At 42.4% G+C, this 115343-nt stretch carries 117 protein-coding genes, 2 tRNA genes and 1 pseudogene (1 of these 120 only partly in view); 82 read left to right on the forward strand and 38 right to left on the reverse strand.

Annotated features, from left to right (window positions below):
- On the reverse strand, nt 1-247 hold the 5' portion of the coding sequence (locus ACI2JM_RS10495; RefSeq protein ID WP_193007849.1) for a contact-dependent growth inhibition system immunity protein. It extends 47 nt beyond the left edge of the window; 247 of the gene's 294 nt are visible here — the first part of the coding sequence; the start codon lies at nt 245-247; the stop codon falls past the left edge of the window.
- A 564-nt stretch (nt 248-811) separates the two neighbouring features.
- On the opposite strand from ACI2JM_RS10495, the gene ACI2JM_RS10500 reads away from it, so the two are divergent.
- From ACI2JM_RS10500 to ACI2JM_RS10545, 10 genes are all read left to right on the forward strand, one after another.
- The gene (locus tag ACI2JM_RS10500) at nt 812-3202 is read left to right on the forward strand and encodes an N-6 DNA methylase (RefSeq protein WP_404644064.1); all 2391 of its coding nucleotides are present in this window, start codon (nt 812-814) and stop codon (nt 3200-3202) included.
- Nucleotides 3202-4572 (forward strand): restriction endonuclease subunit S, encoded by a 1371-nt coding sequence (locus ACI2JM_RS10505; RefSeq protein ID WP_404644066.1) that lies wholly within the window; start codon nt 3202-3204, stop codon nt 4570-4572. The genes ACI2JM_RS10500 and ACI2JM_RS10505 overlap by 1 nt, the downstream gene beginning before the upstream one ends.
- A 66-nt stretch (nt 4573-4638) precedes the next feature.
- Entirely contained in the window at nt 4639-5262 is a 624-nt protein-coding gene (locus ACI2JM_RS10510) for a tetratricopeptide repeat protein (protein WP_404644068.1), read from the forward strand.
- Nucleotides 5263-5523: 261 nt separating this feature from the next.
- A complete protein-coding gene (locus ACI2JM_RS10515; RefSeq protein ID WP_404644070.1) occupies nt 5524-6249 on the forward strand; it encodes a hypothetical protein in 726 nt (241 codons plus the stop codon).
- Between the two features lie 415 nt (nt 6250-6664).
- Nucleotides 6665-7435: a hypothetical protein gene (locus ACI2JM_RS10520; RefSeq protein WP_193007844.1), complete on the forward strand. Its 771-nt coding sequence runs from the start codon at nt 6665-6667 to the stop codon at nt 7433-7435.
- A gap of 193 nt (nt 7436-7628) precedes the next feature.
- The gene (locus ACI2JM_RS10525; protein ID WP_193007843.1) at nt 7629-8390 is read left to right on the forward strand and encodes a hypothetical protein; all 762 of its coding nucleotides are present in this window, start codon (nt 7629-7631) and stop codon (nt 8388-8390) included.
- A 36-nt stretch (nt 8391-8426) separates the two neighbouring features.
- Nucleotides 8427-9047 (forward strand): hypothetical protein, encoded by a 621-nt coding sequence (locus tag ACI2JM_RS10530; protein WP_193007842.1) that lies wholly within the window; start codon nt 8427-8429, stop codon nt 9045-9047.
- A 34-nt stretch (nt 9048-9081) separates the two neighbouring features.
- Nucleotides 9082-9204, forward strand: coding sequence for a hypothetical protein (locus ACI2JM_RS10535; RefSeq protein ID WP_264298298.1), 123 nt, complete (start codon nt 9082-9084; stop codon nt 9202-9204).
- A gap of 141 nt (nt 9205-9345) precedes the next feature.
- The gene (locus tag ACI2JM_RS10540) at nt 9346-10548 is read left to right on the forward strand and encodes a tetratricopeptide repeat protein (protein WP_404644073.1); all 1203 of its coding nucleotides are present in this window, start codon (nt 9346-9348) and stop codon (nt 10546-10548) included.
- Between the two features lie 452 nt (nt 10549-11000).
- Nucleotides 11001-14276 carry a type I restriction endonuclease subunit R gene (locus ACI2JM_RS10545; protein WP_404644075.1) on the forward strand — a complete coding sequence of 1092 codons (3276 nt, stop codon included), beginning with the start codon at nt 11001-11003 and terminating at the stop codon, nt 14274-14276.
- Nucleotides 14277-14402: 126 nt separating this feature from the next.
- Here the strand turns inward: ACI2JM_RS10545 and ACI2JM_RS10550 are convergent, their stop codons facing one another.
- From ACI2JM_RS10550 to ACI2JM_RS10590, 9 genes are all read right to left on the reverse strand, one after another.
- Complete coding sequence (locus ACI2JM_RS10550; RefSeq protein ID WP_193007839.1) at nt 14403-14942, reverse strand: hypothetical protein; 540 nt, start codon at nt 14940-14942, stop codon at nt 14403-14405.
- Nucleotides 14943-15180: 238 nt separating this feature from the next.
- The gene (locus ACI2JM_RS10555; protein WP_404644078.1) at nt 15181-16344 is read right to left on the reverse strand and encodes a DUF3987 domain-containing protein; all 1164 of its coding nucleotides are present in this window, start codon (nt 16342-16344) and stop codon (nt 15181-15183) included.
- A complete protein-coding gene (locus ACI2JM_RS10560; protein ID WP_404644080.1) occupies nt 16344-17285 on the reverse strand; it encodes a hypothetical protein in 942 nt (313 codons plus the stop codon). Before ACI2JM_RS10560 ends, ACI2JM_RS10555 begins: the two co-directional genes overlap by 1 nt.
- The gene (locus tag ACI2JM_RS10565; RefSeq protein WP_193007837.1) at nt 17282-17578 is read right to left on the reverse strand and encodes a hypothetical protein; all 297 of its coding nucleotides are present in this window, start codon (nt 17576-17578) and stop codon (nt 17282-17284) included. Before ACI2JM_RS10565 ends, ACI2JM_RS10560 begins: the two co-directional genes overlap by 4 nt.
- Nucleotides 17571-17846, reverse strand: coding sequence for a hypothetical protein (locus ACI2JM_RS10570; protein WP_193007836.1), 276 nt, complete (start codon nt 17844-17846; stop codon nt 17571-17573). Before ACI2JM_RS10570 ends, ACI2JM_RS10565 begins: the two co-directional genes overlap by 8 nt.
- Complete coding sequence (locus ACI2JM_RS10575) at nt 17843-18133, reverse strand: helix-turn-helix domain-containing protein (RefSeq protein WP_193007835.1); 291 nt, start codon at nt 18131-18133, stop codon at nt 17843-17845. Before ACI2JM_RS10575 ends, ACI2JM_RS10570 begins: the two co-directional genes overlap by 4 nt.
- A 1-nt stretch (nt 18134) precedes the next feature.
- A complete protein-coding gene (locus ACI2JM_RS10580) occupies nt 18135-18410 on the reverse strand; it encodes an AlpA family transcriptional regulator (protein WP_193007834.1) in 276 nt (91 codons plus the stop codon).
- Between the two features lie 770 nt (nt 18411-19180).
- Nucleotides 19181-20653 (reverse strand): tyrosine-type recombinase/integrase, encoded by a 1473-nt coding sequence (locus ACI2JM_RS10585; protein ID WP_404644083.1) that lies wholly within the window; start codon nt 20651-20653, stop codon nt 19181-19183.
- A gap of 170 nt (nt 20654-20823) precedes the next feature.
- A tRNA-Arg gene (locus ACI2JM_RS10590) sits at nt 20824-20900 on the reverse strand.
- A gap of 358 nt (nt 20901-21258) precedes the next feature.
- On the opposite strand from ACI2JM_RS10590, the gene ACI2JM_RS10595 reads away from it, so the two are divergent.
- The 8 genes from ACI2JM_RS10595 (at nt 21259) to ACI2JM_RS10630 (ending at nt 27967) form a co-directional block, all read left to right on the forward strand.
- Nucleotides 21259-21891, forward strand: a complete 633-nt coding sequence (locus tag ACI2JM_RS10595) for a c-type cytochrome (RefSeq protein ID WP_404644085.1) — start codon at nt 21259-21261, stop codon at nt 21889-21891.
- 232 nt (nt 21892-22123) lie between these two features.
- Nucleotides 22124-23086 carry an ABC transporter ATP-binding protein gene (locus ACI2JM_RS10600; protein ID WP_404644087.1) on the forward strand — a complete coding sequence of 321 codons (963 nt, stop codon included), beginning with the start codon at nt 22124-22126 and terminating at the stop codon, nt 23084-23086.
- A gap of 29 nt (nt 23087-23115) precedes the next feature.
- The gene (locus ACI2JM_RS10605) at nt 23116-23889 is read left to right on the forward strand and encodes an ABC transporter permease (protein ID WP_045446727.1); all 774 of its coding nucleotides are present in this window, start codon (nt 23116-23118) and stop codon (nt 23887-23889) included.
- A gap of 63 nt (nt 23890-23952) precedes the next feature.
- Nucleotides 23953-24801: a hypothetical protein gene (locus ACI2JM_RS10610; RefSeq protein ID WP_404644089.1), complete on the forward strand. Its 849-nt coding sequence runs from the start codon at nt 23953-23955 to the stop codon at nt 24799-24801.
- On the forward strand, nt 24802-25671 hold the full coding sequence (locus ACI2JM_RS10615; RefSeq protein ID WP_404644091.1) for a hypothetical protein: 870 nt from the start codon (nt 24802-24804) through the stop codon (nt 25669-25671).
- Nucleotides 25672-25698: 27 nt separating this feature from the next.
- Nucleotides 25699-26532, forward strand: a complete 834-nt coding sequence (locus ACI2JM_RS10620; protein WP_404644093.1) for a hypothetical protein — start codon at nt 25699-25701, stop codon at nt 26530-26532.
- 63 nt (nt 26533-26595) lie between these two features.
- Nucleotides 26596-27459: an NADPH-dependent 7-cyano-7-deazaguanine reductase QueF gene (gene queF / locus ACI2JM_RS10625; RefSeq protein WP_404644095.1), complete on the forward strand. Its 864-nt coding sequence runs from the start codon at nt 26596-26598 to the stop codon at nt 27457-27459.
- Nucleotides 27460-27565: 106 nt separating this feature from the next.
- On the forward strand, nt 27566-27967 hold the full coding sequence (locus ACI2JM_RS10630) for a lysozyme inhibitor LprI family protein (protein ID WP_404644097.1): 402 nt from the start codon (nt 27566-27568) through the stop codon (nt 27965-27967).
- Between the two features lie 86 nt (nt 27968-28053).
- Here the strand turns inward: ACI2JM_RS10630 and ACI2JM_RS10635 are convergent, their stop codons facing one another.
- Entirely contained in the window at nt 28054-29772 is a 1719-nt protein-coding gene (locus ACI2JM_RS10635; RefSeq protein ID WP_404644099.1) for a proline--tRNA ligase, read from the reverse strand.
- Nucleotides 29773-30352: 580 nt separating this feature from the next.
- On the opposite strand from ACI2JM_RS10635, the gene ACI2JM_RS10640 reads away from it, so the two are divergent.
- Both ACI2JM_RS10640 and ACI2JM_RS10645 read left to right on the forward strand, forming a co-directional pair.
- A complete protein-coding gene (locus ACI2JM_RS10640; protein WP_404644101.1) occupies nt 30353-31090 on the forward strand; it encodes a DUF4230 domain-containing protein in 738 nt (245 codons plus the stop codon).
- Nucleotides 31091-31258: 168 nt separating this feature from the next.
- A complete protein-coding gene (locus ACI2JM_RS10645; protein ID WP_404644103.1) occupies nt 31259-31420 on the forward strand; it encodes a hypothetical protein in 162 nt (53 codons plus the stop codon).
- A 96-nt stretch (nt 31421-31516) separates the two neighbouring features.
- Here the strand turns inward: ACI2JM_RS10645 and ACI2JM_RS10650 are convergent, their stop codons facing one another.
- Entirely contained in the window at nt 31517-33208 is a 1692-nt protein-coding gene (locus ACI2JM_RS10650) for a cryptochrome/photolyase family protein (RefSeq protein WP_404644105.1), read from the reverse strand.
- 210 nt (nt 33209-33418) lie between these two features.
- Between ACI2JM_RS10650 and ACI2JM_RS10655 the strand changes: the two genes are divergently transcribed.
- The 9 genes from ACI2JM_RS10655 to ACI2JM_RS10695 all read left to right on the forward strand — a co-directional run bounded on the left by ACI2JM_RS10655 (nt 33419) and on the right by ACI2JM_RS10695 (nt 44704).
- Nucleotides 33419-34102: a phosphoribosylanthranilate isomerase gene (locus ACI2JM_RS10655; RefSeq protein WP_045454504.1), complete on the forward strand. Its 684-nt coding sequence runs from the start codon at nt 33419-33421 to the stop codon at nt 34100-34102.
- A gap of 87 nt (nt 34103-34189) precedes the next feature.
- Entirely contained in the window at nt 34190-35464 is a 1275-nt protein-coding gene (gene trpB / locus ACI2JM_RS10660) for a tryptophan synthase subunit beta (RefSeq protein WP_404644107.1), read from the forward strand.
- A 129-nt stretch (nt 35465-35593) separates the two neighbouring features.
- The gene (gene trpA / locus ACI2JM_RS10665; RefSeq protein WP_087814684.1) at nt 35594-36418 is read left to right on the forward strand and encodes a tryptophan synthase subunit alpha; all 825 of its coding nucleotides are present in this window, start codon (nt 35594-35596) and stop codon (nt 36416-36418) included.
- Nucleotides 36419-36687: 269 nt separating this feature from the next.
- The gene (accD, locus tag ACI2JM_RS10670; RefSeq protein WP_176393059.1) at nt 36688-37650 is read left to right on the forward strand and encodes an acetyl-CoA carboxylase, carboxyltransferase subunit beta; all 963 of its coding nucleotides are present in this window, start codon (nt 36688-36690) and stop codon (nt 37648-37650) included.
- Between the two features lie 234 nt (nt 37651-37884).
- Nucleotides 37885-39288 carry a bifunctional folylpolyglutamate synthase/dihydrofolate synthase gene (locus tag ACI2JM_RS10675; protein WP_404644110.1) on the forward strand — a complete coding sequence of 468 codons (1404 nt, stop codon included), beginning with the start codon at nt 37885-37887 and terminating at the stop codon, nt 39286-39288.
- Nucleotides 39289-39546: 258 nt separating this feature from the next.
- Nucleotides 39547-40743 (forward strand): LysM peptidoglycan-binding domain-containing protein, encoded by a 1197-nt coding sequence (locus tag ACI2JM_RS10680; RefSeq protein ID WP_404644112.1) that lies wholly within the window; start codon nt 39547-39549, stop codon nt 40741-40743.
- 298 nt (nt 40744-41041) lie between these two features.
- Nucleotides 41042-41572: a DUF2726 domain-containing protein gene (locus ACI2JM_RS10685; RefSeq protein ID WP_314885116.1), complete on the forward strand. Its 531-nt coding sequence runs from the start codon at nt 41042-41044 to the stop codon at nt 41570-41572.
- Nucleotides 41573-41820: 248 nt separating this feature from the next.
- A complete protein-coding gene (locus ACI2JM_RS10690; protein WP_404644114.1) occupies nt 41821-43323 on the forward strand; it encodes a hypothetical protein in 1503 nt (500 codons plus the stop codon).
- A 118-nt stretch (nt 43324-43441) separates the two neighbouring features.
- Nucleotides 43442-44704, forward strand: coding sequence for a hypothetical protein (locus tag ACI2JM_RS10695; protein ID WP_404644116.1), 1263 nt, complete (start codon nt 43442-43444; stop codon nt 44702-44704).
- Between the two features lie 68 nt (nt 44705-44772).
- Here ACI2JM_RS10695 and ACI2JM_RS10700 read toward each other — a convergent pair whose 3' ends face one another.
- Nucleotides 44773-45729, reverse strand: coding sequence for a DUF1853 family protein (locus ACI2JM_RS10700; protein WP_404644118.1), 957 nt, complete (start codon nt 45727-45729; stop codon nt 44773-44775).
- A gap of 140 nt (nt 45730-45869) precedes the next feature.
- Between ACI2JM_RS10700 and ACI2JM_RS10705 the strand changes: the two genes are divergently transcribed.
- Nucleotides 45870-46172 carry a monooxygenase gene (locus ACI2JM_RS10705; RefSeq protein ID WP_404644120.1) on the forward strand — a complete coding sequence of 101 codons (303 nt, stop codon included), beginning with the start codon at nt 45870-45872 and terminating at the stop codon, nt 46170-46172.
- A 390-nt stretch (nt 46173-46562) separates the two neighbouring features.
- On the opposite strand, the gene ACI2JM_RS10710 is transcribed toward ACI2JM_RS10705, so the two are convergent.
- The 15 genes from ACI2JM_RS10710 to gatC form a co-directional block, all read right to left on the reverse strand.
- Complete coding sequence (locus ACI2JM_RS10710; protein WP_404644122.1) at nt 46563-47396, reverse strand: hypothetical protein; 834 nt, start codon at nt 47394-47396, stop codon at nt 46563-46565.
- A gap of 274 nt (nt 47397-47670) precedes the next feature.
- Nucleotides 47671-47898 carry a hypothetical protein gene (locus tag ACI2JM_RS10715; protein ID WP_404644124.1) on the reverse strand — a complete coding sequence of 76 codons (228 nt, stop codon included), beginning with the start codon at nt 47896-47898 and terminating at the stop codon, nt 47671-47673.
- 1246 nt (nt 47899-49144) lie between these two features.
- Nucleotides 49145-51685, reverse strand: coding sequence for a DUF927 domain-containing protein (locus ACI2JM_RS10720; protein WP_404644126.1), 2541 nt, complete (start codon nt 51683-51685; stop codon nt 49145-49147).
- Nucleotides 51686-51794: 109 nt separating this feature from the next.
- Nucleotides 51795-52376 (reverse strand): hypothetical protein, encoded by a 582-nt coding sequence (locus ACI2JM_RS10725; protein WP_404644128.1) that lies wholly within the window; start codon nt 52374-52376, stop codon nt 51795-51797.
- Nucleotides 52369-52905, reverse strand: coding sequence for a hypothetical protein (locus ACI2JM_RS10730; RefSeq protein WP_404644130.1), 537 nt, complete (start codon nt 52903-52905; stop codon nt 52369-52371). The genes ACI2JM_RS10725 and ACI2JM_RS10730 overlap by 8 nt, the downstream gene beginning before the upstream one ends.
- Complete coding sequence (locus tag ACI2JM_RS10735) at nt 52892-53167, reverse strand: hypothetical protein (protein ID WP_404644132.1); 276 nt, start codon at nt 53165-53167, stop codon at nt 52892-52894. Before ACI2JM_RS10735 ends, ACI2JM_RS10730 begins: the two co-directional genes overlap by 14 nt.
- Nucleotides 53160-53447: a hypothetical protein gene (locus ACI2JM_RS10740; protein ID WP_404644134.1), complete on the reverse strand. Its 288-nt coding sequence runs from the start codon at nt 53445-53447 to the stop codon at nt 53160-53162. Before ACI2JM_RS10740 ends, ACI2JM_RS10735 begins: the two co-directional genes overlap by 8 nt.
- A complete protein-coding gene (locus tag ACI2JM_RS10745) occupies nt 53448-53735 on the reverse strand; it encodes a helix-turn-helix domain-containing protein (RefSeq protein WP_201537012.1) in 288 nt (95 codons plus the stop codon). It abuts the gene before it with no gap.
- 4 nt (nt 53736-53739) lie between these two features.
- Nucleotides 53740-54030 (reverse strand): helix-turn-helix transcriptional regulator, encoded by a 291-nt coding sequence (locus ACI2JM_RS10750; RefSeq protein WP_404644136.1) that lies wholly within the window; start codon nt 54028-54030, stop codon nt 53740-53742.
- 152 nt (nt 54031-54182) lie between these two features.
- On the reverse strand, nt 54183-55208 hold the full coding sequence (locus ACI2JM_RS10755) for a hypothetical protein (protein ID WP_404644138.1): 1026 nt from the start codon (nt 55206-55208) through the stop codon (nt 54183-54185).
- Nucleotides 55209-55327: 119 nt separating this feature from the next.
- Nucleotides 55328-56569 (reverse strand): tyrosine-type recombinase/integrase, encoded by a 1242-nt coding sequence (locus ACI2JM_RS10760; RefSeq protein ID WP_404644140.1) that lies wholly within the window; start codon nt 56567-56569, stop codon nt 55328-55330.
- Nucleotides 56570-56732: 163 nt separating this feature from the next.
- A tRNA-Pro gene (locus ACI2JM_RS10765) sits at nt 56733-56809 on the reverse strand.
- A 118-nt stretch (nt 56810-56927) separates the two neighbouring features.
- On the reverse strand, nt 56928-58454 hold the full coding sequence (gene gatB, locus ACI2JM_RS10770; protein ID WP_404644141.1) for an Asp-tRNA(Asn)/Glu-tRNA(Gln) amidotransferase subunit GatB: 1527 nt from the start codon (nt 58452-58454) through the stop codon (nt 56928-56930).
- Entirely contained in the window at nt 58451-59950 is a 1500-nt protein-coding gene (gene gatA / locus ACI2JM_RS10775) for an Asp-tRNA(Asn)/Glu-tRNA(Gln) amidotransferase subunit GatA (RefSeq protein WP_404644143.1), read from the reverse strand. Before gatA ends, gatB begins: the two co-directional genes overlap by 4 nt.
- Before the next feature lie 68 nt (nt 59951-60018).
- A complete protein-coding gene (gene gatC / locus ACI2JM_RS10780) occupies nt 60019-60333 on the reverse strand; it encodes an Asp-tRNA(Asn)/Glu-tRNA(Gln) amidotransferase subunit GatC (protein ID WP_045446594.1) in 315 nt (104 codons plus the stop codon).
- Between the two features lie 642 nt (nt 60334-60975).
- Between gatC and ACI2JM_RS10785 the strand changes: the two genes are divergently transcribed.
- The 33 genes from ACI2JM_RS10785 to rplQ all read left to right on the forward strand — a co-directional run bounded on the left by ACI2JM_RS10785 (nt 60976) and on the right by rplQ (nt 80855).
- A complete protein-coding gene (locus tag ACI2JM_RS10785; RefSeq protein WP_083475748.1) occupies nt 60976-62004 on the forward strand; it encodes a rod shape-determining protein in 1029 nt (342 codons plus the stop codon).
- Nucleotides 62005-62193: 189 nt separating this feature from the next.
- Nucleotides 62194-63054 (forward strand): rod shape-determining protein MreC, encoded by an 861-nt coding sequence (gene mreC / locus ACI2JM_RS10790; RefSeq protein ID WP_060490528.1) that lies wholly within the window; start codon nt 62194-62196, stop codon nt 63052-63054.
- A 161-nt stretch (nt 63055-63215) separates the two neighbouring features.
- Entirely contained in the window at nt 63216-63701 is a 486-nt protein-coding gene (gene mreD, locus ACI2JM_RS10795) for a rod shape-determining protein MreD (protein WP_045446600.1), read from the forward strand.
- Between the two features lie 131 nt (nt 63702-63832).
- On the forward strand, nt 63833-64498 hold the full coding sequence (locus ACI2JM_RS10800) for a Maf family protein (RefSeq protein WP_404644149.1): 666 nt from the start codon (nt 63833-63835) through the stop codon (nt 64496-64498).
- A 178-nt stretch (nt 64499-64676) separates the two neighbouring features.
- On the forward strand, nt 64677-66287 hold the full coding sequence (locus ACI2JM_RS10805; RefSeq protein WP_060490531.1) for an Rne/Rng family ribonuclease: 1611 nt from the start codon (nt 64677-64679) through the stop codon (nt 66285-66287).
- A 455-nt stretch (nt 66288-66742) separates the two neighbouring features.
- The gene (gene rpsJ / locus ACI2JM_RS10810; protein ID WP_010196670.1) at nt 66743-67054 is read left to right on the forward strand and encodes a 30S ribosomal protein S10; all 312 of its coding nucleotides are present in this window, start codon (nt 66743-66745) and stop codon (nt 67052-67054) included.
- Nucleotides 67055-67102: 48 nt separating this feature from the next.
- Nucleotides 67103-67741 carry a 50S ribosomal protein L3 gene (gene rplC / locus ACI2JM_RS10815; protein WP_055125271.1) on the forward strand — a complete coding sequence of 213 codons (639 nt, stop codon included), beginning with the start codon at nt 67103-67105 and terminating at the stop codon, nt 67739-67741.
- A 14-nt stretch (nt 67742-67755) separates the two neighbouring features.
- The gene (gene rplD, locus ACI2JM_RS10820) at nt 67756-68358 is read left to right on the forward strand and encodes a 50S ribosomal protein L4 (RefSeq protein ID WP_045446611.1); all 603 of its coding nucleotides are present in this window, start codon (nt 67756-67758) and stop codon (nt 68356-68358) included.
- A complete protein-coding gene (rplW, locus tag ACI2JM_RS10825; RefSeq protein ID WP_010196677.1) occupies nt 68355-68705 on the forward strand; it encodes a 50S ribosomal protein L23 in 351 nt (116 codons plus the stop codon). Before rplD ends, rplW begins: the two co-directional genes overlap by 4 nt.
- A gap of 11 nt (nt 68706-68716) precedes the next feature.
- Nucleotides 68717-69544 (forward strand): 50S ribosomal protein L2, encoded by an 828-nt coding sequence (gene rplB / locus ACI2JM_RS10830; protein WP_055125272.1) that lies wholly within the window; start codon nt 68717-68719, stop codon nt 69542-69544.
- Between the two features lie 12 nt (nt 69545-69556).
- Entirely contained in the window at nt 69557-69832 is a 276-nt protein-coding gene (rpsS, locus tag ACI2JM_RS10835; RefSeq protein ID WP_010196682.1) for a 30S ribosomal protein S19, read from the forward strand.
- 10 nt (nt 69833-69842) lie between these two features.
- Entirely contained in the window at nt 69843-70172 is a 330-nt protein-coding gene (gene rplV, locus ACI2JM_RS10840) for a 50S ribosomal protein L22 (RefSeq protein ID WP_045446615.1), read from the forward strand.
- A gap of 3 nt (nt 70173-70175) precedes the next feature.
- Entirely contained in the window at nt 70176-70904 is a 729-nt protein-coding gene (rpsC, locus tag ACI2JM_RS10845) for a 30S ribosomal protein S3 (protein ID WP_045446618.1), read from the forward strand.
- A 3-nt stretch (nt 70905-70907) separates the two neighbouring features.
- Nucleotides 70908-71321: a 50S ribosomal protein L16 gene (gene rplP / locus ACI2JM_RS10850; protein ID WP_055125273.1), complete on the forward strand. Its 414-nt coding sequence runs from the start codon at nt 70908-70910 to the stop codon at nt 71319-71321.
- Nucleotides 71321-71518 (forward strand): 50S ribosomal protein L29, encoded by a 198-nt coding sequence (gene rpmC / locus ACI2JM_RS10855; protein ID WP_011279794.1) that lies wholly within the window; start codon nt 71321-71323, stop codon nt 71516-71518. Before rplP ends, rpmC begins: the two co-directional genes overlap by 1 nt.
- Nucleotides 71515-71787 carry a 30S ribosomal protein S17 gene (rpsQ, locus tag ACI2JM_RS10860; protein ID WP_045446623.1) on the forward strand — a complete coding sequence of 91 codons (273 nt, stop codon included), beginning with the start codon at nt 71515-71517 and terminating at the stop codon, nt 71785-71787. Before rpmC ends, rpsQ begins: the two co-directional genes overlap by 4 nt.
- Before the next feature lie 181 nt (nt 71788-71968).
- Entirely contained in the window at nt 71969-72337 is a 369-nt protein-coding gene (gene rplN, locus ACI2JM_RS10865; RefSeq protein ID WP_010196702.1) for a 50S ribosomal protein L14, read from the forward strand.
- Nucleotides 72338-72345: 8 nt separating this feature from the next.
- Nucleotides 72346-72663 carry a 50S ribosomal protein L24 gene (gene rplX / locus ACI2JM_RS10870; protein ID WP_045446626.1) on the forward strand — a complete coding sequence of 106 codons (318 nt, stop codon included), beginning with the start codon at nt 72346-72348 and terminating at the stop codon, nt 72661-72663.
- A gap of 21 nt (nt 72664-72684) precedes the next feature.
- Nucleotides 72685-73221 (forward strand): 50S ribosomal protein L5, encoded by a 537-nt coding sequence (gene rplE, locus ACI2JM_RS10875; RefSeq protein ID WP_011512858.1) that lies wholly within the window; start codon nt 72685-72687, stop codon nt 73219-73221.
- Between the two features lie 12 nt (nt 73222-73233).
- Nucleotides 73234-73539 carry a 30S ribosomal protein S14 gene (gene rpsN / locus ACI2JM_RS10880; protein WP_021813378.1) on the forward strand — a complete coding sequence of 102 codons (306 nt, stop codon included), beginning with the start codon at nt 73234-73236 and terminating at the stop codon, nt 73537-73539.
- Nucleotides 73540-73550: 11 nt separating this feature from the next.
- The gene (gene rpsH, locus ACI2JM_RS10885; protein WP_045446631.1) at nt 73551-73949 is read left to right on the forward strand and encodes a 30S ribosomal protein S8; all 399 of its coding nucleotides are present in this window, start codon (nt 73551-73553) and stop codon (nt 73947-73949) included.
- A 175-nt stretch (nt 73950-74124) separates the two neighbouring features.
- A complete protein-coding gene (gene rplF, locus ACI2JM_RS10890; protein WP_045446634.1) occupies nt 74125-74658 on the forward strand; it encodes a 50S ribosomal protein L6 in 534 nt (177 codons plus the stop codon).
- A gap of 11 nt (nt 74659-74669) precedes the next feature.
- A complete protein-coding gene (rplR, locus tag ACI2JM_RS10895) occupies nt 74670-75020 on the forward strand; it encodes a 50S ribosomal protein L18 (protein WP_021813381.1) in 351 nt (116 codons plus the stop codon).
- A 2-nt stretch (nt 75021-75022) separates the two neighbouring features.
- The gene (gene rpsE, locus ACI2JM_RS10900) at nt 75023-75538 is read left to right on the forward strand and encodes a 30S ribosomal protein S5 (RefSeq protein WP_010196711.1); all 516 of its coding nucleotides are present in this window, start codon (nt 75023-75025) and stop codon (nt 75536-75538) included.
- Between the two features lie 20 nt (nt 75539-75558).
- Nucleotides 75559-75738 carry a 50S ribosomal protein L30 gene (rpmD, locus tag ACI2JM_RS10905; RefSeq protein WP_201540379.1) on the forward strand — a complete coding sequence of 60 codons (180 nt, stop codon included), beginning with the start codon at nt 75559-75561 and terminating at the stop codon, nt 75736-75738.
- Entirely contained in the window at nt 75738-76178 is a 441-nt protein-coding gene (gene rplO, locus ACI2JM_RS10910) for a 50S ribosomal protein L15 (protein WP_404644158.1), read from the forward strand. Before rpmD ends, rplO begins: the two co-directional genes overlap by 1 nt.
- A 19-nt stretch (nt 76179-76197) precedes the next feature.
- Nucleotides 76198-77529 (forward strand): preprotein translocase subunit SecY, encoded by a 1332-nt coding sequence (secY, locus tag ACI2JM_RS10915; protein ID WP_173936727.1) that lies wholly within the window; start codon nt 76198-76200, stop codon nt 77527-77529.
- Between the two features lie 32 nt (nt 77530-77561).
- The gene (gene rpmJ, locus ACI2JM_RS10920; RefSeq protein WP_010196721.1) at nt 77562-77678 is read left to right on the forward strand and encodes a 50S ribosomal protein L36; all 117 of its coding nucleotides are present in this window, start codon (nt 77562-77564) and stop codon (nt 77676-77678) included.
- 253 nt (nt 77679-77931) lie between these two features.
- On the forward strand, nt 77932-78288 hold the full coding sequence (gene rpsM / locus ACI2JM_RS10925; RefSeq protein ID WP_021813384.1) for a 30S ribosomal protein S13: 357 nt from the start codon (nt 77932-77934) through the stop codon (nt 78286-78288).
- Between the two features lie 20 nt (nt 78289-78308).
- Nucleotides 78309-78698 (forward strand): 30S ribosomal protein S11, encoded by a 390-nt coding sequence (gene rpsK / locus ACI2JM_RS10930; protein WP_045454458.1) that lies wholly within the window; start codon nt 78309-78311, stop codon nt 78696-78698.
- A gap of 48 nt (nt 78699-78746) precedes the next feature.
- A complete protein-coding gene (gene rpsD, locus ACI2JM_RS10935; RefSeq protein ID WP_010196731.1) occupies nt 78747-79388 on the forward strand; it encodes a 30S ribosomal protein S4 in 642 nt (213 codons plus the stop codon).
- Between the two features lie 80 nt (nt 79389-79468).
- Nucleotides 79469-80476 carry a DNA-directed RNA polymerase subunit alpha gene (locus ACI2JM_RS10940; protein WP_045446643.1) on the forward strand — a complete coding sequence of 336 codons (1008 nt, stop codon included), beginning with the start codon at nt 79469-79471 and terminating at the stop codon, nt 80474-80476.
- 19 nt (nt 80477-80495) lie between these two features.
- Complete coding sequence (gene rplQ, locus ACI2JM_RS10945) at nt 80496-80855, forward strand: 50S ribosomal protein L17 (protein WP_021813387.1); 360 nt, start codon at nt 80496-80498, stop codon at nt 80853-80855.
- Between the two features lie 78 nt (nt 80856-80933).
- Here rplQ and ACI2JM_RS10950 read toward each other — a convergent pair whose 3' ends face one another.
- Both ACI2JM_RS10950 and ACI2JM_RS10955 read right to left on the reverse strand, forming a co-directional pair.
- Nucleotides 80934-81554, reverse strand: a complete 621-nt coding sequence (locus tag ACI2JM_RS10950; RefSeq protein ID WP_060490532.1) for an L-threonylcarbamoyladenylate synthase — start codon at nt 81552-81554, stop codon at nt 80934-80936.
- Nucleotides 81555-81772: 218 nt separating this feature from the next.
- Nucleotides 81773-82513 (reverse strand): elongation factor P hydroxylase, encoded by a 741-nt coding sequence (locus tag ACI2JM_RS10955; protein WP_404644163.1) that lies wholly within the window; start codon nt 82511-82513, stop codon nt 81773-81775.
- A 185-nt stretch (nt 82514-82698) separates the two neighbouring features.
- Here ACI2JM_RS10955 and ACI2JM_RS10960 point away from each other — a divergent pair, with 185 nt between their 5' ends.
- From ACI2JM_RS10960 to lysM, 6 genes are all read left to right on the forward strand, one after another.
- Complete coding sequence (locus tag ACI2JM_RS10960) at nt 82699-83292, forward strand: DUF177 domain-containing protein (protein ID WP_045446650.1); 594 nt, start codon at nt 82699-82701, stop codon at nt 83290-83292.
- 337 nt (nt 83293-83629) lie between these two features.
- Nucleotides 83630-83812 carry a 50S ribosomal protein L32 gene (gene rpmF / locus ACI2JM_RS10965; RefSeq protein ID WP_011512869.1) on the forward strand — a complete coding sequence of 61 codons (183 nt, stop codon included), beginning with the start codon at nt 83630-83632 and terminating at the stop codon, nt 83810-83812.
- A gap of 437 nt (nt 83813-84249) precedes the next feature.
- Nucleotides 84250-85218 (forward strand): ACP S-malonyltransferase, encoded by a 969-nt coding sequence (fabD, locus tag ACI2JM_RS10970; RefSeq protein ID WP_270895562.1) that lies wholly within the window; start codon nt 84250-84252, stop codon nt 85216-85218.
- The gene (gene fabG / locus ACI2JM_RS10975) at nt 85215-85943 is read left to right on the forward strand and encodes a 3-oxoacyl-ACP reductase FabG (RefSeq protein WP_045454442.1); all 729 of its coding nucleotides are present in this window, start codon (nt 85215-85217) and stop codon (nt 85941-85943) included. Before fabD ends, fabG begins: the two co-directional genes overlap by 4 nt.
- Before the next feature lie 282 nt (nt 85944-86225).
- The gene (gene acpP / locus ACI2JM_RS10980) at nt 86226-86462 is read left to right on the forward strand and encodes an acyl carrier protein (protein WP_025652201.1); all 237 of its coding nucleotides are present in this window, start codon (nt 86226-86228) and stop codon (nt 86460-86462) included.
- Between the two features lie 302 nt (nt 86463-86764).
- The gene (lysM, locus tag ACI2JM_RS10985) at nt 86765-87274 is read left to right on the forward strand and encodes a peptidoglycan-binding protein LysM (protein WP_404644166.1); all 510 of its coding nucleotides are present in this window, start codon (nt 86765-86767) and stop codon (nt 87272-87274) included.
- 101 nt (nt 87275-87375) lie between these two features.
- Here lysM and queG read toward each other — a convergent pair whose 3' ends face one another.
- Nucleotides 87376-88608 carry a tRNA epoxyqueuosine(34) reductase QueG gene (gene queG, locus ACI2JM_RS10990; protein WP_404644168.1) on the reverse strand — a complete coding sequence of 411 codons (1233 nt, stop codon included), beginning with the start codon at nt 88606-88608 and terminating at the stop codon, nt 87376-87378.
- A 189-nt stretch (nt 88609-88797) separates the two neighbouring features.
- Here queG and ACI2JM_RS10995 point away from each other — a divergent pair, with 189 nt between their 5' ends.
- The gene (locus tag ACI2JM_RS10995) at nt 88798-90537 is read left to right on the forward strand and encodes an NAD(P)H-hydrate dehydratase (RefSeq protein WP_404644170.1); all 1740 of its coding nucleotides are present in this window, start codon (nt 88798-88800) and stop codon (nt 90535-90537) included.
- 8 nt (nt 90538-90545) lie between these two features.
- Here the strand turns inward: ACI2JM_RS10995 and ACI2JM_RS11000 are convergent, their stop codons facing one another.
- Entirely contained in the window at nt 90546-91043 is a 498-nt protein-coding gene (locus ACI2JM_RS11000) for a DUF4124 domain-containing protein (protein ID WP_404644172.1), read from the reverse strand.
- An 862-nt stretch (nt 91044-91905) separates the two neighbouring features.
- Between ACI2JM_RS11000 and ACI2JM_RS11005 the strand changes: the two genes are divergently transcribed.
- The 9 genes from ACI2JM_RS11005 (at nt 91906) to ACI2JM_RS11045 (ending at nt 101344) form a co-directional block, all read left to right on the forward strand.
- Nucleotides 91906-93738, forward strand: coding sequence for an acetolactate synthase 3 large subunit (locus ACI2JM_RS11005; RefSeq protein ID WP_404644174.1), 1833 nt, complete (start codon nt 91906-91908; stop codon nt 93736-93738).
- Entirely contained in the window at nt 93738-94235 is a 498-nt protein-coding gene (ilvN, locus tag ACI2JM_RS11010; RefSeq protein ID WP_045454430.1) for an acetolactate synthase small subunit, read from the forward strand. The genes ACI2JM_RS11005 and ilvN overlap by 1 nt, the downstream gene beginning before the upstream one ends.
- Before the next feature lie 147 nt (nt 94236-94382).
- Entirely contained in the window at nt 94383-95399 is a 1017-nt protein-coding gene (ilvC, locus tag ACI2JM_RS11015) for a ketol-acid reductoisomerase (RefSeq protein ID WP_045446660.1), read from the forward strand.
- 270 nt (nt 95400-95669) lie between these two features.
- A complete protein-coding gene (locus tag ACI2JM_RS11020; RefSeq protein WP_045454429.1) occupies nt 95670-96095 on the forward strand; it encodes a hypothetical protein in 426 nt (141 codons plus the stop codon).
- 380 nt (nt 96096-96475) lie between these two features.
- Nucleotides 96476-96688 carry a cold-shock protein gene (locus ACI2JM_RS11025; RefSeq protein ID WP_010196799.1) on the forward strand — a complete coding sequence of 71 codons (213 nt, stop codon included), beginning with the start codon at nt 96476-96478 and terminating at the stop codon, nt 96686-96688.
- Nucleotides 96689-96941: 253 nt separating this feature from the next.
- The gene (locus ACI2JM_RS11030; protein WP_404644177.1) at nt 96942-97505 is read left to right on the forward strand and encodes a DUF421 domain-containing protein; all 564 of its coding nucleotides are present in this window, start codon (nt 96942-96944) and stop codon (nt 97503-97505) included.
- A gap of 452 nt (nt 97506-97957) precedes the next feature.
- The gene (locus tag ACI2JM_RS11035) at nt 97958-98707 is read left to right on the forward strand and encodes an electron transfer flavoprotein subunit beta/FixA family protein (protein WP_045446670.1); all 750 of its coding nucleotides are present in this window, start codon (nt 97958-97960) and stop codon (nt 98705-98707) included.
- Between the two features lie 151 nt (nt 98708-98858).
- Nucleotides 98859-99791, forward strand: a complete 933-nt coding sequence (locus ACI2JM_RS11040) for an electron transfer flavoprotein subunit alpha/FixB family protein (protein WP_045446673.1) — start codon at nt 98859-98861, stop codon at nt 99789-99791.
- 344 nt (nt 99792-100135) lie between these two features.
- Complete coding sequence (locus tag ACI2JM_RS11045; RefSeq protein ID WP_404644180.1) at nt 100136-101344, forward strand: cupin-like domain-containing protein; 1209 nt, start codon at nt 100136-100138, stop codon at nt 101342-101344.
- A 104-nt stretch (nt 101345-101448) separates the two neighbouring features.
- On the opposite strand, the gene ACI2JM_RS11050 is transcribed toward ACI2JM_RS11045, so the two are convergent.
- Both ACI2JM_RS11050 and ACI2JM_RS11055 read right to left on the reverse strand, forming a co-directional pair.
- A complete protein-coding gene (locus tag ACI2JM_RS11050) occupies nt 101449-102243 on the reverse strand; it encodes an RNA methyltransferase (protein WP_404644182.1) in 795 nt (264 codons plus the stop codon).
- Nucleotides 102244-102347: 104 nt separating this feature from the next.
- Complete coding sequence (locus tag ACI2JM_RS11055; RefSeq protein ID WP_404644184.1) at nt 102348-103331, reverse strand: class 1 fructose-bisphosphatase; 984 nt, start codon at nt 103329-103331, stop codon at nt 102348-102350.
- A gap of 416 nt (nt 103332-103747) precedes the next feature.
- Between ACI2JM_RS11055 and ACI2JM_RS11060 the strand changes: the two genes are divergently transcribed.
- From ACI2JM_RS11060 to ACI2JM_RS11070, 3 genes are read left to right on the forward strand one after another with little or no spacing between them, the layout of a single operon-like run.
- Nucleotides 103748-104821 carry an aspartate carbamoyltransferase catalytic subunit gene (locus tag ACI2JM_RS11060; protein WP_404644186.1) on the forward strand — a complete coding sequence of 358 codons (1074 nt, stop codon included), beginning with the start codon at nt 103748-103750 and terminating at the stop codon, nt 104819-104821.
- Nucleotides 104822-104881: 60 nt separating this feature from the next.
- Nucleotides 104882-106093, forward strand: coding sequence for a dihydroorotase (locus ACI2JM_RS11065; protein ID WP_404644188.1), 1212 nt, complete (start codon nt 104882-104884; stop codon nt 106091-106093).
- The gene (locus tag ACI2JM_RS11070; protein ID WP_404644190.1) at nt 106086-106634 is read left to right on the forward strand and encodes a DUF2127 domain-containing protein; all 549 of its coding nucleotides are present in this window, start codon (nt 106086-106088) and stop codon (nt 106632-106634) included. Before ACI2JM_RS11065 ends, ACI2JM_RS11070 begins: the two co-directional genes overlap by 8 nt.
- Nucleotides 106635-106751: 117 nt before the next feature.
- On the opposite strand, the gene ACI2JM_RS11075 is transcribed toward ACI2JM_RS11070, so the two are convergent.
- From ACI2JM_RS11075 to ACI2JM_RS11090, 4 genes and pseudogenes are all read right to left on the reverse strand, one after another.
- Nucleotides 106752-108026, reverse strand: a complete 1275-nt coding sequence (locus ACI2JM_RS11075; RefSeq protein WP_198330461.1) for a sodium:proton antiporter — start codon at nt 108024-108026, stop codon at nt 106752-106754.
- A gap of 131 nt (nt 108027-108157) precedes the next feature.
- Nucleotides 108158-109666, reverse strand: a pseudogene (locus ACI2JM_RS11080) (DUF2254 domain-containing protein).
- 289 nt (nt 109667-109955) lie between these two features.
- Nucleotides 109956-113357: a M66 family metalloprotease gene (locus ACI2JM_RS11085; protein ID WP_404644192.1), complete on the reverse strand. Its 3402-nt coding sequence runs from the start codon at nt 113355-113357 to the stop codon at nt 109956-109958.
- A 153-nt stretch (nt 113358-113510) separates the two neighbouring features.
- Nucleotides 113511-115052 carry a YihY family inner membrane protein gene (locus ACI2JM_RS11090; protein ID WP_404644194.1) on the reverse strand — a complete coding sequence of 514 codons (1542 nt, stop codon included), beginning with the start codon at nt 115050-115052 and terminating at the stop codon, nt 113511-113513.
- Nucleotides 115053-115343 lie beyond the last annotated feature (291 nt).

Here is a 115343-nt window from a genome sequence, read left to right on the forward strand (position 1 = left end):
CTTGCTCACTAGCATAACCATTTAATAATGGATCGAAATCAAAAGTATTGTTTTCAAAAACTTTTTTTGCTAAATCATTGGCCAATATATACTCGAGGTCTTGAACTAAGCTATTTAAGATATCTAGATTTTCCTTACTCGCAAAATGAATGAGAACATCTGCGTCATTCACTTTAGGATCAGAATACTCTGCCCACCAATTTTGATACAAGTAGGCATTCATCAGATATATAAATGTATTAATCACAATATTTCCCAGTACATAACATTCATGAGTGTAAGCAGTCGCATTTTTACTTTGAAAGGCGTTGGGTTTCAATCTCCAATAGCTATCTAGTTGTATTTATAGGTCGGTCACTGTGAGTAAATCTGGATTCCTTTCTAGTGTACTATCCTACATTTAAAGCCGCTACTGTAGAATGTTAATTATTCCACTTTCTGCTTCCTGAGAATTTTTCCGCTTCCAACGTCAGCTATTTATTTTATTAGCTTAGAGGTGGTTTTCCACTTTGAAATAAAGGTATAAAAAAGCGCATTTTTATTCCTCATTTCCCTGCTTCCTCAATTTCTTGCTTCCAAAAGCAGTATCCAGACATTAAAAGAATTCTTTTATTTAAATAAGAATACTTTTATCCAATAAAAGCCTTAATTGCGTTTGCAAACTAGCGTTCATATCCTCTACTATCATACAATAATTTTTATAGACCGTCATAAGTCGATATATTCCATCGCAGTACGTGTTAGCCAATTTTTAAGCCTGTCATATCATCCAAAGTATTTATCCTTGCCCAACAAACAATAAGACACTCTAATGACCAAAAACTTCTCTCAAACAGCGGCTTTCATCTGGTCTGTCGCTGATCTATTACGTGGTGACTTTAAGCAATCTCAATACGGACGCATCATCTTGCCATTCACACTACTGCGCCGCCTAGAGTGCGTATTAGCAGACACCAAAGCTGCTGTGGTGGCTGAGAGTGAGCGTATCGCTGAAAAAGGTCTGCCAGAGGAAGCACAAGAGAAGTTCATCATTCGTGCCAGCAAGCATGCGTTTTATAATACCTCGCCCATGGATTTGAGCAAGATGGGTCAGAGCGATATTAAAGACAACTTAAACACCTACGTGCAATCTTTCTCTAAAGACGCGCGTGAGATATTTGAGCACTTCAAATTTGAAGAGTTTGTCGGGCAACTGGCCGATGCCAACTTACTATATAAAGTGGTGCGGATGTTTGCCACTACGGATCTTAGCCCTGAGGCGATCTCTAACCATGAAATGGGCTTTGTGTTTGAAGAGCTGATCCGCCGCTTTGCTGAAAGCTCGAACGAGACTGCAGGGGAACACTTTACCCCGCGCGATATCGTGCGACTGACGACTTCACTGGTGTTTATGGAAGATGATAACGCGCTGACCAAAGACGGCATTATTCGCACCATTTACGACCCTACAGCAGGTACAGGCGGTTTCCTATCCTCTGGTATGGAGTACGTGCTAGAGCTAAACCCTGATGCGGTCATGCGTACCTATGGGCAAGAGCTCAACCCTGAGTCTTACGCCATCTGTAAAGCCGACATGCTGATCAAAGGGCAAGAAGTGAATAATATTAAGCTGGGCAATACTTTGTCTAGTGATCAGCTGGTCGCTGAGAAATTCGACTACATGCTGTCTAACCCGCCGTTTGGGGTCGATTGGAAAAAGATATCCGGTGAGATAAACGATGAGCATACACAAAAGGGCTTTGACGGTCGTTTTGGGGCTGGCTTGCCACGCGTGTCTGATGGTTCGCTATTGTTCCTGATGCATTTGATTAGCAAGATGCGTCCGATCACTACTAATGAGCAAGAAGCTAATAATGGTCAAAATAGTAACCAAGGCAGCCGTATTGGTATTATCTTAAATGGTTCACCGCTGTTCACGGGCGGCGCAGGCAGCGGCGAGAGCGAGATTCGCCGTTATATCCTTGAGGCCGATCTACTAGAGGCTATCATCGCCTTACCAACCGATATGTTTTACAACACGGGTATCGCTACCTATGTATGGGTATTGAGCAATAAGAAAGCACCTGAGCGTAAAGGTCACGTGCAATTGATTGATGGCAGTAACCTATACGGCAAGATGCGTAAATCACTTGGCTCAAAGCGTAACGAGATGAGCGATGACGATATCAAGACCATTATCCGTAGCTTTGGTGACTTTGAGGTGGTTGATGCGCGCGTATTAGATAAGCCAGAAGAGGTGAAGTCTAACCGTGGTCGTCAGTCTGCCAATCCTAAGAGTGAGGCAGCTAAAACCTTTGCCAGTAAAATCTTTAAAACCCATGAATTTGGCTATCGCCGTTTAACCATTGAGCGTCCGCTACGTCTGTCGGCTCAGCTGACGGATAGCGCCATTGATAGCTTGCGTTATGCGCCCAAGCCATTCGATATGGTCATGCCAGCGCTATATGAGGCCTTTGGCAATGACTGGACGACTGATAGCGACACCGATTCTGATACAAGCAACTATGGTGACTTATCAGCGGTCACCTTAGAAGCGCGGGCGATGATAAAGGCGGACTTCTCCGAGCTAAAAGAAAGCCAAGTCAAAGACGTGCTGGCGGCTAAGGTATGGCAGTCGCAACTTGCCCTGATGAATAAAGCCAAAGCCCTACAAGCTGCTATCGGTGACAGCCAATTTGATGATTTTAATGAGTTTGATAAAGTGTTTAAACAAGCGTTAAAAGACGCTGATGCCAGTCTTGATATGAGCTTGGACACTAAAGAAAAGAAACAGCTGCTAGATGCGATCACGTGGAAAAATCCTGAAGCAGAACCCGTCATCAAAAAAGTGGTGAAGGTTGCTAACCCGCTCTATGGTGCGTTTAGTTATACCGATCCTGCCAGCAAGACCAAAATTGTAGAGTTCCAAACAGACAGCGATTTACGCGATTATGAAAACGTACCGCTGAATCCTGAAGTGACGACCACTGAGCTGATTGAAAGTTACTTCGCCCGTGAAGTACAGCTGCATGTGCCTGATGCGTGGATCAATAGCGACAAGACAGATGCCATTGATGAAGAGGTCGGCATTGTGGGCTTTGAGATACCGTTTAACCGTCATTTCTATGTGTATGAGCCGCCGCGCGCGCTTGCTGAGATCGATGCAGACTTAGATGCTGTCAGTAGCGAGATTATGCAGTTATTGGGTGAGGTGCATTCATAATGGTACAAGATAAATATAGTGAGTACCTAGATTCTGAATTAATGTGGGTCAGGGAATATCCAGCACACTGGAGTCTTACTAAAGTTAAGTATGAGGCTTATGTAAAAGCTAGAGTTGGTTGGCATGGCCTAAAAACAGATGACTTTACAGATGTGGGGCCTTATCTAGTAACTGGTAGTGATTTTAAAAGCTCTGTAATTTCTTGGAAAGATTGTTATCACTGTGATTTAGCTCGTTATGAGCAAGACCCATACATCCAACTGCAAAATGGCGATCTTCTTCTTACTAAGGATGGAACTATTGGCAAAATAGCATTGGTTCAAGGGCTGGGAGTAGATGAAAAAGCCACTCTTAATAGCGGTGTGTTTGTTGTCCGTCCTTTAAGCAATGGTTTTACAACGGAATTTTATTTTTGGTTGTTAGAATCAACTGTTTTTAAAAAGTTTTTCGACTATTTTAAAACTGGCAGTACGATAGTACATTTGTATCAAGATACATTCGTAAATTTTTCTTACGCTTCACCACCGCTAATTGAGCAAACCCAAATCGCCAAATTTCTCGACCATGAAACCGCCCAAATCGATACCCTAATCGAAAAACAGCAAACCCTTATCCAACTGTTAAAAGAAAAGCGCCAAGCCGTCATTAGTCATGCGGTGACTAAAGGCTTAAACCCTGACGCACCGATGAAAGACTCGGGCGTTGAATGGTTGGGGGAAGTGCCTGAGCATTGGGAGGTTAAAAGAATTAAACATTATGGAAAAATTATGGGAGGTTTTGCTTTCAAAAGCGATGATTTTATTGACTCAGGTTATCCTGTTTTAAAAATATCAAATGTGTCACATCTTCAACTGAATTTTGATGATGAGTCTTTTCTGCCGTTATCCTTTGTAGAAAAGCATTTAGAGTATAAAGTTGAAGAGAACGATTTGGTTTTTGCTATGACTCGTCCTATTATTTCAGGAGGCATAAAAGTTGCAAAAATACCGAAGCTAGAAGCTATGCCTTTAGTTAATCAGAGAGTGGGTTTTTTAAAGCTCAAATCAGAGCTGTTAGCCGATTTTATCTTGTATTCTTCATTAAGTAGCAGCTTTAAAGCACAGTTCAAAAATAATATGACTATTACCAATCAGCCTAATATTTCTGGTGAAGGGATTGAGTCAGTGGCATTGCCTATGCCACCTAAAAATGAATTGGTTGAAATAGTTGATTTTCTGAATAATAGTGAAACAGTTTTTCAAAATTTATCCATCAAATCAGAACAGCAAGTCGAGTTGCTTAAAGAACGCCGCACCGCTTTAATATCTGCTGCGGTTACGGGTAAGATTGATGTGAGGGGTTGGAGGGCAGCTGACAATAAAGCTTCGTAATGTACGACTAAAATTACGAGCTATAAGAGTACTTTATTAAAGTTGACTGGCATAGGTATGAAAGTTATGAAAAGATTACTATTGATACTATTAGGAATAGGTACAGCCCAAGCGAGTGGCGCTGTCGAAACTACTTTCCAACAAAATAACACTTTGACCCACACGACTAGCAATGATTCTACGTCTGCAAGTTATGGTTCTAGTCGCAATATATATGCTACCAATAGTGGTGCTACTGTATATAGTGGTGCTACTGTATATAGTAATGATGAGATATCCAAAGCTATTGATAACCTAAGTGCTCATGCCAAGCAAAAAAAATATAAGATAGGCTCGCTAAGTAGCCGTTTATCCTATGAGAATAAATATTCTGACGCTAAGGATAGTTTGGCCGATATGAAAAAATGGGCAAACCAAGGCAATGCAGAGTATCAAGTTAAGGTTGGTTTAATATATTACAACGGTGAAGGCGTCCGTCAAGATCTTGTATTAGCAAGAAAGATGTTTCAAAAGGCAGCAAAACAGGGAAACATACAAGGTCAAGGGATGCTTGGATACTTTTATGAAGAAGGTTTTGGTGGTCTTAAGCGAAACCGATCTACAGCAAAGGAATGGTACGGGAAAACGTGTGACAAGGGTCATCAATATGGCTGTGATCAATATAGACGATTAAATGAACGTGGTTATTAATGGACGCCCACACACAATAGCAGAAGTGAATAAAGTGTGGTTGATTAAAGTAAAGCAATGAGACACAACATATTCTATGGTAAGCACATAGCGTTAGATAATCGACCCAAAAGGTAGGATGATTTTTTATTCTTAATGTACAATTGTTTTGTTTTTATGCTAGCATCGTCCAGCATGCTTTTATACCAAAGATGCTAGATGATATAGCAACTAACATAGTATTGGTTATTGAAAAAATAGACTGTATAAAAAGGCTAGATGATGTTTTGGTTTTTAAAATCTAAATCTGCCAAAATGGCAGGAAATGTTCAAAAACTTTTTCTTAAAGATAGTTATCATGAGGCTATTGAGCTGGCTGATAACTTATATTGTCAATACATTGATAGCGAAGATTCACAAGAGCGCGCCCATGCCAAAGCTGCTTTAACATGGAAAACAACAAGCCTTATTATGCTTGAAGAATATCAAAATGCTATATCAGTTTGTGAAAAAATTATTGATATTTATACTCATGGAAATCTTCCTGAAGATATTCATGATGGCTATAATGAAAAAATTATAAGAGCGGCATATACTGATAAAGCCAGAGCACTATATGGATTGAAAGAATACAATAAATCTTTAAAAATTATAGACTCAGTAGTGGATGAAGGGATTGATTGTACCGATGAATTGACAGAGGTTGCAGTACTTGAAGCATTATTATTAAAGTATGAGATTCTTCAAATGGATCCAAATCTTTCTAATAGATTGATAGTACTAAATAAAATATCTTTTCGTTTTCAGCTGAGTGATAACCCTAAAATTTTGGAGCAAGTTATTCCTGTCGTTAGAGACATGATGCTTATATTTATAACACTTAAGGATATTAAAAACCTACATATTGTCCGTCGTATTCTTGAAAATATTAGTATCAGATCAAAATCTGAAGAGGTTCCAGCTTTTCTATCATACATAGATAAATTTGAAGAATCGTTTAAAGAATAGAAATAGCGGTTATCGGCTATATGTAATATATGGAACATACAAAGGGTTTTGCCAGCGCTAGCTGATATTTTGTCTGCTATATTTATATACCGTTTAACAAAAGTAAAAATAAGAAAATGCCATGAGCCGCGACGTCACCTAAGAATCTGTACTCCAAACTGATGTTGTCACTCAAATACAAGCGCAAGGCTTGCAGTTGGGTCGCACCAGCGGCTATCAGATAGCAGCGTTAGTATTTGGTGTCTATCCATAATTAATTTCAATTGATGTAAGACTCCGCACCGTTTTAATCTCTGCTGCCGTTACGAGTAAGATTGATGTGAGAGGTTGGCGGGCGGATGAGTCGTCAGTAATGTAAAGATGAAGCGCTTGTTTATATGTCATAACCAGCAAAATAACCAAAGGAGTTTCATTTATGAAAGCAATGACGACAGCCGCCATTTTTGTCTCAATGGCAGTCACCACCATTGCCCAAGCGCAAACTTATGAGTGGCGTTCGGAAATGAAGTCTTGTCAATATCAAGGAGATTTTGATAATAATAAATATACTGCCAAGCAAATAGAGAATTCTCATTTCGTATTAAACAGTTTGACGAGAGCAAATCTTGAAAGCTTTTCTGAGCCTATGAGTAATCTTTTTTTAGACAATATATCGTCGAAAGACCCAGAGGTACTGACTAAAGAATATAAGCAAGCTAAAAGTAATGTAGAGCAACTTGAGTTAGTGCCCGAAGCACAGACGTATAAACAAGAGTTACTTAAGACTATTGATGGCGAATATAAAACGGCACAATTGGCTATTTTGGCTTATCAAAATCCTAGTAAAGCGCTTAAGCAAAGCCCGCCGCTGTGTCAGCATTATGTAGAGGCTTTATTGCAAGATGAGACGGCAGTGCAGAATAAATGGCAGCAAGTGGTGGAAGAAAATATTCAGGATAAAGTACGTACGGGTAGTTTGAGTGATGAGTTTTATCGTAAGATTGAGATGAGAGATTATCAAAAACAAAAGTCACTGAGTGCTTATTTTTATGCACGAAACGCTATTGTGTCTTCTGGGTTTTACAACTGTGTTAAGAGTACCGCTTATCGCCCTGAGCTAAAGACAGTGTCTACTAATTATGCAAAGCTTAATCATAAAATATTTGACGGTAAATACACCGCGCAATGCGCAATGCGCCAAGAGTAGACCTCTTGCAAAAGTGAAGAACAGAGATCATCAAAGGTAGAAAGTATCAGATCGTTGGTATCAATAAAGTATGGTTGATTGTTTAATTCAATTTGACTGGCTTTAAAAAGCATCCTAAAAAGAATAGTGAGTTAAATGTTTGCTCGATTAATAAATATCAAAATAAGCAAGGCGAATGAAAAAAAGGACTCCAATGATGAAAAGGTATTCGTTGATAGCGGTAAGCGTATTACTGACTGTGCCTAGTATTGCAACAGCCGAAGTCTACAAATGGCAAGACGATCTATGCGATATGAAAGGGAGTTTTGATAATAAAAAGTACAGCGCCAAGCAAATCAAAAATTCCCATCTCGTATTGGATCGTTTAACCAGATTAAATCTGGAAAGCTTCTCTTCACCCATGAGTGTTGATGCGCTAGATAAACTATCTATGAAAGACTTAGATGTCTCGACCGAAGAGTATAAGCAAGTAAAGCGTGATACTGAGCGTCTTGATGTTGTACCTGAAGCGAAAGGCTATAAACAAAACTTACTCAAAACGATTGATGCAGAGTATGAAAAAGATCGATTAGTCATTTTAGGCTATCTAAACCCTAGTGAAGCCCTCAAACAAAGCCCTCAGATGTGTAAAAACTATATTGAACCTTTCATGCAGAACGAAGCGGCGGTGCAAAATAGATGGAAACAGTTTGTTGAAGAGCAAATTCTGGAAACAAGCGAGTATGGGGCTGATGAATTAGAACGATATCGTAAAATTGCGACCCAGCGCTATCAGGAAGAAAAGGTAAGTAACTCTGCTAAGTATGCCAGAATAAACTTGATAACTTTTGGCTTTGGTAATTGCGTGAATGATCAGGTTTATCATGCTGACTCTGAAAAAGTCTTTAACAACTACAATCAGCTCAATAAAACCATATTTGGTAAGAGCTTGAAGATGGTATGTGAGGAGCCCTAAGGCTTGATTTAAGCGTATCAAAAAATAGAGTGAGCTATGAAAAACAATGTATTAAGATATCGAAAAATAAGAGGCCTGAACCGCCGTAAGCGCACTATTGAAAAATGGGGCGAAGCTAATAAAGTTCTTGATGTTGATCTGTTAAATCAAGAAAAGCGAGATTACGTTAAGTTTTTGGTAGCTCCATGGTCACGCTTGTCTTTGATTAATAGTATCTATCCTGAGCCAATGGGCGACTGTGAATATCTATTGATTAAAAATGTGCAAAATATCTATCAGTCATGGAAAGATTCGCTAGAAAAGTTGCAAACCCCGTATTATTTACAAATCTGGCTATTTGAAACGTACATCAGTCGCTCACAAGTAGTTTGTGCGATAGAGGATTACAAAGACTTTTATCAAAATACGTTTGAGCCAATAGATGAGCAGCCCGAAAATGGTATTCAAAGCTCTATTCACTATAATTCAAAAACCGCTGAATACTTAGATCATTTTGAATGGAAACTTTATCGAAGGCTTGACTATTATGATATGGCTGATGAAGAAGATGTAGAGATGTTGCAAGACATTGACCCTATTAGATTTTTAAGAAAAGAAAGCATTAAAGGGCAGGAGCAACAGATCGTTGAAATCGATAAAGTGTGGTTGATCTCATAAGCCCAATTCATAACTTAATAATAAGAATCTCACCATGACTCAGACAAGTACTGCTACTAACGCCCATAACCTCACCTACGAATCTGCCTTCCAAGCTGACATCGTCATCCAAATGCAAGCGCACGGCTGGCAAGTGGGTCATGCCAGCGGTTTATGACTATAGTATTAAGCAACGGGAATGCCCTTATACAATAACTTGATATAAATAAAATACCCTATATCCATTCCGCCCTAATATGTAGAGGACAAAATGAAAGTGTCAATCGTACCGCTAAGAATCAGACACAAAGTAATAGCTTTGAGCGCTGCTTTAGCGCTATCGTTATCCGCGCATGCAACCAGTTTTAGCAGTACCAAAGCGCTGGCGGAACAAGGTCATGCCGCCGCTCAATATAGCATGGGCGCGATGTATGAGATGGGCGATGGTGTGCCCCAAGACCCTAACAAAGCGGTGGCGTGGTATAAAAAAGCCGCTGATCAGGGCGTGGCGGCAGCGCAATACGATATGGGTGCGATATATATGACAGGCGAGTATGTGCCGCAGGATTATGCCAAGTCGCTCGCATGGTTCGAGAAATCTGCCAATCAAGAGGAGCCATTCGCGCAATATAGCATGGGCGCGGTGTACCAAGAAGGACTGGGCGTGACGCCTGACTATGCCAAAGCGGTCGAGTGGTATCAACGCGCCGCCGCACAAGATAATGTGATGGCGCAGTACAGTTTGGGCTTGTTGTATCAAAGCGGCATTGGGGTCGATCAGGATTTTACCAAAGCCTATGACTGGTATCAAAAAGCCATTGAGCAAGGAGATCTTGACGCTCACAATAACATCGGCGTGATGTATGAAGCAGGCTTAGGCGTGACGCAAGACTATAGCGAAGCAGCCAAATGGTATCAAAAGGCTGCCGATCAAGGACATGCAATTGCCCAAAACAATATTGGACAGTTTTATATAAAAGGCTTAGGTGTGACGCAGGATTATACCAAAGCACTGTATTGGCTACGAAAAGCCGCCGCGCAAGGTGAGGATTTGGCGCAAAATAATTTAGGCTATATGTATGAGAACGGTAATGGGGTTGCGCGTGATTATGCCGAGGCTTTTAAATGGTATGAAAAGTCTGCCAACCATGGCAATGCATTGGGTATGGGCGGTTTGGGCTGGGCATACTATAGTGGTCAAGGCGTTGAGCAAAACTATGTTAAAGCCTTTGAGTGGTCACAACAATCTGCCAATCAAGGTGAAGCTGCTGGTCTAAACAACCTTGCTGTGATGTACTTAGAGGGCAATGGCGTACCGCAAAATTATGCCCGCGCCATGACGTTATTTAAACAAGCTGCCGCCCAAAATCATCCGTTCGCCCCGCGTAATCTGGGGCTGATGTATATGAAGGCGCAAGGGGTAAAGCAAGACAACGTGCAGGCTAAGGAATGGTTTGATAAAGGCTGTGGCAATGGCGACTTGCAATCATGTCTTGGCTCTAAACTGTTAAATATGCCTTAAAATGACTTCCGCATATTAATAGATATAATTATGAATCATCCCGATCCAATTACTAAGTGCTACAAGCAGCTATTCTGGGCGCTCATTTATAGCCCTATTATTGCTTATCTAATAAATGCTTACTTAACTTACAGCGGGTACAAAAAGCACGACTCGAATTATACTGTTTCTTTAGAGTTTTTTAGTAGTACCGCTAAGTATATGCTGGACGATATTACCATTACTTTAATGTTCCTTTGGATTCCCTATGTTTGGATTGTAATTATTCTTTATCTGTTTATTTTTTATAAGGCACTTACTTCCAAAAGAGCAGTCGCTGAGAAATATAGAACGCTACTATTAACGTTTCTGCTAGTGCTGCTTTTTATATTTGCTAGAGAGTATTCAGACCTTATAGCGCTTTCGACCTAATTATTTTAAGCAAAATAATAATAAAACTAAACGGACTTAACATGACCAACGCCCACGATATCACTTACGAATCTGTCTTCCAAGCCGATATCATCGACCAGATGCAGGCACATGGCTGGCAGTTGGGTCAATCAGTACAGTATCAGCAAGAGACTGCGCTGTATGAGCAAGATGTGCTGGACTTTGTGCAGACGACCCAGCCACAAGAGTGGGAGAAGTTCTGCCGCACTTTTCCTATCGACTCTGAACGCCACTTTATCACCGCATTGGTTAAGCAGCTTAATAAGGCTGATGAACACTCAACCGATAAAGCCTCGCGCACCTATGGCACCTTAGGCGTATTGCGTCATGATCTCAAGATCCGTAACGCGCGCTTCTCTCTCTGCCAGTTTAAGCCTGAGCATAGCCTCAATCCTGAAATTATGGCACGCTATGAGGCCAATATCTGCCGTGTTGTCCCTGAAGTAGTCTATAGCCCTCATGTTAGTCTTAGGGATGGCGAAGATAGTAATGGTAAGGTTGCTAAGCGTAACCGTATTGATATTGTGCTATTTGTGAATGGCTTGCCCATAACGACGATGGAGTTAAAGTCTGAGTTTAAGCAATCGGTACAAAATGCCATTAGCCAGTACAAGAAGACCCGCCTGCCTAAAGACCCTGACACTAAAAAGTCTGAACCATTACTGACCTTTAAGCGCGGCGCATTGGTTCACTTTGCCGTCAGTCAGTATGAAGTCTATATGACAACCAAGCTGGCAGGTAACAGCACCTACTTTTTACCCTTTAATAAAGGCACTAAAGATGGCGGCGCGGGCAATGATACGCCTAGCGATAGCAGCCGTTATGCCACCGATTACCTCTGGAACGAGGTGCTCACGCCAGAGAACTTGCTATCGATCCTTGGGCATTTTATGCACTTGCAGATAGAGGAAGAAGAAGACGCAATTGGTCGCAAGTCTAAAAAGGAAACTATGATGTTTCCGCGCTATCATCAGTGGGATGTGGTGACCAAATTGGTCAATGCGGCCATTACTGAGGGCGCTGGGCAAAAGTATTTGATTCAGCATAGTGCAGGGTCAGGCAAGTCCAACTCTATCGCATGGACAGCGCATCAGCTCTCTACGTTATACAATAGTGACGGCGATAAGCAGTTTCACTCCGTTATCGTTATCACAGACCGTACGGTACTTGATGACCAGCTACAAGAAACGATCTATCAGTTTGAACATGCTGATGGCGTAGTGGGCAAGATTAATAGAAAAGAGGGTGACGGCTCAAAGTCTGAACAGCTTGCTAGCGCACTAGTGAACTCACAGCCAATTATCATTGTGACTATTCAAACCTTTCCCTTCGTGCTCAAAGCGATTGAAGATTCAAGTGTGTTCAAGTCACGCCGTTATGCCATCATTGCCGATGAAGCACACTCATCACAGACAGGCTCTACGGCTCGCCAGCTGAAAGAAGTATTGGTCTCAGGTGATATAGAGATTGATACCGAGAAGCATGCAGATGATGACGCGCCGCTATCTAGCGAGGATATGCTCGATGCCACGCTTGCCGCACGCCGTAGCAGTCCTAATCTCAGCTACTATGCCTTTACTGCCACGCCTAAGCCGAAAACCATCGAGCTATTTGGCCGTCTGCCCAATCCTGAACTCCCAGCCTCTAAAGATAACTTGCCAGCGGCCTATCATGTCTATTCAATGCGCCAAGCCATTGAAGAAAGCTTTATCCTAGATGTGCTAAAAAACTACACCAACTATAAAGTGGTCTATCAGCTCAAGCAAAAGCTTGCCGCTGCTGATGACGAAGTCGATGCTCGCCGCGCCAAGATTAAGCTCAATAATTGGGTACGCTTGCATGAGCATAATATCGCCCAGAAAGTGAAGATCATCATTGAGCACTTTAATAATAACATCAAAGGCTTACTTGGTGGCCAAGCCAAAGCGATGGTGGTGACCGGTTCACGTAAAGAGGCGGTACGCTACAAGCTCGCCTTTGATAACTATATCGCTGAGTACGGCTATAGAAACATCAATGCCATGGTCGCGTTCTCAGGGGAAGTGACCTTCAATGACAATGACCCTGACAGCGGCGCATTACTTGGTGAGAAGTTTACTGAGCACAATATGAATATTGGCCTAAAAGGCCGCGACCTACGTAAAGCTTTTGACAGTGATGACTATCAGGTGATGTTAGTGGCTAATAAGTTCCAGACAGGCTTTGATCAGCCCAAGCTATGCGCCATGTACGTTGATAAGAAGCTAACGGGTGTGGACTGCGTACAGACCTTATCGCGCTTAAACCGTACTTATAAAGGTAAAGCTGAGAGTGGCACGTTTGTGCTCGACTTCTTTAATGACCCACAAGATATTTTAGAGGCCTTCCAGCCATATTATGAGACCGCACACTTAGCGGACGTGTCCGATCCCGATCAGGTATTTGACCTCTACGAGAAGCTGCGCGTTAGCGGTATTTTCCTATGGAATGAAGTGGAACAATTTGTTGAAGCGTTCTACAGCAAGAATAAGTCTAACGCCGCCATTAGTAATATCTGTAAGCCTGCGGTCGAGCGTTGGCAGAAGCGCTATAAGCTGGCACGTGAACAAGCCCAGCATGCCAAGATAATGCTTGAGCGTACCAAAGCGACTGGCGATGTGGTGCTGATGACCAATGCCGAAAATGATTACAAAGGTTTTAAGGCCGATCAAGATGCGCTGGAAATCTTTAAAAAGGACTTAGGGACATTTACCCGCCAGTATGAGTTTATGTCGCAAATCGTGGACTATGACGATAAAGAGCTAGAGAAACTTAGCCTATACGCGCGTAACCTACAGCCGCTACTGCATGAAAGTGTGGACAATGAAGATGAGGTTGATCTAAGTAACATCGTTATGAGTCATTATCGTGTCTCAAAGCTATACCAGCAAGACCTTAAGCTACAAGAGGGTAGTGGTGAACTAGAAGCTGGCGGCGGCGCTGGTACGGCAACTCCTAAGGATATAAAAGAAGCATTCTTGTCGCAAATCATTGAGCGCTTAAATGAGGTGTTTGCTGGCGAGGACTTTACCGAGAATGATATGGTTAATTTTCAAAACACCATTTGGGATAAAGTCACAGAAAATGAGATCGTGGTAAAGCAGTTTAGTAATAACAGTACCGATCAGATAATGTTGGGCGGCTATCCTGATGCAGCAATGGATGCGCTGTTTGAGAGCCAAGAGGCGTATGAGGGTATGACCATGCACTTATTGTCTAATCCTAACCAGTTTAAAAAGTTCATTAGATTGATGCTTGATACGAAGCTGGGTGCTTAGAGGTATTCGCGATAATAAAAATAACAAGTGTGTTCATAGACAAAGACAGATGATTAGAACTTGCCTTTGTCTATGAGAAATTTTTAATATGATAGATAGAAACCACTACATCTTATCTTTGTTTTATTAATCTTCATAACCTGAGGTACAAGTATTATCTTCTTTTTCTAGTTTTTTTATTGCTATTTGGTCGCCCTCTAACGCCCGTTTAGCAGTTTTTCCACATTCTGAATTAGGTTTGTTGGCATAAAAAGATGCAGCATGACTAGATTCAGCAGACGATAATCCTATGTCGTTAATAAACTTAATGTACGCATACTCATAGTTTTTTCCAGCGGGTGAACGTTTATCAAGTCCAAGTACTTCTTTAATGCTTTCCACCTCAGAGCGCCTGACATAACCTGCATCAGTCATCTTTTTTACAAACTCATCTGCATTACTATCCTCTTCGCCATAACCGCATAACTCCCATATGACAGCTTCATGATTACGTGACACATAACCGTCAATTAGTCTCGCTTCTATGGCTAATTTTTGCATATTTTCATGTGCATCATAATTGCTGCGTTCAATGTCTTTACATTCAAGGGCTGCATGTGAGAACGTCACCGCCATAAAGCAGCTAATGCCAACACCTATCTTAGTTAATACTGATTTTAATTTCATTCTGTAACTCTTTATATTACATAAAAAAATAGACTATATCATTACTTACTTGCCATTATGAATCTATACCTAAGAAAACGTGCCTTTTTTGCCTAAATAGCTTCTAAGCCTTATCACATGTACCATTAAATTAGTAATGCCCCTGTCCTAAGCGTGCCTAAGTTGCCTTTATTATGCCTAAATAGGTATGGTTTTAGGACGGTTTAGGCAAAAAAGGCACATTTCTGGGTAAGTATCTTTATTTATAAAGCTTTGGATTGACCTCAATAATTTTTTTTCGTCCCTCTTCCGTTTGCCTGATATGTGACTTACTTTCTAAGTTATCTAGCTCACCTTGAAGTAAGCGGTTATTCTTACGCATAGGCTGAGGTGCACCATTATAAATATCAGCGCGGTTTAACTTATGAGGGTTTTTATTTCTTGCTTTATTTACTAACCAGCAACTTAGCTTTTCACTGTCATTCTGCTCACCTGTAGAGGTTGCATCTTGGTAGCGTAAGCGTTCGGTTGTTGAGTATTCCACCAACATAAAGCCGCGTTTTATGTCATCAGTGGTAACGGTCTTACGGCTATCAAAGAATGCCATTAGTGAGGCTATGCGCGTGGCATTTTCTGCCATACGTGAGGCGTAAGCTTTGAGATATTGTAAAACTTGTCCGTTGGCTTGTCGGTTCTCTATCGTTTGCATACCGTCCTCAAAAGCTTGTACTGCTTCATTGCTTGCCCATTGCATTTTAATACGGCTAGGTGCGCCTATGCTGTCGTTTGGTAAATTGGCTGGCAGTGGGTCAAGTAAGCTTTGACAGCGTGACCAGTAGTCTATTAAGTAAGGGTTATCATGTGGTTTGTCATTCCTACGCTTTGGATCATTCCAAACTCTTTTACCTCGTAAGTCCTCAGGACAAGCAATTATTGCCCGTGCTAAAAAGCCTTGTCCACTCATAAATGGGTCGGTTAATGCTTTTTCTAAGACTACGCGCTGTCCTTGAAGTAAAAAAGTCATACGGACATCATAAGCGGTGGTTCTTGGGTTAGAGTAAGCATTTTTTTGTGATCTCATACGCCTAGCCATGCCACTGCTATAAAGTTTTGTTATTGCACCTAATGCGCTGCCAGCGGTATCACCTGTCATGCTGTGGCCATTAAAAAATTGACCTGCTTCATCAGTAGATAAACTAGCATTGTACATCTCACCATCAACAAAACGATCAATAAGTGGTTCAATCGTTGCATCATCGAACATAGTAACGGGGTTAGGTGGCTTTGGGTTTTCATCTAAAAAAGCGGCTCTGTCTTTACCTTTTAGACTTAATAAATTATTCTCCCATGATGATATGTCACTTAAATAATTAGAATATAGCTGTTTCTCATGTTGGTCTATTTTAAAGTGACTTAAGCCCATTACTTGCGTTTTACCGGTACCGCTTTCGCCCTCTGTAATAATAATAAGGCTCGTTGGCTGCCCATCGGTGCATCAATATGCGCTTGCCCTATATGGGCTATTGCACCTAAAACGGCCTGTCCTGCCATCGCTAATGGTACTTGTGTATAGTAAGCAATTGCTTCTATTGGTCTTCGTAGTATCGGCGGCCATGCTTCGATGGGGTAGAGTGTGGGCTGGCTTGGGTCACTTGCGAGCAGTTCAGGTTCGCTCCATGCATCAGCTTGTAAATTAGTTATAGTGGTTTTACTGTCTTCCAAAATAACATCATAACTTAAGCCCCCATATTCCAAGTGTTCTAATACTGTCCGGTCACTGGTAACTATTACCTTTACGTTATGACCTGCCAGCGGCTTGCTTACTTCGTCTACCTTGTCTAATGTCGTAAAGATGGTAACAGGCCTATCTTGTGAGAAATGCTTAACCGTTTCATTGAATAGCCATTCAGTAGGGCTAATAGCTATCGTCACATGCTCGCTGATTAAGCATTTGGCTAGGGCTATGCCATCATCAAAGTTATCTACTGCGATAAGCTCGCTATCATTACTTAATGATCCAATAAGGTAAGCAGACGGCTGGCTAGTGTCGGTTATGATCGGTTTGATATGGTCATCAGCATATAAGCATCGTAAGCTTGTCGGCTCATAATCTTTGTTATACAAAACCATTCCTATAGTGCCTATTGTGTCCAACTTATCCGCTGCTTTTTCTCCTTTGATTGGTGTTACCCTTTCATCAATAATAAGCAAGCTTTTAGGGTTCAATAACAGTTGGTTTTCAGCTAAAATAGTAAATCCTGATAGTGCTTCGATAGTTGCTATTGGGTAGTCACCTAAGATGCCAGATAATCCCACCTTGCCGTGGGTTTTTTCTTGGCTGTCGGTTTTTAGTGTAGTAATCATTTATTACTCCTTTTCTCGCAACTCGTTCCACTGATATATAGGCTGATGCCTTTCAAAGTAGAGACTAAGATCGGTATTCCTATAGCGTTGCTTTGGTAAGAATGTTTACACTCCACTAGTTTTTTAGTTACAAATATTTCAGGTTCGCTCTGTTTACATGCCACTAATGATATAAGCAAGCCGATGACACTCACCCATATCATAAAAATGATAAAACTAACCCACATGCCACGCTTGCCAGCTTGCGCACCGTTTTTGAGTTGTAAGTTGTCTTTGATAGGATTATTACTCATGACCCTTTACCTCCACTGTTGGCAAGGTTATAAGCCCATCTATCATTTCACTAACTATCCTTGCCAGCTCATTATTTTCCAGTAGGGTAGACCTTATACCTACAATAATGCCCTTGCTCGTGTCATCCTTGATCTTAATAGTACTAAGTCCCATTGATAAGCTTTCAGCATCGTTTGATATGTCTTGTACTCGGTCGTTAATGATAGACAGGTAAAGGCCATCAACTGCTACTAGGCTGGATTCTAAGATGTCGTTTGATTGGCTCATGGAGTCACCTCAGTATTAGGAAATTCGCTTTCTAGTTCTAGTAAGGTCTGTTCATCGAGCCAATAGACCGCAAACCGTTTGTTGTTATGCTTGACCATTTCACTTTGAATTAGCAGTCCTGTATCGCGCAAGTTATGAATGCGTTGGGCTAAGCTTGTGATTTGGTAAAGGCAGATAGACTCCCATATACTGATCGTCGCGCCTGTCATTAGGTGCGCTCTGATTATTTCTATTTGGGTTTTTGAGGTAGGCTCGTAGATCACGGGTGCAGTTACTGAGGTCAACATATTAAACCCCTTCTTTTGCGTTAGCATTGGTATGATTATCTGTCTGCTGTCCATGACTATCTAACCAGTTATTTATTTCTGACAATCGCCATAGACTAGCTCTTCCAATCTTAAAAGGTTTTGGAAAACTGCCTTGATTGATTAAATGGTAGATATGCTTAACACTAAAGCCAGTGATGCCGCGTGTGGCAGCTTTGGCAGTGACGGTGCGCTGTTGACCTGACTTTGTAATGTAGGTCTTAGCTTTGCATTCGGGATAGTTGGCAAGGTCTGCCATCCTCAGGTACTTATTAACTGGCGTCATTATGTAAACCTCTTATAAAGTTTTTTATTTAGAAAACGATGAGAAAAAACAATAAGCTGTCTGTTTCACCTCAATGTTCTGAGGCAAAATAAAAGTAATCTTGTTTTTTTGTAACCAATTTCTAGACTGGTTGACAGGCTTATCGCTATGGTTTGTAAGACCTTACGGGCTTTTAAGAGGAGTACAGTTTCGCTGAAGGGTATTGCTTATTTGGCGTTTGCTAACTACTATGAGACTTACACATAATATGAAAGTCAAAAAAGCATATTAAGTGTTAGTAAAAACCAGCAAAGACAAAGCCAAGATACAACTATCTCCTCTTTTAGGTGGTTATTTAAGTCATGGTTTGAATCCTCTTTGTTGTGTCTCATTAAATAGGTGGGCGGATAAATCGCTACCTAGTCGCCAAACTTAAAAGCGACTTATACGCCCATACTATTTTTTCTTTATTTTTTAATCAGATTGTTTCATTGCTACAATTCAGTAGGTAACTAAGAGTTAGCTTACCACATGTTTATGGAGCATTATTAAATGTTGCTATCTACATCTATAGATTAGTTTACTAAGTTGCCTATGTAGATAGATCAATCGACTAAGCTACTTCGATTGTATTTAATGAGATTTTATCCATTTTTTTCATAGGCTTATGTACGCTGATATCGGGACAAAGTAAACTAATAGCGCTCATATAAAATCATATTTAGTTACATTATTTTTTTGGTTCTATATAAAAATCTACTCTTTTATTTATATTGAAAGTGCTTAGTGAGCGCATCTAATATATCTATTGACACGCCTTGTGCTTTTAGATTTTTTATCAAAATGTCTTTATCATGCAGCGTTATATTAGTCACTTGCTTATTTCTATTACTCATTTCTTTGTATAATTCATCAGGTGTTAAAAGATCAAAACTAACCGCTTTACCGGCGCGCAAATCTTCAAGATGGTTTGCCCATTTATTCATCATCATTTGACGCTCCGCTAAATGAGCTGATAAGTCATATCGCTTTTTCACACTAGACTGCTCGAGGTGCGCTAACTGTGTTTCTATCAAGTTGTCATTGAATTGCAGCTCATATAGCCCTGTACTAGCAAGCTGTCTGAAGCCATGTCCTGTCATTTTGGGGTAGTGGTCACCCGTATAGCCCATGCGATTTAATGCCTGATTGAACCAAGCTTCACTATATGGCTTATTAGATTCGAAGTTATAGAAAACATAACCTGTCTGCTCTGTCAGTGGTCTCAAACTTTCAATAATTGCCATTGCTTGTGGTGACAGCGGGATAATATGATCTTGACGCATTTTCATCTTATGAGCTGGCACGCGCCAAACGCTTTTATGGTAATCAATTTCTGACCATTCAAAAAACCTTAATTCTTTAGTTCTAACAAAACATAGCGTCATTAGCTGCAAGCCAGCAACAGTTTGTTGATGGCCATTTGGATGGTTTTCTACATAGCTGTCAATATTGCGTAGAAGCTCAGGAAATTGGTGTTGTTCAACGGCTTTCATGCGGTTGGCTTTGTGTGGCCTTAATGCCTTGTTACGTCCGCTGGCAATATTAACGATGTCATAACCTAGCGTATTGATAGCATAGTCAAATATTGAGCTGATAAGTCCCATGGATTTATGCGCGGTTACTGACGTATATTTGCCTTGTGCTTCGAAGCTAGTTTGAATAGCAAGTCCTGTCTTAATAATATCTTGCGCTGTGATCGCACTAATAGGATATTCACCTATGTGGTCTAAAATATGATTATTCAAAAACCCTTGTAGCTTTTGCACGTTCTTCGATGTGGTTTTTGATTTCTCTGACATATAGCTTTCAGCTATGACTTTAAATAAATCTTTTTGTTCGTAGCTGTTTTTGTGCCTGTTCTTATGGTCGTTAGGATCGATACCGTCAGCAAGTAATAATTTTGCTTTGTCGCGTTCGATACGAGCTTGCTTGAGTGTTACTTCAGGTTTGAATGATGCGTCAATCATCTGCTTAGATAGTTTATACGTACCAATATGATGAGTTTTTTGTTTAGGTTTAATATCTTTATCGGACTGATGGCGATAAGCCATGACCCAATAAAGTGAACCTTTAGGATCATGAATTAAATAAAGACTGTCTCCATCGCTATATCTTGTGCGTTTGGCGGGTGCTGACTGCTTAGCAATTGCCTTCACGCCATTGTCAGTTAGTAAATAGTTTTTACGCTCATTCATTATCACACCCGAAAGCCAGCTATAAAAAATGTTGTGTATGTACAACAAGATGTACAACATTCTATAGGTGCTAATAGGTAATGGCAAGTTATGTTGAAAGACGTAATACCTTAGTATATAAGGGTTTTAGAGGTTTGAGGTAATGCTAGGGAAGGGGGAAATACAATGATTGGTGCGCTCGGCGGGAATCGAACCCACGACCCTCGGCTTCGGAGACCGATACTCTATCCAACTGAGCTACGAGCGCATAATAACAACGGCGTACGGTATTATCAACATCATGCCTAAACGAGCGTTCTGAGCAGTAAAGATGTCGAAAAATAAAGACCGCTTAGTCTAACAAATAAAATCCATAAAGCCAATGAATGAAGACAGTGATTGATGTTTTTTAAGAAAAAACAGGATAGTCATTAAACAGGCATGGCAATCTACCTGCCTTTTCCCTTATAATGATAGGGAGAATTCATATTTATAATCACCGATTACAAGTGTGCTAGTACGCGGGATGGCTGTTTGCTATTGATAACTATTTGGTTGTCAAAGGAGGACAAGCAGAATGTCTGAGCCGTATGAGCCTTTGTATATGTAATAAGAGAACGTGACGAATGAGAAAAGTAGTTATGTTATCGGCAGCTGCCATTCTAGGAATCGCTAGTATCGCGGTGAGCCAAGCTGAAAGTGTTGTAGACACTCCTGTAACTGTTTCTGATGTAGCATCAGCGCAGGAAGTGGTAGCAAATGCGCCTGAGCAGTTGGGTGATGATACCCAAGCTGCTGCAGATACGACTGATGGCGATGCACCTGCCGCAGAAACTGCCGCTGCCGCACCTGCGGTTGATGAAGAGCCTATTCCGCAAGATACGCCGCAAGTGCAAAAGCTGATTGCTTTGTATCCTAACTTAATTGCTCGCATTCAGCCAGTTGCTAAAGTGTGCTTTGAAGACGATGAAGTTTGTGATGTGACGGCACGTGCCGCTGGCCCAGCAGCGGGTGATGGTCCTCGTGATGGCAAAGCAGTATACAACGCGGTATGTCAGACTTGTCATGCGGCAGGTCTACTTGGCTCACCAATCTTAGGTGACGCTGGTGCATGGGGACCACGTATCTCCAAGGGTAAAGAAACATTATATACTCATGCTATCAATGGTTTTAACGCCATGCCTGCTAAAGGTGGTGCTGATATCCCTGATGAGGAAGTTCAAAACGCTGTCGATTATATGGTTGGTGAAGCAAGCTAATTTTATTGAATAGCTGGCTAAGCCTTTTACCCTATATATCAGTGGAGCGCCTATTTCATTAAATGAGATAGGCGCTTTTTTAATGATGAGTATTATCAATACAGTACTTCTAAGGCATTACAGTTGAAATTCACCGATACTAGCCTCACTTTATGACACTACACAGTCTCTTCTGTCTATTTATATTCTAAAAACGATTTTACATAAATTTATAACCAATAAAGAGGTTTTCATGTCTGAGGTACCAGCACTTGCTATCCAGAATTTATCCAAAACCTATAGCAATGGGTTTTCGGCACTCAAAGATGTCAGTTTAACCGTCCCGCAAGGAGGTTTTTTTGCGTTGCTGGGGCCAAATGGTGCTGGTAAATCAACCATGATTGGTATTATTAGCTCGCTTTTTAAACCAACAACTGGCAGCGTAAAGATCTTTGGTACCGACTTACTAGAGAATCCGTCTATCGCTAAACAGTATCTTGGTATCGTCCCACAAGAGTTTAATTTTAATATGTTCGAAAAAGTCGAAGATATTTTGATTACACAGGCTGGTTACTTTGGTATTCCTGCCAAAGAAGCACGCCCACGGGCAAAACGATTATTAATGGCGCTAGGTCTGTGGGACAAACGCAATAGCAAATCACGTGAGCTATCAGGTGGTATGAAGCGCCGGTTGATGATTGCAAGGGCGCTGATTCATAAGCCAAAATTATTGATTTTGGATGAGCCAACCGCTGGGGTAGATATCGAGTTACGCCGCTCTATGTGGGAGTTTATGCAGCAGATTAATATCGAAGAAAACACCACGATTATTCTGACGACTCATTATCTTGAAGAGGCGGAGCAGCTGTGCAAACGCATTGCGATTTTGGATCATGGTGAGATTCGTATTAATACCGAGATGAAGGATTTGCTAGCGCAGCTATCGGTTGAGACTTTTGTTTTTGATTTGGAGACACCGCTTATGCGTCAATTGGTTTTGGCAGGAGTGACAGACACATCGCAGCCTGATGATCAGACGCTTGAAGTCACACTGACTGAAGGCGAATCGTTGAATGGTGTTTTTGACCAGTTATCTGAGCAAGGTATCACGGTAGCCAGTATGCGTAATAAAGCCAACCGACTAGAAGAGCTATTTATGCGCTTAGTAGACAAAAATATCCAAAGTGCAGACAGCATGAAGGAGGCAGGATTGTGAGTCAAGAAATGATAGATCCTAATAAAACCATGTCATGGAATAAAAAGTGGATTGCTTTTCGCACCATTTTGTTAAAAGAGGTTCGCCGAATTCTGCGTATTTGGCCACAGACCTTGCTGCCACCAGTGATTACGATGAGTCTCTATTTTGTCATCTTCGGTAAGATGATCGGCTCGCGTGTGGGTGAAATGGGCGGCGTACCATATATGCAGTTTATCGTGCCTGGTCTCATTATGATGTCGATTATTACCAACAGTTACTCCAATGTGGTTTCGAGCTTCTTTAGTGCCAAATTCACCTCCAGTATCGAGGAGCTATTGGTTTCGCCAGTTTCCAAACATGCGATTTTAATGGGTTATATCAGTGGTGGTATCTTTCGTGGACTGGCCATTGGTATCATCGTCTCAATAGTCGCACTATTTTTTACCGACCTTGGCATTGAGCATTTATTTGTGACGGTATTTACGGTACTGGGTACGTCTATCTTATTTTCACTTGGTGGCTTTATCAACGCCGTGTTTGCCCGCTCATTTGATGATATTTCTATCATTCCAAGTTTTGTACTCACGCCATTGACATATCTTGGCGGTGTGTTCTACTCGATGGAAAACTTGTCACCATTTTGGCAAAATATCTCGCTATTAAATCCTATCGTTTATATGGTGAACTCGTTCCGTTACGGTATTCTCGGTTATTCTGATGTGAATGTCTGGTATTCGATGGCTGCTATTTTTGTCTTCTGTGCGGTATTCTATACCATCGCCTATCGTTTACTCAGTAATGGCTCACGTGTACGCTTGTAGATTAGTTTGTAAAATGTAGCTTGTCACCTTATTATAAGAGTCCAACATTGTTGGGCTTTTTTTATGCAAAATTTTTTTGTCAGAAGTATGAGTAAGGCTTTTATAGCCACTTTATTGAGTACAATCACGAGCATTGCCATCGCCGCGCCACTTGCGGCAATGGATGATTATGATTGGGTTGTCATGGAGACGCCTGTAGATCCTGCAACGTATAAGTATGATTGCCCTAACGACTACAAATATGAAACTTATGATGCGCTACAAAACTGTCTGTATAACTTGAGGGAAGATGCGGATAATGCGCTTAGTAAGCAATGGGGTATCAGCGATAAAGTCGTTAGAGAGAGAAATGCGATTTTTATCAAAGTTGCTAATCGGAAAAACCCACTAGTATTTGTTGATTACTCCAGTCCTTATGAAGAGGATTTTAATCCTTATTATTCGCTACAAGACTACGATAAATCACGGAAATTACTGACAATACATCAAAGATTTTATGAAGGAGAGAGCTTGACGGTAGTGAATTTGACTACTGGGTTTTGGCAAGATTTTAGTCTCAGAAAGCTAAGTATCTCTCCTGATATGAGATATATAGTCGGTTTTGAAAGTGAAATGGGAGCGACGGAACACGTCAATATTTTGGAGCGACAAGATAGCGGTTACTATGAAGGCTACTATAAACAAGTCTATAGCAGTAGTGACGATTCAAAAAACTACGACAGTCATAAAAAGTTTTATCAAGCAGATAAAGCACAGCAGGTTTATGATAGCGAAACCTTTACTTGGATAAATGATGATAAATTTTATGCAGATTCTTTTTATAAGTTAAATGAAGCGGCTTTTAGAGTACGATATACCTTTATTAAAAATACCTCAATGAATAAGTGGCAACTGTATGAAGGTAGTAGGTAAATGATTACTATCTCTCATCACATAAAAGCAGCGTTGACTGTCGCAGGACTATTTATATTTACCACAATAGCAGCCTTAGATGCACAGGCAGCGCCTTTAGCTTTAAAGCCATCGAAAAGTGAAGAGATATGGATAAAAGTCGCTGCGCCTGTAGCGATAGACTGGTATGAAGACAGCTGTCGATACGATCATACTGAATATCAAACATTTACAGATTATGAAAACTGTATTTTTGAATCGTTAGCCCAAGCTGATAATGCACAAAGCCGAGAGTGGGGCTTGAGTGACCGAGTCGTTCGAGAAAAGGATACCATTTATATCAGTATACCGAATCAAAAGCAGCCATTGGTATTTAAGGATTATCTTGAACCGTTTGAAGAGGAACATAGCGCTCACTATGAATTACAGTACTACGATAAATCGCATCATTTATTACAGTTACTACATACGATGTATGAGACTCAAGCGACTGTCATTGTCGATTTAAACACGGGGCGTTGGCAAGAGCTATATGCGACCAACCTTAAGTTTTCTGACGATATGACTCAAGTGGTAGGGTTCAACGGTAGGCAAGGTATGGCTAAAGATATCATGTTATGGGAGCGTCAAAAAGGTAATAATGACGGACGCTATGCAACGGTGTTTGGTAGTGATGAATTATATGAGCAAGATTATGACGATGACAAAAAAAACGAAGTGTACGAAGCGCGATATATCAGTTGGACAAGCAATAATAAAGTTAACGTTGATTTTTATTACAGAGTCAATCCCACTGACACGGTAGCATTTCGCGTGCGCTATATTTATGCGGCTGATAATAAAGAGGGTAAATGGCAGAGAGTTTTACCTGATGCTAATATCAACGATTAAAAAACAATAAAAAGGTCTAGCTCTCATATGCAAATAACTCTATCAGTCGCCACCTCAATTCGCATCTGTATGGCGAGTGCATTGCTACTGATGCTATCGGTGCCTGCGCAAGCAGACCTGCCCAAAGCGGCGATGGATGACTATGTTTGGGAGGTACTAGACAAGCCCGTTTATCCTAACTGGGGTGAGAATTGCAGTAGTGAAGATGAGCGGATTTATCAAGATTGCTTAGATAAAAGCTTGATGATTTATAATCAAAGACTCATCAAGAAATGGGGTTTATCAGAATACATTTCTCGCAAGCTAAACAAGACTATCATAAAGGTACCAAATCATGACCTTATCATATTGATGGACGATTTTGCAGAAGGGGAAAAAGAGCTTAGATATGTTTATCTTTTAGACCATTATGATGCAGATAACAACTGGCTTTATTTATCTGGGCAAATATATGAGACTAACAATACAGTATTGATTGATTTAGATTCAGGCTTCAAGCAAGAGTTTGAAGGATCTCATTTGACGTTTTCACCAGATATGACTTATGCAGCTACGGTTAAAGTTGAGTTTCCAGGAGAAGAAAATGTCATGATCTGGAAAAAAGATAAGAGCGATGCTTACCAGTATGACGAAAAAAATAACAGGGATTACGATAAATTCCGACAACATTTAAAATTTTATAATGGTAGCGAAGATAATCCAATGGTTCGCAAGGTAGAGGTTGAATGGATTACCAATGAGAGCTTATTGGTAGATTTCTATTTCAAAATGAACGATAGCTATACTGCTGCTTACCGAGTACGCTTTAACTATGTAAAGACAGATTCTGCATCAGACTGGCAAATGATTCCCATAAAATAGCCCATTGCTGTAAAATGACTGGTTTTTATTTCATTATATTTAAGCATGACAGGTAAGTAACTTATGAGTATTCACGGTATCTTGGGTGAGCAAACCACCGACTATCCAACCGAGTATAGTCCAGAAACCTTGTATCCAATTGCCCGTAGTATGGGGCGTGATGCCATTGGCTGGCAAGACGATAAGTTAATGGTTGGCATCGATTGGTGGCAGGCATTTGAGCTGTCTTGGTTAAATCAACAGGGTATCTCGCAGGTTGCTATCGCACGTTTTGGCATTCCGGCCAGCTCGCCATTTATCGTTGAGTCAAAATCACTTAAGCTCTATCTAAACAGTATTAACTTTACTGAATTCGCTAGTTGGAATGATGTGCAAGCGCTGATAGCGAAAGATTTGTCGCAGTGCGTACAAGCAGAGGTACAAGTTGAGTTATTTAGTTTAGAAGATGAACGCTCAGGGCTATTAATCGCCCAACCTGAAGGAGTTTGTATTGATAATGCCTTAGAAAATAGTACGGCTAAAGTTGCGTTATGCGAACATCCTGATGCGTCGCTATTGAGTGGTGATAAAACGGATGCTCATTCAGAAATTGACAGCGCACAGCCCTATACTTTTTATTCTAATTTACTACGCAGTAATTGTCCGGTCACCAATCAGCCAGATTGGGGGACGTTGGCAGTATCGATTACGACGGATAAGCCCATTAATACGGCTAATATACTGCGTTATATTTTAAGTTTCCGTCAGCACAATGGTTTTCATGAGCAATGTGTGGAGCAGATATTTGCTGATTTGAGTCAATACTATGAGCCAAGTGAGCTGATGGTTCGCGCTTGGTATACACGCCGAGGCGGTATCGATATCAACCCTTGCCGTGTGAGTGATATAACCTTGCTACCTAAACCAAGTCGTTTGATTCGCCAGTAAATGCATGTTCACTACCATGTTTAATAATGAAGATTTTTAGCTTTCATAGATGAGCGTTCTTTCTTATACTCAATAAACCTTATTTTATGAATATTGAGATGCAGTTATGAAGTTAAAAACCAGCTTTTTAACCGCTCTAGGGACTGCTACTTTGTCTCTAGCTACCTTGCAGTTGGCACAGGCTGCATTTGTGGAAAATCAATATAACTGTGAAGACGCTTATATGGAAGTGGCTTATGATTGTGGTAACGATGCGATTGTAGTCGAAAAAAATCGCCTCAATAAAATCTATATGAGCGCTTATCGTACTTTGAATACGACACAAAAACAGCAGTTGGATAAAGAGCAGCGTATATGGTTAAAGGATCGTAATGATAAGTGTGACTTTGACTATGAAGGTCCAATGAATAATTCTGTGGTATACGCTCAGATTAGCGCTAATGTTTGCGCCGCTAACGAGAGTCAGAAACGTAGTAAGGCGATTGCTAAAAAATATAATATCAAATAACAATTTTCATTTTTTTAGAAGTAAAAAAAGCGCCTATCTCATTTATGAGACAGGCGCTTTTTATGGTATAAGTTTTATGAATAAAACTATTTGCCGCTTACTTTTGCAATGGCTTCTTCGCGGCTTAGCATTTGTTTTTCTGCTTCACGGCGATTGACGTATTCGTACTTGCCTTCAGCCAAGTTACGGTCTGAAACCACGATACGATGAGGAATACCAATCAATTCAAGATCAGCAAACTTGACACCTGGACGCTCGTTACGATCATCAAGAAGCACATTGATGCCTTGTGCTTTTAACTCTTCATAGAGTGCCGTCGCTGTCTGCATGACGGTCTCTTCTTTTGACTTCATCGGTATGATAGCGACTTCAAAAGGAGCGATTGAATCATTAACCGTTGGCGTCTGTGGCCACATGATACCGTTTTCGTCGTTGTTCTGTTCGATAGCAGCGGCAATGATACGGCTCACACCAATACCGTAGCAGCCCATCATTAGGGTCACAGGCTTACCATCTTCACCAGATACGGTAGCATTTAACGCTTGCGAGTACTTGTCACCCAACTGGAAGATATGACCGACCTCGATACCACGTTTGATTTTTAGGCTGCCTTTACCATCAGGAGAAGGGTCGCCTTCTTGTACATTGCGTACATCAACGACACGTGTAATGCTCGCATCACGCGCCCAGTTCATACCAGTGGTGTGTTTATTAACTTCATTGGCACCGCACACAAAGTCTGACAAAGTTGCTGCCGAACGATCAACGAAGACAGGTATATCCAAATTAACGCCAATATAGCCTTTATGCAGACCAGCAGCTTTCAGTTCTTCATCAGAAGCCATTGTCAGCGGCACATTGGCCTCTTCGATTTTCTCGGCTTTGATCGTATTTAGCTGATGATCGCCGCGTAATACGATAGCAATAAGCTGTGGCTCATCATTTTCGGTATGACCATGGACGATTAGCGTTTTGACCGTCGTTTCTAATGGTAAGCCTAAATGTTCAGCAACCATTTTACAGCTGGTCATATTTTCCGTCAGGACGTCTTCGCGCACCATTTTCGGTGGCTGACGCTCAGCGGTGCTCACTGATTCGGCAAGCTCAACGTTGGCCGCATAATCAGAAGAATCAGAGAAGGCGATATCATCTTCGCCGCTGTCTGCCAAGACATGAAATTCATGTGAAGCAAAACCACCAATAGAACCAGTATCCGCTTGTACCGCACGGAAATCTAAGCCCAAACGGGTAAAGATACGCGTGTAAGCGTCATACATATCATGGTAAGTCTTGGCCAATGAGGCTTGGTCAACGTGGAACGAATAAGCATCTTTCATGGTAAATTCGCGTGCGCGCATCACACCAAAACGTGGACGAATCTCATCACGGAATTTGTTCTGAATTTGGAAAAAGGTGATTGGTAATTGTTTATAACTACGCAGCTCGCCTTGCGCCAGATTGGTGATGACTTCTTCATGCGTCGGACCTAATACAAAATCGCGATCATGACGGTCTTTGAAGCGCAACAGCTCAGGACCATAATCGTTAAAGCGTCCGGTCGTTTGCCAAAGCTCGGCAGGCTGGGTCATCGGCATGAGCACTTCTTGTGCACCAACTTCTTGCATCTCTTCACGAACAATACGTTCGACTTTTTGCAAGATGCGTAGCCCCATGGGCAACCAAATATATAACCCAGAAGCAATCTTTCGAATAAGACCGGCACGCACCATCAATTGGCTTGAGGTGATATCGGCATCACTTGGGGTTTCTTTTAGAGTGGCAAATAAAAATTGACTGGCTTTCATAAATAAAGCGTAACCTTATCAACGATAAAATAAATAAGAAATAGTAGGATGTTGAGCGTGTGCTTTGATGGCCGACGCAAGCTTACCTTTGTATCACTTGGTAATAGTCTAGGACATGCCTAGCTAAAAAGTACTGCGACAAACAGTACATGAATAGAAAGTGCGTTCATAAAACGCCTTACAAAAAGGCTGGAACTTTTCATTTTGTATTAAAACGTTGATGTTGGCAGCGTCATACTTTACGCATAAAGACCAGAAAAATAGATGTACGCCAACATTTTGCTTATACAATCTGACTATGTTAGGTAAAGTTAGCCTAAGACGCAATGACTTTTTGTTTTTTCAGACAGAACGTGACTTAAACGTGACTTAAACGTGACTTAAACGAGCAAATGAGGTCACTACAACTCGATTATTTACCAGTTTTTAGGGTATTTATAATAAATGGTAGCGCTAGTCATTATGTAGCGTATTGGTAGTTATTACTTGAAGTTGCTGCTCAAAAGTAGCATTTATCATTTAGACAGTTATTTGTTATACGTTTAATAAGAATAAATGATAAAACTCTGAGGGTGTTTATATGAATAATCCTGACAATCGATCTCCTGTTAATAATGATGCGACTAACTCACAAGCGAAAAAACCCATTGCGATGATGTCGTGGATGATATTGCTCATTGGTTTAGCAGCTATCGTCTTTGCTATTTATAGTGTGCAGAATATAACCAAGGAAGAGCCGATAGAAACCATTACTCGTGAAGGCGTGGTCACACAAATTCAAAAATTGAATCGTTTGGAAACGGTGGCGTTTAGTGTCGATACCGTCATTACCAGTCAACGTCCTGGCAGTTGGATGAAGCTGTGGCAAGACGAGCAAAAGGGTTTGTTTATCGCGCGCGGACGAGTGGAGGCGGGGATTGATTTAAGTGCACTTACCCCTGAGATGGTACAAGTGTTGCAGCCTGAAATTAACGTCGATGAGGTACAAGAAGCGGGTGCTAATACGCCAGTCTCAGTGATGCCGCAAATCAATATTACCATCCCACCATCAGAGATATTTTCGGTTTATCTAGACGATATCGAGATTTATGATTGGCAGACTGGTGCTTTTGGCATGATGCAAGTCGATCCAAAAATATTGCAACAAGCGCAAAGTATGGCAAAAAAAGAAGTGCTCGAACGCGCTTGTCGCGGTGATGTCATGAATATGGCACTAGAAAATGCGCAAACCCAACTGCAACAGCTATTTTCGTTAACTGGTGCAGTAGTGACGGTAACGACTCAAGGCGCAGGCGCGTGCCAGATGCCAGTAAAATAATGCATACATAATTTTATTAGAGTCATAGACTAGATAATCATACGTTAGCTTATTAATTGGAAACAGTTAAAGTAACGCCATTTATATTGTATAGTAAAGCTTATCTATTATTCATAATCAACTTATGAATTTCGTTGATAATATAACCCTATACAAAAGGTGGCGTATATGACAACTCTTAATAATAAACCGTCTTCTAAGCCTGAACGTCAGCTTAATAAGCGTCCTAAAGCGAAGGAATCGCTTTCTTTTGCGACATGGGTGCTGTTAATCATAAGCTTCACTTTATTAGCCTATGCTTTTTATGTTATCCAAACTCGTATCTTGTAAACTCTAGCTGATACTAGTAAGGGTAGATAATGTGAGTAAGATGCAATAGCTGACACTCTTAGTAAATTGAGGTTTTAGTGTTGATGTAATGCGTCGCTATTTTTTAAATTCAGCAATCGCTAATTGGCGAGCCGCTTTATGTTCGACCATCGGTAATGGGTAATCAATGTCAGAAAATTTACCGCCCTTTGCCAGTGCTTGACGCATTTTATCCTCGCTATGCAAGATGGTGGTAGGAATAGCTTTTAGCTCAGGCAGCCACGTCTTGATAAATTCGCTATCGGTATCGTGGGTTTTGGCTTGGCTAAAAGGGTTCATAATACGAAAGTAAGGTGCAGAGTCGGTGCCAGTAGACGCGCTCCATTGCCAACCCCCATTATTGGACGCAAAGTCACCATCTATCAGCTGCTGCATAAAGTAGCGCTCACCTAAGCGCCAATCAATCAATAAATCCTTGGTCAAAAACATCGCCGTGACCATCCGCAAGCGATTGTGCATAAAGCCCGTCGCATTCAGGCAGCGCATTGCCGCATCGACTAACGGCACGCCAGTTTTACCTATGCACCATGCCGCAAAATCATCTTGATTATATGACCAGTTAATTTTGACATCAGTCTCATGTTTATACGCTTGATGGCGAATCAGATCGGGCTTATAGTCTAAAACATGGCGATAGAAATCTCGCCAAGCCAGCTCACTTATCCAGCGGTTAATGTCGTTATTATCAGTGTTGTCAAAGCTATCCCCGCTATCTAAGGTGTCACCGTCATTCCCATGTAATTCTCCCAGTGCTTTGCTTAATTGTAGGGTAGCTTGTACGTAGCAAAGTCTGGGGCTGATTGCACCAATAGTCAGGTAGGCAGATAGCTGACTGGTGGTATTTAAACTGGGTACATCACGGCTCACATCGTAGTTATCAATATCCTCAGTGATGAAGTCCTCTAAACGCTGGCACGCCGCCGCTTCGCCAGCAGGGTAGGCTGCCCGAGCGTGCTCAAGCTGTACGTCCATATCAATGTGCTCTAATAAACCAGCATTTTGCAGTGCCTTTTGATAATCTTCGACTACTTCTTTACTTGCTATTTCTATATCTTCGATAGTAGCACTGTCGTTCGATACTTCTAGTTTGACTTTAGTCTTGCGATTTATGGCTGATGCCTCATGCATTTGTATGGTGCTGATATCCAAGGTATGACGCCATTTTTTATAAAATGGGGTAAACACCTGATACATGCTGTCATCGTTCGTGGTGATGGTTTGTGGTGGCAAGATACATTGATCATGCCAGCGGATAAATTCTATATCGTTGTTTGCAAGCTGTTTGGTTAGTTGTTCATCACGCTTAATCTCATTGCCTTCGTACTCGTGATTTGCCATAACAGTGCTGATCTGGTTCTCGCTACAGATATCTAGCATCGCCTCAACACAGTCAGAAAAGCTTGGACAGAGCTGTACTGTTAAGTGGATATTTAATTGCGTTTGCAGAGATTTGGCTAGGATAGGCAAGGTACGAGCGATATGGTCGAGCTGTGTCAGCGACATGTCATGGGCTTGCCATTGTTCAGGCGTCACGAAGTAAATAGCGCTTACTGAGGCGTTATCCGCATTTGCCTGCTCGCAAAGCGCAGCTAGCGCGGTATTATCATGAACTCGCAGGTCACGACGAAACCACATTAAATAATGTGCTGGGTTTACGCTAGTGGCATCGTCGCTATTGTTGAAGTTGCTTGTTTCGGTGCTATCTGTGCTATCGGTGTTATGAGACGTTTCCGCCGCCGTTTTAGACATTCAACTATCCCTCTATTAATCAATCGCAATCATAAACAAAACTGGTAATAAAAGTATGCTAGGATAAGTTTTTGGATGCAATGGATTTACCATTCAATTAACAAATCCTCATATTTACGCTTTAGCGTTGGCAATTGACGTTTACCTTCCGTCAATGTAGCGAAGACAGTCTAATAATGTCGTACTGAGTGTTATATCTAAGGTCACATCATGCACGTTAAGTTTTGCGGATTTACCCAGCCTAATGATATTAAAATTGCTGCCCAGTTGGGTGTTGATGCGGTTGGCTTGGTATTTTATCCGCCCAGTCCACGCGCTGTCACTATCGAGCAGGCGCAATCGTTAAGTGCGTCTTTGCCAGCTTTTATAAGTATAGTGGCTCTAGTGGTGAATATGCCGCGCGCAGAGCTGATAGAATTAGCGAATCAGGTCGCTTTTGATATCATTCAATTCCATGGTGATGAAACACCAGAGCAATGTGCGCAGCTGGCCAGTGCGGTCAATAAACGCTGGATAAAAGCGCTGCGTATCAATGCTGACCAACACACTGCCGCTAGCGTAAGTGCCGAGATTAATGAGTTTGCCGCCGCTGGCGCGAACAGTATCTTATTGGATGCTTACCATCCCCATAAATATGGCGGCACAGGGGCACGTTTTGATTGGAGTCTGCTACCGCAAGACAGCTCGCTACCTATTATTTTAGCGGGCGGACTGGATGCCGATAATGTCGCTGCCACTTTAGATTTGCCTATTTATGCGGTCGATGTCAGCGGTGGGATTGAGTCTGACAAAGGCAAAAAAGACGCTGCCAAAATGCGTGCCTTTATGAAAGCGGTAAAACGCGACCGATGGCAAAATGAGACGCTTGGCGAACCTTCGAATATCAGTAACTAGTTTTTTATCCGTTAAATAGCTAATTACTTGGAAAAATTTCCCCCTTATTTATCTTAAAAAATACCACTTATTATAGTAGGAATTATCATGAGTCATGTCGCGAGCAAAGATCTATCTACCACTGCTAAAGCTATCAATACCTTCACCAATCCAGAGAACGTGCAAGATTTCAATCAATATCCTGATGCCCGTGGACATTTCGGCGTGCATGGCGGTCGCTTTGTCTCTGAAACCTTGATGGCAGCACTAGAAGAGCTAGAAACGTTATATAACACAGTCAAAAAAGACCCTGCGTTTTGGGAAGAATATCACAATGATTTGGTCAACTATGTCGGCCGCCCAACGCCTTTATATCATGCCAAACGTTTAAGTGATGAGATTGGAGGTGCGCAAATTTATTTCAAACGCGAAGACTTAAACCATACTGGCGCACATAAAGTTAATAACACCATTGGACAAGCGCTACTTGCGAAGATGAGTGGTAAAAAACGTATTATTGCGGAAACTGGAGCAGGGCAACATGGTGTCGCGACGGCGACGATTGCCGCGCGTTTAGGGCTTGAATGTATCGTTTATATGGGCGCGGACGATGTCGAGCGTCAAAAGATGAACGTCTATCGTATGCGTTTGCTCGGTGCGACGGTTGTGCCAGTGACTTCAGGCTCACGTACCCTAAAAGATGCCATGAACGAAGCGATGCGTGATTGGGTCACCAATGTCGATAGCACGTATTACATCATTGGAACAGTTGCCGGTCCGCATCCTTATCCGCTACTCGTGCGTGATTTCCAAGCGATTATCGGTAAAGAAGCACGTATCCAGCATTTGCAAATGACGGGTAAATTACCAGATGCGCTAGTGGCTTGCGTTGGCGGTGGCTCGAATGCTATTGGTTTATTCTTTGACTTCCTAAATGACACGGAAGTTAAAATGTATGGCGTTGAAGCAACGGGTGACGGTATCGAAACGGGTCGTCATTCGGCACCATTAGCCGCTGGTCGTATCGGTGTACTGCATGGTAACCGTACCTACCTTATGGCGGATGATGACGGTCAAATTCAAGAGACGCATTCTATCTCAGCAGGTCTTGATTATCCTGGCGTTGGTCCTGAGCACAGCTTCTTAAAAGACATGAAGCGTGTTGAATATGTCGGCTGTACCGATAAAGAGTCGTTAGAAGGCTTTCATGAAGTCACGCGTAAAGAAGGTATTATCCCTGCGCTTGAATCTGCTCATGCCGTTGCTTATGCGCTTAAACTGGCTAAAACGATGACTCCTGAGCAAACCATTATCGTCAATATGTCAGGGCGTGGTGACAAAGATTTGCATTCAGTGATGAAGGCAGAAGGGATTGAGTTGTAGTAGCCTCTATTTTTATAAGCTATTTTACGATTTATCCATTATAAGAAAAATTGCTTAACACCCTTTGTTTAATATTGATTCTTAAATAAAGGGTTAACTAGGCCAGTTTATAATAATCAAGAGAACACTATGACCAGAATTGAAAGCACTTTTGAAACCCTAAAAGCCCAAAATAAAAAAGCCCTGATTCCTTATGTAATGGCAGGCGATCCCAATCCTAGTAACTTTGTTGGCTTGCTACATGATTTGGTTAAGCACGGCGCGGATATGATCGAAGTTGGCTTGCCGTTCTCTGATCCGATGGCAGATGGCCCAGTCGTCGCTTTAGCTGGAGAGCGTGCATTAGCCGCAGGTACGAGTACACGTGATGCCCTAAAAATGGTCGCGGAATTCCGTCAGCAAGACACGCAGACCCCCATTATTTTGATGGGTTATCTAAATCCCGTGGAAATCATCGGTTATGATAACTTTGTGGCGCTATGTGAGCAGTCAGGTGTCGATGGTATTTTGATGGTTGATTTACCACCAAGCGAGGCGGGCAGTTTTACCCAGCATTTGACTGACCATGCGATGAATGAGATTTTCTTATTGTCACCAACCACTTTACCTGAGCGCCGTGAGCAAGTATTGACCCATTGCGGTGGTTATATTTATTATGTGTCATTAAAAGGCGTGACGGGTTCGGCAACGCTTGATACTGATGATGTTGCGACTCAAGTACAAGCGATTAAAGCAGCGACTGATTTGCCAGTATGTGTGGGTTTTGGTATTCGTGATGCGGCTTCTGCTAAAGCGATTGGAGCACATGCTGATGGTATTATTGTCGGTAGTGCCTTGGTTCAAAATTTTGCTGATATAGATGCAAATGATAGCACTGCGGTTGCCGCCGCTCAGCAAAAAATCATGGCAAAAATGGATGAGCTACGCGGTGCACTTGATAGTTTGAGTGCTTGAGTTAAATAAAGTTAAATTATCGTCACTTAAATCGTCATGGCAATATGAATAACAATGTTTATAAAGACAGGGTTAAATGACTTTGCTAAAGTTAGTTTACGTGTGTAAACTAACATCACATATAAATTGTTACAGTTTCACGTAAGCGTGCCTTATAACTGCGCTTTATAACTGCGAAAGTTATGAGAATATGTGACGATTAAACTGATCCTTATAAATCGATTCTTAGGGACAAGCGCATGAGCCAGCTTGTCGATAAGCCTTTGATAATGGCGAATAATATGACTGATACGATAATAAAACCTGATATGACGACTCCGAACCATACTGAAAAAAGTAACGCTGAGCCAAACGGTAATACAGCTGGGCAATCGTGGTTTAATCGCCCGATACCGGGTATTAAACAGCAATTGACAGCGCCTTTGACAGCAGTAGAGACGGAACCGTCAACCAAGTGCAGTAATTGTCATTCGATGATTACCAATACGGCACTGATTTTTAATTGCTATGTCTGCCCGCATTGTGATCATCATTTACCGATGAGTGCTCGCGAGCGCTTAAACTGGTTACTCGATCAAGTAGAAGGTGAGCTAGGACAGCAGTTCACTGCCAAAGATCCGCTAAGGTTTGTGGATAGTAAGCCGTATCCGCAGCGTATGACCGAAGCACAAGACAAAACCGGCGAGTCTGAGGCGCTGATTGTATTGTATGGCAAGCTACGCAATCTTGATATAGTGACTTGTGCCTTTGACTTCCGCTTTATGGGTGGTTCTATGGGGTCAGTGGTTGGCGATCGTTTTGTCCAAGCAGCTGAGAAAGCACTGGCAGACAAAGTGCCTTTAGTTTGCTTTGCTGCCTCTGGCGGCGCACGTATGCAAGAAGGTTTACTGTCTTTGATGCAGATGGCTCGTACTGCCGCAGCGATTGAGCGTTTGAGAATTGCTGGCGTACCGTATATCGTGATATTGACCAATCCTGTTTATGGTGGTGTGACTGCGTCGCTCGCTATGTTAGGTGATATTCATTTAGCAGAACCAAAAGCCATGATCGGCTTTGCAGGCAAGCGCGTGATTGAGCAAACGGTTCGTGAGACGCTAGAAGAGCCGTTCCAGCGTGCCGAGTTCTTGTTAGAGCACGGTGTGGTCGATGAAGTGGTGCATCGTCATCAAATGATTGATACCATTTATCGTCTGCTGGCAAAGTTAAGCCGCATGCCTAATGTTGATGCCTAACTTGCTCATCGGCTTGACTAATGGATAACTGAGTTTAATATTCCGCATGACTTATGCTTAGTAGCATGCTAAATTTTGCTGACTAAGTAAGATCAATCAATAGCATTTATCGTCAACAGCGGTAAATGCTATTTTTGCTTTTTGGGCAGGTAGTTATATACTGTCTCTACTTTCTTAATGAATGCTTTCTCATTGACCATTTTTTATTCAAATATTTCAATATAGGCTGTGTCCATGTCCGACTCTCTACTTTTTAACCCTAACACTCCCAACAAGCATTCTAGCTTGACCGAATGGCTCGATTATATGCAGCAGATTCATGTATCGGCAATAGATATGGGGTTGTCGCGAGTTCTGCCAGTTGCCGAGGCGTTAGGCGTGGTACAGTCAGCCAAAGATGATGCTTATGTATTCACGGTGGCAGGCACCAATGGTAAAGGCTCAACGACGGCTGTCATCGCGCAGATGTGCCAAGCAGCAGGTTATAAAACGGCTCTGTATCAATCACCGCATCTAAGTGTATTTAATGAGCGCGTGCGTATTAATGGCGAGATGGTCAGTGACGAGACATTAATTGATGCCTTTAGCAAGGTAGAAGCAGCGCGATTAGCGTGTGAGCTGACCTTGTCATTTTTTGAGATGACCACACTTGCCGCATTATTAATATTTGCCGAAGCGGACTGCGATGTTTGGGTGTTAGAAGTAGGGCTGGGTGGGCGCTTAGATGTGGTCAATATCATTGATCCTGATATGGCAGTGATTACCAATATCGCTATCGATCATGTCGATTGGCTGGGTGACAATGTCGAAGATATTGGCCGTGAGAAAGCAGGTATCTTACGTGATGGTATTAGCGTGGTTTATGGTGCTACCGCGATGCCAGTCAGTGTGCAGCAAGCGATTGATAAGCATCAAGCAACTTGTTATCAAGTTGGGCAAGACTTTGATTATCGTGAAGTGGATGCAAGCGCTTGGCAGTACAGCAATGCCGCCGTTACCATGCAGTTACCACGTCCAGCGCTGTCATTGACCAATACTACTAATGCCTTATCAGCAGTGCTCGCAAGTCCATTAAATGTCGATAGTACTGCTATTGAGCAAGCATTACAAACGGTCAGTCTCGCTGGTCGCTTTGATTATCGTGAGACCCACAATCGCCATTGGCTGTTTGATGTCGCGCATAACGAGCAAGGCGTTGAGTTTTTATTGGCGCAACTATTACCGCTTTGGCAACAGCATTTAGCCAATCAAAATAGCTCTGAGGCTCTCAATCACAGCAGTAATCCAAATAGTAGCCGAAAAAATCAAACTACAGGAAAACCTGCCAGCATTAAAATGCTGTTTTCTATGTTGGGTGATAAAGATATCAATAAAGTCGTGCAGCATTTGACGATAGCGGGCTTACCGATTAGCGATTGGTTTGTCGCTGAGATTGATTATCCACGTGCTGCGAGCACTGAGCACTTGCAAGGTATCCTATCAAGCTATGTCGACAATGCTCAAATACACGAATTTAAACGTTTATCAGAAGCGACCGATGCAGCTATCAATGCCAGTCAGCCGCAAGACCTTATCGTGGTATGTGGCTCCTTTCATACGATCGGCGAGGCACTGGCAGCACTGGCGGTTGATAATTAACATTAAAATGGTGCTTATTTAATGTTAATCTTAGCAGTAGCATGATGGCAGACAGTATGAAAAATATGCTTTATAATCAAAGTGATTTGGCAAGCTGCTCCATAATGGCATTAAACGCTTGGCATAACATTTAAAAACGGATGGACGCAACTGGTGGCAATGACACCTATCAAGGCTATTAGAACTATCTAAATACAGTTTTGAGACGACAGTTGCGCCGCTCAATCAACCTTATTACCAACTAAGAGACGTAAACGGATGAACTTTTCGAGACAAGCCTTATTGGGCATTGGGATGATTATCGGCGGTAGCGTGATGCTATACGCCATGGTGCAACAGATTGGTGATAGTAATGAACCACAACCAGCGTCAGCAATGGTAGATAAGCCAAGCCCTGAGCAAGAGTCTCCTCAGCCGCTGACGACGGATATCGAGACTGAAAAACGTATCCTGGCAGAAAAACAAAAAGAGCGCGCTGCTCGTGTGGCTGAACAAGAAAAACGTGCCCAGCAGTTCTTAACTGAACAGGAAGCCGCTGAGGCGGAAGCATTGGCAAAAGCCCGTGCAGAAAGTCAGCAGTATATGGCCAGTAGTGCAGCAGCTGCTGAAGAGAGTGATAAATCCAAATCCGATGCGGAAAAAGATGCCACTACAACGCCAATAAAAAAGACTAGCGCTGCTGAGTCAGCTGAAAGTGAGACAAACACTGGCAACCAGCAAAAAGCTGCCCAAGCGCAACAAGAAGCTCAAAGGCAAGCGGCGATTAAAGAGCAGGCTGCCGCAAAGAAACTAGCAGACAGTAAAAAAGAAGCGGAAGCAAAAAGACAAGCGGAAATTAAGAAACAAGCGGATGCTGCGGCTGAGAAAAAACAAGCGGCAGCAGAAGCGGCTAAGAATGAGCCACCAAAATCGCCTTCTGATTATCAAGTTAAAAGAGGAGATGGGCTGATTAAACTGGCGCGGCAGTACAATATGCCAGTAGAAGTATTGGCACAAGCGAATAATCTGTCACCATCGACATCGCTACAATTGGGTCAAAACATCACCATTCCATCACGTAAGCAGGTGGAGCGATTAGCGCGTGAAGCGGCAGCGGCTGAGCAGGCACGTGAAGACAAGCGTCAGAAAGAAGAGGCTTTAGCCAAAAAATCAGCGGATGCTAAGCGTGAAGCACAGCAGAAACTCAGCGAAGCCCGTAAAGAAGTCAAAGAAACCGACGCCAAAGGCAGCTTTGGGGTGCAAGTAGCATTGGCAAACGATCAAGCCAAAGCGGATGAGCTGGCAAAGAAATTTAAATCCGCAGGCTACCAAGTTAAGACCAGCCCTACCAGCCGCGGGGTTCGCGTCATCATCGGTCCTGAGCGCGGTAAAGTGGCGGCGTTAGCGTTAAAAGATAAAATTAATAGTGATCCTAAGGTCAATACGACCAGTGCTTGGGTTTTATACTGGCGCTAAAATAGCATTAAAATCACTATAATCGGATGACTATTATTGCTAAATAAACAGCAGAGTCTTGGTTAGATTTTATTGTTTTATCTGAGTTTTATTCAAACACGACATTTATTGTCGTGTTTTTTGTTTTAGTGTTTGCTGATTGGCGTAAGCTTAGCTACGATGTGCGCCGATTGCCCCTGATTTTTTCTGTATAACGGGTCAGCCTATAAGGGCTGCCCTGTCGCAGTTGAGTATGTATGTCACTTTATGGAAGTCGTCATACATATTTGGCTGCCTTAATCATGTATAAGGTAAAACCATGTCATTTGGTGTTATATTTTTAATATTGGCCGTTGGGTTTTTAGGGCTGATTACCGTACCAAAGCTGTTGAAAAGACCTCCAGTTGTTGAGCCTGATCCAAAGCCAGTACGCGGTGATGAGTTGGCTATTTGGCCGTTTGCGCCGATGCCGATTATGACGGATACGGAAGTCATTTTCTTTAATAAGCTAAAAAGTGCGTTGCCGGAATATCATATTTTCGTTCAAGTTCAACTGTCACGCATTATCGAAGGCAATAGCAGTGAGGCGTCCGAGCGTAGCTTTTGGTTCAATCGTATCTGCCGTCAAAGCGTCGATTATGTGATTGTGGATATTGATGCGCAGACCACGCTGGTTGCTATCGAGCTTGATGATTGGACACACACGAGTAAAGCGCGTCAAAAGGCGGATGACAAAAAAGACAAAGCCCTTGCTAGTGCCGGTATTGCTATTGTGCGCTTTCACGCTGAGCGCATGCCAAGCGCAGATATGCTCAGGTACGAGCTGATGCAAGTGATTGAAAGCTATTGATAAAGTATCTTTGGTAGACAGTCAAGATTAGTCGCAACAACGGCATTTACTTTTTTGTGTAACATTGCTGTTATATTCGTTTACTTTATAGATAAGTTGCTTAAATAAGAGTATTATTATTTTATTTTAAAGCAAACTTAAGTTTTCTAAATTAAGAGGCGATTTTTTGAATTAAGACATTATTTGCTTAATTATATAAAAAATTTGATGCTTCTAGTTTTTAAAATTACTCTATAAAGGACTGTGTTATGAAATTTTTTAAATTGAGCGCATTAGCGTTAGCCAGCACGTTAGCGTTAGCAGGCTGTGGTGATGACAATAATAATAGCTCTTCTGGTAATGGTACTAATACGCCAGATGTGCCAGTCAAACCACCTGTCGATAATAGTTTGTCTGAGATCGAGCAAGCGAAAGAGATGATTCGTACCGCCAAGCTATTTGTCAGTGACAATAAAGCGGTTACAGATGCTTACGAAGATGTAAGTGATATCCTTACAGAAAAGCAAGATACGCGACTTGGTTATACCTTTGATATCCCACAAGGCCTTGCTGGCTATATGCGTGAGAACTCGATCAGTCGTCTAGATGCAGATGATATTATCTATTTAGGAGAACATGGTGATACTAAGGATATCCTAGAGAATAATCCTGATTTAACAAGCGATTTTTATTGGGATCGATTCTATGATCGTAAGTTAGAACCTAGTGATGACTTTTTAGCGACACTAAATGCTGACGGGAAGTTTACCTTGACTGGTAGCACCAAAGTCAATATCGAAGAATACGATTACGTATATAATCTGCAAACAGGTTTGTATGACCCTGTTATTGATAACAAAGACGTTTTCACCGTAGTGTTTGATGGTTATGAAGATGCGTTAAGCTCAAACACCAGTACAGATAACTTTAACGGTAGTTTGGGTTTCAAGAGTATTAAAATTGGTACTGGCACTGATATCGTTGCCCTCAGCTCAAATACTAAAGGTGCAACAGTCAGTGGTCAATTCAGTGATAAAGTCTTGGTCAATGATGAGTTTGATATCAATGATGCAAATAAAGAAGGCATCACGCTAGAAAAGGCAGTCATCAAATTAAGCAGCCTGAAGTTGACGGCTAATGATAGCGTGATTGAAGCAAAAGATTTTGAATTTGCTGCGCTGGATGTCAGCAGAAAGCTAGCAGATAACAGTCTGGTGGTTAGAACAATCCCTTATAAGTTTGCTATAACGGGCAAGATGACCAAGCAAAAACCGATGACTGATGTAGAGATTACACTGAATGCGACTGCCAATGACGCTGATATAAAGAAATTTATCATAATCGATGAAGTTGGTGATATCGAAGAGGCCGCCAATAAATACGTAGGTATGGAAATAGTATTGGCGATTAAAGGCAAGGTAACGAAAGAGAATACAACGACGATTCCGCTTGATTTCCAAGCCAATCTTAAACGTACTGCTCGTAATGTTATTGAGCTACAAGGTCTGACTGCTAGCGTAGAAGGTAAGAAGCTATTTGTAACCGGTAAGTCAAGCTTAGATAATAACTATGATGTGGTTAGCACCCAGTTTACCGTTGAGCAAAATAAAGCGTCGATCAAGTTAAATGTTGATGCCAATGGTGATTTTATTAAAGATAAAATGGGTAAGCTTGGCGATATCATGGTTAACGGTAAAGACTACGGTGATTTAATGGATAATGATGGCAAAGTTACTGCCAAGTTTACTGATGATAGTTTAATTATTCTATAATCAAATCATGTGTCACATCGACTCTCAACCGTTGTTAGTAGCGATTGAGGTATAGCAACAAAAAAAAGAGACAGATTCCTGTCTCTTTTTTATGCTCTCTAATAAACGTGAGAAATTTATGCCATATAACGTTTCAAGTCTCTATGGTTTTTTACCTAAAAGCTTAGCATCACATTTATACAGCCGTACCAAGTTAATCACTGCGCCAGCGATTGCCGCTATGATGATATCCAGCGCTGCGGTTGCTGATAGTGCAGATATACCAGCTGCTGACACGAATTTTTACTTCTACCCCCAAGCGACAGGCTTGCTAGACAGCCAGACCAAACAATCAGACGCGCAGATAGAGTGGAGTGTGATGGCAACGGCTCATAGTCCAACACAGCCTATCTCAGAATTTTTAGACGATTGGAGTGCCCCTTTGGACTCGGGTGATCATGCTTATGCCCAAGGTCGGACGTCGCTTGAGATTCGTCCTGCGGGCAGTGCGATTAGCTACGGTCTAGGTTGGCGTTATGATTACTTAATGACGTTTAGCAAAGAGACTGCCGAAGTTTATTGGCAGTATGAAAATAAACAGCCCTCAAGTACCAGTCAAACTTATCCGTTATTTTTAGAAGCCAAGCACAATGAAAGATTCGGTGCTAATATTGGTCTGACGCAGCAGCTCATGCCTAACTGGCAATTGACGACTCGGGCCAATCTCTGGCAAGGACTGCATGCATTAGAAGGTAAGATAGTTGGCGATTTGAGCACCAGAGTGTTACCAAATAATGAGGTGACAGACATACGAGACAGTTTGGATAAAACCAACGCTTACATCGATTATTACTATGATGAACCGGCTTTAGGGGAGGAAAACCTAGACTGGAACCCCGCGAAACCTTCGGGATATGGTTATTCGCTCGATTTGCAGCTCACAGGTCAGTTGTCTGATAGCACGCAATTGTCTCTGCGCGGCTACGATATCCTTGGACGCATGCATTGGAAAGACATGCCAAGCACTCGTTATGCGTTGGATTATGACGTCAACGGCAGACCTCTCTATACGATTGAAGGGCAGCTTAGCACTGACGATGTCACACAGACATTGCCATGGCGAGTTGAAGGTAGCCTTCAACATCAGCTAGACAGTCAATGGCAGCTCGGTCTACATGGTCAAGTGAATGACATTCAAGACTTATATCAATTATCCGCAGGCTACCAAACGTCCAATGATGCTTTTCCCATTACGGTGACGGGCTTGATAGAGCCGCAAACGCAAGCATTGGGTCTCGCTGTAGACAGTCGTTATGCTGGCATCAAATTGCTGACTGACAGTTTCGATTCAGAAAAAGCCAAACGCAGTGAGATTAGCTTGTATGGACGCTATGCTTGGTAGCTTCATTGCATTGCATTAATAAAGCAGATGGCTAAAGCGTCGATGTGCATATAATGCGGTAGACGTTACTAAAATTTGTCATGCGTTTTGTCGCGCTGTTCAGGATAAATGACGATCGGACTATGACCTTCGAAATATAGTCCTGTCGTAGGCAGTGCGTCGTTTGACCAAGCTACCTGCGGCTGTCGTCCATCATAACAGTCGCGCCTAGTAAACCATTCGATATAATGGGCGGCTCGTAATGCCCTTATATCAATCGTCGCAAGATTAGTCATATCATTGCTATCGCACCATTTATGTATAGGAAAGTTTGTCGCTAACCAAGGCGGATAAGTAAAGTTACAGGTATTGATTGGCAAAAAGAATCGCCCTTTAATCACGCCATAACGCTTATCAATTTTAACTTGTCCATGCTTTTCGGTATCTACCCATACGGTACGAAACTGCTTGGTTTGCATATGGGTCATTTTACGCTGTAGATTGTCCTTGGAATTAATCCCAACCCAGTTCTCAGGAGCAAACGGCGCTGATCCCATAAAAAACTTAATGGCTAGCTCCCAATGCTCGACCAGATTTTCTCCATGATTATATAAGATTAAATCTAGCTCACCAGTCGTCTGCTTACCGTTATACAACTGGACGTTACTGGCTAGCGTTTCATACGGATGTAGCTTGCGCGCAAAGCCATCCTCTAGCCAAAATGACAGTAACCCTTCAAAGTGAAAACCCAAGCGATTAGGGCTAGGCCGCTTGAGTAAATAGCGGGTCAGTACCTGATAAGCATTGGTGCTATCTAGCTCTTCCAAACGCTGCTGATACGCTGCAAACTGCTGTTGCCAAAAGTGTGCGCTATGTACCGATACGGTATGTGTATTCTGATGCGGTGCAACATCGAGCCACTCAGTCAAAACGTTAGGGCAGGCAAGCACATACGCCAAATCACGCACATAAGGTCGCTGGTATACGTCCCAAGGTGCGTCATCTATAAGGTAAGTCGAGAGGGGCTGAGCGATAGCCTCAGACATGGGTTGAACCTTCGTAAAGTGATGCATTTACCCTAGCTGCTCGCTTGCCAAAAGTCTATAGTCAATCGTACTATGTTAAGATTGAAAGTATCTGGCAGCGTATGTTTTGCCGACTATTTAATGATAATGAGGATTCAATAATGAAATATCTTTTGCAAATCGACTTTCCTTATAGCGGACCTTTTGGCGATCAATTCTTTGAGTCTATGAAAGAGTTGGCTGAAGACATCGCAAACGAGAGCGGTCTGGTCTACAAGCTATGGACAGAAAACGAAGCAACGCAAGAAGCGGGCGGTATTTATGTGTTTGATAATTTGGACGATGCCAACAGATACTTAGAGAAGCATACTCAAAGACTGGCTTCATTTGGTTTTACTGATATTAAGTCTAAAGTATTTATCATCAATGAAGCGCTGAGTGCAATTACTAAAGCGTCTCTGTAATACTTAATGAAGAGTAATAAATATAAAAAAGCCAGTCATTGGATTCAATGGCTGGTTTTTTTATGTGGGTTTTCAACTTAAAATAGGATGTTCACGGTATAAAAATTAAGCTGAATATCTGGTGCATTTGATAATAGCGGTACTAGGATAACGATCAAAAGTTTCAATATGGCAAACGACCATTTGGTTGGTTTGTTGAATAGCTTTTGGACTGATAATTTTGCGCTGGTTGAGACTTCAGTCTTTTCTAAGTGTGTCATATGTCTAGCTCCATATTAGCCGTAACTTGATTGATACGGCTTATGGTTGCTAGTTTATGAGGTAGAGTTGTTTAGGTCATTGCATTTGCAATTTGTAGCTTGCATTTGCAATCTGGATAATATGAGAGCATTAGTTCTTTCGAGCATCATTTAACAAGCGATTAGCATCTGAAAATATACCGTTTATATTTCTCGATTTTAGACCTTTAATATTCATTGCATCAATATATTCTGCAAGCCCTGCTTGTGTTGGTTGGTTTGTACTTTTACTATTGTCTGTTTTAAAGTGATAAGCATTAGTATCAGGATTAAGCAGTAAATCTTTTAAGACTGATATCAAGTGATAGGCGCTATCTTTGAGGTTTAACTCTTTATCATCGGATGGGCTGTCCTTCTTATCATCAGCTGAATAATAGCCATTTTTTTCAAGCATATTTATAATATCTAAAATATAGAACTTAATATCATTTTCGCTAAAATACGGGTCTATAATTTCATCTTTTGGATTTTCAGTTGATAATAAAATGTGGTCGGTCACATGTAAAGGAGTTCTCCTAAATATATCTCCCTTTGGGTTTGATTCTCGATTTGGTAAAGAGTGGTTAGGTATTATTTGATAATCTACTAGGTTTTGGATAATGAAACGTCTGTGTTCAATTGGATTTTTAGAATTTACGATAGCTTCACCATGTAAAATATAAAAATATCCTTTAACATGATTTGATTGTGCTGAATAATCTATATCTCCTGACCATTCATTCATGTCTTTAAAGTCTTCGGGGTATGGTGAATACAGTTTGTTTGTCCATGTTGCGCCATAACCATCAAAATAGATTATTGGCTGTAGTTCTTTTTTCACCACAAGATCAAACAAGTTGCCCTTATTAAAAAAAGGTACTTTCGTAAACTCTTTAATTAGTTTGACGGTATCTTCAATACCTAAATAATCACTAAGACTTCTCACGCTTACACCTCTACACCTTTAAATCAAAGTAGGTGCAAGGCAGTACCAGCCTAAAGGTTTGTGAACGACTGGCTTTAGTTACTCATCGTGCCTTGCAAGATCTTCATTATTTTTTACTATATCACCCATCATACAATCACCAGCCAAATTTAGCACAAAAAAAGCCAACCATTGAAAACAATGATTGGCTTTTCTCTTTAACTACTATGTTTGGTCGGAACGGCAGGAAGTAAAGTAAAGTCTGTATGCCTTGTAAAATATAGGTTTGATTAATTTATATATTGACGATACCAACAATAATACCAACAATCGTTTTTAATAACGCCCTTTTTTGGCTGTTTGCTGCTTCACTCAATATTATTTTGTAATTATTTCTATTGTTTGCCGTTTCAACATTTTTCAACATAGTAGGGCAGTGCTCGCTTACGATACTTGTCGCAAAATTACCCAGCATCAGCAAAATATGCCCCGTGCGCGTACTGTTCCATAAACTACCACTCACGATGTCCAAAAACCTACCCCTGTGTGAGGGTGTACCACATGGTACGCTCTAACGTGTCCAACAACCCATTTTTAGCCCTTGCTTACGATGTCCGAAAATTACCCTTTTTATGGACTCAAAAAAGTCCTTGCGCGTGTGCGTACTGTTCCCGAAACTGATCCCTTTTTATGGACTCGCAAAACTACTCCTTTATGGACTCCGAAAACCCCTGTAATTTGGTTTTGAATGTTAGGTTTTATAAGGTTTTGGGTTCAGGTTTTATCAGGTTCTAGCATTGATTAATTCGTGTTTGAATAACAGGTTTTGACAGGTTCTAACATTGTGGTTTTCTTGGGGTAGTGAGTGCTGCCAACGTTAACAAATGTTAACAGGCAATGCGGTGCAAATTGATTTTGAATGTTAGGTTTTGTTAGGTTCTACGATGTCCAAAAACCTATGGGAAACCTTAGGGTTTTTGGACTCCATAAAAAGGGCTTGGCAGTGATCGCCTACGTTGTCCGAAAACTCACGTCTTATCAGGTGATAGAACCATAATTGGTTTTATCTGTCATTTGATACGGCTATGGAATAGGATTTTATCTGTGCGCCTTGTACTGTCTGCTCATGCGTCAATTATCTAATGCTGCTAAATGCTCACCTCGTATCATGTGGTATTAAAAGATAGGCTCAAATCTGGGCGTATCTATTTAGGTTTACAGCCCTATTATAATTTAGCCCTAAAACTGCCTTATAGCCCATGATTGGTAAGTGCTTGCGCTTCATTCGTGTTTTAGTGATCCGTAAACACTGGTAAACCTAAATCATGCTTAATACGCGCAAAACTGCTCATATCTCATTTTTGACGGCTCTATCCTGTTTTGGTGGCATCTATAAGCTGTGGGCTAATGGTAGTAAGGTATCACGCTAACAGTTACCCCATTGGGGGCTGGTGATCGGTAAAACGTGGTAAAAGTAAAAACCGTTTCAAACTATACTTTTCTATACTTTTCTATACTGTTTGGCTGTGCCACTGTTACTGTGATTTAGTTTTAAACCTTAGCATTACTTAACATGCTGGCAGTGCTCAAACTGATCTCACGATAAACATCAGGCATAAAAAAAGGCAGACGATAAACGGCTGCCTTTGATTGTTTTTGTCTGCATCTGCTTTTTTGCTTGGGACACTTGGGACAACGGGACAACGCCCGTGGTTACTGGCTTTCAGCTGTCCCAGCTCTTTTTTAGCCTTTGGGACACTTGGGACAGATTAACAAATTGAGCTATTTTGTCCCAGCTGTCCCAGTGGTGTTTTAATGCTTGGGACAGGTTCTAGCCCTTGCGGTGTATGGGTTGTCCCAGTTGTCCCAGCTGTCCCAGTGCTTTTTGTAGTTTCACAACTTAATATCTCACTTTTGACCGCATAAACACGCTGGCGGTTCTTTTTAAATGGTAAAGGCACTCTACACGTTTTACGGTCATTCTCAGTTACATTCAACAATCCAGCTTCATCTAACACTTGTAAGACTTTGCTTTTGTTAAATGGTGCACACACTTCATCAAAGGTGCTGGTAGAGAAATAATATTCCCCTGTATCGTAATTATGATAGCCAGCACGATTATTGATTTTAGGCTCAAAGTCTTGGTATGTGTGAATGTGGCAAGGCTGAAAACGACTTGATCCATGCTGTTCAATAAATGCCTTGATATGATCTATGATTTGGCGCTGCTCATGTTCACCATCACGCCCATAGTTATCAAGCCAATTATCTAAGCAAGTCATCACGGCTTTAGTTGCTTGTCCTGCTTGCCAGCCCGTTATACCTGCCTGTGTTGCTAGCTCTCCAGCTGCGCTCACGATAGCGAACCTTTTAGCCACTCTATGCGCTTGTGCTGTCAGGTCGCTGTACTGGTTCATAAAGCTACTTACAAGCTGCCCTGCGTTGGCGGTGGTCGCTGCTTTATCACTGGTGATATATTCTAGCCATGCAATGCCAGCTGATCCATAGTAAGCGTGTGATAACTCGTTGATCGTATCGGCTTGTGCTTCACTGGTGTCTGCCAGTACCAAACTATCAAAGGTTTTTAACCCTTTGCCGGCATTAGCGTCTATATGTGCGACTCGAACCTCAATACCTGCATTGGTTTTTTGTCCTGCTTGCGCCATAAAGTTTTGTAGCGACTCCTCACCATTAGACAAAAAGATAATGCGCCATGTTTTGGCTATGCGATTGTGTCCCGTGGTGGTGCTGCGCCCTTTACCTTGACCATTCGCCAGCATATAAACGGTCTTACCTACTATTTTTGGGTCACATTCGCTGATTTCATCGAGTGGCAGAAAACTGTCGTTGTGCTCGCTTGCTGTGCCCTCTAGTGCGTTATCAGTGCTGCGCCATGTCTTAACATACCTGTCAGGGTTGCCCCATACACTAGCAGCCAATTTAAGCGATAATGACTTACCCATGCTTGATGATCCTAAGAGGTGAAAACCGCCCCCGTCATATTCTAATAGCTCCAGTAGTTGCCCAGCAAACGCGCAAGCAATAGAGAAAACAAAACGGCTTTGTTCGGCAAGTGGTTTGCATAAGTTATCACGCCACTGGGCAAGCTCTCCTTGCTGGGCTAGGGTGCTGTTAATGCTATTTGCAGACTGATAGACGATAAGCTGCTTACCATCACTGCCTATTGCCCTGTCAGGTAATATATATTGCTTATCGTGCCAGCCCAGCTTATCCACGCATAAAGCCCGTTTGTGGATAGGGTAGTTTTGAATATAGGTGTCTAAGTAATTGCGCTGTTTGGGGTTGGTGGTAATGTTCAAGCCTTGACTAGCCAGCTCACGGCGGTATTCCCTTGCATCACCTTGTAGCAGTGATAACGGCATTGACCATGTATGCAATACGCTGTCATCATCACGCCATTGCAATAACCGCCCCCATGTACCGCTGCTTGTGTCCCGTGTCTTAGCGATAACCTCTATCGGTGAACAAACAAACGCCTTAGACTTGAAAGCAATGTTTGCTGGGTCGTCATCGTTATACTTCACAAAAAACAGCCCATCATGGTATAGCTCAAAACGCCCATCAGCATAAACCATCGGTTCATTCAGCTGTGGATCATCGCGCCATTCAGGATAATAGGCAGTGTCTTGTAAATTGATTAGCTGGGTGTCATCAGCTGCCAGTATCGCTTCATAGCTGTCATCTTGTAGCATGGTGACGATATGAGCCACCGTAACCAATGCTTGCGCCTTTACACCTGCCAATAGGTTTATCAAGCCCTTATCATCAAGTGTCATAGGTACGGTAACCAGTGATCCGCTGCTCCAGTGCTGCACCATCTTTTTAAAGCATTGCTTAGTTTTTTGAGGGCTAATGATGATCGTCTTTTCACTGTCCATCAGGTGGCTGTAAACCTCGATACCATCATTTAAATCATTAAAGGCTATCACCTCACTAGCTTTGTCAGTGTCACCAATGACGATAGCGCCATAACCTGTAGGATCAATGACAATGGGCTTTGCTTTGCTGTTTGGTGTGTAGAATACCGCGCCTACTATATCGCCTTGTTTATCGGTTAAACGTAAGGCTATCGTGCCAGCTGTCGATACTATTTGCGCGTCATCTGTAGTAAGATTGTCCGTAATACTTAGCAAGCTGTCAGGCGGTAATAGCGCGATTAGCTTTGTCAAAGTAGGATCATCTGCCAGCCCTTGCCGTGTGGCTGCATCAAAACTATTTATTACCACTGTAAAGCCTGTGCTAAATGCACGGGCTTTTTCATGGGTGGCGGTTTGTGGTGTGGTGGTCATCTAGTCCCCCTTGCTTGCGACTGGTTCGGCTTACGCTGCTCTCTATACTTCTTGTAGTAGCTTTTGCGCTTGGCGTGTTTACGGCTTTGCTTTGGTGGGTAGGTTTTCATTATTTGCCCTCCTTGCCGTAACCTGTCATTGCTAGGGTGTCGTTGATACGCTCTAATTTTTCATATAGTAGGCTTGCCCATGTGTCGGTGGCATCATGTGCAAGGCGTGCCATTGCTGGGACTGTGTGCGTTTCTATCTTCTCATAGTGTATGAGTGCCAGTAATTGACCAACATCATATAAGGCGGTAGCAGCCCCGTTAATGTCACAAGCAATATCTGATAAATTCTGTGACGACATTAAAATCACTTCGTCATCGTCTGCCTTTGTGGTGTCGATAACTTTACGCTGGTTTGATTGGTTGCCACTGTATAGCGTGGCTATTGCTTGGCGGTTTGCTGGCGTGTCATGGAATAGTGAGGGTAAGACGTAGCAGTCATCATGATAAGCCCTACCATCAGCGCGATATAGGCACTCAACATTGCCAATATTGATGGTTAGGCAGTCTTTTGACTTTTGGACTAGGGTGTAAGTACCATTGCCCACAGACGGGCATAGCACGCTATCACCTGCCTTGAATGTGGCTGGTGTGCTGTTAGTAGTGGTTTGAGTGTTTGAGGTCGTACGGATTGATTTACCCATGATGGATAACTCCTTGCGTTATTTTTTGAGTGAATGCCACGCTATACGGTAAAAGTATAGGGTGACGGGTCTTACTCTCGGTCACGCAAGCAACCGCCCTGCATATTCGCCTTACGGCTATTGTATTTTGCAGCGTCAACCCGTCATAGTCGGTCGGTGAGGTGTTCACCTTAGATATGATGGTTTGCCCCCTTGTGTCGCTTATGTGCGCTTGTGGGGCTATGCTTGATGGTATAGAGACAGCTTGAGAGGCTGCGCTATTATCAGGCACAAAAAAAGCCAATGGATAACGGTATGGCTTACCGCTTGCGTGTTTTCTTGAGAGGTCTATATAGTAACCGCTGCTATCATCGGTTGCAATCGGTTTTGCATTGACTGGCTGGCACGCTACCAATGAGAGTAGCAAGCCAATACCTGCTACCCATGCCATGAATATGATAAAGCTGATTAATAAGCCACGCTTATGTGGCTCATTGCGATTGTGTGCCCCGTGGTGCGTGTTTAGGTTGGCTCTGTTATCTCTGCTCATTTCGTACGTCCTCCACGTTAAAGGCAATCTCTGCTATTTTTACAGATAAGTTTTTTAGAGACTCCACTTGTCGGCTGCCTGTCGGTAGCAAGCTGCCTAACATTGTGGTTTCTAATTCGGCTATTTGTGTCATGGTATTAATTAGGGTCACATTAGCGTGTAAGGTGGTGATAAGCTGATCTATAAAATCATCAGCTATCATCAAAAACCCTTCACCTTTTAGCCTGTCCATTACTTCGCTTATTAGATCGTCATTACTCATGGCTTGTTGCCTCCGCTTGGTACGGTAATGCGTGCTCACAAAACATCTCGCTAACAATACCTGCCAGCTCGCTATTGGTCAGTAGTGCTGCTTTGACTGCCACAAGCACGCCTTGGCTAACATCGTCTTTTGTATTGATAGCATCTAGCGCGGTGGCTAGGTGGTCGGTATTAATATAAATATCTTGTACGCGGTCATTCATAAGACGTAAGTAAAGGCTATCCACAGTTACTAGGCGTTCGGCTGGGGTGTCGATTGATATGCTAGGGTGGTTATTCATTTAGTTCACCTCACTGTTAGATAATTCGCTTTCAAGTAATGTTGCTTCATCAAGCCAGTAGAGGCTAAAACGCTTTTCATTGTGCGTTACCATCTCACTTTGAATAACTAGCCCTGTTAGGCGCAAGTCATGTATGCGCTGGGCTAGGCATGTGATTTGGTAAAGGCGGTATGCGTCCCATGTGCTGATCGTTGCCCCTGTCATCAGGTGCGCCCGTATGGTGTTAATTTGGGTCTTAGGTGCTTGCTCATTGGTCACTGGGGCGGTAGCGGTGGCTGTAGTAGTCATGGCTCTATACCTCGCTAGTGGTTGAGGTGTGAGAATTAAGCCATTCGTGAATGTCTGCATAGCTCCATGCGGTCATAGTGGGGCTTAGCTTCTTGCCAGCTGGAAAACGTCCATCTTTTGACCATTCAAAAAGGGTGGTTTTGCTAAAGGGTAGATAGGGTAGGATATCCTTTGCTCTGCCCATGCCAGTAGTAGGCAGTTGCATAGCTGGACTGTTTGCGGTGGTTGGTTCGGTGTCGTGAGGGGTGTTATCAGTAAAAGGAATTACTGGGGTGTTTTGAGTTGGGTGTGTCATTGTGTGTAGCTCCACTAAATGACGCTACGGTATGTAACGTCCAGTGGTTCTACTTTAGGGGGTAGGGTTATTTGCAGCACCCTAGCTGGGGTGAAGTCACGCCCTAAATGGGGTATGAGTTTATTTTGGGGTGGTGTCTAATCATGGTTATATTATTTCTTTTTTGCATCACTCAAAATAGAATTAGCATCACTAAAGCGAGTTTCTAAAGTGCTTTTACCTTGTCCGTATATTCCTTTATCTGTAATTTCACTAATAATGACTGCTTGGCTTGAAAATGGTTGTTTATGGTCAATTCCTTTAGGCGTGACCATCAATTCTAATAATAAGCCTATGGTAGTCTGATAGCTTTTTTCGGTACGTTCACTCAATTGTTGATAGTCATCAGCTGGCTTGTCTGCCAGTGCTGCATTAGCTTGTGCTAATTGGTTCTCAAGGTCTGATATTCTTTTTTCTGCTACCTGTTGAGTTAAAGCTGTCTTTTTCTTTGTGCTTTCAAAGTTGCGTTTGTAGTAGTCGTAATCTGACTCAAGATTTTTATAATCTACTGATAATTTATCTAACTCATTTTTGCATTTGTCTAGCTGCTCTCTACTACTTTTATATAGCTTCTCTCGGATTTCGTAAAGAGCTTCAGGTGATCCTTTCTTATTGAATAGTTCTTGATATTGGGCTTTGAGCTTCTCGTTATCAGCTCTCAATATATCGTATTCTTTAGGCAAGCCTTGATAAAATGCTAACTCGTCACCCTCGCTTGTGTAGTCTGCATCTGTTATATCGGGTGACTCAGTATTAAATATTATTTGTTCAGGTATCTGCATACCTAAATTAATTAGCTGTTCTACAAATCTCTTTTTGCCAAAACCTAGCTTATAAATTGGACTGCCTGTTCCAATACCTTTATGGTCGATACACTCTTTTAACTCATGAGTAATAGACTCAAAAGTAATATAGGGTTCGCAAGTTGATTGCTCGTAACTACTGCATACATACACGGCTTTGACTGAGTGTGGGGTAATCAGTAGTAAATAAGTCTGCTTTCTTAGAAATGAGCTTGTTACAAGTTCAAAGGCTTCTTGTAGAGTACCTTTGCCATGTTCTGATACAAAAGAAACGCTATCAAAAATTGATATGAACTGTTTATCTTTACGCTGTTTTTGCTGTTCAAAAAAACTCACATTCACACCCTTACACCCTTTAATCAAAATAGGTGCAAGGCAGTGACAGCATAAGGGTGTGTAAATAGCTGTCGTTCGGGTAATTAGTCCTAGCCTTGCATAGTCGTTACAGCATGATATTAACCATGCTTTTGTTTTGGTTGTTTGAAGTCTGCGCGGATCACGTTATCTAGTTTGCCAGCGTATGCGTTATCAATGAAGTTTGCCCAGTCATTCATCATCTTGGTTCTGTATGGTAGGTGTTGCGCCCCGTTGTATGCCTTGCTGATCTTGTTTTCTTTTTCATGTGCCAGCTGTAGCTCTATCGCTTCGTGCATGTATTCCTGTTCGTGTAGGGTAGTGCTGGCAAGTCCTCTAAAGCCGTGCCCCGTCATACGTCCTTTATAGCCCATGCGCCATAGGGCAGTGATAAAAGCATTGGTACTGTATGGCTTACGGGTTGAGGTATTAAAGAAAACGTATTGATCCGAAAAACCTAGCGCCTTGATCTGCTCCAGTAGTGCCATTGTTTGCGGTGCAAGTGGTACTAGGTGTGGTCTATCCATTTTCATTTTGTCGGCTGGTATGCGCCATACCTTAGCTTTGTAGTCTATCTCTGACCATTCCATAAAGCGCAATTCTTGAGTACGCACAAACGTATAGCATAAAAACCATAAGCCCAGCTTCACCAGTAGATCACCATCATAGGCGTTAATGTCTTGAAGTAGTTTAGGTAATTGCTGGCTGGTCACACGGCTGTGGTGCTTCACCTTATGCGGTTTTAGTGCTTCGGTTAGGTCGGTGGCTGGGTTGAGGTTGGTTAAGCCCTCACGTATGGCTTGTTTGAATATCTGCCCCGTTTGACGCATTGCACGCCTTGCCATATCAGCTGCACCTCTCGCTTCGATAGCTTTACCGATAGCCAAAACATCAGGCGCGGTTATATCCTCTATATTCATGTGACCAATGACGGGCTTAATATCGCGCTGGTACTGTGAATAATCACGGCTATAGGTGGTAGGGGCTATGTGTGCTTTGCGGTCATCGTGCCAACGCTGGGCTATGGTATCAAACGCCCTTGATCCGTCATTGTCGGCTTGTGTCTTTTTCTTATCCTCTTTTGGGTTGATACCATCAGCTATGAGTCTTTTGATCTCAATATTGCGCTTGCGTGCATCTTGAAGGCTCATTACTGGGTAAGTGCCAATAGTGAGGGTTTGCTGCTTACCTTGCCAGCGGTAGGCGCTGATCCATGACTTAACGCCCGTATAACGCACCCATAATTGCAGCCCGTTACCGTCACTGTGTTTATCAGGTCGCTTTGTATCAATCGAGGTGGGGCTAGGTGATAGCTTGTTGATACTGGTATGGGTTAGGGGCATGGGTTTATCCTTTGTTGGTATTGTCCATGTTGGTATTGCTCGATACCAACAATAATACCAACATTCTATATGGAACGCCATACACCTATAAGACAGTGAAAACCTGAAAAACGCCCAAAATAAAGGGCATACGGTCTATGACGGTATGCCCTAATATTGTGTTTGGTCGGAACGGCAGGATTTGAACCTGCGACCACTACACCCCCAGTGTAGTGCGCTACCAGACTGCGCTACGCCCCGAATGACTGACTATTTTACGCAAAATTATGCATATTGCAAGGGCTATTTATAGTAGCCAAAATCTATTACATTATTTTGCCTATTACAGTCAGCTGAACCAACCAGTAGCTTGCCTTACTTAACCCAAAAGCTCTCTTAAGATTTGGTTCACTTGCTGCGGATTAGCACTACCGCGACTGGCTTTCATGACTTGACCGACCAGACCGTTAAAGGCTTTTTCTTTACCGCCGCGATACTCTTCGACCATTGCTTCATTTTTCGCGATGACTTCTTCTACCATGGCCTTGATAGCACCAGTGTCCGTTTCTTGCTTAAGACCTTTGTCTTCGATGATCTTATCTGCTGCATCATCTGTGTCACCGCCCGCGCGCTCGTATAGAGCACTAAAAACTTTCTTAGCCAATTTACCAGATAGCGTGTCGTCTTTGATACGTTTGAGCATGCCAGCCAATTGCTTGGCGCTGATAGGGGAGTCAGTGATTTCTTTGTCGTCTTTATTCAGCGCACCCAGCAAATCGCCCATCACCCAGTTGCCAGCCATTTTGGCATCTGCTTGCCCAATTTCTGCGACCACAGCTTCAAAGTAATCGGCAATTTGACGACTGCCAGTCAAGATACGAGCGTCGTATTCTGATAGACCAAGCGCTTTTTCAAAACGCGCACGACGAGCAACTGGTAGCTCAGGCATTGCTGCACGAATGCTATCGACAGTATGCTGTTCGATACGCACAGGTAGCAAGTCAGGGTCAGGGAAATAGCGATAATCGTTGGCATCTTCTTTGGTACGCATCACACGAGTTTCGTCGCGCTCTGGATCATACAGCATCGTCGCCTGCAGTACTTTGCCACCGTCCTCTAAAATATCAATTTGACGCTCGATTTCGCGATTGATAGCGCGTTCGATAAAGCGGAACGAGTTGAGGTTTTTGAGCTCAGTACGTGTACCCAGTTCAGCACCAGGCTTACGGATAGAGACGTTACAATCACAGCGGAATGAGCCTTCTGCCATCACTGCGTCTGAGATTCCTAGCCACGTGACCAGCTGATGAATGGCTTTGATATAGGCCAGTGCTTCGTGAGCAGAGCGCATGTCTGGCTCAGAGACGATTTCAATCAATGGCGTACCAGCACGGTTCAAATCCACACCAGTCATACCATCGACGGCATCATGGACTGATTTACCCGCATCTTCTTCTAAATGCGCGCGGGTGATACCCATACGTTTTGGATATTCGTTCTTTTCCCCTTCATTAACCACGACATCGATGTAACCTTCACCCACGATAGGGTTTGCCATCTGAGTGATTTGATAGCCTTTAGGCAAGTCAGGGTAGAAGTAGTTTTTACGGTCAAAGGTATTAAATAGACCCAACTCAGCGTTGACGCCGATGCCGAATTTTAAGGCACGATCGACCACGCCAGCATTGAGAACTGGTAATACGCCAGGCAGACCCAAATCGACGATACTGGCTTGGCTGTTTGGCTCATGACCAAAGTCAGTCGGCGCACTTGAGAATATTTTACTTTCCGTATTTAGCTGGCAGTGAATCTCAATGCCGATGACCACTTCATAACCATCGACGAATAGCTCTTTACGTACGGCGTGTTCACGGACGGCATTGTTATCAGTAATAGCTGTACTCATAATACCGTCTCCTTTGCGATGGCAGAGTGTTGTAGATGATGATCTGTATGCTGCTGGAATAAGTGAGCAGTCGTGAGTAATTGGCTCTCTTGCCAATGTTGACCGATTAACTGTAAGCCAATTGGTAGGCCTTCTTTAGTTAAACCAACAGGTTGGCTAAGCGCAGGCAGACCCGCCAAGTTGACCGCGATGGTATAAACATCGCCTAAGTACATGGTCGCAGGGTCAAGGTTGTCGCTTAATTTATAGGCAGCGGTTGGTGCAGTTGGACTGGCAATCACGTCACAGCTAGCAAACGCCTCATCGAAATCTTTGACGATTAAGCGGCGGATTTTTTGTGCTTTAGTATAGTAAGCATCAAAGTAACCTGCCGATAGCGCATAAGTACCGGTCAAGATACGGCGCTGTACTTCAGGGCCAAAGCCTTCAGAACGTGAGCGCGTGTATAGATCGATAAGGTCAGTTGGATTCTCACAGCGATAGCCGAAACGTACACCATCGAAGCGTGACAGGTTTGATGATGCTTCGGCAGGGGCTAGCATGTAGTAAGTGGCAAGGGTAATCTCAGGGTCAGTGATATTCACCTCCACAATCGTCGCACCCAGCTCTTCATATTTTTTCAGAGCAGCACGTACGGCCGTTTCTACTTCAGCGTCTAGTCCAGCACTAAAGTATTCTTTGGCAACACCAATACGTAGACCGTTAAATGGCTTATCGCCAGCCGCAGCTTCTGCATCGCTGATATCTTGTACGTAGTCAGGCATATCATACTTGATGGACGTTGCATCGCGTGGATCGTGACCAATCATTGGCTGTAGCAGATAGGCACAATCTTTAGCGCTGCGTCCCATGCTACCAGCTTGATCCAGACTTGAGGCATAGGCAATCATACCAAAGCGAGAGACGCGACCGTAGGTTGGCTTGATACCGGTTAAACCACAAAATGAGGCAGGCTGACGAATAGAGCCACCAGTATCACTGCCCGTTGCGACTGGGACAAAACCTGCGGCAACGGCGGCAGCACTACCACCTGACGAACCACCAGGGACGCGCTCTAGGTTCCAAGGGTTCTGCACAGTGCCATAGTAAGAGCTGCTATTGTCTGAGCCCATCGCAAACTCATCCATATTGAGCTTGCCTAAACTAATCATGCCTGCTTTGTCTATGTTAGAAACGATGGTAGCATCATAAGGTGAGATAAAGTTATGCAGCATCTTAGAGCCACAAGTCGTCAGTACACCTTGAGTACAAAAGATGTCTTTGTGCGCCATCGGTACGCCAAGTAATGGACGCTGATCGCCTTGTGCGCGCATCTCATCTGCTGCCTTTGCTTGCGCGCGTGCTGTCTCAGAAGTATGAGTGATAAAGCTGTTAATCTTACTGTCTAGCGCATCTATACGCTTGATGTAGTGTTCTGTCAGCTCAAGGCTGCTAAATTGTTTGTCTTGCAAGCCCGTAATAAGCTGCTGGGTACTTAATAAATGAAGTTCTGACATAAGGTGTCGTCCGTCAAAATGTGAATAGCATAAAGTAAAATAGGGTAGCGATTAAAGCAGCGCGCTGCTTATTCAATCACTTGTGGAACCAAATATAAGCCATCTTCAACAGCTGGGGCGACTGACTGATTGCGCGCGCGGTTGATATCGTGTTTGGCCACATCAGCCCGCAATTCTTGGCAAGCTTCATGAATGTTTGCTAAGGGTTTGATGCCTGTGGTATCCACGTTAGACAACGTATTCATAAGTTTTAATACTTTACTAATATCGTCGGCATAGCTATCGGCTGTGCTTTCATCGACACCCAAACGTGCAAGGTTGGCAACTTCTAGGATTTCTTCACGGCTGACGTTGCTGTCAGACGTTGCTGGTTGCTGTGACATAGTTTCTCCAGTGAAGGACAGTTTTTGTTAGAGTAGAATGCGGCTAAAATAGACAAGCATTAGATATAGATAATTATTAACACAAACTAAAACAAGGGGTTTATCTTAAGATGTATATATAGTGGCTTTATTATAAAGCATCTGGCTTAAGTTTACAGAGCATGACGCTTGATTGATGCACAATATCAACCAAGATGGCATGATTTGCAAAATTGACCGTATAATTCACGATTGATTCTCAATTGCTTACCCATTACGTTCTGAAATACGTTACAGTATGCACCTGTGCTGCTAAGCAAAAGTATCATTTGCCTGTAGAGCCTTGTTAGTTATTGAATTAAATGATGTTTCATTAAGTCGAATGGTATTTACTGCTATTTTAAACTTTGTAACAACTTTTAGCGTTTAAGACCAAAATCCTGACTTACTGATGCAAATATCTGTGTTTTTTTTGAGCCAAATCGGTATAATTTAGCTCAGTTTTTCCATTGCATCATTATTGCTTAGGTTTGACTTGTTGCGAGGTTCAAATTTCGCCATAAGTAATGTCTAACGACGACCTGCTCAACGCTGACGAGTAACGCCTCAGTCAATCTCATTCGCCTCATTCGCCTCATTTGTAATACGCTGGAAATATTAGTCATGAACCTGTTTGGATTTTTATCAAATAATATCGCTATCGACCTCGGTACTGCGAACACTCTCATTTTTATTCCTAATAAAGGCGTCGTACTTGACGAGCCTACGGTGGTTGCGTTACGAAGTAATCGTACACAAAACCCTACCGTTGCGGCTGTTGGTATTGATGCCAAGCAGATGCTTGGTCGTACACCTGCCAATATTACAGCGATTCGCCCATTAAAAGACGGCGTGATTGCTGACTTTGAAGTGACGCAAAAAATGCTCAAGCATTTCATCACGAAGGTAAAAGCCAAGCGTTTTATGGCGCAGCCTAATGTGGTGGTTTGTGTGCCTTGTAAGTCTACTCTGGTTGAGCGTAAAGCGATTCGTGAAGCGGTATCTTCAGCAGGTGCGAGTAAAGTACTATTGTTAGAAGAGCCAATGGCTGCTGCCATCGGTGCTGGCTTGCCAGTTCATGAAGCCAGCGGTTCGATGGTGGTTGATATTGGTGGCGGCACGACGGAGATTGCCGTTATCGCGTTATCTGGTTGCGTTTATGCTGAGTCGATTCGTATCGGTGGCGATATGTTTGATGACGCGATTATCACCCACGTACGCCGTACCCATGGTTGTGTGATTGGTGAGACGACAGCTGAGCGTATCAAACACGAAGTTGGCTCTGCTTTGAATGAAGACAGTCAGCTAGAAGTTGAAGTTCGCGGTCGTAGCATGGCAGAAGGCGTGCCAAAAACCTTTACTGTCAACTCAGAAGAAGTACAAAAAGCCCTGAGTGATCCGCTGAGCGGTATCGTTAGCGCGGTGAAAGCTGCACTTGAGCAGACGCCACCTGAGCTGTCATCAGATATCGCAGAGCGTGGTATTGTCTTGACGGGCGGCGGTGCGCTGTTGCGTGATTTGGACAAATTGATTTCAAGAGAGACAGGTCTACCTGTGACCGTTGCTGAAGATCCATTGACTTGTGTTAGCCGCGGCGGTGGTATTGCGCTTGACTTTATCAATAACAAAAGCTTGAACATGATTTTTGTTTAGATTGCTTTAGTTAAGCACTGCGGTATTGATAAATCATCTTCGTAGTGCTTGATGATAGCTTGCGTAAAAATAGTGGGTCAAAACAGTATAAAATTAAAGGTAGCCAGTTGCGCTGCCTTTAATTGCATTAATCAACTAGAACCCAGTACTGGCTACTGCTTATTTTATAACTCCTGAGTTAGACGACTTATGACCCCAAGTATTTTTGCGCGCCAGCCGTTAGCACTTCGTAAGACTGCCATTGTATTAATAGCAGCTCTAATACTGATGTGGTTCGATAGCAAAAATTCAGAATGGTTTAATCCAGTACGTAGTACCAGTCATGCCGCGATGCAGCCTATTTATGAGCTATCACTGTTACCGAGTTATGCCAAGCATTGGGCAGGTGGCAGCTTACAGTCTAAAGAAGCGCTCCGCCGCGAAAACATGCAATTGAAGTCTCAGCTTATCCATGCGCAAGCCAAGTTACAGCAGCAAGATTATATTTTGGCACAAAATGCGCGCCTGCAAGGTATTTTATCAACGACCAAGCCTGAACAATTTGATCTTAATTTGGCACAGGTAATCGGTACAGACACCAACTTACTCAGACAAATCGTGGTGCTTAATAAAGGTGTTCAAGACGGGGTTCAAGTTGGACAAACAGTGATTGATGAGGACGGTATTTTAGGGCAGATTATTAATGTCTATCCCAATACCAGTCGCCTGCTATTGATTACTGATGAGCAGCAATCGGTTGCAGTTACGGTTAAGCGCACAGGTCAACGCGCTATCGTGACAGGGCAAGGTATACCAACCTCATTAAGCCTTGATTATGTGTTCAAAACCTCAGACGTGCGTGTGGGTGATGAGCTGGTGTCATCAGGATTGGGTGGGCGTATTCCAGCAGGGTATCGTGTCGGGCGTATCGCCCATATTAAAGATACTCAAGCCGATAACTTTAGAAGTATAGAAGTGACCCCAGCGGCGAACTTTATCGATAATGCATATGTATTAGTCCTGCAAGATAAGCTGGTGAATAAAAATAATATTACCCTCAATGACCGTTAAGAAGTTAGGCGCTCAATACGTAAGCATCAATCAGATAATGGCTGGCATCTATTTATTAACTGGTCTGTTTGTCGATACATTTTTAGCCATGGTTTTTATCCCATCAATGCCCACTCATGCTTTAACAGCAGCCATCAATACATTCGTTAAGGTAAGTACCCATGTCGTATCCTGATTCTGAGAATGCAACGGTACTACTGATTGCTACCATCATTCTAAGTTTTGTTATTGCGTCATCGCTTAATGTCTATCCGTTAAGTCCTAGTATGGCTACCTTACGCCCTATGGTCATGATCATGGTGCTGATTTTTTGGTTATTATTTCAGCCACGCTATGTTGGTATTTTTACAGCATTTACCATCGGTCTCATTGCTGACTTACTCATGGATACCCATTTGGGACAGCAAGCCTTTGCCGCCGTGGCAGTCGCCTTCTTCATAAAAATAACCAGTATTTATATTAGGCAACTAAATACCATCAGTGCATGGTTATTAGCGAGCTTAGGATTGGTTGTTTTTCAATTATGTTTATGGATATTGCAGATGTTTATCCAGAATGTCTTTGTCGCACAATCTGCCTTATCACTGTTGATGAGTATCATCAGCTGGCCATTGGTACTACTGGCTTTGCGTAAATTTGCGTCATAAGAAAAATTCTGCTGACAACCAATAAGATTTTAGCGCTGGTGTTTATTAATCATGACTACCTAATGTTAATGCACTAACAGGCAGCAGTTTTCGGTAGTAGGTAGATAAATTCAGATATAAAGAGAGTAGCGATGGATATTATTTTAGCTTCTGGTTCGCCGCGCCGTCGTGAGCTGTTAGAAAGAGCACAACTAGAATTTAGCACATTGAGTGTAGATGTCGATGAAACACAGCATGATGATGAGTCACCCACAGACTATATCGAGCGCATGGTCGCCACTAAAGCTGAGGCTGCCATACAGCAACTAGCATCACGCTTGAAAACGGATAAAAGCTGTTTTTCTGACTCACTTATCATTCTAACGTCTGATACCATCGGTGTGCTGGCAGATGGTCAAACAGTGCTGGTCAAGCCAGTCGATCGTGAGCACGCTTATAGCATGTGGCAACAGATGTCTGATAATGTCCATGAGGTATGGACAGCAGTTCAAGCAACGCATGTATCATTATCTTCTAAAGCGGCTAACAGCTCAATTCATGAGCCAGTATTTCAAATCATTAATCAGCAACGAATCACTGAGCGTACCGAAGTGACCTTTATAGCGCTCACTGCGGAGATGATGAGTAACTATTGGGAAAGTGGTGAGCCTGCTGATAAAGCGGGTGGTTATGGTATACAAGGTTTGGGTGCTATTTGGGTCAGCCGTATCAATGGTAGCTATACCAATGTCGTGGGTTTACCACTTCCACAAACGCTGGCGTTAATTAAAAACGTCACAGATATTAGTATCAAGTAAAATACGAGACAGAACCTCATAGAGATTATTGGTCTCTCAGAGATTGGTTGTCACTCCAACCTGCTGCACATAATAACACGCGAGAGTAATGGGCGAGAGCCAGCTGCATTTGTTACACTATAAAGATAATAGACGATGAACGTCTAACAAGAAAGCTGAGAGATAAGAGAAAAACATTATGTCCGAAGAGCTGCTGATTAATATTAGTCCAATGGAATCCCGTGTCGCAGTCTTAGACAATGGCATCTTGGGCGAAATTTATATTGAACGTCATCATAAATTGGGTCTGGTCGGCAATATCTATCTGGGTACAGTCGTACGCGTTTTACCTGGTATGCAGGCAGCATTCGTTGATATCGGGCAGTCGCGGACAGCATTTTTACATGTCAATGATATGCAGCGTGAGCCGCGCCCAGTAGCAGAAAATAAAAGTAAAGCGGCTGACAATAGCGATAAAAACTCGGATAGCAATATAGAAGATGCTGTGGTAGAAAATAGTACTAATAACTTGGCTGTCACGCCACCGGTGATTAGTATACAAAATACCGAAGTCATCCCTGTGTCTAAAACGTTGATTCAACATCGCTTGCATGAAAGCCAACGTATTTTAGTGCAAGTGACCAAAGATCAGTTGGGCAGTAAAGGCGCTCGCTTGACCACCAATATATCCTTGCCATCTCGCTATTTGGTGTATCTGCCCTCAAGCGAACACATTGGTATCTCTCAGCGCATTGATGGCGAAGAAGAGCGCACTCGTCTGAAGACTGAGCTTAGTAGCCTGATGCAAACGGTCAATTTAAAAGGCGGTCTCATCGCTCGTACCGCTGCTGAACGTGTCCCTGTCGATAAGCTTGAAGAAGACATTTATTATCTATTGCAGCTGTGGCGTACCATCTGCGCGCGTCGCCAAGAGATGAAACAACATCAAAGTTCTGAGCTTATTTATCAAGAGCTATCATTACCACTGCGCTCTATCCGTGATTTGGTACACGCGGATACCGAGAAAGTCATCATTGATAATGCACAAATTTATGAACAAGTCAGATCCTTTGCCAAAGAGTTTGTGCCTTTTGTCTATGACCGCATTGTCCATTATACCGCTGAGCCATCTTTGTTTGATGTTCATCGGGTCGAAGATGATTTGCGTGATGCTTTAAAACGCCGCGTAGATTTAAAATCAGGTGGCTATCTCATTATCGACCAAACAGAAGCGATGACCACAATCGATGTCAATACTGGATCATTCGTAGGCGGGCGTTCGTTAGAAGATACGGTTTATAAAACCAATCTTGAGGCAACTCATGCAATCGCCCGTCAGCTGCGTTTGCGTAATCTAGGCGGTATTATCATCCTAGACTTTATTGACATGCTTGAGCAGCAGCATAAAGATGATGTGTTAGAGAGCCTGCAATCACAGCTAGTACAAGACTATGCCAAAACTAAGATTACTCAGGTCAGTGAGCTTGGGTTAGTAGAGATGACGCGTAAACGTACGCGTGAGTCGCTCGGGCAGCAGCTATGTGAGCCGTGCTCGACCTGTCAAGGACGCGGCTTTGTCAAAACGGCTGAGACAGTGTGCTTTGAGATATTCCGTGAAATCATGCGTTGTGCTCGTACTTATAACTCTCCCAAGAAATTTACGGTCGTTGCTCATGCCGCAGTCATTGATTTACTTCTCACTTCAGAGTCAGACACGGTGGCAGATTTAGAGTATTTACTTGGTAGAGTGATTACCTTTGATGTCGAAAATCTCTATACTCAAGAGCAATATGACATTGTTTTGGATTAACGGTTTTAGATGGATTTTTCATAGCTTTAGATTAACAGTGCATAGTTATCAATTCATATAAGCGTGATTATTAAGCACAGATATTGTTGTTTACATATTACTGTTTATAAAGGGTAATATCATAAGTCGCTACAGATATTACCCTTGCAATGACTGAAATACTATGTATAATATACACCACTGAATTATATATGCGCCGCCAATCAAACAGCGGGCGCTATGACAGCTAGAGCATCGTTTCTAGCACTATTTCATTATGCCTTTGCTGACATCCTATAATGGAAGGGTCGGCGGGGCTTTAAACTATTTTGCTTTTGGCACGCTACAAGTTCGGATAAAGAACTCATTCTGGTTAAGAACAGAAGGCCGCTTTAAGTGAATATTTAACCAAACGGCTTTTGATCATATCTTTGCAAAGCAAAAATGACAAAAGCACATATTAGGAGCTTGCTGGCATGGCTAACCAGAGAATCCGTATCCGTCTTAAGTCTTTTGATCATCGTCTGATTGATCAATCTGCACAAGAGATTGTTGATACTGCAAAGCGCACCGGTGCGCAAGTTTGTGGTCCTGTACCGTTGCCGACTCGCATTGAGCGCTTCAACGTTCTAACTTCACCACACGTAAACAAAGACGCTCGTGATCAGTACGAAATCCGTACTCATAAGCGTATGGTTGACATCGTTCAACCTACCGACAAAACTGTGGATGCGCTAATGAAGCTTGACTTGGCGGCGGGTGTTGACGTTCAAATTGCTTTGGGTTAATGCACATAAACACCCAACCCATTAATATAAGATATAAAGAGGTCTAAAATGGCGATCGGTTTAGTCGGTAAAAAATGCGGCATGACCCGTGTCTTCACTGAAGCAGGCGCATCTATCCCTGTAACAGTGGTTGAGATCAGTGCTAATCGCATTACTCAAGTAAAAAATACTGATGTAGATGGCTATCAAGCCATCCAAGTTACCACAGGTACCCGTCGTGACAGCCGCGTAGCAGCAGCTCAAAAAGGTCACTTCGCTAAAGCTGGCGTTGCCGCTGGTCGTGGTGTTTGGGAATTTCGTGCCAATGATAGCGATCTTGAAGGTCGTGAAATTGGTGGTGAGATCCTAGCTGACTTGTTCGAACAAGGTCAGATGGTTGATGTCACAGGTAACAGTAAAGGTAAAGGCTTTCAAGGCGGCGTGAAGCGTCACAACTTCAGCATGCAAGATGCCACTCATGGTAACTCAGTATCTCACCGTGCCATTGGTTCAACTGGTCAAAACCAGTCACCAGGTAAAGTCTTCAAAGGCAAAAAAATGCCAGGTCAGATGGGTAACAAACGCGTTACCGTTCAGGGCCTAGAAGTGATATCGGTTGATGTTGAAAAAGGGTTACTTGTCATCAAGGGTGCTATCCCAGGTGCCACCGGTGGCGATGTCATCGTACGTCCGTCAGTCAAAGCCTAAGCAAGGGGATTAACGTGGATTTAAAAACAGTTACAGGGGCGGCAGTTGAGCTTTCTGATACGGCTTTCGGTCGTGAATTCAACGAAGCACTAGTGCATCAAGTCGTCACCGCATATCTTGCTGGTGCTCGTCAAGGTACACGCGCTCAAAAAACCCGTGCCGAAGTTTCTGGTGGTGGCATTAAGCCATGGCGCCAAAAAGGTACTGGTCGCGCTCGTGCAGGTTCTATTCGTAGCCCAATCTGGCGTGGGGGCGGTCGTGCATTCGCGGCTAAACCACAAGATTGGTCACAGAAAGTTAACCGTAAAATGTATCGCGGTGCTATGCAGTGTATCTTAGCCGAATTGATTCGCCAAGAGCGTTTGATTTTGGTCGAAGAGCTAAGCGTTTCTGGACCTAAGACTAAAGAGTTGATTGCAAAGTTAGGTGAGTTAAATGCATCACGTGCATTAATCGTCACTAAAGAAGTTGACGAAAACTTATACTTAGCTGCTCGCAACATCCCACATGTCAATGTACTTGATACAAGTGAAGTGGATCCAGTGAGCTTGATCGCTTTTGATAAAGTGATCATGACAGTCGAAGCTGCGAAACAATTTGAGGAAGCACTAGCATGAATAACGCAAGACTTTATCAGATCCTAAGAGGACCTGTATTCTCAGAGAAATCTCAAATGCTTGGCGACTCACTTGGTGTGCAGGTATTTAAAATTGACTCTAACGCTACTAAGCTTGAAGTCAAAAAAGCGGTTGAGATGATGTTTGAAGGTGTTGAAGTTTTAAAAGTAAACACTTTGAATGTTAAAGGTAAGACAAAGCGTTTTGGTAAAAGTATCGGCCGTCGTAATGACTACAAAAAAGCCTACGTTACCTTAAAAGCTGGTCAAGATGTACAAATGGCTGATGCTGGTGAAGAGGTCGCGAATACGACTGCTTCTACTAGTGAAACAGCGAACAACGAATAAGGATTACACTCATGCCTATCGTAAAAGCAAAGCCAACATCACCAGGCCGTCGTTTTGTTGAAAAAGTGGTGCATCCACACCTTTATAAAGGTCGTCCGTTTGCAGCGCTTCTCGAATCAAAAAGTAAAACTGGTGGTCGTAACAATAATGGTCGCATAACGACTCGTCATATTGGCGGTGGTCATAAGCAGCATTATCGTATTATCGATTTCAAACGTACTAAAGACAATATCCCAGCCACGGTAGAGCGTATTGAATACGATCCTAACCGTACTGCGCACATTGCTTTACTTAAGTACGCTGATGGCGAACGTCGCTATATCATTGCTGCTAAAAAACAAGCAGTTGGCGATACAGTAATGTCAGGTGAGCTATCACCAATTCGTCCAGGTAACTGTTTACCGCTGAAAAACATCCCATTGGGTACTGTGATCCATAATATCGAACTTAAAATCGGTAAAGGCGCACAGATGGCTCGTTCTGCGGGTGCTAGCGTTCAGTTGTTAGGTCGTGAAGGTATTTATGCTATTCTACGTATGCGCTCTGGCGAAACTCGCCGTGTACACGTGAACTGCCGTGCCGTTATTGGTGAAGTTTCTAACACTGAAAACAACTTGAAATCACTTGGTAAAGCCGGTGCTTCACGTTGGCGTGGTGTTCGTCCTTCTGTTCGTGGTGTTGCTATGAACCCGGTTGATCACCCACATGGTGGTGGTGAAGGTCGTAATAAAGGTCGCCATCCAACCAGCCCTTGGGGTCAGAAGTCTAAAGGACTTAAAACGCGTAGTAATAAGCGTACTGACAATATGATCATCCGCCGTCGCGCCAAGAAGAAATAAAGGAAGAATTTCATGCCTCGTTCATTGAAAAAAGGTCCATTCATAGACGCGCATTTGTTTGCTAAAGTTGAGAATGCATTAGACACCAACTCGCGCAAGCCAATTAAGACTTGGTCGCGCCGCTCGATGATCCTACCACAAATGGTTGGCTTAACCTTGTCTGTTCACAATGGCCGTACTCATGTACCGGTTATCGTGAGTGAACAGATGGTTGGTCATAAACTAGGTGAATTTGCCCCGACTCGTACGTATCGTGGTCATGGCATTGACAAAAAAGCTAAGAGATAAGGTGCTTACCATGGAAGTAACTGCAAAATTACGCGGTGCCGCCATATCGGCACAAAAAGTTAGACTCGTTGCCGATGAAGTTCGTGGCAAATCTATCGAGCGTGCTTTGGATATCCTAACGTATAGTAATAAAAAAGGCGCTGTATTTGTTAAGAAATGTCTTAACTCAGCCATCGCCAATGCCGAACATAACAACGGTCTAGATATTGATACCCTTAAAGTATCAACCATCTACGTTGATGAAGGCATTACGCTAAAACGTATCCTACCACGTGCTAAAGGTCGCGCTGATCGTATCAGTAAGCGTACCTGTCACATCACTATAAAGGTAGGAGAATAAGTTATGGGTCAAAAAGTACATCCAATCGGAATTCGTCTTGGTGTTGTAAAGAAGCATAACGCAAACTGGTATGCTAACCCTAAACAATACTCAGAATACCTAATCAACGACATTCAAGTTCGTGAGTATCTGCGCAAAAAGCTTGATAGTGCTATGATTAGCAAAATCATGATTGAGCGTCCTACCGGTGCTGCTAAAATTACCATCGCCACTGCGCGTCCTGGTATCGTTATCGGTAAGAAAGGCGAAGACATTGAAAGACTTCAAAAAGAATTGACCAAAATTATGGGCGTACCTGCTCAGGTCAACATTGAAGAAATCACCTCGCCTGATCTTGATGCTCATTTAGTAGCGGAAGGTATCGCAAGCCAGCTTGAGCGTCGTGTTATGTTCCGCCGTGCTATGAAGCGCGCCGTACAGAACAGCATGCGTTCTGGTGCTAAAGGTATTAAAGTTGAGCTGTCTGGCCGTCTTGGCGGTGCTGAGATTGCTCGTACTGAATGGTACCGTGAAGGTCGTGTGCCATTGCATACACTACGCGCTGATATCGACTATTCGTCAGTACGTGCGGAAACTACTTACGGCACCATCGGTGTAAAAGTTTGGATCTTCCGTGGCGAAATCCTTGACGGTATGAACAGTGTATACAATCCCGTTAAAGAAGAGCAGACTCGTGCGCCAAAACGCCGTGGTCGTGGAAACGGAAACCGTCGAAACACAGACAGAGGTTAAACTATGTTACAGCCAAAACGTACCAAGTTTCGTAAAATGCACAAAGGTCGTAACACTGGGCTAGCTCATCGTGGAAGCACCGTTGCATTCGGACAAATTGGTCTAAAATCGTTGACTCGTGGTCGTATGACTGCCCGTCAAATTGAAGCAGCACGTCGTACCATCACTCGTAAAATTAAGCGTGGTGGTAAGATTTGGATTCGTGTATTCCCAGACAAACCAATTACCAATAAACCACTAGAAGTACGTATGGGTAAAGGTAAAGGTCCTGTAGAATATTGGGTATGCGAAATCAAACCTGGTAAAGTGCTATATGAACTCGAAGGGGTTTCAGAAGAACTTGCTCGCGAAGCGTTCACGCTTGCTGCAGCAAAACTGCCCTTTAAAACTACCATTGTTAAGCGGACGATAATGTAATGAAGATCAGTGAATTACGTGATAAATCATTAGAAGAACTGACTCAGTTACTTGATGAAAAGCAACTTGATGCTTTCCGTATTCGTATGGCTAAAGCAACTGGTCAGTTGGGTAATACCCATGAAGTACGTGTTAATCGTCGTGCGATTGCTCAGCTTCAGACTTTGATTAACGAGAAACAACGAGGCGACTCATGAGCGATAACAATCAAACAGCTAATGCTAGCGTATTGACAGGACGAGTTGTCAGTGACAAGATGGACAAGTCCATCACAGTTTTGATTGAGCGTCTGGTTCGTCATCCTTTGTATGGCAAGCAGCTTCGTCGTTCTACAAAAATCAAAGCCCATGATGAGAATAATGTTTGCCAACAAGGCGACCTTGTCCGCATCAAAGAAACGCGTCCAATCTCTAAAACCAAGTCTTGGACTTTGGTTGAAGTGGTTGAAAAAGTAGAAAAAATCTAAGTAAATTGCATTAAAAGCCAGAAGCTGTTAAAATAGCCGCCTTTTTAAGGATGCTGATTGCGCCGAGCGTATATCACTCACATTAAGAGTATCAGCGGTTATTATTATTAAAATGCCGACTACTCATACTGTGCTAGCGGCAGCAACTGGTTTTTATTGCTCATACGTGTGGAGTAACGCTATGATTCAGGTTGAATCGATGCTGGAAGTTGCAGATAATAGCGGTGCAAGACGAGTTCAGTGCATTAAAGTACTGGGTGGCTCTCATCGTCGTTATGCATCAGTTGGCGACATTATTAAAGTAACGGTTAAAGAAGCCATTCCTCGCGGTCGTGTTAAAAAAGGCGACGTGATGAATGCTGTAGTTGTACGTACCAAAAAAGGCGTTCGTCGTCCTGATGGTTCTGTTCTGCGTTTTGACGACAATGCTGCGGTATTGTTGAACCAAAATAAAGCACCGATTGCAACTCGTATTTTTGGACCGGTAACTCGTGAACTACGTGGTGATCAGTTTATGAAAATTGTATCACTAGCACCAGAAGTATTGTGAGGTAATCCATGTCAAAATTACGTAAAGGCGATACAGTTATCGTGATTGCTGGGAAAGACAAAGGCAAGCAAGGTACTGTACAAGCTGTAAAAAATGATCGTATTAAAGTTGAAGGCATTAATATTGTCACTAAACATCAGAAGCCAAATCAGGCAACTGGCGTTGAAGGTGGCATTCTTAAGAAAGAAGCTTTTCTACATATCTCAAATGTCGCAATATTAAATGCGCAAACCCAAAAAGCTGATCGTATTACTTATCAGTTCGGCGAAGACGGCAAGAAACAACGCGTCTATCGTTCGAACGGTGAAGTAGTGGCGACTGCGTAAGACACTAAGGGTGTAATGGTAATGGCAAGATTAAAATCTCTATATAACGAAGAATTAAAGCAGCAAATCAAAGAAGAGCTTGGTTTGGCTAATGTGATGCAAGTGCCTAAAATCACTAAAATCACACTTAACATGGGTGTAGGCGGCGCGTCTCAAGACAAGAAATTGCTTGAAGGTGCAGTAGCTGACATGACCGCTATCGCTGGTCAAAAACCTGTCGTCACCAAAGCGCGTAAATCAGTTGCTGGCTTTAAAATTCGTGAAGAATGGCCAATTGGCTGCAAAGTAACGCTACGCGGTGAGCAAATGTACGAATTTTTAGATCGTCTCATTGCCATTGCAATTCCTCGTATTCGTGATTTCCGCGGTTTTTCACCTAAAGCCTTTGACGGACGTGGTAACTACTCATTGGGTATCAAAGAACAGATCGTATTCCCAGAAGTAGATTTTGACAAGATTGATCGTATCCGCGGTATGGATGTGACAATCACCACGTCAGCTCAATCTGATGAAGAAGGTCGCGCGTTGCTTAAAGCATTCGGCTTCCCATTTAAATAAGGTAAAGACGTTATGGCAAAGAAGAGCATGATTAACCGCGAATTAAAGCGCGAAAAAATGGTTGCTAAGTACGCTGATAAGCGTATCAAGCTAAAAGAAACTATCAGTGATATGACTGCAAGTGACGAAACTCGTATGGAAGCGATGCTAGAGCTACAAGCTCTTCCACGCAATTCATCGCCAGTACGTCTGCGCAATCGTTGTGCTATCACCGGTCGTCCTCACGGTTACTTCCGCAAGTTTGGCTTATCACGCAATATGCTGCGTGAGCGTGTCATGCAAGGCGATGTGCCTGGTGTTCGTAAAGCAAGCTGGTAAGGGGTAACTATATGAGTATGCAAGATACCGTTGGGGATATGCTAACCCGTATTCGTAACGCACAAATGGCTAACAAAGTATCGGTAGCAATGCCGAGCTCTAAATTACGTAAATCAATAGCTGATTTGCTAGTTAGCGAAGGTTATGTGGCGAGCGCTGTTGTGACTGAAGAAGCGAACAACAAAGCAACTTTATCTATCGAATTGAAATACTTCGAAGGCCGCGCTGTCATCGAAACGATTCAACGTTTTAGCCGTCCTGGTTTACGCCAGTTCCGCGGTAAAGACGCTATCCCTACTGTTAAGCAAGGTATGGGTGTTGCTATCGTATCAACTAGCCAAGGCATCATGAGTGATCGTGCTGCACGCGCTGCTGGTATCGGTGGTGAAATCGTCGCATTTGTAGCGTAAGCTACACGACGATAAAGTCTATTTGATGATTGTTAGATTTCTATTGATTGAGTAATAATGAATTATTTCAAATTGATAGGTGTCTAACGCAGTCAACTATGCTAAACTAACACGCTTTTTAGCCTGTTAGTTTTTTCGCTAATATAAAGAAGTTAATTTTTTAAGGAATATTCCTATGTCTCGTGTGGCTAAAGCCCCAGTGACACTGCCAAACGGCGTAAGTGTTACTTTGAACGATCGGCAGGTCGAAGTGAAAGGCAAGAACGGCATTTTGTCTTTACGCCTGCATGAATTGGTCGAGCTGAAACAGGAAGATGATGCGATCATTTTCTCACCTACAGTCGATTCAAAAGAAGCTATGATGCACACTGGCACCATGCGCGCTCTTGTTAACAACTATGTTAAAGGCGTGAATGAAGGCTTTGAAAAGCGTCTTCAGTTAATTGGTGTTGGTTATCGCGCACAAGTTGCTGGTAACAAGGTAACTTTGAACGTTGGTTATTCTCATCCAGTAGAATATACGTTGCCTGAAGGTGTGTCAGCTGAAACCCCAACGCAAACTGAAATTGTTTTGAAATCAAACAATAAACAGCAGCTTGGTCAAGCAGCGGCTAATATCCGCGGTTTCCGCCCACCTGAGCCTTATAAAGGTAAAGGTATTCGTTATAGTGACGAGCATGTGATTCGCAAAGAAGCCAAGAAAAAATAAGGTGAGTTGAAATGTTTGATAAAAAAGCAGCTCGTCTGCGTCGAGCTAAGAAAACCCGCGCGCATATCCGTTTCTTAGGCGTTCATCGCTTAACGGTTACTCGCACGCCAAAACATATTTATGCCCAGATTATCTCTCCTACCGGTGGTGAAGTGATTGCTCAGGCATCTACCTTAGACGGCAGCTTGCGCTCAGGCGCGACTGGCAATGCTGATGCAGCAACGTCTGTGGGCCAAATGATCGCAGAACGCGCAAAAGCAGCTGGTATCACTAAAGTTGCCTTTGACCGTAGTGGTTTTAAATATCATGGTCGAGTTAAAGCTTTAGCAGAAGCAGCTCGCGAAAACGGATTGGAGTTTTAATCATGGCTAGAAATGATAAAAATGATAAAAATGAACAGACTGACGGTCTAGTAGAACGCTTAGTTACCGTTGATCGCGTTGCAAAAGTTGTTAAAGGTGGTCGTATTTTCTCTTTCACTGCATTGACTGTAGTGGGCGATGGCAATGGTCGTGTTGGTTTTGGTCGCGGTAAAGCACGTGAAGTGCCAGCTGCTATCCAAAAAGCACTAGAAGCTGCCAAACGTAATATGATTACTGTTGAGCTTAATGATGCAACTTTGTATCATCCGATCAAAGCACGTCATGGTGCTAGTAAAGTTTATATGCAGCCTGCATCTGAAGGTACTGGCGTAATCGCTGGTGGCGCAATGCGTGCTGTATTAGAAGTTGCTGGTGTCAAAGATGTTTTGACTAAATGTTATGGTTCTACCAATACTGCTAACGTTGTTCGCGCAACGTTTAACGGTTTACGTGATATGTCAACTCCAGAGAAGATGGCAGCGAAACGTGGTAAATCTGTAGACGAAATCTTGGGTTAACTTAGACTAGGTGAGTTACGATGAAAAAAATGAAAGTCACTCAATTTAAATCGGGTGCCCATCGCCTAAAGAGCCACAAAGCGAGCTTGAAAGGATTGGGTTTACGCCGTATTAATCATACTGTTGAAGTAGAAGATACACCTTCAAACCGTGGTATGGTCAATCGCGTTAACTACATGGTAAAAGTGGAGGAAGCGTAATGGGTCTTAGATTAAATGAATTATCACCAGGTGTTGGCGCAAAGAAAACTGCCCAACGTCGTGGTCGTGGTATCGGTTCAGGTCTTGGTAAGACTGGTGGTCGTGGTGTAAAAGGTCAGAAATCTCGTTCAGGTTCTAGCATACGCTCAGGATTTGAAGGTGGTCAAATGCCTTTATATCGTCGTCTACCGAAATTTGGTTTTACCAGTAAAATGGCAATGAAGACGGCTGAAGTACGTCTTTCTGAACTGAACAAAATCGAAGGCGATGTGGTTAGCCTTGAAACACTTAAAGCTGCTAACCTAATCCGTCACGACATGAAGCGTGCCCGTATTATGTTGTCAGGCGAAGTCACTAAGGCTTATACCTTTAAAGGTATCAAAGTGACTAAAGGCGCTAAGCTAGCAATCGAAGCTGCTGGTGGTAGCATCGAGGAGTAGTAACGTGTCAAAACAATCAATGTCATCGACTGGTATACCGCTCAATCCATTTGCATTCATACGCAAGTATGATGAATTATGGACGCGTTTATTATTCTTAATCGGCGCATTGGTTGTTTATCGTTTAGGGTCACATATTCCAGTACCGGGTATCAATCCGGTCAACTTGGCTGATCTGTTTTCGCGCAACGAAAATACCATTTTGAGCATGTTTAACATGTTCTCAGGTGGTGCACTAGAGCGTATGTCCATTATGGCGCTCGGCATTATGCCGTATATTTCAGCATCGATTATTGTACAGATGATGTCTGCAGTATTGCCATCGCTTGAAGCCCTCAAAAAAGAAGGCGAAGCGGGACGACGTAAGCTGAACAAGTATACCCGTCAAGGGACACTTGCTTTAGCCCTAGTACAGTCATTAGGAATGTGTGCTGGCTTAATCAGTCAAAATCTTACTTTATCTTCTGGTCTGACCTTTTATATTCCAGCGGTTACCTCATTGGTAGCGGGCGCTATGTTCTTGATGTGGCTTGGTGAGCAGATTACAGAGCGCGGCGTAGGTAATGGTATTTCAATGCTCATTTTTGCGAGTATTGTGGCTGGTACGCCAGGTATGATTTCGCAGTCTATTGAACAGGTTAATCAAGGGCAGATGAACTTGATTGTACTGTTTATTTTTGTACTACTAGGCATCGCGGTTACTGCTGGTATCGTTTATATTGAACGTGCTCAGCGCCGTGTCCCAGTGAACTATGCGCAGAAGCAGCAACAAGGTCGTAAAATATATGCTCAGCAGCAGTCACATTTGCCGCTGAAGCTTAACATGGCAGGGGTTATCCCAGCCATTTTTGCCAGCTCGTTATTGTTGTTTCCAGCAAGTTTAGGGCAGTGGGTCGGTCAATCAACTGATCCTACCCTTACACAAAAAATACTACAGAATATGGCATTGGTGTTGTCTCCAGGACAGCCGCTATATTTGGTTCTGTTTGGCGCGATGATTATTTTCTTCTGTTACTTCTATACGGCATTGGTATTTAGTCCACGTGAAGTAGCTGAAAACCTTAAACGTAGTGGTGCGTATATCCCAGGTATTCGCCCCGGACAACAAACTCAGCGTTACCTAGATCATGTATTAAACCGACTGACCTTTATTGGCGCGATGTATATGACGGTTATTTGTTTAATGCCAATGGTCGTCCAGTCATCGTTTGGTGTACCGTTTCAACTCGGTGGTACGTCTTTACTGATTATGGTGGTTGTGGTAATGGACTTCATTTCGCAAATCCAAGCGCATTTGATGACCCATCAATATCATGATCAGACGTTAATTCAATCGCCCACTCAACCTTAAATGAGCGGTACGATATCTCAAAGGAGCATGCTATGAAAGTTCAAGCATCAGTTAAAAAGATTTGTGGTAGCTGTAAAGTTGTGCGCCGTAAAGGCCGTGTACATATCATCTGTACAGCAGAACCTCGCCACAAGCAACGTCAAGGTTAATATTTAGTATTATAAAGTCTTAGACTTTTGTTACTATTTAAATTAATACTTGAAAAATGAAGGCGGATGGGATATCATCCGCCACTTGCCGTAGTTTATGCAAAAACTTTTATAAGACCGTCAATGAATAGGCTTGTAACCAAGTCAAAGCAGCGATAATAATTATAAAAGCTTTAGTATTGACAGCAACAAATCTGAAAAATAAAGCCTTATTGATAAATAACGCTTATTTTTCTTTAATGGAGAGAAATCAATGGCTCGTATTGCCGGCGTAAACATTCCGGATAATAAGCATGCTGTTATTTCACTAACTTACATCTTTGGTGTAGGTCGTACCACTGCTCAGAAAATCTTAGAAGCAGTTGGCATTGCCCCTACTACTAAAGTTAGTCAGTTAGATGATACACAGTTAGATGCTATCCGTGCACAAGTTGCAAATTACATGACTGAAGGTGATCTTCGTCGTGAAGTGTCAATGAATATCAAGCGTTTAGTTGATCTTGGTTGTTACCGTGGCATCCGTCATCGTCGTAACCTACCAGTTAGAGGTCAGAATACTAAGAACAACGCTCGTACTCGTAAGGGTCCGACACGCCCTCTCAAAAGATAATTAACTTAGGAAGCTAAAAGATGGCTAAAGACACTCGTAGTCGCAAGAAAGTGACTCGTCGTTCAGTATCGGAGGGCATTGCCCATATCCATGCGTCTTTTAATAACACCATTGTTACGATTACCGATCGTCAAGGTAATGCACTGGCTTGGGCCACTTCAGGTGGACAAGGCTTCCGTGGTTCACGTAAATCTACACCATTTGCAGCTCAGGTTGCAGCTGAAGTCGCTGGTAAAGCGGCTCAAGAATATGGTGTTAAGAATATCGACGTTTTGGTCAAAGGACCAGGACCGGGTCGTGAGTCTGCGGTAAGAGCACTAGGTGCATTGGGTTATAAAGTTAACAGCATCTCTGATGTAACCCCAATCCCACACAATGGTTGCCGTGCGCCGAAAAAGCGCCGCGTCTAATATTAAAGACGAAGCTTTTTATCCCAAAAGCTTATAGGAGACATAACAATGGCCCGCTATATTGGACCAAAACTCAAATTATCACGTCGTGAAGGCACGGACTTAGGTCTTAAGTCTGGCGTTAAACCATACGACGTAAAAACGAAAAAAGCTGGTCGTCCACCAGGTCAACACGGTGTAAGCCGTAACAAGACCTCAGAATATGCTTTACAGCTGCGTGAAAAGCAGAAAGTTAAGCGTATCTATGGTGTACTAGAGCGTCAGTTTGCTAATTACTATAAAGAAGCTGCTCGTAAGCGCGGTGCTACTGGTGAAAACCTGTTAGCCATGCTTGAGAGCCGTCTAGATAACGTTGTTTATCGCATGGGCTTTGGCTCAACTCGCGCCGAAGCACGTCAGCTAGTCAGTCATCGTACTGTTATGGTAAAAAAAGCTGGCCGTGATGAGTTTGTTCGTGTGAACATTCCATCAATTCAGTTGCAAGATGGTGATGTCATCGCTATCCAAGAGAAGTCTCGCGAGCAATTACGTATTAAAAACGCAATTGAGCTGGCTACCCAACGTGGTATTCCAGAATGGCTAGATGTTGACCACAGCAAATTACAAGGCACGTTCAAACAAGCGCCTGATCGTATTGATCTACCTGCTGAAATCAACGAAAGCTTGATCGTTGAGCTATACTCTAAGTAATGACGTAATGCTCGATGTCGTGAAAACGGCATTGAGCAATCAACGTTAATTAAACCAGTTTAATAAATCGAGGTGACATCATGATGCTAAATGCAACTGAGTTTCTAACGCCGAATGCCATTAATGTGGATACGGTTAATGAAACGATTGCGAAAGTCACGCTCGAACCGTTAGAACGCGGCTTTGGGCATACCCTTGGTAATGCCTTACGTCGCATCTTGTTATCTTCATTACCTGGTGCTGCAGTCATTGAAGCTGAGATTGATGGTGTTGACCATGAATACTCAACGCTTGAAGGGCTACAAGAAGATGTACTTGACTTGCTTTTGAATCTAAAAGGCTTGGCTATTACGCTTCATGACCAAAATGAAGTATTTTTGACCTTGGATAAACAAGGTCCAGGCACTATTACTGCTGCAGACATCGCGTTACCGCATAATGTAGACATCGTCAATCCAGAATTGGTGTTGGGTACATTGAGTGATCGTGGTCATCTTAAGATGCGTTTGCGTGTAGTAATGGGTCGTGGATATGAGCCAGCAAACCAGCGCCGTGAAGATGGTGATACTAAAGCAATCGGACGTTTAAAGCTTGATGCAAGTTTTAGTCCTGTGCTTCGTGTTGCTTATCAGGTTGAGAACGCTCGTGTAGAGCAGCGTACTGATCTTGATCGTCTTATCATTGAGCTTGAAACTAATGGCACTATAGATCCAGAAGAAGCAATTCGTAAAGCAGCCACTATTTTACAACAACAGATTTCTATCTTTGTTGACCTAGAAGCTGAAGAAGCGCCTGAGCCTGTGAAAGAGAAAGAAGAGGTTGATCCGGTGCTATTACGCCCTGTGGACGATCTTGAACTAACGGTTCGCTCAGCCAACTGCTTGAAAGCTGAAAACATTTACTATATCGGTGATTTGGTACAACGTTCAGAGACTGAACTTCTAAAAACCCCAAATCTTGGTAAGAAATCATTAACGGAAATCAAAGACGTACTAGCGTCTAAAGATTTAGAGCTCGGTATGCGCCTAGATAACTGGCCACCAGCTGACCTTCGTGTTGATGATCGCTTTTCTTATCGTAGCCGTTAAACTTTAAGGATTTTTGACTATGCGCCATCGTAAGAGTGGAGTCAAGCTGGGTCGTACCGGCAGTCATCGTAAGGCAATGTTTCAGAACATGACTAACTCATTATTTGAGCATGAACTGATCAAAACAACTTTACCAAAAGCAAAAGAGTTACGTCGCGTTGCCGAGCCATTAATCACTATGGCTAAAGAAGACAGCGTTGCTAACCGTCGTTTGGCATTTAGCCGTATGCGTAGCAAAGCTATGGTAGGTAAACTATTTGGCACGTTAGGTCCTCGTTACCAGACCCGTCCAGGTGGATATTTGCGTATCGTAAAATGTGGTTACCGTGATGGTGACAATGCGCCAATGGCATATGTAGAATTGGTTGATCGCGACTAATTTTACAATAAGCAAAAAATGTATATAAAAAAGCTCCAATTGAATTGGAGCTTTTTTTGTGTCTGATACTTGAGTCTATTACCGTAGTAGTGAATCTACATCCGCGGCACCTTGTCTGATAATTTCAGGCTGGCTACCAGTCATATCAACAATCGTAGTGAGCTTAGTGGTTTTTATACCTGCATTTATCAAACCGTCGATTTGATTGCCTAATAAATCCTCAATCTCAAAGGGATCATCTAGTATGTCATCGCGGTTAGGCAGAATTAATGAACTGGTTAAGATAGGTTCATCCATGGCCTCTAAAAGCGCTTGCGCAATAGGGTTGCTAGGTACTCGAATACCGATGGTTTTTTTCTTCGCATGTGCCAATTTTTTTGGTACGTCTTTTGTGGCATTGAGGATAAAGGTGATGGGCGCAGGAGTAAGTGCTTTAAGCTGTTTAAATTGTACATTGTCTACTGCGGCATAGTTGGCAATTTCGCTTAAGTCACGGCATAGCAAGGTAAACTGGTGTTTATCATCAAGCTCACGAATTTGTTTGAGCTTATCGAGTGCATCCTTTGCCCCTAAGCGACAACCAAAAGCATAGCTGGTATCGGTAGGGTAGATAATGAGCTGGTCTTTACGTAACAGATCCGCCACTTGCTCAATCAGACGTGGCTGTGGATTTTCTGGATGAATATAAAATACTTGCATAGCAGTTCCTTATTTTATAATTATGGGTTTTTAAATGTGAAGTTTTTGACTAAGTAGAACATTTTTGGCGCATACGCTTCTTTCACTAAGTTTACTAAAAAAGCATTACTGCCTTCCTAGTATAGCGCAAAGCCAATATAAGTTTGATTGCAAGCCGTTACTATGCGTAGACAATCGTTAACGCAAAAATGCCACACCTTTAAACTGATAGGTTGCTGTTATTTTGAATCAGCTATACAGACACTGAGTAAGGCGTGTAATAAAGTCTTAGCATCAGGTGGCAATATATTGGGCTTAGCGATGTATTGTTGCACTTGTCGGTAGACGTCATTTGCGAATGTACTATTGCTTGTATCAAAGTCAGCAAACAAATTATCTTGTGATACCTCAAATGATCGTTCGCAAGCGAGAGTAAATAGACACTCTAACGCTTGTGGCTTAATCTCTACGCGCTCAAATGCTTGCTGCTGAGCGGCGGTACGCCCATCTGGTGCATACCAGTAGCCAAAGTCAGCCAAACGTCTACGAGCCTCTCCAGCTACACACCAATGGCTCATTTCATGCAACGCACTAGCAAAAAATCCATGAGCGAATTCAATTTTTGCGGGTTCTTTATTTTGTGCCGGAAAGTACTCTGGTTCTCCTTGTCCACGAACCAATGTCACATTTTGATGAGCGAATAAATTATTGAATAATTGGATGAGCCAATCAGTAGCCGCTTGCTCGTATTTATTAACCAATGATGGAGTGCCATCTAAGCTTTTGATAGCAGCTAACCTTTCTAACCTTTGCCATTCACTTTTTACATCCTCTAAGCACTGATTGTTTTTAAGGTTCCACGAGTCAGTGGAAGAGGCATTCACATTACTGGTTAACGTAGTGAGACGTTGCAATAGTATCTTTGCTTCAAGTGGAGAAAGTAGGTTCGAGAAGTCAGGTTTATCATTAAACACATTCATAGGTAAAGCACTGGTCAAATAAAAGATAAAAACAAGAACTATCTTTGAATATAAATAGGAGAAATAAAGAGATGAAAATAGAGCTTATATCAAATAAATTTAACATACTAGCGCTAGCGTCGCTCAATGCTTTCCGTTAGTATGGCAGGCAATATTATACACCGTTTTGATGAATGAGGTCGCGCATGTCAAGCACTCCAGAAAGTAAACCGTCAGCAGGTTATGCTGATAATAAAAAAGCGCCTTTATCTACTAGTATGCCTGAATCTATTTCTTTGGATAAATGGGCAGATACTGGATATGAATGGACAGGAGAGGTAGAGCCAAGCGCTTTCAAACGTCTTGCTGCTACCTTAGCCACCGAACATGAACAAGCAAACATCTCGCTTAATGCCAATCTGTATCGACGCAATAATGTCTTACATTTGGCATTCACACTGACGGGTGAAGTTTGGTTAACCTGTCAGCGTTGCCTACAGCCAGTAGCTATCGATTTGTCTGATGATTATAATATTGCGCTACTAGAAGATGAGAGCCAAGCACGTTCAATCAATGATGAACAAGACTATTTATTACTTGATGAAATTATTACTGAGCCTGCACCAGAGCTTTTATTGCCATTCAAAAAATTGGTAGAAGATGAGATATTGCTGAAGACGCCAATGTCGCCAAAACATGACGACTGTGAAATGACGGTAGAGCAATTTGGTGAGATTCCAGAAGAGGAAGAAAGCGAAAATCCTTTTGCTGCTTTAGCCTCGCTAAAAGGCAAGTTGTAATCTTATTAAGAGACAAGTCATATATAAATGTACTACTTAATAAATTTATGATACCTTTCATCAGCTTTCTACCAAAGAGTGAGAAGCAGGGCTTTATTAATCCGCTAAACATGCGTATAATGTCCCGTTTATTGCATTCTAGCAATCTGCTACTGGCAGATAGATGCTGATCTTGCAGACTAACTATAGATTTTAGACGTAATCAACACTTTAATACGTGGCAATCTATTTAACTAATGATGCGTAAGACTTAGGTTGTTGTGATTATATAGCCTCTGTCAGTGTCGATTAAAGCTGAATTTCAAGCTTATCCCCTTTTAAGTATAGGAGCTATATCATGGCCGTTCAAAAAAGTCGTAAAAGTCGTTCTCGTCGTGACATGCGCCGTTCACATCATCGTATGGAAATCGCTGAGATAAGCGTAGATGCTACCACTGGTGAAAAACATCGTCGTCATCACATGACTAAAGATGGTTTCTACCGTGGTCGCCAGTTGTTTAAAGTTAGTCAAGACGCTTAAATTGTTGGCTATTCAATAGCTGATTGTAAAAATAATGATAGTACTGGTGACTGTCATTATTTTTTCAACGCTGTTATTAGGTAATATGCTTTGAGCTGAAGAAAGCCAAGTTATTTCGCTATCATATATTATGTGGCTAGATAACTTGGCTTTTTGCTATTGGCTTTTATGGTAGGTATTTGAATAACCTTTTACCATATGCCTTTAGAAAATATGAAAATGAACCGATATACTCTACCGTTTTAATTTGAGTGGTATCTTTTACTATACGTGTTTCAGTAGCATCCGCTATGATAATAGTGTGCGTCAGTGTATAGTTTATCGATAATCCGTTTTTTTAGACAAATACTAAAGCAACGGCTTTATATCGCCTCTAATAATATAATAAACCCCAATTGTTTTTAGGGATATTTCCAATTAAATAAGGAATATTGGTTATGGCCTCTGTACCCGATATGGTAAAAAAGCCGCCGACACGTATTGCGGTAATTTTTCCTGGTCAAGGATCGCAAGTAGTCGGGATGACTAGTGAGCTTGCTGAAATCTATCCAGAGATTCTCGATACCTTTACTGAAGCTAGTGCCGCGCTTGGTGAAGACTTATGGGCAATCTGTCAAAATGAAGAAAAACTCAACCAAACACAGTATACTCAGCCAGCATTACTGACGGCCAGCATCGCTATTTGGCGTATCTTAAAACAAAAAATAACCACAGCACCTTGTTATTTAGCGGGTCATTCTCTAGGTGAGTACAGTGCGCTTTGTGCGGCTGAAGTCATATCGCTTGCTGATGCGGTTAAATTGGTACATAAGCGCGGTCAGTTGATGCAAGAAGCCGTTCTAGGTGTCGATACTGCCATGGCAGCAGTGTTAGGGCTTGAGGACAATCGAGTAGAAAACTTGTGTGAGCAAGCGACTGAACATGTCGAGGGTGCCATTGTAGGTGCAGCCAACTTTAATAGTCCAGGACAAGTGGTGATATCGGGTAATGCTGCTGGTGTGAATGCCGTTATTGATAAAGTGCAAAACACTGGCAAAAAATCTATCCCGCTAAAGGTCAGCGTACCATCACATTGCGCGCTTATGGAGCCAGCCAGTAGTGCATTGGCTGAAATTCTGGCAGAAATAAAATTTGATCAAGCGACGATTCCTGTTATCCAAAATCGACATGCGCGTGTCGAGAGCAGTGCGGTCGGTATCAAGCAGGCATTAACAGAGCAATTAAGCCAACCAGTATTATGGTCAAAAACCATGCAAGAGCTGGCTGACAAACAAATTAATATTTTAATTGAATGCGGCAGTGGTAATGTGTTGAGCAACTTGGCGAAGCGCCAAGCACAGCCAATTACGAGCTATCCTACTGACAAGCCCGCTCGTCTTGATAAATTAATGGAGGTGTTATCATGAGTCGTACGATTACTCTAGTGACAGGTGCTAGCCGTGGTATTGGTAAAGCCGTTGCCAAACGTTTCGCCAAAGAAGGACATTTTGTTATTGGTACAGCCACTACGGAAAAAGGTGCTGAGCTGATTGATGGTTATCTCCACGATAGTGGCGGTATTGGACGTGTTTTAGACGTGCGTGATACCGCACAAATTGATAAGCTGTTTGAAGAGATTGAGAGCGTCTACGGCGCAGTACAAGTCTTGGTCAATAATGCAGGTATCACCCAAGATGGTCTGCTGATGCGTATGAAAGATGACGACTGGGAAAATGTTATCGATACCAATTTGACGTCGGTATACCGCATGAGTAAACGTGCTGTGCGCGGTATGATGAAAGCACGCCGTGGTCGCATCATCAATATAACTTCTGTCGTTGCGCAAATGGGTAATGCCGGTCAATCTAACTATGCGGCGACCAAAGCAGGCGTCGAAGGGTTCAGCCGTACGCTCGCGCGTGAAATTGGCTCACGACAAGTGACGATTAATTGCGTAGCCCCTGGTCTGATCGAAACGGATATGACGGACGAGCTTGATGAGCGCCTATTGAACTCTATGCTAGACGCGGTACCTATCAGTCGCCTTGGACAGCCAGAAGACATTGCAGCAGCCGTACATTTCTTAGCCAGCGATGAGGCCAGTTATATCACAGGCGCTGTTATCCCTGTCAATGGCGGTATGTATATGTAGGTGATAAACAAGTGTTACACAGTTATAATAAAAAACTCTGTGCACGAGTGTAAACTATAATAAAGGGTGTTATAATGACGGATACTTTTATGTCAAAGCCCTGTATTATAGCAGGGCTTTACTAGACATCAGTCAAAACGTATAACCAGCTATAAAACAAGTTACAAAGTACTCAGATAGCTGTGCTAATCTGAAGATATGATTTTATATACAATGCTGTAGAGCCTAATGATAGGCCTATGGTGACTTGCCAAAATAATAGATCAAAAAGGAGAAATCTACATGAGTAATGATACCGAGCTAAGAGTTAAAGCTGCAGTAGCTGAGCAATTGGGTATGAATGTTGAAGATATCAACAATGATGCATCATTTATGGAAGACTTAGGTGCAGATTCGTTAGACCTAGTCGAATTGGTTATGTCATTTGAAAGTGACTTTGGCATTACCATTCCTGATGAAGATTCAGCAGAATTAACGACTGTTCAAAAAGCGATTGATTATGTACAAGCGCAGCTATAATTAGCTAGTGGCTTAGCGAGTTATTTTAGCCGCCTATCTGTAGAGATAGGCGGTTTTTTTATGTTCTTAATTTGCCATGGCAACAGATAGTTATATGACCAATCAATACGTTAACATAAGCTACGCCAAATCAACATTACTCAACATACTATTACTATCTACATCATCTATCTTTGTCTATACTCATAATAGTTAGCAGTAACAGAGTGTAGTTATATATAAAGTGTGGTTATATATGAAAGTATATGCCATTAAAAAAATAATGATGAATAATAAATAACAATATTTAAAGGAGTATGTAAATGGGTATGTTCAGTTTTGCAAAAGATATTGGTGATAAAATTTTCAATCGTGATGACGCCAAACACGATGCCAAGTCAGAAACTAAAGCAGACGCCAATACGCCAGTACAGAGTAGCGAACCTTCTGCGCAATCAGTTGCCAATATTTTACTTCGTCGTATTCAACAGCAGAATCTTAATATTAGCGATTTGAAAATCAAGTATAACGGCTCAACAGATACTGCAGAAATCAGCGGTAAAGCTAAAACGCAAGCAGACCGCGAAAAAGCGATTATCGCCATTGGTAATGTACAAAACGTGGCTAAGGTAATCGATAATATTGATATCGAAGAAGATGCGCCTGAGTCAACGATGTATACAGTGAAATCTGGTGATAGCTTGTCTAAGATTGCAAAAGAGGTTTATGGTTCAGCGAATGATTATATGAAAATCTTTGAAGCCAATAAGCCGATGCTATCTAGCCCTGATAAGATTTATCCTGGTCAAGTACTGCGTATTCCTAAGCCATAATAGGCTTTTGAACTGTCAGAGATATGCGTGAATAAAATAAAAAATGCCTCTTACTATAATAAGAGGCATTTTTTTGGCGTATATAAATATAAACTTAAGATTTAGAGGTCTTTTAACTTCTCATACTGTTCAGTTATGGCCCAATTGATATGTACATCGAGCATTTCGTTATGTACGCCCAACTTTGATTGTAACTGAGTAATGGTTTCTTCATTACCATTAGCATTTCCAAGACCAATCGCGATATTACGCAAAAAGTTCACATAGCCTGTGCGTCTAAGCGGGCTGCCTTCAGTTTTTTTCATAAATTCAGCTTCTTGCCATTGCCACAGCTCAAGCAGACTGCTGCTATCAAGGTTATGCCGTGGTGCGAAGTCCTCTACAGGTGTAAGATTGGCGTAGCGATTCCAAGGACAGATAAGTTGACAGTCGTCACAGCCAAAGATGCGATTACCAATCGCGCGGCGGTATTTTGTATCAATAATACCGTCGTGCTCGATAGTGAGGTAGGAGATACAAGCTGCAGCATTGAGCTTATAGGGCGCGACAATCGCTTGAGTGGGACAGATATTGATACAAGCGCTACAACTGCCGCAATGCTCTTTGACGGGTTTGTCATCAGGTAACTCAAGGCTAATAAATAGCTCACCCAATACAAAAAATGAACCTGCTTGCTTGTTGATTAATAAGGTGTGCTTTCCTGTCCAGCCAAGACCAGCAGCATCGGCAATGGGTCGCTCGAAAATAGGAGCAGAGTCGCTAAAAGGCCTAAAAATAAAATCTTGCTCTGAACCTATATTGAGGTGTTGCCACTCAGGAAGCATGGCTTCTATCTTTAGTGCCAATTGCTTCAAACGACTGCGCATCGTTTTATGATAGTCGCGTCCTCTGGCATAACGAGCGATGATGCCTTGATTGGGGTAGTCATTGTCAGTGATCGTACGTGGGGTTGGTGCTTGAGTCAGGTAATCCATACGGACACTGATGATGGTTTTTGCCCCTTCTACCAGTTGGTCAGGATTTGCCCGCAGTTCATGGTTGTTATGCATAAACTGCAATTGTCCCTCATAGCCTTTATCGAGCCATTGTTGCAATTGTACAATCTGCTTAGCAAATAAAGGGTGATGCACCGATAAAAACCCACAGTCGGCAAACCCTAAAGCCTGTGCTTGGTCTTTAATCCATTGTTTGACATCTGCTGTGGTGGTAAATGTTGGGCTATTATTCACATTAATTTTTTTTTCGGACGCAGGCTTAGGTTCAGAAGAGATTTTCTTAGCTGATTTCTGCTGGGTTGAAGAGATAGGCAAGTTTACTTTAGGAAGATTATTCATGTGTGACAGTAGGCGATAGAGTGAATATCGATATAATAAGCCAGTGAGCTAAGAGCGCAAGTATAAAAGCAAATAATTTCACATTCATATTGATACATACGTTGATGTAAGCGTTTGCTCTGATGCTAAATGATAGTAATCATATCTCAATAAAATAAAAAATCAGCAAAAAATACTCAAGGATTAGTTATGAAAAATCAGACCAATTTATTACCTATAAAAAGTACAAAACCTATCCCGTTATATAGCAGTGAACAACTCTATGCGATGGAGCAAGCATGGTTTGTAGAGGGGCATGATAGTTTTGGGTTGATGAAACAAGCAGCCTGGCAAATGGCGCAACACATAGAGCAATTATATGAACAAAAACAATTAAACATATATCCATCAGCCACTACTTATGTGCCTCGTCGTCATATGCGCCAGCATCGAGTGAGCATTTGGGTTGGAAAGGGTAATAATGGTGGCGACGGTTGGCTCATTGCTTATTACTTACAGCAAATGGGTTGGCAGGTACAAGTGGTGACAGTGGGTTTTGAGAGTGATGATTTTGATACCAATGACACAACAGTATTTTCCGACGCACAAAAAGCCCTAAAAGAGGCACTATTGGCTAATTGCCCTTATCGACGCTTTGAAAATAGTGCTTGTGATCTACAAGAAGGAATAGGTGGTAATCTGCAAGCCGATGTCTATATTGATGCGTTGTTTGGTATTGGACTGGATCGTGCGCCTACAGGTATTTATAAAATGGCCATTAGCACTTTTAATGAGTTATCTGAAGGAAATAACACCTTGGCCATTGCGGTTGATATTCCAAGTGGTTTGGTGGCTTCGACTGGCGAAGTGTTTGAGCATGTGGCTATACAAGCTGATATAACGCTATGTTTAATTGCACGGAAATTCGGTTTGCATACCAAGGATGGTATGGATCATAGCGGCAAGGTAATTGATATACCGCTGATACCTTATCCAATAAATGGCAAAATTTTCATGCCAGTAGCAACACTAATTACTACTGCATATGGTCTAAGTCCTCGCCGTCAAAATAGCTACAAAGGTAGCTATGGTCATGTACTGATTATTGGCGGTAATCGTATCGATGGCTCACAAGGTATGGGCGGCGCTGCGATACTGTCTGCTTCGAGCTCGATGGCGGCAGGATCGGGTAAAATTACAGTTGCTTGCCATGAGGCTTTTCATAGCGCCCTATTAACTTCGCTACCAGATGCAATGACGATTAATTTGCATGATATGGACGGAGTGCAGGAGTTAATCAAGTCAGCCACTGTGATTGCGATTGGTATGGGGCTTGGTCGTGATGAAAAAGCAAAAGTGTTGTTTATAAAGTATCTACAAACTGCGATGACAGCTAAAAAGGCAATAGTGATTGATGCTGATGGACTTTATCATTTGGCATCATTGCAATTAGAGCATCATGAATTGGTCAGTCAGCTGCGAGAATATAGCGTTAATCATCAAGTTTGTTTGACACCGCACAGTGGCGAAACTGCTAGATTACTGAATAAGAGAATCAGTGAGGTGGAAAGCGATAGACTACAAGCGATAAAACAGTGCGCTATAACTTATGGTGGTGAATGGGTGCTAAAAGGCGCAGGTTCTTTGATATTAGAGCAGGGCTTAGATGAGCACCACGTTTATGTTTGTGCTGCCGGTAATGCGGGTATGGCGACGGCTGGCATGGGTGATGTGTTATCCGGTGTCATTGCTGGTCTGCTAGCACAACAAGATTTATCATCAGGAATGCAAAGCTTGCATCAAGCGGTTGTTATACATGGATTAGCAGGGGATACGCTGGTCAATCAGAGTAATAATACGTTATTGGTTGGACAACGAGGACTACAAGCTCAGGATATGCCAGCAGCCATTCGTCATGTGATGCAGCTATTGATTAACGTCTATAATTAGCATTAAGCCTAGGTAGTTGAGCTGCCACAATACTGATCAATTGCCTGCTGTACGCGTTCACGTTTGAGCTCAATTTCACGACCGTCTAAATACTGACGCTTGCCATTTGCATCCATCTCATAAATACGTCCGCCGACATTCAAGTTGGTCAAATTATTGCGGAGTGACTGGCAACGCTGTGCATTGGCTTGTGCTTCTTGTTCTTTAATACGTGCTTCAAGCGCTGCAACTCTTTGCTCTTCTACGCTTTGAGTGTTAGTACTTTGATTGGCATCTGTTTTGCCAGCCAATTGTCCTGCATTGCTTTGTCTGCCGTCACTACGAAATTCAATCAGCTCAATGTTTTTACCATTTTGCGGCGCATGTTGGCTGTATTTGACTTCACCATGTGCACCGACAGATTTATAAACTTGAATAGCATGACTGGCATTCATCGACAGTATTAGCACATACGCAGTACTCATAAGCAGTTTGGTAGCAGTATTTATTTTAGACGCATATGCCATAGTAGCAATCCTCTCAAGGGGTAAAAAACAGATGTGTATATATGTGTCAATATAACATTTAAGTGTTGGAATGGTACTAAAAATGTACCAGCTTTCGATTCTAACAAATAATCCTTATGAATGTATATTATTTAATAACTAATAGTTAGGGATGGGCTTTAGAAGTTTTTCTTGACAATAGCTCACAAACCATCGAATATAATAGCAGTTGATTGGTCAGTGAGCGGCTTTTATGATATTGCCGTGGCACTTGAAAATGAGGACGATAGGTTACTTATCAGTGGCTTACGCAGTTTTCGTTTCTTTGTGACAATGATATTGCAAAGATAGTAATCATAACGATTGTTATCGATGACTTTATGTATTGTCTCCGGACTTATCTGTCTACAATGACTAAGATAAACTTATTATTTGAAATGCGCTAAGCGTGACTCTAGCGGTTGTATTAAACATGGAAAAATATTCAGCAATTCAATCTTTTTAATAAGCCTGTCGTAAAATCTAACCATTTTACAAATTAGTATTGGCTGTGAGAGTGATTTAAATTGTGAATATCGATGCCTCTGTATAAATCAATCTGTTGTAAATGCTATCTGCTATTTATCAATAATAAGCTTCTTTTATAGATGCACGCGCATCTTGTCACTGTACATCGATAGACTCCTGCCATAAAACTGACCCTACATATATTGCTGTGTTTGAGTAGCCTGCTGTCTTATAAAACAGCGTTACTTAGAGATAGTGGGCACACATTCTTGATATGGATAAGGATTTGCAGCCATTTCTATAAGATGAACCATCTTGTGTAAATAGCGTGGTTCTCTCTTATAAATGAACGCCAATTCTTGACAAAAAAAAGGTGATGACAGTGACGCAAACCACGCAAAGTCCGAATATGACGGGACATACCCAAACGGGGAATGCCGCCAAAAATTTTGAAGAAAAGCAACAACGCCTCGCTGAGGGTAGTGATCAACCTATAATGCTATCTGGTGCTGAGATGTTGGTGCAATCACTGACTGATGAGGGCGTCAAATATATTTTTGGCTATCCAGGTGGTGCGGTTCTTCATATCTATGATGCTTTGTTTCAACAAGAAAATATCGAGCATATTTTAGTACGTCATGAGCAAGCAGCCGGTCACATGGCAGATGCTTATTCGCGAGTCACAGGGCAGACAGGGGTGGTCTTAGCGACGTCAGGTCCAGGTGCTACTAATACCGTAACGGCTATCGCAACAGCGTTTATGGATTCTGTGCCGATGGTGGTTATCGCAGGTCAGGTACCTAGCAGCCTAATTGGGGAAGATGCCTTCCAAGAAACAGATATGGTCGGTGTATCACGTCCTATCGTGAAGCATAGCTTTCAAGTGCGCCACGCTAGCGAAATCCCAATGATTGTCAAAAAAGCCTTTTATATTGCCCAGTCTGGACGCCCAGGTCCTGTAGTGATTGATGTACCAAAAGATATGACCGCGCCAAGTGAAAAGTTTGCTTATGCTTATCCAGAAGAAGTGTTTATACGTTCGTATCAGCCGTCATTAAAAGGCCATAGTGGTCAGATTAAAAAAGCGGTTGAAACACTGCTTGCTGCAAAGCGTCCGATTATTTACTCTGGTGGCGGTGTTGTTTTAGGCAATGCGCATAAAGAGCTTACTAATCTTGCGCATCGTTTAAATTTACCAGTAACCAATACCTTAATGGGCTTGGGTGCGTTCCCTGGTTCTGATAGTCAGTTCTTGGGTATGCTCGGTATGCATGGCACTTATGAAGCCAATATGACCATGCATCATGCCGACGTCATCTTGGCAGTTGGCGCACGTTTTGATGACCGTGTCACTAATAATGTCAAAAAATTCTGTCCGAATGCGACGATTATTCATATTGATATTGATCCTACCTCTATTTCAAAAACGATTAATGCGCATATTCCGATCGTGGGCGATGTCAAATCTGTCCTGACCGATATCATAGAAATTGTTGGTGATGATAAAGAGCTAGACCAACCAGCATTGTTGGATTGGTGGTCACAGATTAATGAGTGGCGTAAGCGTCATGGCCTGCGTTATGACACCAGCACTGATAATGGCATTAAGCCTCAAGCGGTGGTTCAAGCTTTAGATAAAGTGACGAATAGTAACGCTATTATCACCAGTGACGTCGGTCAGCATCAGATGTTTGCAGCGCTTTATTATACCTATAATGAGCCGCGCCAATGGCTAAACTCAGGTGGTTTAGGGACGATGGGCGTTGGCTTGCCGTATGCGATGGCAGCCAAACTTGCTAACCCTGAGCGTGACGTGGTTTGTATCACGGGTGAAGGCTCTATTCAGATGAATATTCAAGAGCTCTCAACCTGCTTACAATATAATTTGCCAGTTAAAATCTTAAATCTAAATAACGCCCAATTAGGTATGGTGAAGCAGTGGCAAGATATGCTGTATGAAGGTCGTCATGCCCATTCTTATATGAATTCACTACCAGACTTTGTCAAACTCGCTGAAAGCTATGGTCACGTCGGTATCAAGATTACTGATCCTGCGACCATGGAAGCGCAATTGGCGGAAGCCATGGCAATAACAGATAGATTGGTATTTATTGACGTTTATGTCGATCGTAACGAGCATGTATATCCGATGCAAATCGCTGGGCAAGCAATGCGTGATATGTGGTTAACAAAAGGGGAGCGTACCTAATGCAACAACAACATCTGATTTCGGTATTGATGGAAAACGAAGCGGGTTCGTTGTCGCGAGTGGTCGGTTTGTTCTCTCAACGTGGCTACAACATTGAAACTTTGAACGTTGCGCCAACAGACGACTCGAGTATTTCTCGCTTAACATTGACCACTATTACGTCACCTGAAAAAATAGAACAAATCACCAAGCAATTGCATAAATTGATTGAAGTGGTTAAAGTGCTTAATCTATCAGATACCGTACACGTCGAGCGCGAGTTGATGCTCATAAAAGTACGGGCAACGGGTGGCGTACGTGAAGAGATTAAACGCAGTGCCGATATTTTCCGTGCACAAATCGTTGATGTGAACGCCAATCTATATACCATTCAAATCGTCGGTGACAAAGCCAAACTTGATGGCTTTATTGATGTGATTGGTCGTGAACGTATTATGGAAGTGGTGCGTTCGGGTGTGATTGGTATTGCACGCGGCGAAAAAACGCTCAGTTTATAATGAGCGCTTACTGTACCTATTGTAGGTCAAATTATTTATTCAAACATTAACATAGCGCTTATCTCACCCATCACTTCGATAAGGTGATTATAATTTAAGTGTTTATTTATCCATGGCAAGCCATGATTTAGGAAAAGGACTCTGTTTATGAACGTTTATTATGATAAAGATTGTGATCTATCAATCATCCAAGGCAAAAAAGTTGCCATCATTGGTTACGGTTCACAAGGCCATGCACACGCGCTTAACCTACAAGATTCAGACGTTGATGTGACCGTTGGTCTACGTGCTAACTCTGGCTCATGGAAAAAAGCGGAAAACGCAGGTCTGAAAGTAGCTGAAGTAGAAGAAGCGGTAAAAGCCGCTGATGTCATCATGATTTTGACGCCTGATGAGTTTCAAAAAGAGCTTTATAACGACGTGATTGAGCCTAACATCAAAGAGGGCGCGACCCTAGCCTTTGCTCATGGTTTTGCGATTCATTATAACCAAGTCGTTCCACGTGGTGATCTTGATGTCATTATGGTTGCACCAAAAGCACCAGGTCATACGGTACGTTCAGAGTTTGCAAAAGGCGGTGGTATTCCTGATCTTATCGCTATCTATCAAGATGCCTCAGGTCAAGCCAAACAATTGGCATTGTCATATGCTGCTGGCGTTGGTGGTGGTCGTTCAGGTATTATCGAAACAACCTTTAAAGATGAAACTGAAACTGACCTATTTGGTGAGCAAGCAGTACTTTGCGGCGGTGCAGTAGAGCTAGTGAAAATGGGCTTTGAAACCTTAACTGAAGCTGGCTATGCCCCAGAAATGGCTTACTTTGAGTGCTTGCATGAGCTTAAGCTTATCGTAGACCTCATGTATGAAGGCGGTATCGCTGACATGAACTATTCAATCAGTAACAACGCTGAATATGGCGAATATGTAACTGGTCCTGAAGTCATCAATGAGCAATCACGTGAAGCCATGCGTAATGCCCTAAAACGCATTCAGTCTGGTGAGTACGCGAAGATGTTTATCTCTGAAGGCGCAACCAACTATCCATCAATGACTGCTCGTCGTCGTAACAATGCAGAGCATCAAATCGAAATCACTGGCGCTAAGCTACGTGGCATGATGCCTTGGATCGGTGGTAACAAAATCATCGATAAAGAAAAAAACTAATTCAGTATTAGGCTATTAAGAGATTAATCGCTGATATAGACCTAAGAGCCCATGCTATTACTTAATAGTGTGGGCTTTTTTAGTTTGCACTACTTTAGTGAAATTTTAACCACAATCGCTTTGGTGTTGGTTGAAAACCACCAATCGATGCCTCATATATTTAGCCTTCATTGATTTTTTTGAATATTCTTAGTGCAACCAATTGCTGGTTAATTATCAAGACGATTGAGTTGCGCGTTCTTATTTTTTATAGATTATAGGTTGTGTGTTGTGCAAATATCTTATCCAGACTGGCTAACGCCGCAATTCGTATATATTACTCTTAGCGCTGTGGTAGCTGTTTTAATATGGATAGAAGGGGAGATGCTCAAAAAAACCGATGGCAAATTGCCTAAGTCTAAGTTTTTTCAAATCAGCTCACTCTTGGATACTTTGTGGTTCTTTATTTCCGTTGTCATATTATATGTGATTGATTTGACGCCACTAGCCATTACAGTACCTGCTGCTTATGGCATCTATACTACCTTTGGATGGATATACGGGACGCGTTTACTAAAACGTAAAGGTATTCCTGATTCTCCTAAAGACTTGGTGATACCTGCTAAATACATCGCCTATAGTCAGTCATTTTCGCTGATATTTTTTGCGCTTTGTTTGTTAGTATTAAGTTCACCGTGGCTACCGATATCTCAATGAAGCATATGCTGACTTATCACCTATTTATTATTTGAGATAATGCTGTCACCAACTTAAATGACACCTTTACGTTAGAATGATAGATAGTAAATGATATAAAATATCTTTCTTATCAATGTATTAGATAGTATTTAATTGGCTTTCGTGACTTTTCAAAACGGATTATCGTTATTTACAAAAATCATCAATTTAACCTGTTGCGATTATAAAAAGCTGCTATAATCAGCCTGTACTCAAAAGATTTTAGGTCGTAATTTCAAGTTATCTAACGATATTTTGATCATATTGACTGTTGCATTTAGCAGAAAATAGTTTGGGTATATATCAATTAATCGGTGATGACACACGTCTCGCCAACAGTTAAAGAGTTAGGAAAATTTATGTCAGATAAAGTTGAAGGCACTGTAAAGTGGTTTAATGAAGCTAAAGGTTTTGGTTTTATCGCTCAAGACAATGGCGGACAAGACGTATTCGCTCACTACAGCGCTATCCAAGGTGGTGGTTTCAAAACTCTAGCCGAAGGCCAAAAAGTGTCTTTCATCTTAGGTGATGGCAAAAAAGGCCCACAAGCCGAGCAAATCGAAGCTATCTAATCTCATTTGACATCTGGTAAGCTGATTAGTCAGTAAGCTTGATGACAGTAAGATTATCAATATGCATTGATGCCTTTGTTTGTTAAAACAATAAAAATACTGTTTCAACTCTAAAAAAAAGCAACCTCTTATCAGGTTGCTTTTTTTATGCCATTTTTCTCGCTATAAACGTAAAATCATCAAAAGCATACTGGTACTAGCTGTCAGTCATCAGCACTGACTCAAAAAAGATATAACAAAATAAGGTTGTTTTATGAAGTGGGAGGCATGGTTTTCAATCGATTGGCAGCAAGTGCTGGGTATTTCTCTATCTGCAATCGGTTTTTATTTAGGGTTAATGTTGTTTACAAGATTGATGGGGTTGCGAAGTTTCTCCAAGCTCTCAAGCCATGATTTTGCGATGACTGTCGGTATTGGCAGTATACTCGCTTCAACGGTGCTATCAGACACACCGTCATTAATGCAAGGGCTGTTTGCTGTCGCAGTATTGTTTGTGATTCAAGGGGTTATCTCATTTATTAGGCGTAAATTCAAACCCTTAAAATCTCTGATAGACAATCGAGCCATTATATTAATGGCGCATGGCGAGTATTTTAGTGGAAATTTAAAAGAGGCCAATCTCAGTACCAGTGATGTTCAACAGGTTTTGCGCAAGAATGGGATCAAGTCTAAAACGGAAGTATTTGCTGTCATTATGGAAACCACAGGGAATATGAGTGTCATCAAAAATAATGCAGTTACGCCTGACTGGTCATTATTCGATGATATACGCGACAGTGAGTTGTTGATTGGTTCCAGTAAAAATAGAAAATCGTAGATTTTGAGTTTTTGGTTGTTGTGCTCGATGGATGCCAACGAGATAGATCACAACAATCCATTAAGTAACTATCGTGTTGACAGTGCTAAAAACAGGTGAAATATTGAGAATGTAGGTTAAAGAAGGCTGTAAAATTGTGCACTTATAAACTATTTATTATAGAATGGTGACAAATTTATGACGCATTATTCACGGCGTTGTCTTGACCTTATGCCTGTGGTCACGCAAGATACAGGGGTCTGATAATAACGGTTGGCTTAGCTTTAGCAGATTTTATCAATGAGTAGTGTGATACTAATACCATTTTCGGTATTGTTTCTTCTTGCTTAATTAACTACTATCTGTTGACGCAGTAACAATCCTAAGTAGTATTTTGAACGACAGTTTAAAAAATGAACCTTTGGTTCTTAACTGACAATTTTTAATTCATAACATTAATAAACGAGGAACGTATGAAAGCATTAGTAGCGGTCAAGCGTGTCATTGATTACAACGTAAAAGTTCGTGTAAAAGCTGACAACTCTGGCGTTGATTTATCAAACACTAAGATGTCAATCAATCCTTTTGATGAGATTGCAGTAGAAGAAGCGGTTCGTCTAAAAGAAGCGGGTGTGATTGATGAAATCATTGTTGCTTCAATCGGTCCAAAAGAATCACAAGAGCAAATTCGTGCAGCGTTAGCATTGGGCGCTGATCGTGGTGTTTTAGTGTTGACTGATGACAAGCCGTATCCATTACAAATTGCTAAGATCCTCAAAAATATCGCCGAGAGTGAAGGCACTGATATTATCTTATTGGGTAAGCAAGCCATTGATGATGATAACAATCAGACTGGTCAGATGCTAGCGGCATTGATGGGTATTGGTCAGGGTACGTTTGCATCAGAAGTAAAAGTTGAAGGCGATAAAGTAAACGTGACTCGTGAAATCGACGGTGGTTTACAGACGCTAGCACTTGAGCTACCAGCGGTTATTACCACTGATTTACGTTTGAATGAGCCTCGTTATGCTAAATTGCCTAACATCATGAAAGCGAAGAAAAAGCCACTTGACGAAAAAACGCCTGCTGATTTTGGTGTTGATATGGCCTCTAAGCAAGAGATCATTAAAGTTGTGCCACCTGCTGAACGTAAAGCTGGCATCAAAGTGGGTTCAGTGGATGAGTTGGTCGATAAGCTAAGAAACGAAGCAAAAGTCATTTAATGTTTCAATGATTGGATACTTCGCTACGGCATATCCTGTACAAGGCTATAGATTTAACTGATTTATTTTATATAAAATAATAGTTGCTCAAACAGCTTTGTACACAAACAACCGCATGAATAGATGATATGAACAAAAAAGGATTAAAATCATGGCAATTTTGGTATATGCAGAACATGACAATGCCAGTCTAAAAAAGGCAACTTTGAATACCATCGCTGCTGCTAAGCAAATGGGTGATGATATCCATGTGTTGGTTGCAGGTAGTGGTGCTCAAGCTGTCGCTGACCAAGCAGCTAAAGCAGAAGGCGTGACTAAAGTATTATTAGCAGACAACGCTGCTTATGAGCATCAATTGGCGGGTAACGTCGCGCTATTGGTTGCTGATATCGCGGGTGATTACAGCCATATCCTTGCACCTGCTACCACTACTGGTAAGAACTTTATGCCACGCGTTGCCGCTTTACTTGACGTAAGCATGCTATCAGAAATCTCAGCCGTCGTAGATGCGCAAACATTTGAGCGTCCTATCTATGCTGGTAACGCCACAGCAACTGTTAAGACCACAGAAGATAAAGTTGTTATGACAGTACGTACCACGGCTTTTGACCCAGTAGCAAGCGAAGGTGGTTCAGCTACTGTTGAGACAATCGACAACGTGCAAGAAACTGGCAAAGCAAGCTTCGTTAATGAAGAGATGGCGAAATCTGACCGTCCTGAATTGACTTCAGCAGGCATTGTGGTTTCTGGTGGTCGTGCATTGGCAAATGGTGAAAACTTCACCAAATATATCGAACCATTGGCTGATAAACTTGGCGCTGCCGTTGGTGCATCACGTGCCGCTGTTGATGCAGGGTATGTACCAAACGATATGCAGGTCGGTCAAACGGGTAAAATCGTTGCACCAGACTTATATATCGCAGCGGGCATTTCAGGCGCGATTCAGCATTTAGCGGGTATGAAAGATTCTAAAGTTATTGTTGCTATCAACAATGACCCAGAAGCACCTATCGCTAGCGTTGCTGATTACTTCTTAGAAGCTGATTTATTTACAGCATTACCTGAGCTTACTAGCAAGGTTTAAGTTTAAACAGTTAAGCGTTTAATGTCGCTTAATATATCATAAGTCATAAAGCCTTCGGTTCAATGAATCGAAGGCTTTTTTGTGGAGTATTGTCAATGCTGACATGATTTCGCTGTTTCTTGTATAGCTACAGTTCATCTTGTTTTTATCTGCATTTTTGAACTGCGGACATGCTCTAGTCAAATGGATAAATGTCCGCTACTATATGAATGTAAGCTATTATATTAACGTTATAGTTTAATTTGTAGAGCAAGATTATAGTGATAATTAACTGACTATACTCAATAATAGATGATTACATGATAGACCAATTAATTAGTACATTAAGGGATTAGGAGATGCTAATGAAGGCAGAATTAAACACGTCAGAACGCTTACCTCAGGAATGGAATGACTGGGTAGCGACTAATATAATTCGCGGTGTCCAAGCAGAAACAATTGTTCAAACGCTAAAGGATAATCACTTTTCAGACACTCAAATCAAAGCCGCTCTGAGTGATGATTCCAAGGTGGCGGCAAACGACAGTAAACAATCAATTCGTAGACTGCCAAATAATTGGAAAGGATGGGTCGCTACCAATTTGCTTGAAGGCACGAGTAAAAACAGTATTGCGAAAGTATTGGCTAAGCAAGGCTTTAGTCACGCAGAGATATTGCTAGAAATAGAGACGGCCTCTAAAAGCCCTTACCTACAAGCAGGCGTTAAAGCCACCAAGCTACTAAAAAAACGAGAATGGCTTCTTAATACTTGTGACGACTTAGCCAAGTTAGATCCCGGCTACAGCCAACAAATTGAGGTGATTGATACGCCGCTGTTTGAGGTATTTATCAAGGATTACTATAGTAAGCATAAGCCAGTGGTGCTTAAAAAAGGTATCGATCATTGGCCAGCACTGAAGAAATGGAGCCCGCATTATTTTGCAGATACGATAGGCGATGCGGAAATTCAGGTGCAGTTTAATCGCGAGACTGATGCGCTTTTTGAACGTCATTCCGATAAGTATCGTAAATCAATGCTGATGTCTGAATTTGTCAATATGATAGAAAATGACGGTGAAAGTAATAACTACTATATGACTGCTAATAACACACAACAAAACGTTGAAGCCATTAGACCAGTATTGGATGACATCGGTGATTTTGGTGAAGGCTATCGCCAGCTTTTAGATAATGATGCAGCTTTTAGTACCTATTTCTGGATGGGACCCAAAGGTACCTTTACGCCATTGCATCATGACTTAACTAACAACATGTTGGTTCAAGTATATGGCTTTAAGAAGGTTACGTTGATTCCAGCGTGGCAAGTGCCTTGGCTCTATAATGATTTGCACGTTTATAGTGAAGTAGATTTTCCTAATTTTGATTTAAAGGAACATCCATTAATGCAACATGTGACCCCAGTTGAAGTCACTATTAAAGCTGGCGAGGCGCTATTTATTCCTATAGGGTGGTGGCATTGTGTGAATGGACTGGAGAAATCCATTAGCATTAGTTTTACTAACTTTAATGCACCAAACAACTATTCTGCAAGCTTTATGGAAGCACAAGGTTAGTTTCTATATGTAGTTGAGAAAATAAACTCTACCTAAAGCATTGACTGAATCACTATATTTATTCAGCCCATGCTTTGCATGGGCTACATACATGACAGAATATTTTAGGCATAGTTTCTTTGACGTAGTGTTTCATACAAGCATAATGAGCCTGCAATGGCGACATTCAGACTTTCTTGACCATTAGGCTGTGGTAGAGCGATAGGGGTGGCGCACTGCATCAGCTCATCACAAACGCCTTGTCCTTCATGCCCCATAATCCAAGCAATAGGTTTTTTTAAGTCATGTTGATAAATCACCGTATCAGTATGTGAGCTGGTCGCAAATAGCGGTGTTTGTACATGGTCTAAAATATCTTGCACACTTAGATCTTCATAAATAGTCAGGGCAAACTGAGCGCCCATGCCTGCTCGTAATGTCTTAGGGGACCACGCTTGTGCCGTAGCGCTGGTACAGAGTATGTTCTTAATGCCAACCGCTGCTGCGGTGCGTAATAGGGTGCCCACATTGCCGCTGTCTTGCACATCATTTAAAATCAAGCAGTCATCATTAATCATCGATAAATGAGGCGTTGGTACTTTAATAATTGCCATGATATCGATACCAGTACCTAAGCTACGAATGCTCTCATACAGCGAATTTGATAACGTTAAAATAGGCGTATAAGTAGGCAAGCGCGTCAAAATTTGCTGAACCTCGGGATGGTTGTGCGCAGACTCCGCGAGTAGGATTTGAGCAAACGGGTAGTCGCTACGCAGCGCCGCATCGATGAGATGCACGCCCTCAATCACCGTTTGACCTTGCTTCTTCCGCTGCCGCGCTTGCGTTAACAAGGATTTGACAAGTTTAACGGTCGTATTTTTATCTGAGGTAATAAGCTCGGTGGGATTTGCTACCATAGTAGATCGCTTAGAAAAAAATATAAAAAAATTAAACAATCAGTATAAAGTATTACAAATGCTCTGGCTTTATACTGATTATTATCAAAGTAAAGGCAAAGTGCTTATTTATTAGCGTAAGTTACATGCAGATTTTTAACATAATCGACTTCATTTTTGCTGCCTAGTACCACTGGGACGCGTTGGTGAATATCGGTTGGCTCTATGTCTAAAATGCGATTGACTGCATCAGTAGCAGCGCCACCCGCACGCTCAATCAATAAGCTCATTGGATTGGCTTCATACATCAAGCGTAATTTGCCCGCTTTATTGGCATATTTGGTATCGAACGGATAAGTGAAGAGACCACCGCGACATAAAATACGATGCGCATCACCGACCATGGCAGCCACCCAGCGCGTATTAAAATCGCGACCACGAACACCCGTTTCGCCGGCAATTAACTCATCGATATACTGCTGCATGGGTGCGCGCCAGTAGCGGTAGTTTGAAGCATTGATGGCGTATTCGCTGGTATCGGCATTGATGTGCACGTTTTCTTGTATCAATACATAATCGTTAGTGTCAGGATCTAGGCTAAACATCACGACATGATCGGTGATAGTTAGCGCTAGTACGGTAGAGGTACCATATAACAAATAACCGGCGGCTAACTGTTGATTACCCGCTTGCAAGAAGTCGCTATTCTCACTGACTTGACCTTGGCGCTGGTACGGTAAAATAGAAAAGATAGTGCCAACGGCCATATTAATATCGATGTTTGATGAACCATCAAGTGGATCGAACAATACCAACAAACTGCCATCTGCATTAGCAGGGGTAGCATCGTCAAGCTCTTCTGAGGCAACACCTGCACAATGGGTATTTTTCGCCAAAGCATCTAATAATAAGTCATTGGCCAGTACGTCTAGTTTCTTTTGCTCTTCACCTTGGACGTTTTGGTTGCCAGCTTCGCCTAGAATGTCTGCTAGCGCTCCTTTTCTCAATAATTGTGAGATGGTTTTACCCACGTCAGTGACAGTCGTAATAACGTCACTCAGTGCAGGATTGGGCGAATAATCATTGAGATAGTCTGTAAGGGTTGTCATAAGGCTTCCTAATAAATGCTGTTAAAATAAAGGCTACTGAAACTAAGGATTAAATAAGGGGTTGGAAAATCGGTTGGGTCGCACGTTACAGACCTAAATCTGGTAAATTTTTAAATACCTCGCACGGCATCTTTGTCCTGACCACAAAATCAGCTACACTATCACTATTATTATTTATTTATCGTTTGGCTAAGCGGATTTTTGATGATGGTTTTGACAGGTCTATGGCTACTGCCCAAGAGGATAACAATGGCTGTTTTTTACGGCGCTATGTCTCTCACTGCCACTGGGGTAAATTGTAGCAAATAAGTGCCAAAATGTCCTTGTCTCTGTGCTTATCGTCGACTATAAATCGCCAAAAAACGCATAAATAATGATTATTAAATCATATAAACCAACAATAAAGACCTGCCATTATGCCAAATTCTATCGATAGCCGCTCAACTCAGACCGTCTCGCCAACGGATTATGCCAAATTCGACCCTGATACCATTCATGAGAAACTTGATGCGTCGTTAAGTCGTCCGCAGCTTAATAGCGATGGCAGTATTCGTCATTTTTTGGGGGTAGAAGGTCTTAATAAGGCGCAGTTGCAGGCTATTATTGCCAAAGCAGAGACGTTTTTTGATGATAACGGACAGCTCATTAACCGTCCTGAGCTCGAAGGCTATACGGTGATGAATTTGTTTTTTGAACCGTCCACGCGTACCCGTACGACCTTTGAAGTAGCCGAAAAGCGTCTCGGTGCCAATGTGCTCAATATCGATATCGAGCGCTCTAGTACCAAAAAAGGTGAAAGCTTGCGCGATACGCTGTGGAATCTACAAGCCATGACGGCAGATATTTTTGTGGTACGGCATTCAGCGTCAGGTGCTGCCCATTTTATGGCAACCGAAGTAACACCAGATATTGCTATTATTAATGGCGGCGACGGCTGGCATGCGCATCCAACGCAAGGGATGCTCGACATGCTCACTGTTCATCGTGAAGCGCCGCGCCCATTTGAGGAATTGTCAGTGGCTATCGTTGGCGATATCAAGCATTCGCGAGTGGCGCGCTCAGATATCAGTGCACTACAGACCTTAGGTGTCAAAGACATTCGCGTCTGTGCGCCGCGTACCTTATTACCGAAAGGTATTGAGCGTTTTGGGGTACAAGTCTATGAAGATATGAATGACTGTGTCACGGACTGTGATGTCATTATGGGATTAAGAATTCAAAACGAACGTATCGGCTCGCCACTATTGGCATCATCGAGTGAATATTATAAACACTACGGTATTACACCAGAGCGCATGGCATTGGCCAAGCCCGATGCGTTGGTCATGCATCCAGGGCCGATGAACCGCGGTGTTGAGATTGCATCAAGCGTTGCCGATGGCGACCAGTCAGTGATTTTAAAACAGGTGAATAACGGCATCGCTATTCGTATGGCAGTACTGTCATTAGCTATGGAAGGTCAGCGCGCTCACCAAGCTGCGAGCAAATAATCCTCTGCCTCGCTGTTTTATATTTATTTATCCCATTTTATTGATACGGTAATAACGCTCATGACAACTATGTTAAATACGGATGCACCGATACTTAACCATCTTCCTCAATCATTTAAAGACTCACTATCAAGTGCTGCGACAGATAAGTTGGCGTCACTCGAAGCTGGTCGTGAAATGTGGCTACTGCCGCCTTTGGTGGATCTGTGCGCCCGCCTACGTGAACCAGGGCAACAGCAACATGGCACTTTGGAGTCAGAAGGGCGCGCTGCTCGTGGCAATGGTTTTTTGCATGTGGTCATTCCTCCTGATACCAATCCTATCTTAGAGAACGGTTCATTATTAAAAGGCTTACGTGAGCGCGCGCTTGGTGATGGCGGCATATATTTGCATATTTTGGGTGCATTGACTGCTGGTTTAGAAGGTGAGCGCCCATCAAATATCGCTGGGCTTAAAAAAGGCGGTTGCATAGCCGTTTCTAATGCGCGCCGCCCTTTTCGCAATGATTTAGTATTACTGCGTACACTGGAATACGCCGCGACTTTTAATATGAAAGTATTCTTTTATCCTGATGAACCGAGTCTATCTGGTGATGGCGTGGCGCATGAAGGTTATATCGCGTCATATCACGGCTTGCAAGGGATTCCTTGGATCGCTGAAACGGTTGCCTTGTCAACGCAGTTGCTAATGGTTGAAGAAACAGGCATCGCCGCTCACTTTAGTCAACTGTCGTGTAAATCTTCAATCGAATTGATGCGCTGGGCAAAAGATAAAGGTCTGCCCGTGACTTGCGATGTGGCGATGCATCAGTTGTATTTGACCGATGATAATTTAGAGGGTTTTAACGCCCAAGCCTATGTATTACCACCCCTGCGTAGTAATACCGATCAGCAAGCCATTCGCCGTGGTCTAAAAGATGGCACCATTGACGCGATATGTAGCCATCATGAACCATTGAACAGTACCGCCAAAAAAGCCCCATTTTCTGAGAGTACACCAGGCATCTCAAATTTTGATACCTTTATGGCGCTGGCTTGTCAGCTAGTCAATGATGAGGTGTTAACCTTAGAGCAACTCGTCGATAAAATCTGTCTCAATCCGGCGAAAATCGCTGGTATTAGTGAGCAATATGAAAAAATCGGCGGCGCAGTACTGGTGGATCCTAATTTGGAGTGGCAAGTGACCGCCCAATCCATGCTGTCCAATGGTAAAAACACGCCATTCTTTAATCAGCAGTTGCAAGGCCGCGTTGTGGAGACTTTCTTTGGCTAATTTGCCTGGGCAGGATGATAGTCTGCAACCATCCTCGAAGGATAACGATCATCACTTGCACAACCAAACCATCAAGTCGCACGGTACTGCCAGTGAATCTATCAAAGCGGTGGCAATCTATGAGGTGGTTAAGGGGGTCGGTGCACTATTAGGGGCGGGGGCTTTATGGTCATGGCATACTGACCTTGAGCATTGGCTGACGACAGCGACTGCTTCTTGGCAACAGACTTTTGGACAGCTACTGGCACCGCAAGTTGACAGTGCAGTACGGATTGCCCAGCAGGCAAGTAAAAACTGGTCATTATTCTTGTTATTAATCTTTGCTTACGCTAGCCTACGTTTTCTTGAGGCTTATGGCTTATGGCAAGATAAAACATGGGCGTATTGGTTTGGTGTGCTGGGTTATGGGGTGTTTATTCCTATTGAGCTTTACTATCTAATCGTTAGCCCATTTGATTGGTTTAAGCTTGGAATATTAGTCTCGAATCTTCTTATTGTGGTCGTGGTCTATCGTAATATGAAGCGTAAAGGCTTGATATAAAAAGGGCTTATTATAGCGCCTATAAAAAAACTGAATGTGTATGAAAAAGCCAGCGTAAGATACTCTCTTATGCTGGCTTTTTTTTGCTAAAACGATTGGCTTAAAACTGGTTATAAATTATGGCTTTGCTGTACTCTTATCAGTGCGAATGCTTTTGGCGACTTTGCCAATACTCAAACCTTGCACCAAGATAGAGAATATAACCACTGCATAAGTGAGCGCCAATAAAATATCTCGCTCGGTGCCCAGTGGTAACTGCAACACTAAGGCAACCGAAATACCCCCACGTAATCCGCCCCATGTCAGCACTTTCCAAGCGCCTGTCGGCAAATCAAGCTGACGATGAAAGGTTTTGGTCGTCATACCTACAACGATAAAACGCGCAAGTAGGGCAATGACAATTGTCAAACCAGCGGCGATAAATAAATTACCCGAATAAGCAATCATCACTACTTCTAAACCGATGAGTACGAATAAAATAGCATTGAGAATTTCATCGATTAATTCCCAAAATAAATCAATATAATGCCGCGTTTTATCGCTCATCGCCAATGCTCGTCCGCGATTCCCAACCATCAACCCCATCATCACCATGGCGAGTGGTCCTGATAAATGCCAATGGCTGGCGAGTGCATAACCACCTATCACACCAGCAAGCGTTAATAACACTTCTTCTTGATAGCTATCGATACTTTTCAGCATGTAATACAAAATCGCCCCAAGTACTAAGCCAAAAATAATGCCGCCACCAGCTTCAACCGCTAAGGTATGCGCCACATAATTGGCGGTTGGGATATCACCACTGGATAAAATCCCTAGCAGCAATACAAAGATGACGACGCCGATACCATCGTTAAATAATGATTCACCCGCGATGACCGTTTCTATACTTTTTGGCGCGCCAGCCGATGCCAAAATACCCATTACGGCAATGGGGTCGGTCGGTGATATTAGAGCACCGAATAGCAAACACCAAAGAAACGGCAAACCGAAACCAAGCAGCGGCAGCATAAAATAAAGCACCGTAGCGATAAGCATCGCAGAGACGATGGTACCGACGCAAGCAAGGATACCAATAGGCAGTTTATAACGTTTTAAATCGCTGATATTGACGTGCAGCGCCCCTGCAAATAACAGCATAGAGAGCATGCCATCTAATAAGACTTCGGTAAAATCAAGCTGCTCTAATAAGCTTACTTCATAATCAATCAGCTGATCAAATCCCAAAAATCCCAAAAATATCGCGCCAATAGATAATAAAATGGAGATAACCATCACGCCAATCGTGGTCGGTAGACCAATAAAACGATGGTTAACGTAAGTTAATAGGGCTGTGATTGATAAGAATATCGCGCTGATTTCAAGTATGGTTAGGCTACTGGTAGGGGCCATGAAAAAATTCTCAAGTAATGATGAATGGTCTTAAGCTTAGTGCTTATAAGGATTAGAATGTTTCTATTTCGATTTTAGTTGTTTTTTATTCTTACCTCAGCGGTATGTATCACATTATCAGTAGGAAAAACCTATCTTGATTGCGTTTGTAATGCTTGGCGAATATGGGCGTCAAACGCGCTAACATAGTCAAAATACTGATGATGAGCATCGTTGCTAAGTATGAATTGTTGGGCTTGTTGGCACATCGCGCTCAAGTCATCTATCAGCTCTTGATAGCTTAGGTTTTCTTCTCCTGCGCGCTCAATCAGTTTTATCTCATGCAATAAGGTTTGCTGCTGTGCGTTATTTACGCGAGCATAACTTAGATTGACCATCGCCTGACATAGCGCTTTTAAGACCATCAAATCAGCTGCTGCATACCGACGTATCTCGCCAAGCGAGGTATTGATAAAATCAGATATTTTGGGAGTATGAGTAACTATGGCTAATATAGCCAAGCGTCGCTGTTTAACTTCGGCTTTCGATGAATCATCGTTTTGTGCTGGTGTATAAAAATGATAGGGACTGGGCGGCTGACGACGCATCATAATACTTAAGCAACTGGTTAGTGATTGTACGCAGTTGACCGCTGTTTTTGGATCATTGATACCAGGCTATAAGGCACGGACGGCGATTTCAGTCATTTGTCCCAAGCTATAAGCAATATCGTTAGAATGAGCCAGTCGTTGTTCGATACGTATACAGCCTGCAAAGCGTTGCCAAAAAAGTCCGTCAGGGGCACGCGGCACAACAGCTAAAGATGGCGTCGCTGTTTTTTGTCGATTATTTGGATGATCTGCTGGACGCTGGTAAAAATAACCGATGACATTTTTGTCAGTGACATAATCACCAAGATTAATACGCATTTGCACCACGCCACCATAGTCTTGTGTCAGTGTAATCAGTGACTCAAGGTAAAATTGTTGAACATAACCTGAGCTTGGTGGATAGATGGGCATCGCTGACCAGTGATGAAACTGTTCAATGTTATGATGTTCTATATCGCGTTGATGCTGGATATCGCAATGATTACGATACCAATAGTGAATATTGTTAATCGCATCATTGCTGGCGTTTTGAATTACATGTGAGGCTTGAATGGCATGTACCATATGCTGTACAAAGTACACCAGTAACAGCGCACATATAATTGCCATGATAATCGCAAAAGTCACTGCGAGCTGTGGCACACCAAAAGCCACGTCATATTTATGGATGGATTTTAACACCAATAAACTATAACTAAAGGTGCCAATGAACGCCCCCAATACAAACTGGTTAGGTGTATCGGTTAAAAAATTGCGCAACAGCCGTGGGCCAAATTGCGAAGAGGCCATCGATAGCACGGCGATTGTAATGGAAAAGGTCGTGCCTGCTACGCCCAGTACAGCCCCTGCAATCGCTGTCATGATAGCGCGCGCCGCATCGTCGTCACCGGTAAAAGCAAAGGTAATCTCTCGGACTGTTTCGCGGTCAAAGTGTTGATCGATAGTGACCAATAAAGCCGCAAGCAATATTCCAACGATGACGCAAGCCGTTGGGATAAACCAATAAGAGCCGATAAGCTGCTGCCATAGGTTTCTTAGTCGATCAGGCATATCGGTCAGTGTCTGTAGCGACCATAACTGGGCAAACTGCTTTAGTCTGTGCGTTATTGTCAGCAATGCCGAGTTAAACCAGCCACTTTCAGAGTGTCTATTCAATATTATATGCTCCACAAATGACCTAAAAAGCGACCCATTTTTTATTACTAAGCTACGATTTTATTTGGCTAATAAAACCTCTGAAGAGTAAATTACCTTACCATATAAGCCACAAAGATTAAAAATTTAGTAAAAAATAAGCCCCTATCATAGGAGCTTATTTTTAGCGTAATGGATTGTTTTGTTAACTGACTAGATTGTCAATCCAAGTGCTTATCGCAGTGCTTAGTTTTGCTAATACTGAAGGCTCTTCTTTACTGTCCATACTTAATGAACGCGTTTGCATATCATCCGTCGATACTGGCTGTTTTTGCAGACTATCTACGATTAACGGTAGATTGTTACCTGCGGTCCCTAAGATAAAGCTTGGGTTTTTAGTCAGCGTTGTCCACTTCTGATTCCAGCCACCACTACAATTGTAAGTAATTAAGCTTCCGCGATTATCTACTAAGTTACCAGTACGCAAATCAAAGCATTTGTTGCCTTGTTTGATTTGGTCAGCACCGTTCATCTCCCAAACTTGCGCTGGCGAGTCCAAGCTACAAGCACCCAAAACCACCCAAGAACCTTGTTCCGTTAAACACTGGTCTAATGCCATTTTGCTGTGAATTTTACCTTTAAGATCGTAAATCCACTGTTCAGAGTCGTCACCAGTACAGCCACTTGGACCACTAATAAAGCTATTTAACTTACCATCTTCTAGAGTTTCAACTTTAAGGCAGTTGTTGCCATTACGGATAGTAGTCACATTATCTAAAGGTTTGTCATCTTGTAGCTCTAAATCTACAACAAACTTTTGAAATTCGGTAAGTGCTTCAGGCTCTTTTTTGATTAAATCTGTACGATAGACATTGACCCAACGGTTTAGACGATTTAGAGTTTCTTGCTGCTTCTCATAACGCTCTAATGTTTGGAGTGCTAAAGGGCTAAGCTCATCACGATACTCTTTGTAAGAATCATATAATAACTGACCGTTGGCGTCTAAACTAATAGTCGAATTTTCTGCTTGAGCAAGAAGTTTCTGCTCTAAGATTGGCAATTCTACCTTTCTTAGTGCCGTATAGCCCTGTTCTTTACCAAAGGTAACCGCGGGTTTAATCACATCACTATATTGACGAATATCAATGGTTGAGAGCTGTACTTGTGCTTCATTGACCTTTTTACAGTATAAATCTACTTTTTTAGGGTTGTCTGCAATCGCTAAATTAATATGGAACTTATTGGCGTTACTGGTCATCCGATTAGGAGCCAACGCAATATCATTAATCGTGTTATTACTATAAGTAACGCTTAACCAGCAGCTTGCTGATTCAAGCGAGTTATGCGGTGTCGGTAGCTCAAAAACGTTGCCCCAGTTACCACGTGCTTCTGGATAAATGATGCCTTTTTGCGCGACAGGGTCATAACCGCCTAAAATGGTAAATACTGGCACGCCTTGTAAGCGTGGTTTTAAGTAATTACCGTCGGTACTGTTGTACCAAACGTTTTTGGATTCTTTCCACACTTTAGGCTGGATGACTTCCATCTTTCTGAGCTCAGCATTCCATTTCTTATAGCCAGTTGGTGAATCAGCGTCAAATACAGCCCGATCAAATGCTGGCTGTATCTTAATTTTTGTACTATAACCCGTATAGTGAGTATAGTTTGAATAAGCGCCACTCTGTGATCCACCAGACATCGCATCGCGACCATAGCCATAGGTGGCTAAGAAAAGAGGTTTACCAGTGAGACCATCACCCTCGACCTGTCGTGGCCAGTCTAAGTTGCTGCGCATTTTGTTTCTGACGCCATTATAGCCCCAGCCACTATTGGCATGATGCTCGGCCCAAAAGAAATCGCCGTTCTGTTCACCAGGATAATGACCCAAGCCATAATGATGACCGATTTCGTGGCTGAACTCATTACCTTGAGAGTCGATTAGGGTCAACATACCATTACCGCCGCTTAAGCCGTGGTTATATTCACCATTCTTATATTTACCGCGAGCGTGATGCGCATTGACGTTCTGGGTCAATTGCGGTTGCTCTTGACTTTGCATTGATGCACTGGTGACGCCCCAATTGGCTAAATTAATGCCAACACCAAAGGTTGATTTCGCGGTGTTTTCGCGCATATCACCAGCATAAACGCCAGCATCATCTGAGTCACTGACTGAATCATAAATAGTGCCATTGGCGACCATTACTCGTTCGAGCTTCATGTCATCATAGCTAGCAACGGTCATTTGTGCTGCTGGAATGGTTTGGAAGTAGTCTGAACCCGCTCTTTCTGGATCGCGTAGCATGTAGTGACCCCAAGATTGAGGTGCATCCGTTAACATGCCCAGACGGATATTGGTCAATACCAACTCACCAGGGGCGGCAAAATCTATGTTATCTTCTGACAATTCACCGCTACGATTTTGGTCATCCACAATGCGAATTTTGAGACCACCTTGTACCTCATCCCAGTTGAGTTTGGTTGACCATGCGCGCTTACTGTAAGCAACGCGAGGACGTTGGTCAGTATTGGTCTGATCCGTGTCTGGGATTTGAGTCGGATCGGCTAAATTGACAGTTCGTAATAAAACCCCGTCTTTGTAAATTTCAGCCGCTAATTTATTAATATCACCCATTTCAAGCGTAGGCGTCACCAATAACAGCGCCTCTTTTTCTGCCGTCAGGCGCGGCATGTTTTTTGCTTCGTTACCCTGTGGATCAACGGTATGATTCTGCCCAAACTGTATCATCGCTTGAAAATCGCCAACCAAGTCTGGACGAATAGCACGAATTTCTCCTGCTCTACCATCGTGGTCAAAAAACCCTAATAAATAAAAATCAGCAATATCCTTTTTTGGTTCTGGATATTTAATAGGCGTACTTGGCTCAAGTGGCGTAGCAGGAATACTCGTTACCGGTGGCTTAATAGGCGTACTTGGCCCAATTGGTGTAGCAGGAATGCTCGTTATTGGTGGTTTAACAGGCGTACTTGGTTCAAGCGGCGTAGCAGGAATACTCGTTATTGGTGGTTTAACAGGCGTACTTGGTTCAAGCGGCGTAGCAGGAATACTCGTTATTGGCGGCTTAACAGGCGTGCTTGGTTCAAGTGGCGTAGCAGGAATGCTCGTTATTGGCGGCTTAACAGGCGTGCTTGGTTCAAGTGGTGTAGCAGGAATGCTCGTTATTGGTGGTTTAACAGGCGTACTTGGCCCAATTGGCGTAGCAGGAATACTCGTTATTGGCGGCTTAACAGGCGTACTTGGCTCAAGTGGCGTAGCAGGAATGCTCGTTATTGGTGGCTTAATAGGCGTACTTGGTTCAAGTGGCGTAGCAGGAATGCTCGTTATTGGTGGTTTAACAGGCGTACTTGGCCCAATTGGTGTAGCAGGAATACTCGTTATTGGCGGCTTAACAGGCGTGCTTGGTTCAAGTGGCGTAGCAGGAAGACTCGTTACTGGTGGTTTAACAGGCGGCGTTTCTACTGGTAGATTAACGGTTGGTGGTACAAGTGATGATGTGCTGCCATCACCTTCACCACAAGCAGAAAGCATAATGGATACGACACAAATGCTTAGCGCTTTTACTGGAAATGCTATTGTGTTTTTCAATTTATTGCCCTAATAATAGTTTAAGGCAATATAACAGCTGTGTTAGCATCTCGTACGACTTTTGTTCGATGTATAATGATAAGTTCTATTATAAACTCTAGTGAAAACTAATTTTTATTATTTGATATGCCTCATTCATTACTAACGCTTTTCTTAATTTGTTTTTGGGTTATCTGATTCAGTAATGATATCGCCTTTATAATTAAAGAGATTACCATTGGTTTTAGCTTGAGAGTCATTCAAATCTTTAGGAATAAGAATCTCATTATCCTGCTCATCGCATTCAATATCACTGTCTTTATCATAAGCTATTGGGTCAAAGTGTGGGGTGTCTTTGATCGGCTCATTCTTGTCTAATGCTGCAGTGGTCGCCGAGGTTTTTCTAAATAAATTTGATTGACCGCCTTTGATGCCTTTTCCATTAGAATCAGCTTTTTTACGTGGCTCACTATTGGCAAAAATAGCATTTAACGGTAGATCTAACTGTTGCTTGGCATAAGCTTCCGTATTTTCAAAACGGTTGACTAGCAAGCTAAGCCAAGGTTTTTGATCCTCTGGCCCCATCTCATCTAGCTCATCTTTGATAGGTAAGGGGTAAGGTAGGGTGCGATAAAAATCCCATAATGTCATTTTGCTCAAATCTCTCTTGAGCACATAATCATTATCTTCAGTCATGGTGATTAGATTGCTGTCTTGCAGATAATTAATATAGGTATACCATTTTGGTAGCTCTTTGCGTCCTAGCACATTACGTAACGCTTGTTCGCTTACCGCTTCCCCTTTTAAATGGTGGGTATAAACGAGGTTTAGCATATCGAGCAAACTTAGCAGAGGGTGGCGTGGATAGACCTCTTCAGTCTCAAAAATCGTCAAGGTATAGCTAATCTCAACACCTAATAGAATTAAATTCCAAGACAAATATATCCATAATAAGAAGATGGGCAGTGCCGCAAAAGCCCCGTAAATCGCTTCATAACTGGTGAAGTTTGCCATTACTGTACCAAACAAGTGCTTCATCAGCTCGAATACGATAGCGACGAAGAGACCAGCAATGGCTGCATTTTTTGCGGGTACGCGTGCTTTTGGAATGAACCAGTACATACCAATAAAGCCTGCGACAGTGATACCAATGGATACGGCTTGTACCCAAAAAGACCAGTCAATGCCATAACCAGCGATTTGTCGATTTAAAAAACTCAAACTTTGTACCGCGCTTGAAGCAAGAAATGCCGTACCCAGTACTAACGGTCCTAACGTGACGATGGTCCAATAGCGCAGCATACTTTTCATACCGCCAGAGCGGTTTTCTACCCGCCAGATTTGGTTAAAAGCGCGCTCGATGGTTGTTAACGTCATAATGGTCGTAAAAAGTAACACCATCGCCCCAATGATGGTTAGATTTGAGGATTTTTCAGCGAAGCTATTGATATACTCGCTGACCTGCATACTTGATTGTGGTAGCAAGTTACTATAAATCACTTCATATATCTGTGCTCTAACGGACGCAAGTGCGGGTACAGAAGATAGGATCATCAATAGGACGGTTAGAACGGGTACAATTGACAACATAGTCGTGTAGGTCAGCGATGCAGCCTTTTGCTGGCAATTGTCTTCAAAAAAGTGCCGAGTCAAGAATCGTAAGAATTGAAACCAGCGTTGATGTAAAAACGGGATTTTTTTTGATAAGTTTTCCATATCGACCATTTAGCAGGTGTTTGAGTGACAGTAGTGTAACAAAGATAAGCTGTTACCATCTGCGGTTTAATTGTGTCAAAATGCACAGCAGCAACCTCTCTAGCAGGTTATTAGCGACAAGGTGTACCAAGGCTGTTTGCATGTCGGTGAATGACTGGGGCATAATATATGCCTATATTGCAGTATCTGTCACAGATTATGTATATAGTCATTCCACTATAAAATTATTACAGCGTTAACCTCGCTTGAAGTATTAAATATACATCTACACTCGGTTGCCTTGTACTAGTA

Origin of the sequence: Psychrobacter sp. NPDC064578 (assembly GCF_044901245.1) — a bacterium.
Lineage (GTDB): Bacteria > Pseudomonadota > Gammaproteobacteria > Pseudomonadales > Moraxellaceae > Psychrobacter > Psychrobacter cibarius_C.

Excerpts from the sequence above, each read along its gene's own strand:
- ACI2JM_RS10575 (WP_193007835.1), bottom strand. The coding sequence starts at position 18,133 with ATGTTGACCTCAGTAACTGCACCCGTGATCTACGAGCCTACCTCAAAA.
- ACI2JM_RS10735 (WP_404644132.1), bottom strand. The coding sequence starts at position 53,167 with ATGAGTAATGACGATCTAATAAGCGAAGTAATGGACAGGCTAAAAGGT.
- mreD (WP_045446600.1), top strand. The coding sequence starts at position 63,216 with ATGTCGTATCCTGATTCTGAGAATGCAACGGTACTACTGATTGCTACC.
- ACI2JM_RS10695 (WP_404644116.1), top strand. The coding sequence starts at position 43,442 with ATGCCATATAACGTTTCAAGTCTCTATGGTTTTTTACCTAAAAGCTTA.
- ACI2JM_RS10500 (WP_404644064.1), top strand. The coding sequence starts at position 812 with ATGACCAAAAACTTCTCTCAAACAGCGGCTTTCATCTGGTCTGTCGCT.
- rpsE (WP_010196711.1), top strand. The coding sequence starts at position 75,023 with ATGGCTAGAAATGATAAAAATGATAAAAATGAACAGACTGACGGTCTA.
- ACI2JM_RS10610 (WP_404644089.1), top strand. The coding sequence starts at position 23,953 with ATGCAAAATTTTTTTGTCAGAAGTATGAGTAAGGCTTTTATAGCCACT.
- ACI2JM_RS11060 (WP_404644186.1), top strand. The coding sequence starts at position 103,748 with ATGCCAAATTCTATCGATAGCCGCTCAACTCAGACCGTCTCGCCAACG.
- rpsK (WP_045454458.1), top strand. The coding sequence starts at position 78,309 with ATGGCTAAAGACACTCGTAGTCGCAAGAAAGTGACTCGTCGTTCAGTA.
- rplQ (WP_021813387.1), top strand. The coding sequence starts at position 80,496 with ATGCGCCATCGTAAGAGTGGAGTCAAGCTGGGTCGTACCGGCAGTCAT.
- rpsJ (WP_010196670.1), top strand. The coding sequence starts at position 66,743 with ATGGCTAACCAGAGAATCCGTATCCGTCTTAAGTCTTTTGATCATCGT.
- ACI2JM_RS10740 (WP_404644134.1), bottom strand. The coding sequence starts at position 53,447 with ATGAATAACCACCCTAGCATATCAATCGACACCCCAGCCGAACGCCTA.
- secY (WP_173936727.1), top strand. The coding sequence starts at position 76,198 with ATGTCATCGACTGGTATACCGCTCAATCCATTTGCATTCATACGCAAG.
- fabG (WP_045454442.1), top strand. The coding sequence starts at position 85,215 with ATGAGTCGTACGATTACTCTAGTGACAGGTGCTAGCCGTGGTATTGGT.
- ACI2JM_RS10600 (WP_404644087.1), top strand. The coding sequence starts at position 22,124 with ATGTCTGAGGTACCAGCACTTGCTATCCAGAATTTATCCAAAACCTAT.
- ACI2JM_RS10545 (WP_404644075.1), top strand. The coding sequence starts at position 11,001 with ATGACCAACGCCCACGATATCACTTACGAATCTGTCTTCCAAGCCGAT.
- ACI2JM_RS10555 (WP_404644078.1), bottom strand. The coding sequence starts at position 16,344 with ATGGGCTTAAGTCACTTTAAAATAGACCAACATGAGAAACAGCTATAT.
- rplX (WP_045446626.1), top strand. The coding sequence starts at position 72,346 with ATGTCAAAATTACGTAAAGGCGATACAGTTATCGTGATTGCTGGGAAA.
- acpP (WP_025652201.1), top strand. The coding sequence starts at position 86,226 with ATGAGTAATGATACCGAGCTAAGAGTTAAAGCTGCAGTAGCTGAGCAA.
- mreC (WP_060490528.1), top strand. The coding sequence starts at position 62,194 with ATGACCCCAAGTATTTTTGCGCGCCAGCCGTTAGCACTTCGTAAGACT.
- ACI2JM_RS10560 (WP_404644080.1), bottom strand. The coding sequence starts at position 17,285 with ATGATTACTACACTAAAAACCGACAGCCAAGAAAAAACCCACGGCAAG.
- ACI2JM_RS10550 (WP_193007839.1), bottom strand. The coding sequence starts at position 14,942 with ATGAAATTAAAATCAGTATTAACTAAGATAGGTGTTGGCATTAGCTGC.
- ACI2JM_RS10960 (WP_045446650.1), top strand. The coding sequence starts at position 82,699 with ATGTCAAGCACTCCAGAAAGTAAACCGTCAGCAGGTTATGCTGATAAT.
- rpsS (WP_010196682.1), top strand. The coding sequence starts at position 69,557 with ATGCCTCGTTCATTGAAAAAAGGTCCATTCATAGACGCGCATTTGTTT.
- fabD (WP_270895562.1), top strand. The coding sequence starts at position 84,250 with ATGGCCTCTGTACCCGATATGGTAAAAAAGCCGCCGACACGTATTGCG.
- accD (WP_176393059.1), top strand. The coding sequence starts at position 36,688 with ATGGCGAATAATATGACTGATACGATAATAAAACCTGATATGACGACT.
- ACI2JM_RS10630 (WP_404644097.1), top strand. The coding sequence starts at position 27,566 with ATGAAGTTAAAAACCAGCTTTTTAACCGCTCTAGGGACTGCTACTTTG.
- ACI2JM_RS11050 (WP_404644182.1), bottom strand. The coding sequence starts at position 102,243 with ATGGTAGCAAATCCCACCGAGCTTATTACCTCAGATAAAAATACGACC.
- lysM (WP_404644166.1), top strand. The coding sequence starts at position 86,765 with ATGGGTATGTTCAGTTTTGCAAAAGATATTGGTGATAAAATTTTCAAT.
- ACI2JM_RS11025 (WP_010196799.1), top strand. The coding sequence starts at position 96,476 with ATGTCAGATAAAGTTGAAGGCACTGTAAAGTGGTTTAATGAAGCTAAA.
- rplV (WP_045446615.1), top strand. The coding sequence starts at position 69,843 with ATGGAAGTAACTGCAAAATTACGCGGTGCCGCCATATCGGCACAAAAA.
- ACI2JM_RS10585 (WP_404644083.1), bottom strand. The coding sequence starts at position 20,653 with ATGAATGAGCGTAAAAACTATTTACTAACTGACAATGGCGTGAAGGCA.
- ACI2JM_RS10680 (WP_404644112.1), top strand. The coding sequence starts at position 39,547 with ATGAACTTTTCGAGACAAGCCTTATTGGGCATTGGGATGATTATCGGC.
- ACI2JM_RS10750 (WP_404644136.1), bottom strand. The coding sequence starts at position 54,030 with ATGACACACCCAACTCAAAACACCCCAGTAATTCCTTTTACTGATAAC.
- queF (WP_404644095.1), top strand. The coding sequence starts at position 26,596 with ATGAGTATTCACGGTATCTTGGGTGAGCAAACCACCGACTATCCAACC.
- ACI2JM_RS10785 (WP_083475748.1), top strand. The coding sequence starts at position 60,976 with ATGAACCTGTTTGGATTTTTATCAAATAATATCGCTATCGACCTCGGT.
- ACI2JM_RS10745 (WP_201537012.1), bottom strand. The coding sequence starts at position 53,735 with ATGACTACTACAGCCACCGCTACCGCCCCAGTGACCAATGAGCAAGCA.
- ACI2JM_RS10520 (WP_193007844.1), top strand. The coding sequence starts at position 6,665 with ATGAAAGCAATGACGACAGCCGCCATTTTTGTCTCAATGGCAGTCACC.
- rpmD (WP_201540379.1), top strand. The coding sequence starts at position 75,559 with ATGAAAAAAATGAAAGTCACTCAATTTAAATCGGGTGCCCATCGCCTA.
- rplO (WP_404644158.1), top strand. The coding sequence starts at position 75,738 with ATGGGTCTTAGATTAAATGAATTATCACCAGGTGTTGGCGCAAAGAAA.
- ACI2JM_RS10705 (WP_404644120.1), top strand. The coding sequence starts at position 45,870 with ATGAAATATCTTTTGCAAATCGACTTTCCTTATAGCGGACCTTTTGGC.
- ACI2JM_RS10650 (WP_404644105.1), bottom strand. The coding sequence starts at position 33,208 with ATGTCTAAAACGGCGGCGGAAACGTCTCATAACACCGATAGCACAGAT.
- ACI2JM_RS10995 (WP_404644170.1), top strand. The coding sequence starts at position 88,798 with ATGAAAAATCAGACCAATTTATTACCTATAAAAAGTACAAAACCTATC.
- rplB (WP_055125272.1), top strand. The coding sequence starts at position 68,717 with ATGCCTATCGTAAAAGCAAAGCCAACATCACCAGGCCGTCGTTTTGTT.
- ACI2JM_RS10525 (WP_193007843.1), top strand. The coding sequence starts at position 7,629 with ATGATGAAAAGGTATTCGTTGATAGCGGTAAGCGTATTACTGACTGTG.
- rplP (WP_055125273.1), top strand. The coding sequence starts at position 70,908 with ATGTTACAGCCAAAACGTACCAAGTTTCGTAAAATGCACAAAGGTCGT.
- ACI2JM_RS10675 (WP_404644110.1), top strand. The coding sequence starts at position 37,885 with ATGTCCGACTCTCTACTTTTTAACCCTAACACTCCCAACAAGCATTCT.
- ACI2JM_RS10640 (WP_404644101.1), top strand. The coding sequence starts at position 30,353 with ATGAATAATCCTGACAATCGATCTCCTGTTAATAATGATGCGACTAAC.
- gatB (WP_404644141.1), bottom strand. The coding sequence starts at position 58,454 with ATGAGTACAGCTATTACTGATAACAATGCCGTCCGTGAACACGCCGTA.
- ACI2JM_RS10730 (WP_404644130.1), bottom strand. The coding sequence starts at position 52,905 with ATGAGCAGAGATAACAGAGCCAACCTAAACACGCACCACGGGGCACAC.
- rpmJ (WP_010196721.1), top strand. The coding sequence starts at position 77,562 with ATGAAAGTTCAAGCATCAGTTAAAAAGATTTGTGGTAGCTGTAAAGTT.
- rpsN (WP_021813378.1), top strand. The coding sequence starts at position 73,234 with ATGGCAAAGAAGAGCATGATTAACCGCGAATTAAAGCGCGAAAAAATG.
- ACI2JM_RS10580 (WP_193007834.1), bottom strand. The coding sequence starts at position 18,410 with ATGGCAGACCTTGCCAACTATCCCGAATGCAAAGCTAAGACCTACATT.
- ACI2JM_RS10760 (WP_404644140.1), bottom strand. The coding sequence starts at position 56,569 with ATGCCCCTAACCCATACCAGTATCAACAAGCTATCACCTAGCCCCACC.
- rpsQ (WP_045446623.1), top strand. The coding sequence starts at position 71,515 with ATGAGCGATAACAATCAAACAGCTAATGCTAGCGTATTGACAGGACGA.
- ACI2JM_RS11000 (WP_404644172.1), bottom strand. The coding sequence starts at position 91,043 with ATGGCATATGCGTCTAAAATAAATACTGCTACCAAACTGCTTATGAGT.
- ACI2JM_RS10690 (WP_404644114.1), top strand. The coding sequence starts at position 41,821 with ATGAAATTTTTTAAATTGAGCGCATTAGCGTTAGCCAGCACGTTAGCG.
- ACI2JM_RS10570 (WP_193007836.1), bottom strand. The coding sequence starts at position 17,846 with ATGAGCCAATCAAACGACATCTTAGAATCCAGCCTAGTAGCAGTTGAT.
- ACI2JM_RS11030 (WP_404644177.1), top strand. The coding sequence starts at position 96,942 with ATGAAGTGGGAGGCATGGTTTTCAATCGATTGGCAGCAAGTGCTGGGT.
- gatA (WP_404644143.1), bottom strand. The coding sequence starts at position 59,950 with ATGTCAGAACTTCATTTATTAAGTACCCAGCAGCTTATTACGGGCTTG.
- ACI2JM_RS10595 (WP_404644085.1), top strand. The coding sequence starts at position 21,259 with ATGAGAAAAGTAGTTATGTTATCGGCAGCTGCCATTCTAGGAATCGCT.
- rplC (WP_055125271.1), top strand. The coding sequence starts at position 67,103 with ATGGCGATCGGTTTAGTCGGTAAAAAATGCGGCATGACCCGTGTCTTC.
- rplE (WP_011512858.1), top strand. The coding sequence starts at position 72,685 with ATGGCAAGATTAAAATCTCTATATAACGAAGAATTAAAGCAGCAAATC.
- ilvC (WP_045446660.1), top strand. The coding sequence starts at position 94,383 with ATGAACGTTTATTATGATAAAGATTGTGATCTATCAATCATCCAAGGC.
- ACI2JM_RS10530 (WP_193007842.1), top strand. The coding sequence starts at position 8,427 with ATGAAAAACAATGTATTAAGATATCGAAAAATAAGAGGCCTGAACCGC.
- ilvN (WP_045454430.1), top strand. The coding sequence starts at position 93,738 with ATGCAACAACAACATCTGATTTCGGTATTGATGGAAAACGAAGCGGGT.
- ACI2JM_RS10800 (WP_404644149.1), top strand. The coding sequence starts at position 63,833 with ATGGATATTATTTTAGCTTCTGGTTCGCCGCGCCGTCGTGAGCTGTTA.
- ACI2JM_RS10535 (WP_264298298.1), top strand. The coding sequence starts at position 9,082 with ATGACTCAGACAAGTACTGCTACTAACGCCCATAACCTCACCTACGAA.
- rpsM (WP_021813384.1), top strand. The coding sequence starts at position 77,932 with ATGGCTCGTATTGCCGGCGTAAACATTCCGGATAATAAGCATGCTGTT.
- ACI2JM_RS10700 (WP_404644118.1), bottom strand. The coding sequence starts at position 45,729 with ATGTCTGAGGCTATCGCTCAGCCCCTCTCGACTTACCTTATAGATGAC.
- rpsD (WP_010196731.1), top strand. The coding sequence starts at position 78,747 with ATGGCCCGCTATATTGGACCAAAACTCAAATTATCACGTCGTGAAGGC.
- rplW (WP_010196677.1), top strand. The coding sequence starts at position 68,355 with ATGAATAACGCAAGACTTTATCAGATCCTAAGAGGACCTGTATTCTCA.
- ACI2JM_RS10805 (WP_060490531.1), top strand. The coding sequence starts at position 64,677 with ATGTCCGAAGAGCTGCTGATTAATATTAGTCCAATGGAATCCCGTGTC.
- ACI2JM_RS10605 (WP_045446727.1), top strand. The coding sequence starts at position 23,116 with ATGTCATGGAATAAAAAGTGGATTGCTTTTCGCACCATTTTGTTAAAA.
- ACI2JM_RS11035 (WP_045446670.1), top strand. The coding sequence starts at position 97,958 with ATGAAAGCATTAGTAGCGGTCAAGCGTGTCATTGATTACAACGTAAAA.
- ACI2JM_RS10505 (WP_404644066.1), top strand. The coding sequence starts at position 3,202 with ATGGTACAAGATAAATATAGTGAGTACCTAGATTCTGAATTAATGTGG.
- rpsH (WP_045446631.1), top strand. The coding sequence starts at position 73,551 with ATGAGTATGCAAGATACCGTTGGGGATATGCTAACCCGTATTCGTAAC.
- ACI2JM_RS10635 (WP_404644099.1), bottom strand. The coding sequence starts at position 29,772 with ATGAAAGCCAGTCAATTTTTATTTGCCACTCTAAAAGAAACCCCAAGT.
- trpA (WP_087814684.1), top strand. The coding sequence starts at position 35,594 with ATGACCAGAATTGAAAGCACTTTTGAAACCCTAAAAGCCCAAAATAAA.
- ACI2JM_RS10515 (WP_404644070.1), top strand. The coding sequence starts at position 5,524 with ATGTTTTGGTTTTTAAAATCTAAATCTGCCAAAATGGCAGGAAATGTT.
- rplF (WP_045446634.1), top strand. The coding sequence starts at position 74,125 with ATGTCTCGTGTGGCTAAAGCCCCAGTGACACTGCCAAACGGCGTAAGT.
- ACI2JM_RS10940 (WP_045446643.1), top strand. The coding sequence starts at position 79,469 with ATGATGCTAAATGCAACTGAGTTTCTAACGCCGAATGCCATTAATGTG.
- ACI2JM_RS10955 (WP_404644163.1), bottom strand. The coding sequence starts at position 82,513 with ATGAATGTGTTTAATGATAAACCTGACTTCTCGAACCTACTTTCTCCA.
- trpB (WP_404644107.1), top strand. The coding sequence starts at position 34,190 with ATGAGTCATGTCGCGAGCAAAGATCTATCTACCACTGCTAAAGCTATC.
- ACI2JM_RS11090 (WP_404644194.1), bottom strand. The coding sequence starts at position 115,052 with ATGGAAAACTTATCAAAAAAAATCCCGTTTTTACATCAACGCTGGTTT.
- ACI2JM_RS10510 (WP_404644068.1), top strand. The coding sequence starts at position 4,639 with ATGAAAAGATTACTATTGATACTATTAGGAATAGGTACAGCCCAAGCG.
- queG (WP_404644168.1), bottom strand. The coding sequence starts at position 88,608 with ATGAATAATCTTCCTAAAGTAAACTTGCCTATCTCTTCAACCCAGCAG.
- rpmC (WP_011279794.1), top strand. The coding sequence starts at position 71,321 with ATGAAGATCAGTGAATTACGTGATAAATCATTAGAAGAACTGACTCAG.
- ACI2JM_RS10615 (WP_404644091.1), top strand. The coding sequence starts at position 24,802 with ATGATTACTATCTCTCATCACATAAAAGCAGCGTTGACTGTCGCAGGA.
- ACI2JM_RS10565 (WP_193007837.1), bottom strand. The coding sequence starts at position 17,578 with ATGAGTAATAATCCTATCAAAGACAACTTACAACTCAAAAACGGTGCG.
- ACI2JM_RS11045 (WP_404644180.1), top strand. The coding sequence starts at position 100,136 with ATGAAGGCAGAATTAAACACGTCAGAACGCTTACCTCAGGAATGGAAT.
- rplR (WP_021813381.1), top strand. The coding sequence starts at position 74,670 with ATGTTTGATAAAAAAGCAGCTCGTCTGCGTCGAGCTAAGAAAACCCGC.
- rplN (WP_010196702.1), top strand. The coding sequence starts at position 71,969 with ATGATTCAGGTTGAATCGATGCTGGAAGTTGCAGATAATAGCGGTGCA.
- ACI2JM_RS10725 (WP_404644128.1), bottom strand. The coding sequence starts at position 52,376 with ATGGGTAAATCAATCCGTACGACCTCAAACACTCAAACCACTACTAAC.
- rpmF (WP_011512869.1), top strand. The coding sequence starts at position 83,630 with ATGGCCGTTCAAAAAAGTCGTAAAAGTCGTTCTCGTCGTGACATGCGC.
- ACI2JM_RS10620 (WP_404644093.1), top strand. The coding sequence starts at position 25,699 with ATGCAAATAACTCTATCAGTCGCCACCTCAATTCGCATCTGTATGGCG.
- ACI2JM_RS11040 (WP_045446673.1), top strand. The coding sequence starts at position 98,859 with ATGGCAATTTTGGTATATGCAGAACATGACAATGCCAGTCTAAAAAAG.
- ACI2JM_RS10685 (WP_314885116.1), top strand. The coding sequence starts at position 41,042 with ATGTCATTTGGTGTTATATTTTTAATATTGGCCGTTGGGTTTTTAGGG.
- gatC (WP_045446594.1), bottom strand. The coding sequence starts at position 60,333 with ATGTCACAGCAACCAGCAACGTCTGACAGCAACGTCAGCCGTGAAGAA.
- ACI2JM_RS10655 (WP_045454504.1), top strand. The coding sequence starts at position 33,419 with ATGCACGTTAAGTTTTGCGGATTTACCCAGCCTAATGATATTAAAATT.
- ACI2JM_RS11005 (WP_404644174.1), top strand. The coding sequence starts at position 91,906 with ATGACAGTGACGCAAACCACGCAAAGTCCGAATATGACGGGACATACC.
- ACI2JM_RS11075 (WP_198330461.1), bottom strand. The coding sequence starts at position 108,026 with ATGGCCCCTACCAGTAGCCTAACCATACTTGAAATCAGCGCGATATTC.
- ACI2JM_RS10645 (WP_404644103.1), top strand. The coding sequence starts at position 31,259 with ATGACAACTCTTAATAATAAACCGTCTTCTAAGCCTGAACGTCAGCTT.
- ACI2JM_RS10950 (WP_060490532.1), bottom strand. The coding sequence starts at position 81,554 with ATGCAAGTATTTTATATTCATCCAGAAAATCCACAGCCACGTCTGATT.
- ACI2JM_RS10720 (WP_404644126.1), bottom strand. The coding sequence starts at position 51,685 with ATGACCACCACACCACAAACCGCCACCCATGAAAAAGCCCGTGCATTT.
- ACI2JM_RS11055 (WP_404644184.1), bottom strand. The coding sequence starts at position 103,331 with ATGACAACCCTTACAGACTATCTCAATGATTATTCGCCCAATCCTGCA.
- ACI2JM_RS11065 (WP_404644188.1), top strand. The coding sequence starts at position 104,882 with ATGACAACTATGTTAAATACGGATGCACCGATACTTAACCATCTTCCT.
- rpsC (WP_045446618.1), top strand. The coding sequence starts at position 70,176 with ATGGGTCAAAAAGTACATCCAATCGGAATTCGTCTTGGTGTTGTAAAG.